At 64.6% G+C, this 95,667-nt stretch carries 84 protein-coding genes, 2 tRNA genes and 1 pseudogene; 45 read left to right on the top strand and 42 right to left on the bottom strand.

Annotated features, from left to right (window positions below; genetic code table 11):
• On the top strand, positions 1-684 hold a 684-nt coding region (locus EV663_RS11405; protein ID WP_165910184.1), incomplete at its 5' end, for a tyrosine-type recombinase/integrase.
• Between the two features lie 90 nt (positions 685-774).
• Here the strand turns inward: EV663_RS11405 and EV663_RS11400 are convergent.
• From EV663_RS11400 to infA, 5 genes are all read right to left on the bottom strand, one after another.
• Positions 775-849: transfer RNA gene (locus tag EV663_RS11400), tRNA-Phe, on the bottom strand.
• 80 nt (positions 850-929) lie between these two features.
• Positions 930-1,112: a DNA gyrase inhibitor YacG gene (locus EV663_RS11395; protein ID WP_132951945.1), complete on the bottom strand. Its 183-nt coding sequence runs from the start codon at positions 1,110-1,112 to the stop codon at positions 930-932.
• Complete coding sequence (locus EV663_RS11390) at positions 1,109-2,152, bottom strand: ribonuclease E/G (RefSeq protein WP_132951943.1); 1,044 nt, start codon at positions 2,150-2,152, stop codon at positions 1,109-1,111. Before EV663_RS11390 ends, EV663_RS11395 begins: the two co-directional genes overlap by 4 nt.
• 2 nt (positions 2,153-2,154) lie before the next feature.
• Complete coding sequence (locus EV663_RS11385) at positions 2,155-2,727, bottom strand: Maf family protein (RefSeq protein WP_132951941.1); 573 nt, start codon at positions 2,725-2,727, stop codon at positions 2,155-2,157.
• 4 nt (positions 2,728-2,731) lie between these two features.
• Positions 2,732-2,950, bottom strand: coding sequence for a translation initiation factor IF-1 (gene infA / locus EV663_RS11380; protein WP_037209844.1), 219 nt, complete (start codon positions 2,948-2,950; stop codon positions 2,732-2,734).
• A 102-nt stretch (positions 2,951-3,052) separates the two neighbouring features.
• Between infA and EV663_RS11375 the strand changes: the two genes are divergently transcribed.
• Positions 3,053-4,045, top strand: coding sequence for a cobalamin B12-binding domain-containing protein (locus EV663_RS11375; RefSeq protein ID WP_165910183.1), 993 nt, complete (start codon positions 3,053-3,055; stop codon positions 4,043-4,045).
• A gap of 344 nt (positions 4,046-4,389) precedes the next feature.
• Complete coding sequence (locus EV663_RS15855; RefSeq protein ID WP_243697948.1) at positions 4,390-5,757, top strand: c-type cytochrome; 1,368 nt, start codon at positions 4,390-4,392, stop codon at positions 5,755-5,757.
• A gap of 85 nt (positions 5,758-5,842) precedes the next feature.
• Here the strand turns inward: EV663_RS15855 and EV663_RS11360 are convergent, their stop codons facing one another.
• The 4 genes from EV663_RS11360 to EV663_RS11345 all read right to left on the bottom strand — a co-directional run bounded on the left by EV663_RS11360 (position 5,843) and on the right by EV663_RS11345 (position 10,815).
• Complete coding sequence (locus EV663_RS11360) at positions 5,843-8,137, bottom strand: nitric oxide reductase activation protein NorD (protein WP_132951937.1); 2,295 nt, start codon at positions 8,135-8,137, stop codon at positions 5,843-5,845.
• Between the two features lie 16 nt (positions 8,138-8,153).
• Positions 8,154-8,957 carry a CbbQ/NirQ/NorQ/GpvN family protein gene (locus tag EV663_RS11355; protein WP_132604938.1) on the bottom strand — a complete coding sequence of 268 codons (804 nt, stop codon included), beginning with the start codon at positions 8,955-8,957 and terminating at the stop codon, positions 8,154-8,156.
• 62 nt (positions 8,958-9,019) lie between these two features.
• Positions 9,020-9,373: a ribulose bisphosphate carboxylase small subunit gene (locus tag EV663_RS11350; RefSeq protein ID WP_132951934.1), complete on the bottom strand. Its 354-nt coding sequence runs from the start codon at positions 9,371-9,373 to the stop codon at positions 9,020-9,022.
• 20 nt (positions 9,374-9,393) lie between these two features.
• Positions 9,394-10,815: a form I ribulose bisphosphate carboxylase large subunit gene (locus EV663_RS11345; RefSeq protein ID WP_132951932.1), complete on the bottom strand. Its 1,422-nt coding sequence runs from the start codon at positions 10,813-10,815 to the stop codon at positions 9,394-9,396.
• Positions 10,816-10,940: 125 nt separating this feature from the next.
• Between EV663_RS11345 and EV663_RS11340 the strand changes: the two genes are divergently transcribed.
• Positions 10,941-11,891, top strand: a complete 951-nt coding sequence (locus EV663_RS11340) for a LysR family transcriptional regulator (protein ID WP_132951930.1) — start codon at positions 10,941-10,943, stop codon at positions 11,889-11,891.
• Here the strand turns inward: EV663_RS11340 and EV663_RS11335 are convergent.
• The 13 genes from EV663_RS11335 to deoC all read right to left on the bottom strand — a co-directional run bounded on the left by EV663_RS11335 (position 11,888) and on the right by deoC (position 22,325).
• Positions 11,888-12,697, bottom strand: coding sequence for a division plane positioning ATPase MipZ (locus EV663_RS11335; RefSeq protein WP_132951928.1), 810 nt, complete (start codon positions 12,695-12,697; stop codon positions 11,888-11,890). The two genes, EV663_RS11340 and EV663_RS11335, sit on opposite strands and share 4 nt — an antisense overlap.
• 192 nt (positions 12,698-12,889) lie before the next feature.
• Positions 12,890-13,111 (bottom strand): 50S ribosomal protein L31, encoded by a 222-nt coding sequence (gene rpmE / locus EV663_RS11330; protein WP_132951926.1) that lies wholly within the window; start codon positions 13,109-13,111, stop codon positions 12,890-12,892.
• A gap of 11 nt (positions 13,112-13,122) precedes the next feature.
• The gene (rplS, locus tag EV663_RS11325; protein ID WP_132951924.1) at positions 13,123-13,500 is read right to left on the bottom strand and encodes a 50S ribosomal protein L19; all 378 of its coding nucleotides are present in this window, start codon (positions 13,498-13,500) and stop codon (positions 13,123-13,125) included.
• 52 nt (positions 13,501-13,552) lie between these two features.
• Positions 13,553-14,383, bottom strand: a complete 831-nt coding sequence (trmD, locus tag EV663_RS11320; RefSeq protein WP_132951923.1) for a tRNA (guanosine(37)-N1)-methyltransferase TrmD — start codon at positions 14,381-14,383, stop codon at positions 13,553-13,555.
• A gap of 11 nt (positions 14,384-14,394) precedes the next feature.
• Positions 14,395-14,748 carry a hypothetical protein gene (locus EV663_RS11315; RefSeq protein WP_132951914.1) on the bottom strand — a complete coding sequence of 118 codons (354 nt, stop codon included), beginning with the start codon at positions 14,746-14,748 and terminating at the stop codon, positions 14,395-14,397.
• A gap of 25 nt (positions 14,749-14,773) precedes the next feature.
• Positions 14,774-15,280, bottom strand: a complete 507-nt coding sequence (gene rimM / locus EV663_RS11310; protein WP_132951913.1) for a ribosome maturation factor RimM — start codon at positions 15,278-15,280, stop codon at positions 14,774-14,776.
• Entirely contained in the window at positions 15,281-15,937 is a 657-nt protein-coding gene (bluB, locus tag EV663_RS11305) for a 5,6-dimethylbenzimidazole synthase (RefSeq protein ID WP_279432542.1), read from the bottom strand.
• Positions 15,938-15,940: 3 nt separating this feature from the next.
• A complete protein-coding gene (gene rpsP / locus EV663_RS11300; protein ID WP_132951912.1) occupies positions 15,941-16,306 on the bottom strand; it encodes a 30S ribosomal protein S16 in 366 nt (121 codons plus the stop codon).
• A gap of 43 nt (positions 16,307-16,349) precedes the next feature.
• Complete coding sequence (locus EV663_RS11295) at positions 16,350-16,646, bottom strand: chorismate mutase (RefSeq protein WP_132951911.1); 297 nt, start codon at positions 16,644-16,646, stop codon at positions 16,350-16,352.
• Positions 16,639-17,244 carry a GNAT family N-acetyltransferase gene (locus EV663_RS11290; RefSeq protein ID WP_132951910.1) on the bottom strand — a complete coding sequence of 202 codons (606 nt, stop codon included), beginning with the start codon at positions 17,242-17,244 and terminating at the stop codon, positions 16,639-16,641. Before EV663_RS11290 ends, EV663_RS11295 begins: the two co-directional genes overlap by 8 nt.
• A 13-nt stretch (positions 17,245-17,257) precedes the next feature.
• A complete protein-coding gene (ffh, locus tag EV663_RS11285) occupies positions 17,258-18,748 on the bottom strand; it encodes a signal recognition particle protein (protein WP_132951909.1) in 1,491 nt (496 codons plus the stop codon).
• 219 nt (positions 18,749-18,967) lie between these two features.
• Positions 18,968-21,331 (bottom strand): aldehyde dehydrogenase family protein, encoded by a 2,364-nt coding sequence (locus tag EV663_RS11280; protein WP_132951908.1) that lies wholly within the window; start codon positions 21,329-21,331, stop codon positions 18,968-18,970.
• A 4-nt stretch (positions 21,332-21,335) separates the two neighbouring features.
• Positions 21,336-22,325, bottom strand: a complete 990-nt coding sequence (gene deoC / locus EV663_RS11275; protein ID WP_132951949.1) for a deoxyribose-phosphate aldolase — start codon at positions 22,323-22,325, stop codon at positions 21,336-21,338.
• 208 nt (positions 22,326-22,533) lie between these two features.
• On the opposite strand from deoC, the gene EV663_RS11270 reads away from it, so the two are divergent.
• Both EV663_RS11270 and EV663_RS11265 read left to right on the top strand, forming a co-directional pair.
• The gene (locus EV663_RS11270; RefSeq protein WP_132951907.1) at positions 22,534-23,511 is read left to right on the top strand and encodes an efflux RND transporter periplasmic adaptor subunit; all 978 of its coding nucleotides are present in this window, start codon (positions 22,534-22,536) and stop codon (positions 23,509-23,511) included.
• Complete coding sequence (locus EV663_RS11265; protein ID WP_132951906.1) at positions 23,504-26,737, top strand: efflux RND transporter permease subunit; 3,234 nt, start codon at positions 23,504-23,506, stop codon at positions 26,735-26,737. Before EV663_RS11270 ends, EV663_RS11265 begins: the two co-directional genes overlap by 8 nt.
• A gap of 79 nt (positions 26,738-26,816) precedes the next feature.
• Here the strand turns inward: EV663_RS11265 and EV663_RS11260 are convergent, their stop codons facing one another.
• Positions 26,817-28,157 (bottom strand): aspartate aminotransferase family protein, encoded by a 1,341-nt coding sequence (locus EV663_RS11260; RefSeq protein WP_132951905.1) that lies wholly within the window; start codon positions 28,155-28,157, stop codon positions 26,817-26,819.
• A 311-nt stretch (positions 28,158-28,468) separates the two neighbouring features.
• Between EV663_RS11260 and EV663_RS11255 the strand changes: the two genes are divergently transcribed.
• The 6 genes from EV663_RS11255 (at position 28,469) to EV663_RS11230 (ending at position 35,871) form a co-directional block, all read left to right on the top strand.
• The gene (locus EV663_RS11255; RefSeq protein WP_132951904.1) at positions 28,469-29,434 is read left to right on the top strand and encodes a TAXI family TRAP transporter solute-binding subunit; all 966 of its coding nucleotides are present in this window, start codon (positions 28,469-28,471) and stop codon (positions 29,432-29,434) included.
• Positions 29,435-29,530: 96 nt separating this feature from the next.
• Entirely contained in the window at positions 29,531-32,131 is a 2,601-nt protein-coding gene (locus tag EV663_RS11250; RefSeq protein ID WP_132951903.1) for a TRAP transporter permease, read from the top strand.
• Entirely contained in the window at positions 32,128-32,556 is a 429-nt protein-coding gene (locus tag EV663_RS11245) for a universal stress protein (RefSeq protein WP_132951902.1), read from the top strand. The genes EV663_RS11250 and EV663_RS11245 overlap by 4 nt, the downstream gene beginning before the upstream one ends.
• A 67-nt stretch (positions 32,557-32,623) precedes the next feature.
• The gene (gene lepA / locus EV663_RS11240; protein ID WP_132951901.1) at positions 32,624-34,426 is read left to right on the top strand and encodes a translation elongation factor 4; all 1,803 of its coding nucleotides are present in this window, start codon (positions 32,624-32,626) and stop codon (positions 34,424-34,426) included.
• Between the two features lie 254 nt (positions 34,427-34,680).
• On the top strand, positions 34,681-35,115 hold the full coding sequence (locus EV663_RS11235) for a DsrE family protein (protein WP_132951900.1): 435 nt from the start codon (positions 34,681-34,683) through the stop codon (positions 35,113-35,115).
• A 267-nt stretch (positions 35,116-35,382) separates the two neighbouring features.
• The gene (locus EV663_RS11230) at positions 35,383-35,871 is read left to right on the top strand and encodes a cytochrome b (protein ID WP_132951899.1); all 489 of its coding nucleotides are present in this window, start codon (positions 35,383-35,385) and stop codon (positions 35,869-35,871) included.
• On the opposite strand, the gene EV663_RS11225 is transcribed toward EV663_RS11230, so the two are convergent.
• Entirely contained in the window at positions 35,868-36,635 is a 768-nt protein-coding gene (locus EV663_RS11225; RefSeq protein WP_132951898.1) for an alpha/beta fold hydrolase, read from the bottom strand. The genes EV663_RS11230 and EV663_RS11225 overlap by 4 nt on opposite strands.
• 101 nt (positions 36,636-36,736) lie before the next feature.
• On the opposite strand from EV663_RS11225, the gene EV663_RS11220 reads away from it, so the two are divergent.
• On the top strand, positions 36,737-37,105 hold the full coding sequence (locus EV663_RS11220; protein WP_132951897.1) for a hypothetical protein: 369 nt from the start codon (positions 36,737-36,739) through the stop codon (positions 37,103-37,105).
• A gap of 83 nt (positions 37,106-37,188) precedes the next feature.
• On the opposite strand, the gene glyA is transcribed toward EV663_RS11220, so the two are convergent.
• Positions 37,189-38,481, bottom strand: coding sequence for a serine hydroxymethyltransferase (gene glyA / locus EV663_RS11215; protein ID WP_132951896.1), 1,293 nt, complete (start codon positions 38,479-38,481; stop codon positions 37,189-37,191).
• Between the two features lie 160 nt (positions 38,482-38,641).
• Here glyA and EV663_RS11210 point away from each other — a divergent pair, with 160 nt between their 5' ends.
• Complete coding sequence (locus EV663_RS11210) at positions 38,642-39,409, top strand: NAD kinase (RefSeq protein WP_132951895.1); 768 nt, start codon at positions 38,642-38,644, stop codon at positions 39,407-39,409.
• 171 nt (positions 39,410-39,580) lie between these two features.
• Here the strand turns inward: EV663_RS11210 and EV663_RS11205 are convergent.
• Both EV663_RS11205 and prpE read right to left on the bottom strand, forming a co-directional pair.
• Positions 39,581-40,585: pseudogene (locus EV663_RS11205) on the bottom strand (sigma-54 interaction domain-containing protein); the annotation flags it as partial.
• Between the two features lie 202 nt (positions 40,586-40,787).
• A complete protein-coding gene (gene prpE, locus EV663_RS11200; RefSeq protein WP_132951893.1) occupies positions 40,788-42,683 on the bottom strand; it encodes a propionate-CoA ligase PrpE in 1,896 nt (631 codons plus the stop codon).
• A gap of 177 nt (positions 42,684-42,860) precedes the next feature.
• Here prpE and EV663_RS11195 point away from each other — a divergent pair, with 177 nt between their 5' ends.
• The 6 genes from EV663_RS11195 (at position 42,861) to EV663_RS11170 (ending at position 48,293) form a co-directional block, all read left to right on the top strand.
• Positions 42,861-43,253, top strand: coding sequence for a cytidine deaminase (locus EV663_RS11195; protein WP_132951892.1), 393 nt, complete (start codon positions 42,861-42,863; stop codon positions 43,251-43,253).
• Position 43,254: 1 nt separating this feature from the next.
• Positions 43,255-44,565, top strand: coding sequence for a thymidine phosphorylase (locus EV663_RS11190; RefSeq protein ID WP_132951891.1), 1,311 nt, complete (start codon positions 43,255-43,257; stop codon positions 44,563-44,565).
• Positions 44,562-45,773 (top strand): phosphopentomutase, encoded by a 1,212-nt coding sequence (locus tag EV663_RS11185; RefSeq protein ID WP_132951890.1) that lies wholly within the window; start codon positions 44,562-44,564, stop codon positions 45,771-45,773. Before EV663_RS11190 ends, EV663_RS11185 begins: the two co-directional genes overlap by 4 nt.
• Complete coding sequence (locus tag EV663_RS11180; RefSeq protein WP_132951889.1) at positions 45,770-46,753, top strand: adenosine deaminase; 984 nt, start codon at positions 45,770-45,772, stop codon at positions 46,751-46,753. The genes EV663_RS11185 and EV663_RS11180 overlap by 4 nt, the downstream gene beginning before the upstream one ends.
• Entirely contained in the window at positions 46,746-47,378 is a 633-nt protein-coding gene (upp, locus tag EV663_RS11175; protein WP_132951888.1) for a uracil phosphoribosyltransferase, read from the top strand. The genes EV663_RS11180 and upp overlap by 8 nt, the downstream gene beginning before the upstream one ends.
• 66 nt (positions 47,379-47,444) lie before the next feature.
• Positions 47,445-48,293, top strand: a complete 849-nt coding sequence (locus tag EV663_RS11170; protein ID WP_132951887.1) for a hypothetical protein — start codon at positions 47,445-47,447, stop codon at positions 48,291-48,293.
• A 73-nt stretch (positions 48,294-48,366) separates the two neighbouring features.
• On the opposite strand, the gene EV663_RS11165 is transcribed toward EV663_RS11170, so the two are convergent.
• Together EV663_RS11165 and EV663_RS11160 are read right to left on the bottom strand one after the other, a co-directional pair.
• Positions 48,367-49,383, bottom strand: coding sequence for a hypothetical protein (locus EV663_RS11165; RefSeq protein ID WP_132951886.1), 1,017 nt, complete (start codon positions 49,381-49,383; stop codon positions 48,367-48,369).
• Between the two features lie 73 nt (positions 49,384-49,456).
• A complete protein-coding gene (locus EV663_RS11160; protein ID WP_132951885.1) occupies positions 49,457-51,082 on the bottom strand; it encodes a long-chain-fatty-acid--CoA ligase in 1,626 nt (541 codons plus the stop codon).
• Positions 51,083-51,324: 242 nt separating this feature from the next.
• Between EV663_RS11160 and EV663_RS11155 the strand changes: the two genes are divergently transcribed.
• Positions 51,325-51,978, top strand: coding sequence for a sulfotransferase family 2 domain-containing protein (locus EV663_RS11155; RefSeq protein ID WP_132951884.1), 654 nt, complete (start codon positions 51,325-51,327; stop codon positions 51,976-51,978).
• Positions 51,979-52,005: 27 nt separating this feature from the next.
• Here the strand turns inward: EV663_RS11155 and EV663_RS11150 are convergent, their stop codons facing one another.
• The 7 genes from EV663_RS11150 to EV663_RS11120 all read right to left on the bottom strand — a co-directional run bounded on the left by EV663_RS11150 (position 52,006) and on the right by EV663_RS11120 (position 59,877).
• Positions 52,006-54,195: a 3-hydroxyacyl-CoA dehydrogenase NAD-binding domain-containing protein gene (locus EV663_RS11150; protein ID WP_132951883.1), complete on the bottom strand. Its 2,190-nt coding sequence runs from the start codon at positions 54,193-54,195 to the stop codon at positions 52,006-52,008.
• A gap of 11 nt (positions 54,196-54,206) precedes the next feature.
• Complete coding sequence (locus tag EV663_RS11145) at positions 54,207-55,418, bottom strand: acetyl-CoA C-acetyltransferase (protein ID WP_132951882.1); 1,212 nt, start codon at positions 55,416-55,418, stop codon at positions 54,207-54,209.
• 310 nt (positions 55,419-55,728) lie between these two features.
• On the bottom strand, positions 55,729-55,941 hold the full coding sequence (locus EV663_RS11140; RefSeq protein WP_132951881.1) for a hypothetical protein: 213 nt from the start codon (positions 55,939-55,941) through the stop codon (positions 55,729-55,731).
• A 22-nt stretch (positions 55,942-55,963) separates the two neighbouring features.
• Positions 55,964-57,742, bottom strand: a complete 1,779-nt coding sequence (locus tag EV663_RS11135) for an acyl-CoA dehydrogenase C-terminal domain-containing protein (protein ID WP_132951880.1) — start codon at positions 57,740-57,742, stop codon at positions 55,964-55,966.
• Between the two features lie 47 nt (positions 57,743-57,789).
• Positions 57,790-58,188, bottom strand: a complete 399-nt coding sequence (locus EV663_RS11130) for a MerR family transcriptional regulator (RefSeq protein ID WP_132951879.1) — start codon at positions 58,186-58,188, stop codon at positions 57,790-57,792.
• 112 nt (positions 58,189-58,300) lie between these two features.
• Entirely contained in the window at positions 58,301-58,669 is a 369-nt protein-coding gene (locus EV663_RS11125) for a MerR family transcriptional regulator (protein ID WP_132951878.1), read from the bottom strand.
• 56 nt (positions 58,670-58,725) lie between these two features.
• Positions 58,726-59,877: a putative manganese transporter gene (locus tag EV663_RS11120; protein ID WP_132951877.1), complete on the bottom strand. Its 1,152-nt coding sequence runs from the start codon at positions 59,875-59,877 to the stop codon at positions 58,726-58,728.
• 95 nt (positions 59,878-59,972) lie between these two features.
• Between EV663_RS11120 and EV663_RS11115 the strand changes: the two genes are divergently transcribed.
• From EV663_RS11115 to EV663_RS11105, 3 genes are read left to right on the top strand one after another with little or no spacing between them, the layout of a single operon-like run.
• A complete protein-coding gene (locus tag EV663_RS11115; protein WP_132951876.1) occupies positions 59,973-60,410 on the top strand; it encodes a PaaI family thioesterase in 438 nt (145 codons plus the stop codon).
• Entirely contained in the window at positions 60,407-60,916 is a 510-nt protein-coding gene (locus tag EV663_RS11110) for a PaaI family thioesterase (RefSeq protein WP_132951875.1), read from the top strand. The genes EV663_RS11115 and EV663_RS11110 overlap by 4 nt, the downstream gene beginning before the upstream one ends.
• On the top strand, positions 60,909-62,240 hold the full coding sequence (locus tag EV663_RS11105) for an MATE family efflux transporter (RefSeq protein ID WP_132951874.1): 1,332 nt from the start codon (positions 60,909-60,911) through the stop codon (positions 62,238-62,240). The genes EV663_RS11110 and EV663_RS11105 overlap by 8 nt, the downstream gene beginning before the upstream one ends.
• A gap of 45 nt (positions 62,241-62,285) precedes the next feature.
• Here the strand turns inward: EV663_RS11105 and EV663_RS11100 are convergent, their stop codons facing one another.
• Both EV663_RS11100 and EV663_RS11095 read right to left on the bottom strand, forming a co-directional pair.
• Positions 62,286-63,344 (bottom strand): quinone-dependent dihydroorotate dehydrogenase, encoded by a 1,059-nt coding sequence (locus EV663_RS11100; protein ID WP_132951873.1) that lies wholly within the window; start codon positions 63,342-63,344, stop codon positions 62,286-62,288.
• Positions 63,341-63,679, bottom strand: coding sequence for a DUF952 domain-containing protein (locus tag EV663_RS11095; RefSeq protein ID WP_132951872.1), 339 nt, complete (start codon positions 63,677-63,679; stop codon positions 63,341-63,343). The genes EV663_RS11100 and EV663_RS11095 overlap by 4 nt, the downstream gene beginning before the upstream one ends.
• A gap of 245 nt (positions 63,680-63,924) precedes the next feature.
• On the opposite strand from EV663_RS11095, the gene EV663_RS11090 reads away from it, so the two are divergent.
• The 8 genes from EV663_RS11090 to EV663_RS11055 all read left to right on the top strand — a co-directional run bounded on the left by EV663_RS11090 (position 63,925) and on the right by EV663_RS11055 (position 73,015).
• Positions 63,925-64,968 carry a succinylglutamate desuccinylase/aspartoacylase family protein gene (locus tag EV663_RS11090; RefSeq protein ID WP_243697947.1) on the top strand — a complete coding sequence of 348 codons (1,044 nt, stop codon included), beginning with the start codon at positions 63,925-63,927 and terminating at the stop codon, positions 64,966-64,968.
• A 128-nt stretch (positions 64,969-65,096) separates the two neighbouring features.
• Entirely contained in the window at positions 65,097-67,211 is a 2,115-nt protein-coding gene (locus EV663_RS11085) for a YjbH domain-containing protein (RefSeq protein ID WP_165910182.1), read from the top strand.
• A complete protein-coding gene (locus EV663_RS11080; RefSeq protein ID WP_132951869.1) occupies positions 67,208-67,870 on the top strand; it encodes a YjbF family lipoprotein in 663 nt (220 codons plus the stop codon). Before EV663_RS11085 ends, EV663_RS11080 begins: the two co-directional genes overlap by 4 nt.
• A gap of 111 nt (positions 67,871-67,981) precedes the next feature.
• Positions 67,982-68,260: a hypothetical protein gene (locus EV663_RS11075; RefSeq protein ID WP_132951868.1), complete on the top strand. Its 279-nt coding sequence runs from the start codon at positions 67,982-67,984 to the stop codon at positions 68,258-68,260.
• 205 nt (positions 68,261-68,465) lie between these two features.
• Positions 68,466-68,774: an H-NS histone family protein gene (locus EV663_RS11070; protein WP_132951867.1), complete on the top strand. Its 309-nt coding sequence runs from the start codon at positions 68,466-68,468 to the stop codon at positions 68,772-68,774.
• Between the two features lie 199 nt (positions 68,775-68,973).
• Positions 68,974-69,047 (top strand) — tRNA-Gly (locus EV663_RS11065).
• A 101-nt stretch (positions 69,048-69,148) separates the two neighbouring features.
• The gene (locus tag EV663_RS11060; protein WP_132951866.1) at positions 69,149-70,942 is read left to right on the top strand and encodes an ABC transporter transmembrane domain-containing protein; all 1,794 of its coding nucleotides are present in this window, start codon (positions 69,149-69,151) and stop codon (positions 70,940-70,942) included.
• Between the two features lie 171 nt (positions 70,943-71,113).
• Positions 71,114-73,015 (top strand): acyl-CoA synthetase, encoded by a 1,902-nt coding sequence (locus tag EV663_RS11055; RefSeq protein WP_132951865.1) that lies wholly within the window; start codon positions 71,114-71,116, stop codon positions 73,013-73,015.
• 6 nt (positions 73,016-73,021) lie between these two features.
• Here the strand turns inward: EV663_RS11055 and EV663_RS11050 are convergent, their stop codons facing one another.
• The 3 genes from EV663_RS11050 to EV663_RS11040 all read right to left on the bottom strand — a co-directional run bounded on the left by EV663_RS11050 (position 73,022) and on the right by EV663_RS11040 (position 77,296).
• Positions 73,022-73,996: a glycosyltransferase gene (locus tag EV663_RS11050; RefSeq protein WP_132951864.1), complete on the bottom strand. Its 975-nt coding sequence runs from the start codon at positions 73,994-73,996 to the stop codon at positions 73,022-73,024.
• Positions 73,997-74,087: 91 nt separating this feature from the next.
• Positions 74,088-74,930, bottom strand: a complete 843-nt coding sequence (locus tag EV663_RS11045) for a hypothetical protein (RefSeq protein ID WP_132951863.1) — start codon at positions 74,928-74,930, stop codon at positions 74,088-74,090.
• Positions 74,927-77,296: a rhamnosyltransferase WsaF family glycosyltransferase gene (locus tag EV663_RS11040; RefSeq protein WP_243697946.1), complete on the bottom strand. Its 2,370-nt coding sequence runs from the start codon at positions 77,294-77,296 to the stop codon at positions 74,927-74,929. The genes EV663_RS11045 and EV663_RS11040 overlap by 4 nt, the downstream gene beginning before the upstream one ends.
• A gap of 327 nt (positions 77,297-77,623) precedes the next feature.
• Here EV663_RS11040 and secE point away from each other — a divergent pair, with 327 nt between their 5' ends.
• The 8 genes from secE to rpoC all read left to right on the top strand — a co-directional run bounded on the left by secE (position 77,624) and on the right by rpoC (position 89,738).
• Positions 77,624-77,815, top strand: coding sequence for a preprotein translocase subunit SecE (gene secE, locus EV663_RS11035; RefSeq protein WP_132951862.1), 192 nt, complete (start codon positions 77,624-77,626; stop codon positions 77,813-77,815).
• A gap of 175 nt (positions 77,816-77,990) precedes the next feature.
• Entirely contained in the window at positions 77,991-78,524 is a 534-nt protein-coding gene (gene nusG / locus EV663_RS11030) for a transcription termination/antitermination protein NusG (RefSeq protein WP_132951861.1), read from the top strand.
• A gap of 105 nt (positions 78,525-78,629) precedes the next feature.
• On the top strand, positions 78,630-79,058 hold the full coding sequence (gene rplK, locus EV663_RS11025; protein WP_132951860.1) for a 50S ribosomal protein L11: 429 nt from the start codon (positions 78,630-78,632) through the stop codon (positions 79,056-79,058).
• 5 nt (positions 79,059-79,063) lie between these two features.
• Positions 79,064-79,762 carry a 50S ribosomal protein L1 gene (gene rplA, locus EV663_RS11020; RefSeq protein WP_132951859.1) on the top strand — a complete coding sequence of 233 codons (699 nt, stop codon included), beginning with the start codon at positions 79,064-79,066 and terminating at the stop codon, positions 79,760-79,762.
• A gap of 265 nt (positions 79,763-80,027) precedes the next feature.
• Positions 80,028-80,546 carry a 50S ribosomal protein L10 gene (gene rplJ, locus EV663_RS11015; protein WP_132951858.1) on the top strand — a complete coding sequence of 173 codons (519 nt, stop codon included), beginning with the start codon at positions 80,028-80,030 and terminating at the stop codon, positions 80,544-80,546.
• A gap of 75 nt (positions 80,547-80,621) precedes the next feature.
• Complete coding sequence (rplL, locus tag EV663_RS11010) at positions 80,622-81,002, top strand: 50S ribosomal protein L7/L12 (protein WP_132951857.1); 381 nt, start codon at positions 80,622-80,624, stop codon at positions 81,000-81,002.
• A gap of 246 nt (positions 81,003-81,248) precedes the next feature.
• Positions 81,249-85,385 (top strand): DNA-directed RNA polymerase subunit beta, encoded by a 4,137-nt coding sequence (gene rpoB / locus EV663_RS11005; protein ID WP_132951856.1) that lies wholly within the window; start codon positions 81,249-81,251, stop codon positions 85,383-85,385.
• A 105-nt stretch (positions 85,386-85,490) separates the two neighbouring features.
• Entirely contained in the window at positions 85,491-89,738 is a 4,248-nt protein-coding gene (rpoC, locus tag EV663_RS11000; protein ID WP_132951855.1) for a DNA-directed RNA polymerase subunit beta', read from the top strand.
• Positions 89,739-89,816: 78 nt separating this feature from the next.
• On the opposite strand, the gene EV663_RS10995 is transcribed toward rpoC, so the two are convergent.
• On the bottom strand, positions 89,817-90,512 hold the full coding sequence (locus EV663_RS10995) for a class I SAM-dependent methyltransferase (RefSeq protein ID WP_165910181.1): 696 nt from the start codon (positions 90,510-90,512) through the stop codon (positions 89,817-89,819).
• Positions 90,513-90,718: 206 nt separating this feature from the next.
• On the opposite strand from EV663_RS10995, the gene EV663_RS10990 reads away from it, so the two are divergent.
• The 5 genes from EV663_RS10990 to EV663_RS10970 form a co-directional block, all read left to right on the top strand.
• A complete protein-coding gene (locus EV663_RS10990) occupies positions 90,719-91,621 on the top strand; it encodes a DMT family transporter (RefSeq protein WP_132951853.1) in 903 nt (300 codons plus the stop codon).
• Between the two features lie 242 nt (positions 91,622-91,863).
• Complete coding sequence (gene rpsL / locus EV663_RS10985; RefSeq protein ID WP_132951852.1) at positions 91,864-92,235, top strand: 30S ribosomal protein S12; 372 nt, start codon at positions 91,864-91,866, stop codon at positions 92,233-92,235.
• A gap of 12 nt (positions 92,236-92,247) precedes the next feature.
• Positions 92,248-92,718, top strand: coding sequence for a 30S ribosomal protein S7 (rpsG, locus tag EV663_RS10980; protein ID WP_132951851.1), 471 nt, complete (start codon positions 92,248-92,250; stop codon positions 92,716-92,718).
• A gap of 33 nt (positions 92,719-92,751) precedes the next feature.
• Positions 92,752-94,869: an elongation factor G gene (gene fusA, locus EV663_RS10975; RefSeq protein ID WP_132951850.1), complete on the top strand. Its 2,118-nt coding sequence runs from the start codon at positions 92,752-92,754 to the stop codon at positions 94,867-94,869.
• A 64-nt stretch (positions 94,870-94,933) separates the two neighbouring features.
• On the top strand, positions 94,934-95,667 hold a 734-nt coding region (locus EV663_RS10970), incomplete at its 3' end, for an elongation factor Tu (RefSeq protein ID WP_132951849.1).

The raw sequence follows: 95,667 nt of genomic DNA, 5'->3' as shown, positions 1-95,667 counted from the left end.
TCGAAGGCGTCACATTCACCGACGGTGTCGCCGAGAACGCCACCGAAAACCGCGCCGCCTGATCAGGCCGCGTCACCCATAATCCCGCATAGCTCCGACAACCCGGCGGAAAAGGTCGAATACCTCAAAGGCAACCCGGACGGATTCCATTCCTGGACGCTGGACGAAATCGCCCGGTTCGAGGAAGTCCATCCGGTGGGGACCCAGGCGCGGCTTGCCTTGGCCCTGGCGATCTACACCGGCCAGCGCCGTTCGGACCTGGTTCTGTTCGGCCGCCAGCATGTCAGGGACGGATGGCTTGTGTTCACCCAGCACAAGGGGCGCAACCGCAATCCGGTTCGGATGGAAATTCCGATCATTCCCGAATTGCAGCGGATCATTGACCAGACGCCGACCGGCGATCTTGCGTTCCTAGTCACGGCCTTCAACCGCCCCTTCACCTCAAACGGCTTTGGCAATCGTTTCCGCAAATGGTGCGATGAGGCGGGCTTGAAAGAGTGTTCGGTTCACGGGCTACGCAAGGCCGCCGCCGCGCGCCTGGCAGAGTTGGGATGCACCGAACAGGAGATCATGGCGATCACCGGCCACCGGACCAGCAAGGAAGTGACGCGCTACACCAGAGCGGCGAGTCAAAAGACCCGCGCCGAAAGCGCCCTTCGCCGCCTGTCAGGAGAACAAAGCTAAGACAAAAGTGTCCCACCTTTTCCCGACATGTCCGCCAGTGGGACAAAATAGGGGTCTAAGTATCTGATTTTACATTGAGATTTTTTATAGTGGTGCCCGGGGGCGGAATCGAACCACCGACACGAGGATTTTCAATCCACTGCTCTACCCCTGAGCTACCCGGGCACGGGTGAAGCGCTTGCGCTTCGGGTGGCGTGTTCTTAGACGCGGGGCGCAGGGCTGTCCAGAGGGTTGGGCAATAAAATTCAGTGTGGTTTCGATGGCGTGTGTGCCGGGGACGCCGCGGCGTGTTCTGCGTCTTTTGGTGTGTCGGCCGGCACCGCGTAGCTGCCCGTCAGCCATCGTCCAAGGTCGATATCGGCGCAGCGGCGCGAGCAGAAGGGGCGGTAGGCCGCATCGGTGGGTTTCTTGCAGATAGGGCAGGTCATCGGGTCAGGGCCTCGGCCAAGGGCAGGCGTTCGCGCTTGCGGGTCAGTTCGGCGTGCCCGAGCGGGGTCCAGCCGACGAGGGTCGTTTCGACCGGGTCGGCGCGCAGCGCGGCCCTGAGCACCTGTTCCAGGACGCGGCGGTCCTTTTTCGGCATCGGGGCGAAATCGACAACGATTTGCCCGGCAAGACCGCGCAGGCGCAACTGGCGCGGCAGGTCGCGGGCGGCGGCGATATTGGCCTTCAGCCCCGCGGCCGGCGATGTATCCGGTCCGGTATTGACGTCAACGGCCACAAGGGCGCGGGTGGGTTCGACGAAGACCGTTCCACCGCCGGGCAGGGGGGCGGGGGCGGAAAGCGCCTGGATCGCGTCCCATATGCCCATTTCGACGAAACTGCCCTCGTTTTCGATCACCATGTCGGGGGCGGGCTCTGCCCAGTCGCGCCAGGCCACAAGATGGGCGTCGGGTGCATCGAGAAGTGCCTGTGGCGTGCCGTCTGCCGATTCGGTGCACAGCTCTTCTGCGAGGGCGCGCATGGCGGCGATATCGACCGCGATCGCGTCGTCCTGGGCTTCGGCCGCGGCCGAGCGCAGGATCAGCCCAAGCCCCTCGGCAGCGCCGGCCATACCCTCATGCGCCAGCTCCAGAAGCCGGTCGCGATTATCCTCGTCGCGGATGGCACGCGAGATGTTCAGCCCCGGTGCATCGGGGGTCACGATGGCGAATCGGCTCTTGAACAAGAGTCGAGGCGTGACCGGTGCGGCTTTTCCCGGCTCGGCATAGCCAGTGACCTGCACGAGAACACCCTGGCCGGGGCGCAATCCCTTGGCCTGTTTCAGGAATGCACGCCCTTCGGGCAGGCGCAGAAAGACGCCACCCTGACCCTTGACCTGCCGATCCACCACGGCACGAAAGATCGCACCGGGGGCAGGGCGATCGTCGGGGGGATCGATCAAGAGATCCTCAAGGCGCCCGTCCACCATCAACGCGGCGGCGGCCCGCGTGCCGATCCGGTCCAGGATGACCACGCGTCCCTTCATGCCTACGCCCTCCATAGAGGATAACCCGCCCCTGCCAGCAAGGCGGCGGTTTCTGCCAGCGGCAGCCCAACCACCGCCGAGAAAGAGCCGTTGATCGACGGCACGAAGGCCCCGGCCAGCCCCTGGATGCCGTACCCGCCCGCCTTGCCCTGCCAGTCGTTAGAGGCGAGGTAGGCGTTCAGTTCCTCGTCCGAGAGGCGCTTGAACTGAACGGTGGTCATCACGTCCCGTTCCCATACCCGTTCGCCCCATCGCAGCGCGACGGCGGTGATGACACGGTGCCGCCGGCCCGATAGCGCCAGCAGGAATTCCGCCGCCTCGCCCGCATGGGCCGGTTTGCCCAGGATACGGCGTCCCAATGCGACGGTTGTATCGGCGCAGAGCACCAGGTCGTCAGGTGCGGCCTGTACGGCGCGCGCCTTTTCGACCGCCATCCGGGTGCAATAGGGGCGGGGTAACTCGGCCTTGCGCGGTGTTTCGTCGATATCGGCGGGGCGCACCTCGTCTGGCACGACGCCAATCTGCGCCAGCAGATCCCGCCGACGCGGGCTGGCAGAGCCGAGGATCAGGCGCAAGCGCTTACTTGAAACGGTAATTGATCCGACCCTTGGTCAGATCATAGGGGGTCATCTCGACCTGAACCCGGTCGCCGGCCAGAACACGGATGCGGTTCTTGCGCATCTTGCCTGCCGTGTGCGCGATGATCTCATGGCCATTTTCAAGCTCGACCCGGAACGTCGCGTTCGGCAGGAGTTCCTTCACGACACCGGGAAATTCGAGCATTTCTTCCTTGGCCATGGTCACTCCGTTGTTGCATGTCCCGCCAACTTTGCGGGCGACGTAGTACATGCGCCCAAACGGCCTGATTTTCAAGGGGCAAGTGGTCAGAGGAGCCCGGCGATGGCCAGCGCGCGCCTTGCCGTCGCAATAGGTGGGGGCACCAAGGGGAATGTTGCCCCCGGCGCGGCCGCTTTGCGTGGGGGTGGGCGAGGGCATGCCTTGATGCAGGTCAATGCCGAGATAGGGCGCACCCGTCACTGTGGCCTGAAATGGTCGCCGGATCACGAAGCGGCCAGACGGGAATCGTTGGAGTGGATGATGCCGACCGACCAGTTTCGGATGATGGGTGCATTTTCGGAGCGTGTTCCGGCGCAATGTCGCGCCTTGCCCGACGCCACGCTGCGCGAGGTTGCCAAGGCGGCGCTCTCACGGGTGGCGCTCAGCTTGCCGGCGCGCCCCACGCCGGCGCCGGACGCCGCCGAGACAGGGGCACTTTGTGTGGCGCTTTGCTGCGGCGGGATTGATGCTGCGCGCGGCGTCATCAAGGAGCTTGCGGAAAAGGGGTATGGCAGTGGGGAAATCCTGCGCGGTCATCTTCCTGCCGTGGCGCGGTTGATGGGCGAAAAATGGGAACGTGACGAGGTTTCCTTTGTCGAAGTCGGCCAGGTCGTGGGACGCCTGCAACGCTTGGTTCATCTTTTGCAGGATGATATCGGCCTGCCCCGGACCGATCCGGCGCGGCGCGCGGTCTTTGCGACGCTGCCCGGTGAAACGCATTCTTTGGGCGTGGTGATTGCGGCGGATGCCTTTCGCCGCTGTGGTTGGGAAATCGATCTGTCGCTGGCAGAGCCAGAGGCCGTTCTGGTCGATCAACTGGCCGAACAGACCCATAGTGTTCTGGGGCTATCGGTCGGTTCGGTGCGTACTGCGCGCCTGCTTGCCGCCCTGGTGCCCCGGATTCGTATGGCCGCGCCGCACACTCGCATCTTGCTGAGCGGGGCCTATGTCGCGGCAGAACCCGAGGCCGCGGCGCGGATCGCGGCGGATGGCTGGGCGCATGACATCCCGTCGGCCCTTCGGGAAATGGCGCGGCTGGCCCGAAGCGCCGCCTGAGACAACCCGATTCGCCTGGCCGTCGGGTGCGGCAGGGTGCGGGCGGGGCGGCCACCGGCGGGAACCAGCCAAAAACAGCGCGCCGGGCGTATTTCCGGCCCTTTCAACAGATATTGGGCGCGTATCAGCGTCGCAGGCACGCTATCAAGGGATGTTCTCTGTTCACGGTGACGTTATTCTGCGCCTCGGCGGTCCGGTGCCGCGGTCGCGGGGGTATCCCTCGCTCTTCCGCTTTCCGGCCCGGCGTGCGAGGTGCCCTGGCGCTTGCGACGCAACAGCAGGAGGACTTCCTGCCACGGACGGGGTGGTCCCATCCGAAGGCAGCGGAACGTAAAGGATGAAACATGGCAAATAATTCGCAAAACCTGATCCGACTCGTCGTTGCCGCTCCGGCAATCGGTATCGCTCTTTATGCGGTGGGTTACAGCGGCGACAAGGATACGACCCCGCCGCCCGCCGTCGAGGTTGCCACACAAGAGGCTGTCGTGGCCGAGGTGACGGCCGAGGAAGCCCCCGCTGAAGAAGCCGCCACCGAGGAGGTCGCCACCGAGGAGGCCGTTGCGGAAGAGGCGCCGGCAGAGGAAGCCGCCACCGAGGAGGCCGTTGCGGAGGAAGCCCCGGCAGAGGAAGCCGCCGCCGACGAGGTCGCCACCGAGGAGCCCGTTGCGGAAGAAGCGCCCACTGAGGAAGCTGCCGCCGAGGAAGCCCCGATTGAGGAAGCTGCCGCTGAAGAGGCCGTTGCGGAAGACGCGCCGGTTGAAGAGGCCGCTTCCGAAGAAGCCCCGGCCGAAGAGGCCCCGGTCGCAGAAGCCGTCGAGGCGCCTGCCGTCGCAACCCCCGAAGAAGTGGCCTCTGCCCTGACCTTGGCAGAACAGGCTTCGGCTTTGGCTGCCGAGTATGCCGAGCTTGCCGAACGCGCGGCAGCGCTGGCTGGTAAGTCCGCTGCGATGATCGAGGGTGCGCCCGCCGCTGAAGAAGCCCCGGCCGCGTCGGTATTCGACGATATGGCCGCTGCGGCACAAGCCGCTGCCGAGGAAGCCCCGGTTGAGGAAGTCGCCGCCGAGGAAGCCCCGGCCGAGGAAGCCCCGGTTGAGGAAGCCGCTGCCGAGGAAGCCCCGGTTGAGGAAGCCGCTGCCGAGGAAGCCCCGGTTGAGGAAGCCGCTGCCGAGGAAGCCCCGGTTGAGGAAGCCGCCGCCGAGGAAGCCCCGGTTGAGGAAGCCGCCGCCGAGGAAGCCCCGGCCGAGGAAGCCGCCGCCGAGGAAGCCCCGGTTGAGGAGGCCGCTGCCGAGGAAGCCCCGGCCGAGGAAGCCGCCGCCGAGGAGGCGGTCGTCATGGCCGCGGCGTTCACCGGTGATCCGGTGGCGGGTGAAAAGGCGTTCCGCCAGTGTGCGACTTGCCACGTCGTCACCACCCCCGCGGGCGAAATGGTGGCCGGTAACGGTTCCCGCGTTGGCCCCAACCAGTACGCGATGCCTGGTCGGACGGCCGGCACGGTCGAAGGATTCCGCTATTCCAACTCGATGTTGGCAGCGGGTGAGGCCGGGCTGGTCTGGACCGAGGATCTGGTTGTGGAATACGCCAAGAACCCGACCGAGTTCTTGCGTGAATACCTGGGTGATCCCAAGGCGCGCGGCAGCATGACGTTCAATGCGCGTAACGAACAGGAAGTGCGCGACATCTACGCCTACATCGCGACCCTGTCGCAAGAGTGATCGGCAGCGGGCCCCGCGCCCGCAGCCCCGCACGACGAAACCGCCCCGGCAAAGCGCCGGGGCGGTTTTTCTTTCAGGTCAGGGGTCAGCGGGTCAGCCCCGCGTAAAGCTGTGGCAGCCGCTCGGGCAGGCGTTCCACGTTGTCGAGGATGAAGAAGTTACGCTGCCCGAAGATCTGCGCGACATACTGATCCGCGCGCGGGTCCAGCGTCAGGCAGAACGGGATCACCCCGTGCTTTTCCACCTCCAGCACCGCGGCGCGGGCATCCTGGCGCAGGTATTGCGGATCGCGCTCGTCGATATCGGCCGGCGCGCCGTCGGTGATCACCAGCATCAGCTTTTTCGCTGCCGGAACCTGCGCCAGGTGATGCCCCGCATGGCGGATCGCCGCGCCCATCCGGGTGGACAACTGCCCCTGCATCCCCGCAAGGCGCGCCTTGGGCATCTCGTCCCACCGCTGGTCGAAATCCTTGTAGCGCTGGTAGAACACGTTGTGCCGCCCGTCCGAGCAGAACCCGTGCAGCGCGAAGGCATCGCCGACCTTGGCAATCGCTTCGGCCAGCAGGACGGTGGCCGCCTTGGTCAGGTCCAGCACCGTCTGGTCCTGACCCGCCACCTGGTCATTGGTCGACTCGGACAGGTCCAGCAGCGTCATCACCGCGATGTCGCGCACCTTGCGGACCGAGCGCATCATGATCCGCGGGTCGGGCTGCTGGCCCATGCGGATGTCGACCATGGCCTGCAGCGCGGCGTTGATGTCGATCTCGTCCCCATCCTCCAGCTTGCGGATGCGCTGCACGCCCTGGGGCTGCATCGCGTCCAGCAGGTGCCGCATGCGCTGGGTCAGCTTGCGGTTCTCCGTCAGGATTGCGTCCACCTCAGCCGGGTCCCCCAGTTTCGGGCGTTTCTCCAGCACCGTGGCCCAAGAGGGGCGATGCATCTGGATCTTGTAGTCGAACTCGTCATAGGGGACCGGGGGTGAGGTGGGTTCCTTGCCCTCCTTTTCGTTGAAGGACAGGCCATCGTCGTCGAAGAACTCGGTCTCCGAGACCCAGATTTCCTGCGCGTCGTCGCCGGCGGTCTCGACCTCCACCTCGTTCACCATCTCGGACACGGTGACGTATTTGCGCACCTGTTCCGGGGCAGGGGCGAATCCCTTTTCCCAGTCGATCTGTTCGAATTCCCAGATATAGCGGTTGTCGTCGCGATAGGGCGCGCCCTGCACGTCGCGATAGGCGGAAAACGGGCGGTTGCGCAGCTGATGTGCCAGATGCAGGCCCAACTCGCGCGACATGGCGGCATCCGACAGGTCCGCCTTGGCGAACGCGTCCCGCACCCAATCCACCACCGGATCGTCGATCTGCGCCTCGGGGTCCAACAGCCCCAGCGCGATCCGGTCGAATTGCGCGCCCATCGTGCCATCGGTCGAGGGCGCGTGGAACTTGCGCCACAGGTCGCGCAGGCGGGGGAATTGGGCGATGGCCAGCGCCTCGATCCGGGCATCCTCGATCAGGCCGACGCATTGCTGTTGCAGCGCGTTCAACTCGTCGCCCGGGATCGCCGCTGTCGTCAGGGCCACATGGGCGGCGGCGTGGGCGGCAGCCGCGCGGTACAGGTCCAGCCCGGGTTCCCCGTTCCAATCGTCATAGGCATCGGGCAGGTGCAGGAAGAACTCGGCAATATAAGGTTTCGCGCCCTCGCGGGTTTCGAAATCGCCCGCGGTGGGGCGCATCAGGAAATCGCGGCCCCAGAGCGCGCGCAGGTACATCCCGATCCGGCGGTGGATGTCGACGAACAGGGTGCCCTTGCGTTCGTTTTGCAGGATCGCCTGGGATTCGGCGCTTTCGAGGCTGAAATAGCGCGTCATCTCCTCGAAATTCGTCCGGTGCGCCTGCGCGCCCCAGTTGGCCCAGCGGCGCAGGCCGCCCAGCGTCAGCACGTCCAGCAATTCCTCCAGATGCTCCAGCATCGGGCGCAGCCCGCGCGGGGCCTGGGCCAGAAGCTGGTTGAGGAATTGCAGGTAGGTGCGAAAGAGATCCGGGTCGGACAGCCGGCGCGAGGCCACGGGCGCCGTGGCAATCACCCGCTCGATCACGGCACCCGACGTGCGCGAGGCAAACCCAAGGCAGGCCTGCGCCAGGTCGGGGATCACGTCCTCGCCCAGGTCGCGGGCCAGGATCGGTACCACCTCGATCCAGGTGCGCACGATGTGATCGCCGCGCCCCATATGGGCCAGCGCCACCGCGCCCTTCAGCCAGTTGTCCAGGCCGCGGGGGGACAGCACCCGGATCGCGTCGAGCCAGCATTGTTCGAGGATCTCGCGCTGGGCGGCGTCCAGCTCGTCGGTCAGTTCGGCATGGTCCTCAAGCGCGAAGGACATGACATGGCCCCCGCTCTCAGAAATAGGTGCCGACGGCGGCGTCCAGCGCGTCGCGCATGTCCGGATCGTCGGTGATCGGACGGACCAGCGCCATGTGGCAGGCGGCGACCGGCGCGATCCCGCCCGCGATCAGGCTACCCGCATGGATCAGCATCCGGGTGGAAATCCCTTCATCCAGGCCGTGGCCCTTCAGGTTGCGGGCGCGTTCGGCGATCGACACCAGCTTGTCCGCGTCCTCGGGCGTCACGCCGGATTCGTGGGCGACGATTTCGACCTCGGTGGCATGTTCGGGATAGTTGAAGTCCAGCGCGCCGAAACGCTGCTTGGTGGACTGTTTGAGGTCCTTCATCAGGCTCTGATAGCCCGGGTTGTACGAGATAACGAGGTGGAAATCGGGGTGCGCGTTCAGCAGTTCCCCCTTTTTTTCAAGGGGAAGGACGCGCCGGTTATCTGTCAGCGGGTGGATCACGACGGTTGTGTCCTGCCGGGCCTCGACCACCTCGTCCAGGTAACAGATCGCGCCGTGCCGCGCGGCGAAGGTCAGGGGGCCATCCTGCCAGCGGGTGCCATCGGCATCCAGCAGGAACCGGCCCACGATGTCACTGGCGGTCATGTCCTCGTTGCAGGCGACGGTGACCAGCGGTTTGCCCAGCTTCCAGGCCATGTGTTCCACGAAGCGGGTCTTGCCGCAGCCCGTTGGGCCCTTCAGCATCACCGGCATCTTGGCGGCATAGGCGGCCTCGAACAGGTCCACCTCGTCGGCGACGGCGCGGTAATACGGCTCGTCCGTCACGCGATATTGCTCGATCATGTCCTTCATGGGGCTCCCCTCCCTATACGGTGCGCCCGCCGCACGCCGTGGGCGCGGCGGGCAAGGTCAGATCAGACGGGCGTGCCGCGATAAACCACCATGTTGGCGCCCTGGCTCTGGCTGAAGTTGTTGTAGCCGATCAGGCGGACATGGTTGTCCGGGTTTGCTTCGTGGCAGGCCTTCAGCTCGGCCAGGATGGCGTCGACATCGGTTTCACCGAACATCGGCAGTTTCCACATGTACCAGAAATTCGACATCGCGTATTCCGGCTCGGTGTGCTCTATGGCGGGGTTCCAGCCATGTTTCACGATCCATTCCACCTGCTTGCGGATTTGCGCATCATCCATCTCGGGCAGGTAGGAAAAGGTGCCCATCTTGCGGCTGGCCGGGTCGGACAGGCGCGATGTGTAGTCCTGAACGCTCATGTTACTCTCTCCCTAAGCGATTAGCGGTGCTGGGTGTCCAGCTTGTCGACGGTGTCGAACTCGAACTTGATCTCCTTCCACGTTTCCATGGCGATCTTGAGTTCGGGGCTGTGCTTGGCCGCGTTGAGCAGGATGTCCTTGCCTTCCTTCTCGATCTCGCGGCCCTCGTTGCGGGCCTGCACGCAAGCCTCCAGCGCCACGCGGTTGGCGGCCGCACCGGCCGCGTTGCCCCAGGGGTGGCCCAGCGTGCCGCCACCGAATTGCAGCACCGAGTCGTTGCCAAAGATCGAGACCAGCGCCGGCATGTGCCAGACATGGATGCCGCCCGAGGCCACCGGGAACACGCCCGGCATGCCGCCCCAGTCCTGGTCGAAGAAGATGCCGCGCGAGCGGTCTTCCTTGATGTAGCGGTCGCGCATGATGTCGATCCAGCCCAGCGTCGCCTCGCGGTCGCCTTCCAGCTTGCCCACGACTGTGCCCGAATGCAGGTGGTCGCCGCCCAGCAGACGCAGCAGTTTCGTCAGGACGCGGAAGTTGATGCCGTGGTTTGGGTTTCGGTCCATCACGGCGTGCATGGCGCGGTGAACGTGCAGCAGCATCCCGTTGTCGCGGCACCACTTTGACAGCGAGTTGTGCGCGGCCCAGCCCAGCGTCAGGTAGTCCGACATGATGATCGGTGTGCCGATTTCCTTGGCATATTCGGCGCGCTTGTAGACCTCTTCCATGGTCGGCGCGGTCACGTTCATATAGTGACCCTTGCGCTCGCCGGTCTCTGCCTCGGCCTTGTCGATGGCCTCCTGGCAGAAATCGAAACGGTCGCGCCAGCGCATGAAGGGTTGCGAGTTGACGTTCTCGTCGTCCTTCGAGAAGTCGAGACCGCCGCGCAGAACCTCGTAGACGGCCCGGCCGTAATTCTTGGCCGAGAGGCCCAGCTTCGGCTTGATCGTGCAGCCCAGCAGCGGGCGGCCATACTTGTCCAGCTTGTCGCGCTCGACTTGGATGCCGTGGGGCGGACCAAAGCAGGTCATCACGAACCACAGCGGGAAGCGCACATCCTCAAGACGCAGCGAGCGCACCGCCTTGAAGCCGAACACGTTGCCGACGATCGAGGTGAAGACGTTGACGACCGAGCCTTCCTCGAACAGGTCCATAGGATAGGCGATGAAGGCGTAGAACGCATCGTCAGACCCCGGCACATCCTCGATCGCGTAGGCACGGCCCTTGTAGTAGTCCAGATCGGTCAGAAGGTCGGTCCAGACGGTCGTCCAGGTGCCGGTAGAGCTTTCGGCGGCCACGGCGGCCGCGGCCTCTTCGCGGGACACGCCCGGTTGCGGGATGACCTTGAACACCGCGAGGACATCGCTTTCCTTGATCGAGTATTCGGGTTCCCAATAGGTGGACCGGTATTCCTTTACACCGGCATCATACTTCTTGGCAGCCATGTCGCCTCCTCCGCGTTGATGCTGTCCCTTGCCCGCTCCGGGCGGGTCGAGCGAAACATGGCAGCTTGAAAGAGAATGCCAAAATGAATAGTTTTTAGGGATAGAATAAGTAATAGGTTATTATCATGCCGGCCAGCCTGCGCCAGTTACGCGTCTTCCTCGCCGTGGCCCGCCACGAAAGCTACACCCGTGCTGCGGAAGAGCTGCACCTGACCCAGCCCGCGGTCTTTGCCCAGGTCAAGCAGCTTGAGGATCGGCTGGGCCATCCCCTGTTCGAACGAGTCGGAAAGAAGATGTTCCTCACCGAGGCCGGAAAGGTCACCGCCGAGGGCGCGCGCGAATCGCTGGACGCGGTGGAGCGGATGCATATGCGGCTGGCCGACATGAAGGGGCTGAGGCAGGGCAAGCTGAAACTCGCGATCGTGTCCACGGCGCAGTACTTTCTGCCCCGCCTCCTGGGCAGTTTCTGTGACGCCAATCCGGGGATCGAAGTGGCGCTCATGGTCACCAACCGGCAGACTGTGCTGGCCCGGCTGGCCGGAAACGAGGATGACCTGTGCATCCTTGGCACCCCGCCCGAAGGTTTGGACGTGATCGCAACCGCGGTTGCAGACAATCCGCTGGTCATCTTGGCCCGCCACGATCACCCGCTAGTGGGCGAACGCAACATCGCCCCGGAGCGGGTGGCCCGCGAACCCTTTATCCTGCGCGAACCGGGATCGGGTACGCGGCTGGCAGCGGAAAGATTCTTTCGGGCGCGGGGGGTGAGCCTGTCGATGCGGATGGAACTGGGCAGCAACGAGGCGATCAAGCAGGCCGTGATCGGTGGCCTGGGCCTGGCCGCGCTGTCCCGCGACACCCTTGCGATGGAGGGCCGGACCGGCATTCTCAAGGTGCTGGATGTGCAGGGCTTTCCGCTATTGCGTCAGTGGCAGGTGGCCTATCCGCGCGGCAAGCATCTGTCAGTGGTGGCCGAGTCGTTCCTTGATCATCTCGTCGCCAATGCCCAAGCAGCGGTCGAGGCCGGATCGACCCCGCTTGATCTGCCCGGCGCGGTTCAGGTGGCTGAGGTCTAGAACGCCACCTCGACCCCCGGCAATTTCAGCGCCGCCATCAGGTCGCGCAACTCTTGCCGGGCCGCGATATTGGACAGGTTCAGGCTGGTGACCCCTGTATCCTTGAGATCCAGAAGGGTCAGACCGTTGGGAAACAGTTCGCGAAAGATCACCCTTTCGGAAAAACCGGGGATCACCCGGAACCCGATCCGGCGTGACAGGTTTTCCAATGCCGCGCCCATCTTTCGCTTGTTATGCATCTGTTGGGCCCCCAGGCGGTTACGCAGAACCACCCAGTCGATCGGTTTCAAACCCGCCTGCGCGCGCAACTGGCGTGCATTCCATACCATCTCGGCATAGATCGAGGGGCCGATGATCTTGCCGGTTTCGCCGTCATGCAGGGCCAGAAGGTCAAAGTCGATGAAACTGTCATTCAACGGCGTGATCAGCGTGTCGGCCAGCGTATGCGCCACCTGGCTGAGCCGGGTATGCGAACCGGGGCAATCGATCAGGATGAAATCCTTGTCCTGGTCCATTTCCGCCACCGCCATGGACAGGCGCCGATCATAGATGTTCTCGCCGGGTTCCAGGTCATCCTGTGCCACCTCCGGCAGGTCGCGGTAATCGGGGCTGGGCAAGTCCAGTCCGCTGCGGGCGAGGTAGGCGCGCCGGTTGTCGACATAACGGCCGAAACTGCGTTGGCGCAGGTCCAGGTCCAGCGCGCCGACCCGGTGCCCCATCCGCGCCAGCGCGGTGGCGACATGCATAGAGACGGTCGATTTTCCGGCCCCGCCCTTTTCATTGCCGACAACGATGATATGCGCCACTGACCGATCCCCGTCTCATGTCCGGCCCTGTCATCCCACGGGCTGGAACCACCATATGTTGTGTGCCGGATTATGGAAAGTGTCGGATGAGGGCAAGTCCGGGCATGGCCCTCTCGCAGTGCAATCTTGCATGTAACGAAAAACGCCGCCCCCGCGGGGACGGCGTTGCGATACGTGTAAAGGTCTGTGGACTCAGAAGCCAAGACCCTCGTATTTCTTCTTGAACTTGGACACGCGCCCGCCGGTGTCCATCAGACGCGAGCTGCCGCCGGTCCAGGCGGGATGCACCGAGGGATCGATATCCAGTGCCAGCGCATCACCTTCCTTGCCGTAGGTCGATTTCATCTGGACCACGGTGCCATCGGTCATCTTCACGTCGATGATGTGGTAATCGGGGTGGATGTCTTTTTTCATGGCTCCGCTCCTTACGCCCCGGTCTTGGGCTTGTAGTTGCTATCCTCGGCGATCCGGGCCGATTTGCCCCGGCGCGCGCGCAGGTAGTAGAGCTTGGCGCGACGCACGCGGCCGCGGCGCACCACCTCGATCGAATCGATATTGGTCGAATAGAGCGGGAACACGCGTTCCACGCCTTCGCCAAAGGAAATCTTGCGAACGGTGAACGATCCGGCAATGCCCTTGCCGTTCTTGCGGCTGATGCAGACGCCTTCGTAGTTCTGCACGCGCGAGCGGGTGCCCTCGGTCACCTTGTAGCCGACGCGGATCGTGTCGCCCGGCTTGAAATCGGGAATCGTCTTGTCGAGGGCGGCGATCTGTTCCGCCTCGAGTTGCGCGATCAGGTTCATCGCGGTTTCTCCATATTTGCTCGCGGTTCTTTCCGCGAAGGTGATGCAGCCCTCAGAGCTCTCGGTCTCCGTCCGGGTCCCCATCGTGACATCCACGATAAGCCCGCCAGAGGTCAGGGCGGCGTTCCTTTGTCAGCCTTTCGGCCATGGCCCGGCGCCAGGTGGCGATCTTCGCGTGATGGCCCGACAGGAGAATGTCGGGGATCTCGCGGCCTTTCCAGACGGCGGGCCGTGTGTATTGGGGGTGCTCAAGCAGCCCTTCGGAAAAACTCTCTTCTTCGGTGGAAGCCTGATTCCCAAGCACGCGCGGTATAAGCCGCACAGTCGCGTCAATCAAGGCCTGTGCCGCGATCTCGCCCCCCGAAAGAACGAAATCACCCAAGCTGACCTCTTCGACCTCGTATTCTTCCAACACCCTTTCGTCCAGACCCTCGAACCGGCCGCAGATCAGTGTCAGGCCATCGGCCCGTGAAAACCGTTCGGCCATGGCCTGGGTAAAGGGTCGGCCACGCGGCGAGAGATAGACCACCGGCCAGCGGTCGCGGTCGGACGGCGTGCCGATGGCAGCTTGCTCCAGCGCCCGGCCCACCACGTCCGCGCGCAGTACCATGCCAGCGCCGCCGCCCGCTGGCGTGTCGTCGACATTCTTGTGCTTGCCTTCGCCGAACGGACGCAGGTCGATGGCATCCAGCGCCCAAAGCCCCTGGTCCAGCGCCTTTCCCGTCAGTGACAGACCCAGGATGCCGGGAAACGCCTCGGGAAACAGGGTGATCACCCGTGCGGTCCAGGCGCCTTTCAGGCGTGGCCGCTCGGCCATCAGGTCGCGTGGCGCGAGGCTCGCCGAGATGGAAAGCCGCCCGTGAGATCGGGGTGCGTCGGACATGCGACTGGCGATCAGCCGCGCAGCGATGCGGCCAGGGTGCCGGCCAGACCCGCCGCGGACAGCCCTACCGACAGCCAGACAGGTGCGGCGATCAGCGGACCGCCCATCGCCCAGGCCGCGCCATAGCCGATCAGGAAAACGAGGTTCACCCAGATCAACTGGTTGATCACCATGCCCGGCAGAGCCTTGAGCAGGGTCTTGCCCTGCTTCGCCCGGCCTGCGCCGGCCGCGGGACTGACCGCGTTGGCGCAGGTCGCAATGATCGCGATCACCACGACCACCCAAAAGGGCTGTTCGGCGGCGCCGGCGACCAGCGCCCCGGCCAGAAGGATGACGGTAAAGACGGTGGAGATCGTGTTCGACATGGGCGGCCTCTCAGAATCGTCGGGGTCAGGCAAACAAGCCTTCGGGAGGATCGGCAATGATACGGCCCGCCGCAAGGTCGACGGTGGGCACGAATGCATTCGTAAAGGGCAGAAGAACGGTCGAGGAAAGCCCCGGCCCGTGGATTTCCAGCAGATCGCCCGCCCCGTGGTCATGCACGGCCCGCACCCGGCCAAGCACCTGCCCGCCGGTATCGACGACCTCCAGCCCGATCAGGTCTGCGTGGTAGAACTCGTCCTCGGGCAGGCTGGGCAGAACCGCGCGGTCGGCCAACAGCCGTATCCCCCTCAGCGCGTCGGCCTGTTCCTTGGTGGCGATGCCTGACAGGCGCGCGGAAAAGCCGCCCTTGACCTGGCGCGTCAGCGTCACGTCAAAGCTGCGCTTGCCATCTTCGGTGAAAAGCGGTGCGTAATCGGCAATGGACTCGGGCTGGGCACAAAAACTTTTCAGTCGCACCTCGCCCCGCACCCCGAAAGCCCCCGATACCACGCCGACGCAGACCCGATCGCTCATCTAGCGCTCCTCGATATGCAGTTGCGGCGCACGGCGTTCCCATCCTGCCTCTTCCAGCTCGGGGTGGTCACGTTCCACCTCGGGCCAGCCGATGCAGAGATAGGCCACCAGCGCCCAGTTGCCCGGAACCGAAAGATCGCGGGCCAGCCGGTCGGGGTCAAGCACCGACACCCAGCCCAGCCCCAGCCCCTCGGCCCGGACCGCAAGCCAGAACATCGCGATCGCCGACACCACGGAATAGCGCCGCATTTCCGGCATCGTGGCCGCGCCCAGGCCCGCGCCCTGCGAGGTGCCCTCGTCGGAAAAGATCGCCAGTTGCACGGGCGCGCTGTCCATCCCCGAGAGTTTGAGCCGTGGGTAAAGCGCGGCTTTTTCACCTTCGTACCCTTCCAGGGCCGCGGCATTGGCCTGTTCGAAATTGCTCCGCGCCGCAAGCCGCGCCGCGGGGCTGGAGAGCCGTACGATGCGCCAGGGTTCGGACAGGCCCACCGAGGGCGCCAGGCGAAAGGCATCGAGGCACCGCGCAAGCAGTGCCTCGTCCACCGGGTCGGGGCGGAAATGCCGGACGTCGCGCCGCCATCGCATCAACTGGTTGAGTTGATCGCGGAATGCCGGCGCGAATCGGTCCGGCCGGGGGGCGTGAACGCCCTGGTCCACGGCTTACTCCGCGGTTTCTTCTGCGGAGGCCTCGGCGACTTTCGCGGCTTTTTCTTCGGCGCGTTCCTTGGCCTTGGCGCCCGGTTCACCCTTCTTGGGGTTGTTGCGCTCTTTCTTGGTCAGGACACCGGCGGCCTCAAGCATGCGGCTCACGCGGTCGGTGGGCTGGGCGCCCTGGCCCAGCCAGTGCTGAACGCGCTCCATGTCCATCTTGATGCGCTCCTCGCTGTCTTTGGGCAGCAGCGGGTTGTAGGTGCCCACCTTCTCGATGAAGCGGCCGTCGCGCGGCATGCGGCTATCGGCAACCACCACGCGGTAGAAGGGACGCTTTTTCGAGCCGCCGCGGGCCAGACGCAGTTTAAGTGCCATGTCAGTTTCTCCTGTTCGTTGGCATGTTCGGCAGGGTCGCTGCCTATTTCTGGTGTTCGATGTGGTGACGGATAACTTCCTGGATGACGAAGCCCAGGAATTTCTTTGCAAACTCGGGGTCCAGATCGGCGCGCCTTGCCAGGTCCTCCAGCCGGGCGATCTGGGCTTCTTCGCGGGCAGGGTCCGAGGGCGGCAGCCCGTGTTCGGCCTTGAGCCTGCCCACGGCCTGCGTGTGCTTGAACCGCTCGCCCAAGGTGTAGATCAGGATCGCGTCCAGCCGGTCGATGCTCTCGCGGTGTTCCCGCAACAGCCCGGCGGCGCGGGTGGCGTCGTCAGTCAAGGGGAATTCCTTTCGTCTTGAAAAGCGGGTCGATGTAATTGCGGATCTCCAGCGCGATACCGTCGGCCAGTTGCGTACCCCGCAATTGCGAGGGCGCAGGATGGCGATAGACAATGTCATGGCTGTCGATGCTTTGTGCATGGGGGTCCAGTTTCGCCCCCAGGCGTTCGCACAGCCGGACCGAACTTACATTCTTGGGATCGACATAAGATACCGCCGTGTCCCAGCCCAGGTTGTCATAGCACCATTGCCGTACCGCGTTCACCGCCTCAAGCGCGATGCCGCGCCCCTCGACCGCGGGCCAGATCATCCAGGCGATTTCGCGCTCGGGCCAGCCCTTGGGAAACCATCCGCCGGCCATGCCGCAGGTGGCGTTGGTTTCGCGGTCGTGGATCATCCACATGCCAAAGCCGTGTATCTGCCAATGCCCGATCTCGGCTGCATAGAGCATCCAGCTTTCGTATTCCGACAGCGGCCCGCCCATGAACCTTGCGCGATAGCTGGTAAAGGTCGCTTCGAACTTTGGATAATCCTCGGGCGCCGGGCCGCACAGGCGCAACCGCTCGGTCTCGATCACGGGGATGCTGGTATGGGCCATCAGCGCAGAGCCGTCACTTTTTCTTGCCAAGGCCGGACAGGCCCGCAGGCAGGCCCATGCCGCCACCCATGCCGGGTATCCCGCCGCCCATCTTGCGCGCGGCCTCTTCAAGCGCCTTTGGGTCCATGCCGGCCATGTCGGCGGGCATGCCACCCTTGCCCATCAGCCCGCCCATCGCTTTTTTCAGCATGGCGCGGCCGCCCTTCTGGCCCAGCTTCTTCATCATGTCGGCCATCTGGCGGTGCATCTTGAGCAGCTTGTTCAACTCGCTCACTTCCAGCCCCGCACCCATGGCGATCCGCTTTTTACGGCTCGCCTGAAGAATCTGCGGGTTGGCGCGTTCCTTTTTCGTCATGGACTGGATCAGCGCGATCTGGCGGCGCAGGATGGAATCGTCAAAGCCTGCCCCCTCCATCTGCTTGGCCATCTTGCCCATGCCGGGCATCATGCCCATGATGCCCTCCATGCCGCCCATTTTCAGCATCTGTTCCAGCTGCATCTTCAGGTCGTTCATGTTGAACTGACCCTTCTGGAACCGCTTCATCATCCGCTCGGCCTGTTCGGCCTCCAGCGTGGCCTGGGCCTTTTCGACCAGGCTGACGATGTCGCCCATGCCCAGGATGCGGCCGGCGATGCGCTCGGGGTGGAATTCCTCGATCGCGTCCAGTTTCTCGCCGAGGCCGACATACTTGATCGGCTTGCCGGTGACCGCGCGCATCGACAGCGCCGCGCCGCCGCGGCCGTCGCCATCCATCCGGGTCAGGATGACGCCGGAAATCCCGATACGGCTGTCGAAATTCTCGGCGGTGTTGACGGCGTCCTGGCCGGTCAGGCCGTCCACGACCAGCAGCGTCTCGCGCGGGGTGGCGACGTCGCGCACCGCCTCGACCTCGGCCATCAGCTCTTCGTCGATGGACAGGCGCCCAGCGGTGTCCAGCATGTAGACGTCATAGCCGCCCATCGCGGCCTGCTGTTTGGCGCGCTTGGCGATGTCCACCGGGCGCTGGCCCGGCACGATTGGCAGGGTATCGACGCCGATCTGACGACCAAGAATGGCAAGCTGTTCCATGGCCGCTGGACGATTCACGTCGAGCGAGGCCATCAGCACCCGCTTGCCGTTCACCTCTTTCAGCCGCTTGGCGAGCTTGGCGGTGGTGGTGGTCTTGCCGCCGCCCTGAAGGCCGACCATCAGGATCGGCGCGGGCGGGTTGTCGATTTTCAGGTATCCCGGCTCGCCCTCGCCGGTCAGCACGTTCACCAGCTCGTCATGAACGATCTTGACGACCTGCTGGCCGGGCGTGACCGATTTCGTCACCGCCTGGCCGGTCGCCTTGTCCTGCACCGACTTGACAAAGCTGCGCGCCACGGGCAGCGACACGTCGGCCTCCAGCAAGGCGACGCGCACTTCGCGCAGCGCGGTCTTGACGTCATCCTCGGACAGCGCGCCCTGCTTGGTCAGCCGGTCGAACACGCCGGACAGGCGGTCGGAAAGACTTTCGAACATCGGCGGTCACCTCCGTCGACCGTTGCACCTGCCCCCTCATGTGGGAAGGGACGCCCTGGATTTCAGCCGGGCCAACGGCCCAAGGCTTAGCGCCCCCGTGGGCGAAACCTCGCTGACGGGGGGCGATCCCGGTTCATGCCCGGGACCGGAAGGCATGACGCTTTCCGGATATTGCGCCGTGTAAAGACACGGATGGTCGGCAGAGTCAAGCGCGGCGCGTCAGGCGCCCCACGGAATCCACACCGTTTTCACCTCGGTCGCGGCGCGCAGGAAGGCGCGGCCTTCGCCTGCCGCGCCCGACCAGTCGCGCGCGCGGCCGCGGTTCACCCAGGTCCGTTTCAGGTTGCCCGCGGCGGCGACCTCGATCCCGCCCGAGAGGTCCGAGGAGGAGAAGGACCAGACCGCATCCACATCCATATGCGCGGCCATGGGCTCGGCTAGCGCCGCGTGCGGGCCGGTCACGATATTGACCACGCCGCCGGGCACGTCGGAGGTGTCCAGCACCTGGTAGAAATCCGTGGCCGCCAGCGGGTGCGGCTCCGAAGGGACCAGCACGCAGGCATTGCCCATCGCAATCGCCGGGGCCATGACCGAGATCAGGCCCAAAAGCGGTGCCTCGTCCGGGCAGAACGCGCCGATCACGCCCACGGGCGCCTGCAACGCCAGCGCCGCGCCACGGATCGGTACGCCCTTGATCTGGCCGTCATGCTTGTCGGCCCAGGCGGCGTAGGTGAACAGGCGGTCGATGCTGGCCGCGACCTCGACCTCGGGCGCGGCGCGGGCCGTCTGACCGCCCGTCATCGCGTGCAGGCGCGCCGTGAACTCGTCCGTCCGGGCCGAGAGGTTTTCGGCGATGTAAAAGAGGATTTGTGCCCGGTTATGGCCGCTGGCCGCGGCCCAGGGGCCCTGGGCCTTGCGCGCGGCCTCGACCGCGTTGCGGATGTCCTTGCGGCTGCCCAGCCCCACATGGCCCAGGATGCGGCCGCGCAGCCCATGCACCGGGCGGGAATAGCCGCCATCGGGCCGGGCCTGCTTGCCCCCGATATAGAGCTTGGCGGTCCGGTCCATCGGATCGGCCGGTTCCGGTTCGTCGCCCGGCGCGGGTGGGGGCAGCGGTTTCAGCGCCTTGGCGGGCAGGTCGGGGCGCAGGTAGCCGTGCAGGCCCTCCCAGCCGCCCTCGCGCCCGAAGCCGCTTTCGCGCAGCCCGCCGAAACCCGCGGCGGCGTCGAACATGTTGGACCCGTTCACCCAGACCACCCCGGCGGAAAGCTTGGGCGCCACGTCGAGGGCGACGTTGATATTCTCGCTCCAGACGCTGGCGGCCAGGCCATAGCGGGTGTCGTTGGCCAGTTGCACCGCCTCGGCCGGCGTGCGGAACGTGGTGGAGACCAGCACCGGGCCGAAGATTTCTTCTTGCATCAGCGGGTCGGCCGGGGACAGGCCGGTGATGAGCGTTGGCGGGTAAAAACAACCGTGGTCGGGCAGGGGACAGTCGGCTTGGAACAGGTTGCCCCCGCCGCTTTCGACCAGCGCGGCGATCCGGTCGCGCTGCACGGGGCCGACGATGGCGCCGATGTCGATGCACTTGTCCAGCGGGTCGCCGATGCGCAGCCCTTCCATTCGGGCCTTCAGCCTGTCATGGAACGCCTCGGCGATGCCTTCCTGCACCAGCAGGCGCGAGCCCGCGCAGCAGACCTGCCCCTGGTTGAACCAGATCGCGTCGACCAGCCCCTCGACCGCCGAGTCCAGATCGGCATCCTCGAACACGATGTAGGGGGATTTTCCGCCCAGCTCCAGGCTCAGCGCCTTGCCGCTGCCCGCCGTCGCGGTGCGGATCTTGCGCCCCACTTCGGTCGAGCCGGTGAAGGCAATCTTGTCGATCCCTTCATGCGCGACGATCATTTCGCCCACCGCACCATCGCCGGTCACGATGTTCACCACCCCCTTGGGCAGCCCCGCCGCGCGTGCCAGATCGGCGAACATCAGCGCGGTGAGAGAGGTCCATTCCGCCGGTTTCAGAACCACCGTGTTCCCGGCGGCCAGTGCGGGCGCCACCTTCCAGGCCAGCATCAGCAGCGGGAAGTTCCACGGGATGATCTGCCCGCAGACGCCCAAGGGCGCATGGCCCGGCAGTTCCTTGTCCAGAAGCTGCGCCAGCCCCGCGTGGTAATAGAAATGCCGCGCGGCCAGCGGCACGTCGATATCGCGGCTTTCGCGGATCGGCTTGCCGTTATCCAGCGTCTCCATCACCGCGAAAAGGCGGGCATTTTTCTGGATCATGCGCGCCAGCGCGTACAGGTGCCTGGCGCGGGCGTGGCCGGTCAGTTTCGCCCATTTCGGCTGTGCCTTGCGGGCGGCGGCGATGGCGGTGTCCACGTCATCGGCGGTGGCCTGCGTGATCAGCGCCAGAACCTCGCCCGTGGCGGGGTTGCGGGAGTCAAAGGTCGCGCCCGGCGCGGTGAAGGCCCCGTCGATGTGGCAGCCGAACCGGTCGCCCCGGTCCACCAGCCAGGCCAGCGCCTCGGCCGCGCTTTCGGGGGCGGGGCCGTAGTCCATGCCGGTCATCAGGTCGGAAACGTCCATGCCCTTACCCCACAGGATGCCGCCACGCCGCCGAATAGGCGCCGGTGACGTGATGTTCGATCTGCCGCTCGATATCGCCCAGCAGCGACGAGGCGCCGAAGCGGAACAGCTCCGGCGTCAGCCAGGCATCGCCCAGTTCTTCCTTGATCAGCGCCAGCCAGACCAGCGCGTCCCTGGCCCTGGAAATCCCGCCCGCGGGCTTGAAGCCGACCCGGTGCCCGGTCACCCCGTGATAGGCGCGGATCGCGCGGACCATGGTCAGGCCCACGGGCAGGGTGGCGTTGACCGGTTCCTTGCCGGTGGAGGTCTTGATGAAATCGGCACCCGCCATCATGCAGACCAGGCTGGCGCGGGCGACGTTCTGCAACGTGCCCAGCTCGCCCGTGGCGAGGATCGTTTTCAGATGCGCAGGCCCGCACGCGGCGCGGAAGGCCGCGACCTCGTCATACAGCGCCTGCCAGTCGCCCAGCAGCACATGGCGGCGGGAAATCACGATGTCGATCTCGCGCGCGCCCGCGGCAACACTGGCCTCGATCTCGGCCAGCCGCGTGGCGAAGGGCGACAGGCCCGCCGGAAACCCGGTGGAGACGGCCGCGACCGGAATGCCCGATCCATCCAGCGCGGCAAGCGCGGGGGCGATCATCTCGTGATAGACGCAAACCGCGCCGGTGGTCAGACCCTCCACCCCCAACGCCCCCAGCAGGTCGGCGCGCACCGGCTGGCGCGCCTTGGCGCACAGCCGCGCGACGCGGCCGGGCGTGTCGTCGCCTGACAGCGTGGTCAGGTCGATCATCGACACCGCCCGCAACAGCCAGGCCGCCTGGTGCGCGCCCTTGACGGAGCGGCGGCCGGGCAGGGTGGCGCAGCGCCGCTCGATCGCCGATCGGTTGGCCCGCGCGGCGCGGATCCAGGCCATATCGAGTGCCATGCCGGGATTGCGTGGATGCATGGTTTGGGGCAGTGCGGCAAGCGCGGGCTGGATTGTCTGTGGCATTGTCCGGGGCATGGCGACGGCTCTCGATCTGTCAGCCTTGGTTGCATGGGCGCGCGTAGTTGGCAAGCAGTGCGCCACTGCCCTTGTCAAACGCTCCATTCGTCGCCATACATTCAATAAATTGCATTTATGGCGACCCGCATGCGGATCCGCGCGGTCGACTGGCGAATGTGCTGGACCGGGGGCAACCCGACAGAAGGAGCGAGAGATGTTGCGAGCGATCCTCATCGTGCTGGCATTGGTTGCGGCCTTGCCCGCGCGGGCCCAGACGATGGTTCTGGAACCCACCGAGATCACCGAGTGGAAAGCGGTCTATGGCGAGGTCGAAACCCGCGACCGCGTGCCCGCCCGCGCCCGCATCGGCGGCACGGTCGTGACGCTGACCGTGACCGAGGGCGACCGCGTCGAGGCCGGGCAGGAAATCGCGCGGGTCGAGGACGACAAGCTGACCTTTCAGCTGCGGGCCATCGACGCGCAGCTCAACTCTCTGGAAACCCAGCTGGAGACCGCGACCACCGATCTGAACCGGGGCGAGGCCCTGCGCGAGCGGGGCGTCATCACCCAGCAGCGGCTGGACCAGTTGCGCACCCAGGTGGACGTGCTGGAAGGCCAGATCGAAAGCACGCGGGCCGAGCGCCGGGTGATCGAACAGCAGGTGGCCGAGGGCGCGGTGCTGTCGCCCGATGCCGGCGTGGTTCTGTCGGTGCCGATCTCGCTGGGCTCGGTCATCAACCCCGGCGAAACCGTGGCCGAGATCGGCGGGGGCGGCGTGTTCCTGCGCCTCTCGATCCCCGAGCGGCACGCGACGGCGCTGCAGGAAGGGGGCGAGATCGCGCTTGGCGCCGGGTCGGGAATGGAGGGCACGACCGGCCGGCTGGCCAAGGTCTATCCGCAGATCGAGGGCGGCCGGGTTCTGGCCGATGTCGAGGTCGAGGGGCTGGATGGCCGCTTCGTCGGGCGGCGGGTGCCGGTGCGCCTGCCGGTGGGCGCGCGCGCGGCGCTGCTGGTGCCGGCCGGGGCGGTCACGCGGCAGGCGGGCCTTGATTTCGTGACCGTGCGCAGCCCCGCGGGGCTGGTCGCGCGGACCGTGGTGCCCGGACAGCTTGTGCGCCATGACGGGGCGCAGTGGGTTGAAATCCTGTCCGGCCTGCAAGTCGGCGATCAGGTGGTGACCGAAAATGACTGACCTGCAGGACACCGACCCAGCCCCGCGCAAGACGCCGCTTGGCATCGCGGGCAACCTGACCCGGGGCTTCATCCGCTCGCCGCTGACGCCGCTTCTGCTGCTGGCGGCGCTGGCCGTGGGCCTGATCGCGCTGATGGCCCTGCCGCGCGAGGAAGAGCCGCAGATTTCCGTGCCGCTGGTGGACATCCATGTGCAAGCGGACGGGTTGCGCGCCATGGATGCGGTCAAGCTGGTGACAGAACCGCTGGAAACCATCGTCAAGGGCATCGACGAGGTCGAGCATGTCTATTCCCAGACCGCCGACGACCAGGTGATGGTGACCGCCCGTTTCAAGGTCGGTCTCAGCCAGGATACCGCGATCCTGCGGGTGCGCGACAAGCTGCTGGCCAATCTCGACCGCATTCCCAAGGGCATTCCCGAACCGCTGGTGGTGGGCCGGGGCATCAACGATGTGGCCATCGTGGCGCTGACCTTCACGCCGGCCGAGGGGCAGGGCGGGATCACCGCCGCCGACCTGACCCGCGTGGCCCGCGAGGTCGAGGTCGAACTGACCAAGATCGAGGATGTCGGCCTGACCTATATCGTCGGCGAAACCGACGAGGCGATCCGCGTTGCCCCCGACCCCGAAAAGCTGGCGCTTTATGGCATCACGCTGCAACAGCTTGCGGGCAAGATCGAAGGCGCGAATGCCTCGGCCCCGGCAGGGCGGGTGCGCGACGGTGGCCAGCAGATCATGCTGGAGGTCGGCAAGACCCTGTCCACCCCTGCCGAGATCGGCAACCTGGAACTGACCGCGCGCGACGGGCGCACCGTCTATGTCCGCGACGTGGCCGATGTGGACTTCGTCGATGACCTGGACGAGCATCACGTCGCGAGCCTGATCAAGGGCGAGGGGGGCGAGGTGCTCCGCCGCCCCGCGGTGACGCTGGCGCTGGCCAAGCGGGCGGGTGCCAATGCCGTTGTCGTGGCCGAACACGTCCTGCACCGCCTGCACGAGATGGAGGGGCGGATCATCCCCGACTCCATCGAGGTGGAGATCACCCGCGATTACGGCGAGACCGCCAGCGAGAAGGCCAACGAGTTGCTGTTCCACCTTGGCCTTGCCACGATCTCCATCGTGGCGCTGGTGCTGTTCGCCATCGGCTGGCGCGAGGCCATCGTGGTGGCCATCGTGATCCCGGTGACGATCCTGCTGACGCTGTTTGCGGCCCACATCATGGGCTACACGCTGAACCGGGTGTCGCTGTTTGCGCTGATTTTTTCCATCGGGATCCTGGTGGACGACGCCATCGTGGTGATCGAGAATATCGCGCGCCACTGGGCCATGCAGGAAAAGGGCAAGAGCCGCGTGCAGGCCGCGATCGAGGCCGTGGCCGAGGTCGGCAACCCGACGATCGTGGCCACGCTGACGGTGGTCGTGGCGCTGTTGCCGATGCTGTTCGTGTCCGGCCTGATGGGGCCCTACATGAGCCCGATCCCGGCCAATGCGTCGGCGGCGATGATCTTTTCCTTCTTCGTGGCGGTGATGATCACGCCCTGGCTGATGGTCAAGATTGCGGGCCGCGCGCCCACCCATGACCATGACGGCGACAAGGCGCATCCGGGCGGGACGCTGGGCCGGATCTATGCCGCCGTGGTCCGCCCGATCCTGGCGCGGAAATGGATCAGCCTCGTCTTCCTGCTGAGCGTCGTGGTGATCTCTTTCGGGTCGATGGGCGCGCTTTATACCAAGGACGTGACCGTCAAGCTGCTTCCCTTCGACAACAAGTCGGAACTGTCGGTGGTGATCGACCTGCCCGAGGGCGCATCGGTCGAGGCCACCGACGCGGTGGCACAGGACGTCGCGCGCATCGCGCTGGACATGCCCGAGGTGATCTCGGCCCAGACCCATGCGGGCACCGCCGCGCCGTTCAATTTCAACGGGCTGGTGCGCCATTACTTCCTGCGGTCGAACCCGCATGAGGGCGATGTTCAGGTCAACCTCGCGCCGAAACATGACCGCGACCGGCCCAGCCATGACATCGCGCTGGAGCTGCGCGAGCGTCTGCGCGATCTGGACCTGCCGCCGGGCAGTTCGCTGAAGGTGGTCGAACCGCCCCCCGGCCCGCCGGTGATCGCCACATTGCTGGCGGAAATCTACGGCCCCGACGCCGAAACCCGCCGCGCGGTGGCCGCCAAGGTGCGCCAGGCGTTCGAGGACACGCCCTTCATCGTCGATGTCGACGACAGCTACGGCGTGCAACCCCGGCGCCTGCGGGCGGAACTCAAGCCGTCTGACCTGGCCTTCTTCAACGTGCAGGAAGCGGATGCGCTGGAAACCCTGCGCCTGCTGAACGGCGAGACCACGGTGGGCTATTCCCACCGCGGCGAGGGGCGTGTGCCGATCCCGATCGTTGTGGGTCGCGACCAGTCCGACCGGGTGATCGACGAACGCGTGCTGTCCACGCCGGTGCCGGCCAATGCCCTGCCCGGCGGGCGCGGCGTGGTGGAACTGGGCGATGTCGTGCAGATCACCGAAGAGCGCGCCTCCTTCCCGATCTTCCGGCACAACAGCCGCTATACCGAGATGGTGACCGCGGAACTGGCCGGCGAATTCGAGGCCCCGCTTTACGGCATGCTCGCCGTGCAGGACCGGATCGACGCGATGGACTGGGGCGAGTTGCCGAAGCCCGAGATCAAGCTGCACGGCCAGCCGCTGTCGTCCGAGGACAGCGTGCTGCTGTGGGATGGCGAATGGGAGGTGACCTATATCACCTTCCGCGACATGGGCGCGGCCTTCGGCGTGGCGCTGGTGGGGATCTACATCCTCGTGGTGGCGCAGTTCGGCTCGTTCCGGCTGCCGCTGGTGGTGCTGACACCGGTACCGCTGACCTTTCTGGGGATCATGCTGGGCCACTGGCTGTTCTCGGCGCCGTTCTCGGCCACGTCGATGATCGGGTTCATCGCGCTGGCGGGGATCATCGTGCGCAACTCGATCCTGCTGGTCGATTTCATCCGACATGCCGATCCAGAGGGCAAGGTAACGGTCGAAACCCTGGTCGAGGCCGGTGCAACCCGGTTCAAGCCGATCCTGCTGACCGCGCTGGCCGCCATGATCGGGGCGGCGGTGATCCTGCCCGACCCGATCTTCCAGGGGCTGGCGATCTCGCTGTTGTTCGGGCTGGCATCCTCGACCGCGCTCACGGTGCTGGTGATCCCGGCGATCTACCGGATCTTCAAGACCTGAGGGCTTGGCCCGGGCGTTGAATGCGCCCGGGCGACCTGGATTGACCTGAAAGCGGCCGGTGCACTGTCACGCAGTGCCCCTACCCCACGTCCGCCAGAACCCGCTCCAGCGCGCGCGACAGGGCGCCGAACGCGGCCTCCAGCTCATCTTCGGTGGCGATGAAGGGCGGGGCCAACAGCACGTGGTCGCCGTGTTTTCCGTCGCGCGTGCCCGCCATCGGATAGCAGATCAGCCCCTCGTCCATCGCCGCGCGCTTCAGCTTGCCCGCGACGCCAAGCGCGGGGTCGAAGGGCGTCTTGGTTTCGCGGTCGGCGACCAGTTCGATCCCCCAGAAAAAGCCGCGCCCGCGGATATCGCCCACATGGGCGTGCTGGCCGAAATGGCGGTTCAGCCCCTCGGCCATGGTGGTCTGGCCCATCCGCTGCACGCGGTCGACCAGATCGTTTTCCAGCAACTCCCGCACCACCGCCAGCCCGGCCGCCGCCGCCACCGGGTGGCCGACATAGGTATGCCCATGCTGGAAAAAGCCCGAGCCGCGCGCGATCGTGTCATAGATCGCGCGCGAGGCCAGCATCGCTCCGATCGGCTGATATCCCGCGCCCAAGCCCTTGGCGATGCACAGGATATCGGGGGCCACCCCGTCGGCATCGCAGGCGAACAGGTGCCCGGTCCGGCCCATGCCGCACATCACTTCGTCGAGGATCAGCAAGATGCCGTGGCGGTCGCAGATCTCGCGTATACGCTTGAAATAGCCCGGCGCGGCGGGCACCGCGCCCAGCGTCGCGCCGACCACCGGTTCGGCGATGAAGGCCATGACGCTGTCTGGGCCAAGGCGCTGAATCGTCTCTTCCAGCTCATTGGCGGTGCGCTGGCCGTAGGCCTCCAGCGTTTCGTCCTCGGCGCGTTCGGCATATTCGTAACAGGGCGCGATATGGTGCATGTCGACCAGGAGCGGGGCGAATTGTTCGCGCCGCCAGGCGTTGCCGCCCGCCGCCAGCGCCCCCAGCGTGTTGCCGTGATAGCTTTGCCGCCGGGCGATCAGGTGGCGCCGGCCCGGTTCGCCGCGTTCCACATGGTACTGGCGGGCCAGCTTGATCGCGGCCTCCGTCGCCTCGGACCCGCCCGAGACAAGATAGACCCGGTCCAGGTCGCCGGGCGCGTGCGCGATCAGCAGATCGGCCAGCGCCTCGGCCGGATCGGAGGTGAAAAAGCCGGTATGGGCAAAGGCCAACTGGTCCAGCTGGGCCTTGATCGCGTCGGTTACGCGCGCATTCGAATGGCCAAGGCAGGATACTGCCGCCCCGCCCGAGCCATCGAAATAGCGTTTGCCGTTCCGGTCGATCAGGAAACAGCCGTCACCGGCGGTGGCAACCGGCACCTGGGCGTGGCAGTGGCGCGGAAAGATATGAGAGGCCGCCATGGCGTGGACCTTTTTCAGGGAAAACGGGAAAAACAGAGCGAAATGCCGGCCCGTGCGCAGGCATGTGCGGGCAGGTCGTGCGGTTCGATATCGGCATCTGGGCACCCTCGGCATGTCGGACAACGACATAACCACCACCCTCTTGCGTTGACAATGGTCATCGCAGGCGAAAGAGTCTGCCCATTCGGACGGGTGGCCTTGCCTTTCCGGCGGGGGCCTTGAAAGGGCGATCCGCCCATCCGAGGCGGTGGCGGGGTGTGTTGCACTCCATTCGCGACCGTCACAGCCCAAAGAGTTACAGGGAGCAAGAAATGCTTAATAAAATCAAGTTGACCGGCGCCGCCCTGGCGCTGGGCATGACGACTGCTGGCGCGGCCTGGGCCGATCAGTTCATCACCATCGGCACTGGTGGTGTGACCGGGGTTTATTACCCCACTGGCGGCGCGATCTGCCGGCTGGTCAACAAGGATCGCAAGGAACACGGCATCCGCTGTTCAGTGGAATCGACCGGCGGTTCGGTCTACAACGCGCGCACGATCCGCGCGGGCGAACTGGATTTCGGCGTGGTGCAGTCCGACGTTCAGGCGGCCTCGGTTGCGGGCACTGGTGCCTTTGCCGAGGACGGGGCCTATCCGGGGCTGCGCGCGGTGTTCTCGATCCATCCCGAGCCGCTGCACCTGATGGCGCGTGCCGATGCCGGTATCGCCAGCCCTGAAGATCTGAAAGGCAAGAAGGTCAATATCGGCAATCCGGGGTCCGGCACCCGTGGCCTGGCCGACCTGTTGCTGTCCTACACCGGGCTGACCGTCGACGACCTGGCGCTGGCGGCCGAGCTGAAATCCTCGGAACAGGCGGCGGCGCTGTGTGACGGCAAGATCCAGGCTGCGGTCTGGGCGGCTGGCCTGCCCAACGGGTCCAGCCAGGAGGCAACCTCGTCCTGCGACATTCGCATGGTCCCGATGGAAGGCGAGGCGATCGACAGGCTGCTGGCCGATTACCCGCCCTATGCCAAGGCCACCATTCCCGGCGGCATGTATCCCGGCAACCCCGATGACGTTGCGACCTGGGGGCCCAAGGCGACCTTCGTGACCTCGGCCGACACTTCTGACGAGGTGGTCTATGCCCTGGTCAAGGCGATCTTCGAGAATTTCGAGGATTTCAAGCAGTTGCATCCGGCCTTCAACCGCCTGACCGAAGCCGAGATGATTTCCGACGCGCTGAGCGCGGAACTGCATCCCGGTGCGGTGAAATACTACAAGGAACGCGGCTGGATGTAATCCGGCCCACGATGCGATATCGATCCTCCGGCGCCTTTCGGGCGCCGGGGTCTTTAGTTTTTGAACCTGATCCAGTTCATCACCGGGGAGGGCAGCATGTCCGAAAAGAGCCCAGAGGCGGCCACCGATTCCGCGCTTGAGGATTTCGTCGCCGATGCCGATACCGGCGGGCGGGTGCCGCGCGATGCCTTTGGGCGCACTGTCCTGTGGTTTCTCCCGATGGCGTGGTCGATCTACCAGTTGTGGATCGCCTCGCCTCTGCCCTTCGCGCTGGGTATCGGGGTCTGGAACGACACCCAGACCCGCGCGATCCACCTCGGTTTCGCCGTTCTCCTGGCTTTCCTTGCCTTTCCTGCCTTTCGGTCCAGCCCGCGCACGCGCATCCCCATGCTGACATGGGCCATTGCGCTGGTGGGTGCGGCGGCGGCCTCTTACCAGTGGTACAACTATGCCGGCGTGGCGGCCCGGTCGGGCATTCCCAGCACGCTGGATATCACTGTCTCGGTTGCCGGCCTTGTCCTGCTGATGGAGGCTGCGCGCCGATCGCTGGGCTTTCCGCTGATGGGCGTGGCGCTGTTCTTCCTGGCCTATGTCTTTTTCGGAAGCTGGTCGGGCCTGCCCGAGGTGATCCAGTGGAAGGGCGCGTCGCTGTCCAAGGCGATGAGCCATATGTGGTTGACCACCGAGGGCGTGTTCGGCGTGGCGCTGGGCGTGTCCTCTGGCTTTGTGTTCCTGTTCGTGCTGTTCGGCGCACTGCTGAACCAGGCAGGCGCGGGCAACTATTTCCTGAAACTGGCCTTCGCGGCCCTCGGCCATCTGCGGGGTGGCCCGGCCAAGGCTGCGGTCATCGCCTCGGCGGCCACAGGCCTGATCTCGGGATCGTCCATCGCCAACGTGGTGACCACCGGCACCTTTACCATACCGCTTATGAAAAAGGTGGGCTTTCCCTCGCACAAGGCCGGCGCGGTCGAGGTCTCGTCCTCGATCAACGGGGTTCTAACCCCGCCGGTGATGGGGGCCGTGGCCTTCCTCATGACGGAGTATGTAGGCATTTCCTACGTCGAGGTGGTCAAGAGCGCGATCGTTCCGGCGGCGATTTCGTATATCGCGCTGGTTTATATCGTGCATCTTGAGGCGCTCAAGATGGGCATGACCGGCAGCTCGCGGATGAATCCGGTCAAGTTCATGCTGGGCGCGATTTTCCTGATCGCGATTTCGATCGTGATCGGCGGCGGTACGCTGTGGCTGTGCGGCCTCTCTGTAGAGGGCGCACGCGCGGTCTTTGGCGCAGCCTCGATCTGGGTCATCCTCGGGGCGGTTGCGCTGGCCTATGTGGCCGCCGTGCGCTTTGCCGCCAAGGGGCCGGATCTGCCCATGGACGTAGAGTCGATGACCCACCTTCCGCCGGCGCGCGAGATCTTCAAGACCGGCATCCACTACCTGATGCCGATCCTGCTGCTGATGTACCTGCTGATGATCGAACGGAAATCGCCGGGCCTGTCGGCCTTCTGGTCGACGATGTTCATGCTGATGATCCTGCTGACGCAGAACCCCCTCAAGGCGTTCTTTCGGCGCGAGGGCGACATGCTGCGTCATCTGCGCGAGGGCCTGTCTGACATTGCCCACGGCCTCGTGATCGGGGCGCGCAACATGATCGGGCTGGCCGCCGCCATGGGCGTGGCGGGCATCATCGTGGGTGCGGTTACCCTGACCGGGATCGGGCAGGTGATGGCCGAGTTCGTCGAGTTCCTGTCGGGCGGCAACCTGCTGGCGATGCTGTTCTTCGTGGCGCTGATCTCGATCATCCTGGGGATGGGGCTGCCGACCACGGCGAACTACATCGTGGTCTCCTCGCTGATGGCCGGGGTCGTGGTGGAGTTGGGCGCGCAATCGGGGCTGATCGTACCGTTGATCGCGGTGCACATGTTCGTCTTCTACTTCGGCATCATGGCGGATGTGACGCCGCCTGTCGGTCTGGCCTCGTTCGCGGCGGCGGCGATTTCCAAGGGCGATCCGCTGCGCACCGGGTTTCAGGCCTTCTTCTACTCGATCCGCACGGCGCTGTTGCCCTTCCTGTTCATCTTCAACACAGACCTTCTGTTGATCGACGTGGGTCCGGTGCAGGCGGTTTTCGTCTTCATCGTGGCGCTGATCGCGATGCTGTTGTTCGCGGCGGGCACGATGAACTATTTCATGGTGAAATCGCGCCTGTGGGAAAGTGCGATCCTGCTGCTGGCGGCCTTCATCCTGTTCCGGCCGGGCTATTTCCTGAACCAGATCGCGCCCGAGTTCGAGGTTCGTGCCGCAGCAGAGATTTACACCCTGGCAGAACAGGGGGGCGAGGGCGCGACGCTGCGCGTGCGCTTCGTGGGCGAGAGCCTGATGGGCGATCCGGTCGATGCGCGATACCTGTTGCCGTTGGGGCCAAGCGGCCCTGACGGGGCGGATCGGCTGGCCCGGGCGGCGGGTATCGAGTTTCGCGACGAAGATGGCACCATCTATGTCGACAACCTGAATTTCGGTGGCCCGGCCGAACAGTTGGGGATAGATTTCGATTGGGAGCTGGTGGAAATCGACCTCGCCGCCGAGCGCATGCCCAAAGAGCTGTTCTACCTGCCAGCGCTGATTCTGGTGGGCGGGGTATTCATGGTGCAGATGCGGCGCAAGCGCCGCGATGAAAAGGAGGCCCTCGCATGACCCGGCATATCCTGTGCGCCGTCGACCTTCAGCACGCCGAGGCCGATGCCAAGGTTCTGAAACGCGCGGCTGAACTGGCGAAATGCTTTGGTGCCTCGCTGTCGGTGGTGACCGTGATCCCCGATTATGGCATGTCGATCGTCGGCTCTTATTTCCACGAGGGCACCATGAAAAAGGCGGTGCGCGCGGCCAACGACCAGTTGCACGCCTTCGTGGCGGACACATTGCCCGATTTCGGCAAGGTCCAGCATATCGTCGAGGTGGGCAATATCTACGAGATGGTGTTGGACGCGGTGAAACGGTCTCGTGCCGACCTGGTGGTGATGGGCGCCCATAAACCTGACATCATCGACCGGTTCCAGGGGCCTAACTCGGCCCGGGTGGCGCGCTATGCGAAAATATCGGTGCTGATCGTGCGCGAGTAGAGGCGCGGCACAGGCGTGTCTCACAGACCCCATTGACCGGCCCGAGAAAGCGCCGCATATCCCGCCCATGACCGAGCTCAGATACATCCGCAACTTTTCGATCGTGGCGCATATCGACCACGGAAAATCCACGCTTGCCGACCGGCTGATCCAGTTGACCGGAACGGTGGCCGAGCGGGACATGAAGGAACAGTTGCTGGATGCGATGGATATCGAGCGCGAGAGGGGGATCACCATCAAGGCCAATACCGTGCGGATCGAGTATCCTGCGAAAGACGGCCATACCTACGTGCTGAACCTGATCGACACGCCCGGCCATGTCGATTTTGCCTACGAGGTCAGCCGGTCGATGCGCGCGGTCGAGGGATCGTTGCTGGTGGTCGACGCCACCCAAGGGGTCGAGGCGCAGACGCTGGCCAATGTCTATACCGCGATCGAGGCCGATCACGAAATCGTCCCGGTGCTGAACAAGATCGACCTGCCAGCCGCCGATTGCGACCGCGTGGCCGAACAGATCGAGGACGTGATCGGGATCGATGCCAGCGACGCGGTGCAGATCAGCGCCAAGACCGGCATCGGCATCCCCGACGTGCTTGAGGCCATCGTTACCCGCCTGCCCTCCCCGCATGAGGGCGACCGTGCAAAGCCGCTCAAGGCATTGCTGGTCGACAGCTATTACGACCCCTACCTCGGCGTCGTCGTTCTCGTGCGGATCATCGACGGCGTGCTGAAAAAGGGTGACCGCATCCGCATGATGAAAACCGGCGGCACCTATGGCGTTGACCGGATTGGCGTGTTCCGCCCCGCGATGCAGGATATCGCGGAACTGGGGCCGGGCGAAATCGGGTTTTTGACAGCCTCGATCAAGCAGGTGCGCGATACCCGCGTGGGCGATACCATCACGACGGAAAAGAAGGGGATCGAGACCCCCTTGCCCGGTTTCAAGCCCGCACAGCCGGTTGTGTTCTGCGGTCTTTTCCCGGTCGATTCGAACGAGTTCGAAGATCTGCGCGACGCGATCGAGAAACTGGCCCTGAACGATGCGAGTTTCAGTTATGAAATGGAAACCTCCGCCGCGTTGGGCTTCGGGTTTCGCTGCGGATTCCTGGGGCTGTTGCACCTGGAAGTGATCCGCGACCGGCTGGAACGCGAATACGATATCGACCTGATCACCACCGCGCCCAGCGTGATCTACCACATCTACATGAAAGACGGGGAGATGCGAGAGCTGCACAACCCCGCCGACATGCCCGACCTGACCTATGTCGATCATATCGAGGAACCCCGGATCAAGGCCACGATCCTGGTGCCCGACGAATACCTGGGCGACGTGCTGAAACTTTGCCAGGACCGCCGCGGCGAACAACTGGACCTGACCTATGCCGGGTCACGCGCGATGGTGGTCTATGACCTGCCGCTGAACGAGGTGGTGTTTGACTTTTATGACCGGCTGAAATCGGTGACCAAGGGCTATGCCAGCTTCGATTACCAGATGATCGGCTATCGGCAGGATTACCTGGTCAAGATGCAGGTCCTTGTGAATGACGAACCGGTGGATGCGCTTTCAACCATGGTCCACCGCGACCGGGCGGAAATGCGGGGTCGCGCCATGTGCGAAAAGCTGAAGGAACTGATTCCCCGCCACATGTTCAAGATCCCCATCCAGGCCGCCATCGGCGGCCGCGTGATCGCCCGCGAAACGCTGGCCGCCTTGCGCAAGGACGTCACCGCCAAGTGCTATGGCGGGGACGTGACGCGGAAGAAAAAGCTCTTGGAAAAGCAGAAGGCCGGCAAGAAGAAGATGCGCCAGTTTGGCAAGGTCGAGATCCCGCAGGCGGCATTTATCAACGCGTTGAAGATGGATGATTGACGAGGGGATTTCCCGGCGTTCTGCAATCAGCAGGGGTAGGGGGTAATCCACCGCCTAGCCCTCGCGGTTTGGTCATGGTCGCTTACCGCCCCTTGCTCTATCCCGGGCGTGGTTTGTACCCGTTCAGGTTGATTCCGATCATGTTGGTCACAATCGCGTCAGGTGAGGGCGGTGTGCGCATTCGACATATTATGAAATCCATATGTATGTTTACCCTGCACGCCGAGTGAAACCGTCACCGAAAGGGGAACATCATGTTCAAGACGCTCAAGATTGCCACCCTCGCCATTGCGCTGACCGCAGCGCCGGCAATGGCGCGCGATGTCACCAGGCTGGCCGCCGTTGTCACCGACGCCAATCCGCAGACCCAGTTGATGAGCATGGTGTTGACCAACCAGGCGCTGGATCGTGGCGTCAAGACCAAGATCCTGCTGTGCGGTCCGGCCGCCGATATCGCGCTCAAGGATGCTCCCGAATCCGCCACCGCGGGCCAGCCGCCGCAGGGCGCAAGCCCCCAGGGCCTGTTGCAGGCGGCGATCAAGAAGGGCGCCAAGGCCGAGGTTTGCGCGCTCTACCTACCCGGCAAGGGGCTTGAGGCCGACGCCCTGATCGATGGTGTCACCGTCGCCCAGCCGCCAGCCATGGCCCGCGATCTGGTCGAAAGCGGCACCCGCGTCTGGTCGTTCTGACCGGCCTGCGCCTGTTCGGGCGGGCCGCGTACGGCGCACAGATGTCATGCACGTGCGGCCGCGGCACGGTGGCTGGCGTCGGATGCTTCGCCAGGCCGCAGTCCCGCATAGTCCCGATTCGCGCTACCTTCGGGGCGGTCGGCCCCGGTGCCGTTCCATGTGCCGGGTTCGACCGCCCCTGCCGGTGGCGCGGGCCGGGGCGCGTTTTACCTGCCGACTGCCGGGCCGCCGGTGGCCGGTTTTCGTTACTGACCATCGGAGGGTCTCATGTCGGTCACGGGTTATTCGCGGATGCAGATCCGCCTGCATTGGGCGGTATTCGCCCTTGTCGCGCTGCAATTCCTGCTCGCCGGGGGGATGTCCTCGGCATTCGATAAGTTCATGGAAACGGGCGAGAAATCTTTTTCGATCCTCGTCGCGCTTCACATTCTGCCAGGTGTCCTGGTGTTGATCCTCGCCGTCTGGCGGATCGTTCTGAGGATGCTGCGCGGTGTTCCCGCGCCCGATCCGTCGCATTCGCCCGCACAGGTGATGGTGGCGCGGGTCATGTACGGGCTGTTCTACGTTCTGTTGGTGCTTTTGCCGGTCTCGGGCATGGTCGCCTGGTCGCAGGGATCCGGCATGGCCGGCAATGTCCACTCGGCGCTGCGGGTGGTGCTGATGATCTTGATCGTCCTGCATGTCGCGGCCGCGCTTGCGGGGCAGTACATCAAGAAAGACGGCACCCTGGCCCGGATGATGAAATCCGCCGACTAGGCAAGGAACGCGCGCACCGCCGCTTCGAATTCGCGGGGTTTCTCGGCGTGAAGCCAGTGGCCCGCGCCGGGTATCCGCGCAAATCGTGCGGCAGGGAAGAGCGCCTTTATCCTGGCGCGGTGTTCGGCGCGGACATAATCCGACGCGGCGCCGGAAAGGAACAGGACGGGGCCGTTGAACGTCCCCGTTTCCATTTCGGGCCAGCCCAGGATATGCGGCATCTCGGCGGCCAGCGCATCGAGATTGAGCCGCCATCGCGGCGGGCTGGCCTTGAGATCGAGCGATTGAAGCAGGAAGGCGCGCACGGCACGATCCTCGACATGGGCTGACAAGGCCCGGTCGGCCTGGCCGCGGCGGGTTACCCCGGAAAGGTCAAGCGCCTGCATCGCGGCGACGAGGTGGGCCTGGGTATGTCCATAGGGAACCGGCGCGATATCGGCCACGATCAGCCGGTGGACCAGGTCGGGCCGGGTCAGCGCCAGCATCATCGCAGCCTTGCCGCCCATCGAGTGGCCCAGAACATCCGCCCGCCCGCCATGGGTCGCGATGACCTCGGCCAGGTCCGCAGCCATCTCGGGATAGCGGTGGCGGTCCGACCAGGCGCTTGCGCCGTGGTTACGCATGTCCACGCTCAGCACCGGGCGATCCGCGGCCAGCCGGGTGGCGATCACGCCCCAGTTCCGGGCAGAGCCGAAAAGCCCGTGCACGATCAAAAGCGGCAGTCGCCCGGATGACCCGGCCCCATGAGAATAGGTCTTCAGCATGGCCCCTTGTTAACAGCCCGTTCTCGCCTGGGCCATGGCCATTGCGAGTCGGTTCGGGATCGAGCTATCGTAAGGGTTGTGTGTAGCGATTGGGGGGCGCAGTGACCTGTCCCGTTGTGACCGAACTGGCAAGGAATGTCTCTGCGGGGTTCGAAAGGGTCTATGGCCTGCGCGGCCCTCTGGACCGACAGGTGCGCCGTGCGGGTCGGGCCTTGCCGGCGGCTTTGCGCCGCGAGGCGCACTTGCTGGCAGAGGCCTGGGAACAGGCACATCACCCCAGGCTGTCGCGCCGTCTTGACCGCGCGCGGCTGCGGCTGGCCCATGACAGGTTGATGGCCTATCTCTGCCGCGCCGATGCCGCCCGGAACCGGCGCGTGAAACTTGCCAGCCTGATCCAGACGGTGTCCGTGAACCTTCTGGCGGCGATGGCGGTGCTGGCGGGGATTGCCGTCTGGCGCGGCCTGGTCTGAAACCATAGCCTTGTACCAGGTGATGCCCCCGGCGGAGTGCGGTCGGGGAAGGGGGAGGGGCCAATGGCCCCTCCGGTAATGGCTCAGAGGTCGGGATAGATCGGAAAACGGGCGCAAAGTGCCTGCACCTCGGCCTTGACCTTGGTCTCGACCGCGGCGTTGCCCTCTTCGCCATTGGCGGCAAGACCGTCTACGACCTCGGTGATCCAGCGACCGATCTGGGCGAATTCATCCCCGCCAAAGCCGCGTGTCGTGCCCGCCGGGCTGCCCAGGCGGATGCCGCTGGTGATCGTGGGCTTTTCCGTGTCGAAGGGGATGCCGTTCTTGTTGCAGGTGATATGGGCGCGGCCCAGGGCTTTTTCGGTGGCGTTGCCCTTGACCCCCTTGGGCCGCAGGTCGACCAGCAGGACGTGGCTGTCGGTGCCGCCGGTGACCAGGCTGAGCCCGCCCTCGACCAGTGCCGCGCCCATCGCCTGGGCGTTTTCGATCACCTGTTTCTGGTAGGTCTTGAATTCCGGGCGCAGGGCCTCGCCAAAGGCCGCGGCCTTGCCCGCGATCACGTGCATCAGCGGCCCGCCCTGGATGCCGGGGAAGATGGCCGAGTTGAACTTCTTGGCCAGTGCCTCGTCATTGGTCAGGATCATGCCGCCGCGCGGCCCACGCAGGGTCTTGTGGGTGGTGGTGGTGGCGACATGGGCATGGGGGAAGGGCGAGGGGTAGAGGCCCGCCGCTACCAGCCCGGCGAAATGGGCCATGTCCACCATCAGGTAGGCGCCGACCATATCGGCGATCTCGCGGAAGCGTTTGAAATCCAGGATGCGCGGGATCGCCGAGCCGCCCGCGATGATGAGTTTCGGCTGGTGTTCCTTTGCCAGGGCCTCGATCTGGTCGTAGTCGGGCAGAAGGTCGGCCTCACGCACGCCGTATTGCACGGCGTTGAACCACTTGCCCGACTGGTTGGGCCGGGCGCCGTGGGTCAGGTGGCCGCCGGCATCCAGCGACATGCCCAGGATCGTGTCGCCGGGTTGCAGCAGCGCGGTGAACACGCCTTGGTTGGCCTGGCTGCCCGAGTTCGGCTGCACATTGGCAAAGCCGCAGTCGAACAGCTGGCAGGCGCGCTCGATCGCGAGGTTTTCGGCGATGTCCACAAATTGGCAGCCGCCGTAATAGCGTTTTCCCGGGTACCCTTCGGCATATTTGTTGGTCATCACCGAGCCCTGCGCCTCCATCACGGCGCGGCTGACGATGTTTTCCGACGCGATCAGTTCGATCTCGTCACGCTGGCGGCCAAGCTCCAGCCCGATGGCGCGGGCGATCTCGGGGTCGCGTGTGGCGAGCGCCTCGGTGAAGAAGCCGGTATCGGTAGGTGAGGTCATCCTGCAATCTCCTGCTGGGCCTGTGCGGCGATAGTGGGCGTTCTAGCGAAACTGTCGGGGCGGCAAAAGCCCCATTGAACCGGGCGTTGCATAGCGTCGCGCCCTTGTGTTTCCGATCCGCGCGGGCGATGAGAGAGGAAGAAGCGCGAGGGAATGGCGGATGACCGCAGCAGGCAAGATCGCCTTTCTGGCCAGCGGCTCGGACGAGGCGCAAAATGCGCTGGGCTCGTTGACCGAACGCTATGGGCAGGTCGTCCCCGAACAGGCGGACGTGATCGTCGCACTGGGGGGCGACGGATTCATGCTGCAGACCCTTCACGCAACCCAGGAGTTGCGCGCGCCCGTTTACGGGATGAATTGTGGCACCGTCGGTTTCCTGATGAACGAGTACCGGCCCAAGGGTCTGACAGCGCGGCTGGAAGCCGCCGAAGAGGCGATCCTGAACCCGCTGCGCATGCGCGCCACGCGTCCCGACGGATCGGTCGCCGAGGCTCTGGCAATCAACGAGGTCAGCCTTTTGCGGGCCGGCCCGCAAGCGGCGAAGCTCAGGATCAGCGTGGATGGGCGCCTCCGGCTGGAGGAACTGGTCTGCGATGGCGCGCTGGTGGCCACGCCCGCGGGATCTACCGCCTATAACTACTCTGCCCACGGACCGATCCTGCCGATCGGGGCGGATGTGCTGGCCCTGACGGCGGTGGCCCCGTTTCGGCCCCGGCGCTGGAGAGGCGCGCTCTTGCCGAAATCGGCGCGGGTGCGAATCGACGTGCTGCAACCCGAGAAACGCCCGGTGATGGCCGAGGGCGACAGCCGGGGGGCAGGGGTCGTGGTAGCAGTCGAGATCGCCTCCGAGCCCGCGATCAGGCATCGCATCCTGTTCGATCCGGGGCACGGGCTCGAGGAACGCCTGATCCGCGAACAATTCCTGTGACGCGCTGTCGCCTCGCCCGGCGACCCCCTTCTTCTTGGCCGAAATACCCCGGGGGGAGTCCGCAGGACGGGGGGCGGCGCCCCCCTTTATCCTCGCCGTCCGGCACGGCGTCGGGTTCGGCGTGCCTGGTCTGGCCCGGCTTTTCGCGCCGTCCCCAGGCTGTTTCAGCCCTCAGACCGCTTCGGCCTGCCGCGCCCAGGCTTCGCGCTTGCGGTACAGCGTCGAGGGTGAGACATCGAGAACCCGCGCCGCACGCGGCACCGAACCGCCCTCGCGCGCGATGGTTTCCTCGATCACCATCTGTTCGATCTCGGCCAGCGATTTGCCGACCAGGTCATCAATCCCAAGCCGAGACGCCTCCTCCGCCGTGCCGTGCCGGGGCGGAACCCGGTCGCCATCACGATGCAGGCCAAGCGGAAGCATGTCGCGGGTAACCACCCGTCCGTCATTCAGAACTACCGCATGGCGCACCACGTTCAAAAGCTGGCGCACGTTTCCCGGCCAGGGCAGGGCACGGAACATCGCCTCGACATCGGGGGCAAAGGCGGCAAAGCTGCGGCCCTCCTCTGCCGAGAAACGGACAAGCGCGCGCCGGGCGATCTCGATCACGTCCTCGCCCCTTTCGCGCAGCGGGGGCAGGTGAATCGGAACGACATGCAGGCGGTAAAACAGGTCTTCGCGGAACCGGCCGCGACGAACCTCTTCCATCGGGTCGCGATTGGTGGCGCAGACAATTCGCACATCGACCTTTCGGGCCTGCGATGCGCCGACCGGCTGGATCGTCGAGGTTTGCAGGAACCGCAAGAGCTTGGTCTGAAGGTCGAGATCCATTTCGCAGATCTCGTCGAGAAACAGTGTCCCGCCATTGGCCACCGTGGCCGCCCCCGGCTTGTTGGCCACCGCGCCGGTAAAGGCGCCCTTGAGATGTCCGAAAACCTCTGATTCCAGAAGGTCATGCGGGATCGCGGCACAGTTGAGCGGCACGAAAGGCCCCGTCGCGCGGGTCGACGCGGCATGGACCGCCTGCGCGCAAATCTCCTTGCCGGTGCCGCTTTCCCCGGTAATGAACACTGTCGCCATCGAACGCGCCGCCGCCGTGATCCGGTCAAAGACCTGCTGCATCTGCCAGGATGACCCGATGCATTCGGGATCGGACCCGGTCGGCGCGGTACAAGGGGACAGCTTGCGCTTGTCGTCTTTCGGGGACGGGAACATGGGAACACTCGCACTGATTGCAACACATCTGTAACGTGTCGATCAGCTTCTACCAACCTGTCTAAAAGTTCAGGTCAGGGTTGCATTCGTGTTCCCGTGCTACCCTTTCGGGTGGGTGGCGCGGATAGATCCCCGCGCCGCGCCCTTTGTTTTGACAGCCGGCTCAGCCCGCCTTGGGGTAACCCAGTTCCTTCAGCGCCACGGCGATCTCGTCCAGGATCGCGGGGTCGTCGATGGTCGCGGGCATCTTGAAATCCTGCCCGTCGGCGATCTTGACCATCGTGCCGCGCAGGATCTTGCCCGAGCGCGTCTTGGGCAGGCGGTCGACCACGCAGGCCAGCTTGAACGCGGCGACCGGGCCGATCTGGTCGCGCACCAGTTTCACGCATTCCTTGACCACCTCGGCATGGTCGCGGTTCACCCCCGTCGTCAGGCACATGAAGCCCATCGGCAATTGTCCCTTCAGATCGTCGGCGACCCCGATCACCGCGCATTCGGCCACGTCGGGATGGCTGGCCAGGACCTCTTCCATCGCGCCTGTCGACAGGCGATGGCCTGCGACGTTGATCACGTCATCGGTGCGCGACATGATGTAGAGATACCCGTCCTCGTCCTTGTAGCCTGCATCGCCCGTTTCATAGTAGCCTGGGAAATGGTTCAGGTAGGATTTGTGAAACCGGTCCTCGGCGTTCCACAGGGTGGGCAGCGTGCCCGGCGGCAGCGGCAGCTTGATCGCGATCGCGCCCAGGGTGTTGGGGCCGACCTCGTGCCCGCCCTCGTCCAGGATATGCACGTCATAGCCTGGCATCGGGACTGACGGGCTGCCGACCTTGACCGGCAATTCCTCGATCCCAAGCGGGTTGCCCGCGATGGCCCAGCCGGTTTCGGTCTGCCACCAATGGTCGATCACCGGCACGCCCAACTGGTTCTGCGCCCAGTGGATGGTGTCGGGGTCGGCCCGTTCACCGGCCAGGAACAGCGCCTTGAGGCAGGACAGATCGTATTTCTTGAGAAACGCGCCATTTGGGTCCTCGCGCTTGATCGCGCGAAAGGCGGTCGGCGCGGTGAAGAAGCTTTTCACCTTGTGTTCGGAAATCACGCGCCAGAACGTGCCCGCGTCGGGCGTGCCGACCGGCTTGCCCTCGAAGACGACAGTGGTGTTGCCGTGGATCAGCGGCGCGTAGCAGATATAGCTGTGGCCCACGACCCAGCCAACATCCGAGGCCGCCCAGAACACGTCGCCCGGATCGACGTTGTAGAGGTTCTTCATCGTCCAGTTCAGCGCCACCAGGTGGCCGCCGGTGGGCCGCACCACGCCCTTGGGCTGGCCCGTGGTGCCCGAGGTGTACAGGACGTAGGCCGGGTGGTTACCCTCGACCGGTACGCATTCGGCCGGTTCCACGCCGTATTGAAAGCCGTGCCAGTTGTAGTCGCGCCCTTCCTCCAGATGCGCGACCTCTTGTTCGCGCTGGAAGATCACGCAGAAATCGGGCTGGTGGGCGGATTGTTCAAGCGCCCCGTCCAGAAGCGGCTTGTAATGCACGATCCGGCCCGGCTCGATCCCGCAGCTTGCCGCGATGATGCATTTCGGTTTCGCGTCGTCGATGCGCACCGCCAATTCGTGCGCGGCAAAGCCGCCGAACACCACCGAATGGATCGCACCAAGGCGGGCACAGGCCAGCATTGCCTCCAGTGCCTCGGGGATCATCGGCATGTAGATGATGACCCGGTCACCCTTTTCCACACCCTTGGCACGCAGCGCGCCGGCCAGCTGGGCCACGCGGTTGCGCAGCATGACATAAGAGATCGACTTGCGCGTGCCGGTGACGGGGCTGTCATAGATGATCGCGGTCTGGTCGCCGCGGCCGTTTTCGACATGCCGATCCACGGCATTCCAGCAGGTATTGACCATCCCATCGGCGAACCATTGATAGATCGGTGCCTTGTCGTCATGCAGCGCCCTGGAGGGTTTTTGAACCCAGTCGATCGCCTCGGCGGCCTTCATCCAGAACCCTTCCGGGTCGTTTTGCCAGGCCTGATAGACCTCGGAATATGTCATGCGGTCTGTCCCTCCTTACTATGTTGGTAATTCTGTTACGCAGCGGGGGGCTGAGGCGCAAGATAGAAACCCGGACGTTCGGTCGCGGGTGGTGCTGATTTGTGCCCTCGCGCATCTTCCGGCGCCCTTGCATCCCGTGGCGCCGCGCCGCAGATTGGCAGCTAAAGGAGTAATTCCATGCCAGTCTTGTCCGCTGCGCGCGCGGTTCGCGAGAATGCCCATGCCCCCTATTCGCGTTTCAAGGTCGGCGCGGCGGTTCGGGGGGCGGACGGCGCTATCCATGTCGGGTGCAATGTCGAGAATGTCGCCTCGCCCGAGGGCACCTGCGCCGAGGCGGGGGCCATCGCCGCGATGGTCGCGGCGGGCTGCCGCGAGATTGTCGAGGTGGCGGTGATCGCCGACGGGCCAGAGCCGGTCACCCCCTGCGGCGGATGTCGTCAGAAACTGGCCGAATTCGCAGCGCCCGATGTCAAGGTCACGATGGCGACCCTTTCGGGCAGGATGCGCGAGATGACGGTGGGCGAATTGTTGCCCGGCGCATTCTCGTCCGCCCACATGACCGGGCGCTGATATGGATGCTCGCGGGATCATCACCCGCCTTCGCGATGGCGAACGTCTCGACGATGCGGCGCTGACATGGTTCGCCGAGGGGCTGGCCAGCGGCGCGGTCACGGATGCCCAGGCCGGGGCCTTTGCGATGGCGGTTCTGCTGAACGGATTTTCCACGCCTGAGCGCGTGGGGCTGACGCGGGCGATGCGCGATAGCGGTCTTGTTCTCGACTGGCATCTGCCCGGCCCGGTCCTGGACAAGCATTCCACCGGGGGTGTGGGCGATTGTGTTAGCCTGGTGTTGGCACCGGCGCTGGCGGCCTGCGGGGCCTATGTGCCGATGATTTCGGGGCGCGGGCTGGGTCATACTGGCGGCACGCTGGATAAACTGGCTGCGATACCGGGCTACCGCACCGAGATCTCGGTTTGTGAACTGAAATCCCTTACCGCGGAGGTCGGTTGCGCCATCGTCGGGGCCTCGGCCGATATCGCGCCCGCCGACAAGCGGCTTTACGCCGTGCGCGACGTGTCCGGCACGGTCGAAAGCATCGACCTGATCACCGCGTCGATCCTGTCAAAGAAACTCGCCGCGGGGCTTGAGGGGCTGGTGCTTGATGTCAAGGTCGGCTCTGGCGCCTTCATGAAAGAGATGGGCGATGCCGAGGCGTTGGCCCGCGCGCTGGTCGAGACCGCGCAGGGGGCCGGTTGCATGACCACGGCGCTGATCACCGATATGAGCCAGCCGCTGGTGGCCGCGGCTGGAAATGCGCTGGAGGTGATCGAGGTCATGGAAACCCTGACTGGCACCGGTGTCACCCCTGCGCTGTGGGACATTACCTGCGCCCTGGGCGGCGAGGCGTTGGCGTTGGGCGGTCTGGCCGAGGATGCGGCCGACGGCGCGCGGCGCATCGCCAGGGCGCTGGACAGTGGCGAGGCGGCGCTGAAATTCGGCGAGATGGTCGCCGAACTTGGCGGTCCGGCCGATTTCATCGAACGTTGGCCCGACCGCCTGCCCGCCGCCCCCGTGGTGCAAGAGGTGCGCGCACCGCGCGCGGGCGTGGTGCAGGCCATCGATACGCATGCGTTGGGCCTGGCGGTAGTCGGTCTTGGGGGGGGGCGGCGGCGCGAACGTGATCGCATCAACCCCTCGGTCGGACTGTCTGAGATCGCAGCCCTTGGCGACGAGGTCGGGGCGGGCGAGATGCTGGCGCTGGTTCATGCGGCCAGCGAGACCGACGCAGAGGCCGCCGCGGCCGGGGTGGTTGCCGCCTTTGCCATTGGCGAGGGGCCGGCCACGCTTCCGCCCCTGGTTCACCAGAGAATTCTGTCATGACCCGTGCCTTCCTCGTGGTGATGGATTCGCTCGGGATCGGCGGGGCGCCGGATGCGGACCGCTTTTTCAATGATGGAGCACCGGATACTGGCGCCAACACCTTGGCCCATATCGCGGCCGAATGCGCCGCCGGCCGGGCGGACGACGGGCGATCAGGCCCGCTGCATGTGCCGAATCTCGATGCCCTGGGCCTTGGCGCGGCGCTCCGGCTGGCCAGCGGGGCCGAGGTGCCGGGGCTGGGGGTGGTGCCGCAGGGGCTATGGGGGGCGGCAACCGAGTTGTCGCCGGGCAAGGATACGCCATCGGGCCATTGGGAACTGGCCGGTGTGCCTGTCCCGTGGGACTGGCACTATTTCCCCCGCGAGGTGCCCGCCTTTCCAGAGGAGGTGCTGGTACAGGTGCGCCGGCTCGCCGGGGTCGATGGGACGCTGTGCAATTGTCACGCTTCGGGCACGGAAATCGTGGCCGAACTGGGGTCCGAGCATCTGCGCACCGGCTGGCCGATCCTCTACACCTCTGCCGACAGCGTGTTCCAGATCGCCGCCCATGAAGAGGTTTTCGGCCTCGACCGGCTGCTTTCGCTGTGTCGGGGTATCGCGCCGATGCTGCATGCGATGCGCGTCGGCCGGGTGATCGCGCGGCCTTTCCGAGGGGATGCGCAAACCGGGTTCGTGCGCACCGCGAACCGTCATGACTACGCCATCGCGCCCCCCGCACCGACGCTGTGCGACTGGGCGCGGGGTGCGGGCCGCCGGGTGCAGGCCATCGGCAAGATCGGCGACATATTCTCGATGCATGGCATCGACGAGGTGCGCACCGGCCCAGACGCTGCCTTGATGGTCCATTGGGCGGACCTGATGCGCGAGGCCCCCGAGGGCAGCCTGACATTCGCCAATTTCGTAGAGTTCGACAGTCTCTGGGGGCATCGGCGCGACGTCGCCGGATATGCCCGCGCGCTGGAGTGGTTCGATGCGCAACTGCCCGGCATTTTCGATCGGATGCGGCCGGGCGACCTGGTGCTGTTGACCGCCGACCATGGCAACGATCCTACATGGGTGGGCACCGATCATACCCGCGAACGGGTGCCGGTTCTGGGGGCGGGGCTCGATGCACGCAAAATCGGGCTGTGCGGTTATGTCGATGTGGCCGCCAGCGTGGCCGCGCATCTGGGCATCGACGCCCAGGGACCGGGGAGGAGCTTTCTGTGACACTACCCAAGGTCGAGTTGCACCACCACCTTGAGGGGGCCGCGCCGCCAGCCTTGATTCGCGACATGGCCCGCATGCGCGGCGCCGATATCGGTGGTATCTTCGGCCCGGACGGCGGCTATGCCTATCGTGATTTCACCGGGTTCCTCGCGGTCTACGAGGTTGCGACATCGGTGCTTAAGGGCCCCGAGGATTACGCCCGCCTGACCGGTGCGGTGCTGGAAAATACCGCGGCGCAGGGCGTGGTCTATCTTGAAACCTTCATATCGCCCGATTTCTGTGGCGGGCGCGACCTGGGGGCCTGGCGTGAATACCTGCACGCCATCGCCGAGGCCGCCCGCGTCGCTGAACGTGCCCATGGTATCGTGACCCGCGGCATCGTCACCTGCATCCGCCATTTCGGCCCGGCCATGGCCCGCGACGCCGCCCTTTGCGCGGCTGAAACGGCCGGCGATTTCATCGTCGGCTTTGGCATGGCCGGGGATGAGAGGCGCGGTGTGGTCGCTGATTTCGCCTATGCCTTCGACATGGCGCGCGAGGCCGGGCTGGGTCTGACCGCCCATGCGGGCGAATGGGAGGGGCCGACCTCGGTGCGTGCCGTTCTGGACGATCTTCGCGTGGACCGGATCGGCCACGGCGTGCGCGCCGCCGAGGACCCCGCGCTGGTCGAGCGGCTTGCCCAAACCGGCGTTGTTCTGGAGATATGCCCAGGCTCGAACATCGCGCTTGGGGTTTATCCGCGCTGGTCCGACCACCCGATTGCCCGGCTGCGTGCGGCGGGGGTCAAGGTGACCGTTTCGACCGACGATCCACCCTTTTTCCATACCACGATGACGCAGGAATACGACCGGCTTGCCCAGACCTTTGGCTGGGGCGAGGATGACTTTGCCGCGCTGAACCGGGTCGCGGCAGAGGCCGCCTTTTGCGACACAGCGACCCGCGCGGCCCTGTTGAAACGACTGGAGTTTGCCGATGACTAGCCACCTGACCATCGTCACGCATCCGTTGGTTCAGCACAAGCTGAGCCTGATGCGCGACAAGTCCACGCCCACCGGCGAGTTCCGCCGCTTGCTGCACGAGATCAGCCAGCTTCTTGCCTATGAGGTGACGCGCGACTTGCCCATGACCACGCGCCGGATCGAAACGCCGCTTTGCGAGATCGACGCGCCGGTCCTTGCGGGGCGCAAGCCGGTGCTGGTGTCGATCCTGCGAGCGGGTAACGGCCTGCTGGACGGGGTGCTGGAATTGATACCCTCGGCGCGGGTCGGTTTCGTCGGGTTGTACCGCGACGAGGCGACGCTCGAACCCGTGCAATACTATTTCAAGGTTCCGCCCGGCCTGTCAGAGCGCACCGTTATCGTCCTGGACCCGATGCTGGCAACCGGCAATTCCTCGGTTGCGGCCATTGATCTGTTGAAGCGGGCAGGCGCGAAAGAGATTCGCATGATGTGCCTCCTGGCCGCGCCCGAGGGTGTCGAGCGCATGGCAAAGGCGCATCCCGACGTGCCGATCGTAACGGCGGCTGTGGATGAATGCCTGAACGACCATGGATATATTGTTCCAGGACTAGGGGATGCGGGGGACCGCATGTTCGGCACAAAATAGACGAATTGATTCTTTACTCATTTGGCGTCATCAGGCATGATTCCTCCAGATCTTGTGGGGGAAGTCATGTCTTTTTGGCACTCGGTCGCCTGTGCTGCGGTCGTGGCGGGGTTTATTGTGTCCGCCGCCGAGGCGCAATCGCTTAGAAAGGACGATGGCCCGGCAGAACTGCCGCCGGCAAGTTACCAGGATCGGCAATATGTCGATAGCCAGGGCTGCGTCTATATCCGTGCGGGCTATGCGGGACAGGTGACATGGGTGCCGCGCGTGGGCCGTGATCGCAAGGTGCTGTGCGGGTACAAGCCGTCCCTCGCAAGCGCTGTGCCCCAGCCAAAGATCGCAACCCGGCCCGCACCGGTCAGGACCGCGCAAACCTCGCAACGCACCGTTCCAAAGGTCGGCGCCGCCGCCAAGTCAGCACAGCCTGTTCAGCCCGTGCGGGTCTTGCGCAAGCCTGCCCCGCAGCCCGGACCCGCCGCCGCCCCGGCGCCCAAACGCGTGGTCCGTGCTGCCCCGCCCGTGCAGGCCGCCCCGCAAAAGCAGGTCAGGCGCGGCAAGCCGGCCTGTGCCGGCGCCTCGCCGCTTAGTTCGCAATATATCAACGACGGTTCGCGGTATCCGGTTCGCTGCGGTCCGCAGGTCGATGACCCACGCGGTCTGCCGGTGCCGCAAGGCGGTGCCAGGGTCGAGCGGGCCGCGACCCGGGATGTCCTGCGCCCGGTGCCATTCCAGATGCCCAAGGGCTACGAGAACGTTTGGGAAGACGACCGCCTGAACCCGATGCGCGGCAAGCGCAGCGAGCGGGGGGATGCGCAGATGGCGCTGATCTGGACCGATGACGTGCCGGCGCGGCTCGTCGAGATCCCGGTTGAACAGATGCGCGCTGTGCGCCTGTCGACCAGCGGGAAAAAGTAATACGGCAGCAAGCAACCAAAATCGAGCAACACCGAGGAAAGCGCCCTGTTCACCGACGGGGCGCTTTCACCTTTCAGCCGCCGCAAATGGACTGGAGCCGGACCCAGTCGCCATCCGATATCAGCGGCACGGGGATTTGGCCGCGCATCGGGTCAGCCTCGATCAGGCCCAGCACGGTTTCGCCCGACACGTCAAGCGCATAGGCGTAGCGCGCAGAGGAAAGCCCGGCCTTGGCAAAGCGTGCCAACAGCGCCTCGTCGGGCAGCGGGGCGGGCGGGTGCGTCATCACCGCCTCTGCATGAGCGTCCAGCGCGCCCTTGGGCAGGGTGCCGCTGGTCAGAAGGCGCAAGGTCGCCAGCGGACCCGCCGCGCGCAGCAGCGCGGCCAGCGGATCGGTTTGGGTGGCGCGCGCATCTTCGGCGAGGATAAAGCCCGCAACCGCGCCGGGATCCTCGAAATCCTCGACCAGGGCACGGTTCAGCAGGATCAGCCCGCCGGGCAGATGGGCCGCCCGCGCCATCCCCCCCGGCAGAACGATCACCTTGGTGCTTGTGCCGGGCAACAGGCGCATGGTCAGGCGGTCGAGTGCCGCCGCCCCGCCCGGCCGCGCGCAGGCAGGGCCCGCCACCCGCGTCAGGCGGGCCAGCACGTCGCGCCCTATCTCGGCGCGCACTGTGGCGGGCAGGACCGTCACCGCGTGGCGGACCAGCGCGCCGGGCAGCCAGAACAGCGCAAGCGCGGTCATTCCAGCCAAGAGTACGCCAAGGATCGCCAGTCGCAGCCGCCCTGGACGTGGGCGGCCCCGGGCGATGGCCGCGCGCACCGCCTCGATCGCCTCGATCATCACCGGTTCGTCCACCTCCAGCGTTTCGCCGCTATCGGCATCGGGGGTGAAGATGGCCGGTCGCATCCCCGGATTCGTCCTGGCGATGGCGGCCAGAGACCAATGGGTCAGAACCCTTTCGGCGCTGTCCGAGATCACCAGCGAGGCATCGCCGAAAGACAGGATCACGTCACGCCGTTGTGCCTCGGGCGCCTCGCGCCAGAGGGCGGGGCTTTCCAGCCGTTCATATCGGATGAGCGCCGTCATCGCGGCCCTTTGTCCTGCGTTGTCTCGTGGTGCCGGGGGCACAGCATAGCCTGTGCCCCCGGTCCTGCCAATGTCACAGCGACCGGGCAATCTCGCGCAGCTGGAACTTCTGGATCTTTCCGGTCGAGGTCTTGGGAAGTTCCTGGAAGATCACCTTTTTCGGGGTCTTGAACCCGGCCAGCCGCTCGCGGGCAAAGGCGATCAGCGTGGCCTCGTCCACCGAATGGCCATCCTTCAGCTCGACAAAGGCGCAGGGCACCTCGCCCCATTTCTCGTCTGGCTTGGCGACCACGGCACAGAGCAGCACGTCGGGGTGGTGCATCAGCACGCCCTCCACCTCGACCGAGCTGACATTCTCGCCGCCCGAAATGATGATGTCCTTGGCCCGGTCGGCGATCTGGATATAGGTATCGGGGTGCTGTACGGCCAGGTCGCCCGAGTGGAAATAGCCGTCCTTGAACGCCTCGCGCGTGGCGCGTGGATTTTTCAGATAGCCCTTCATCACGCCGTTGCCGCGGAACACGATCTCGCCCTGGGTCGTCCCGTCCATCGGCACCGGGGCGTGGGCGTCATCCCAGACCTGTACAGGTTCCATGAAGGGCATGGCGACGCCCTGGCGGGCCTTTTGCGCCGCGCGCTCATCGCCTTTCAGCGGCTCCCATTTCTCGTGCCAGGTGCATTCCGTGGCCGGCCCGTAGGTTTCGGTCAGACCATAGACATGGGTGATGTTGAAGCCCATCGGCTCGATCTTGGCCAGCGTTGCGGGGGCAGGGGGGGCGCCCGCGGTAAAGACCTCGACCAGGTGGTCGAAGGAACGTTTTTCATCCTCCTTGGCGTTGACCAGCATGTTCAGCACGATCGGAGCACCGCCGAAATGGGTCACGCCCTCATCCGCGATGGCATCGAAGATCGCCTTTGCGCTGATGTCGCGGCAGCAGACCACCGTGCCGCCCACCGCCGGCATCATCCAGGTGTGGCACCAGCCGTTGCAGTGGAACAGGGGCACGATGGTCAGGTATTTCGGGTGCAGCACGATGCGCCAGCTGATCACCTGGCCCATCGCGTTCAGATAGGCGCCACGGTGGTGGTAGACCACGCCCTTGGGCCGGCCGGTGGTGCCCGAGGTGTAGTTCAGCGCGATGCTTTCCCATTCGTCCTCGGGCATGATCCAGTCGAAATCCGGATCGGCGCCGGCGAGGATGTCCTCGTATTCCGGGTAATCGCCGAAATCATGCACGCCCGCGGCATCGTCGCCGACCTCGATCACGATGGGCGGTTCGCCCTCCATGTCCTCGATCGCGCTGGCCAGAAGCGGGATGAATTGCGGATCGCACAGCACGACGCGGGCGCCGCCATGGTCCAGGATGTAGCTGACCGTGTTGGCGTCCAGCCGGATATTGATCGTGTTCAGCACCGCCCCGCAGGCGGGCACGCCAAAATGGGCCTCGGCATGGGCGGGCACGTTGGGCAGCAACGTGGCCACCACGTCGCCGGGTTTCACCCCCATCGCGGCCAGAGCCGAGGCCAGCCGGGTGACGCGGTCGTGGTACTGGGCATAGGTATAGCGGCGGTCGCCATAGACCACGGCCTCGCGGTCTGGGAAGACCTGGACCGCGCGCTTCAGGTAGGACAGCGGCGTCAGCGGCACGTAATTCGCCGCGCATTTTTCCAGACCTGTTTCATCTGCCAACCAGCCCATTTGGTTCTTCTCCTGTGGGAATGTTGTTGTCGGGGCGGAGTTTGGCCCCGACGCGACGGATTGAAAAGGGGGCTAAAGGGGTGCGGGCTTCGGCCCGGCCCTGGCCGGGCCGACCGATGCGGGGGGCCCGCCCCCCGCACCCCCCGGGATATTTCGCCCAAAGCAGAACGGGGACTGCGGCGGGCGGGGGCGTCGCTTCGCCGGGGCTTGCCATTGCCGAGCGGCCCGTTAGCCTGTCGTTCATGATCATCTCGCGCGGGCGAAACTATATTTTCGTGCATATTCCCAAGACTGGCGGCACCGCTCTGACGCATGTGCTGGAGACGCGTGCGATGGCCGATGACATCCTGATCGGGGATACTCCGAAGGCGCGCCGGCGGCGGCGCAGGCTACGGGGGGTGCAGAGCGCGGGGCGATTGTGGAAACATTCCACCCTTGCCGATATCGAGGGATTGGTCAGCCCCGACGAGATCGCGGATTTTTTTGTCTTTGCCCTCGTGCGCAATCCCTGGGACCGGGCGGTCAGTTACTATCACTGGCTGCGGGGGCAGCGGTTCGACCACCCGGCGGTGGGGCTGGCGCAGCGGCTGGAGTTCGCGGAGTTCCTGGCCCATCCGCAGATCGCCGGCGGGTTCCGGGCCAATCCCTATGGCGTCTATATGCGCGACGGGGCCGGGGTGGAGCGGTGCAGCGCCTGGGTCCGGCTGGAGCATTTCGCCGAGGATATCGCCCCGGTCGAGGCGCATCTGGGCTTTCGTATCGGGCCGCTTGAACGGGTGAACGCGTCCGGGCGCAACGCGGATTATCGCGCGTATTACTCGGGAGCGACCGCAGCACTGGTGGCCGAATATTGCGCCGAGGATATCGCGCGGTTCGGCTATGCATTCGGGGGGTAGGGCGCCCGGGGGCGGGCGCCCCTTGCGTCAGGCCGCCTGGGCGTCGGGGGCGAAGCGGGTGTAGAAGGTCTGGCCCTTTTCCGCCATCTCGCGCAGCAGGGCGGGCGCGGCAAAGCGGGGGCCATGGCGGGCCGCCAGATCGTCGCAGATCCCGACCGCCCGTGCCGCGCCGATCATGTCCAGCCAGCTGAGCGGCCCGCCCGACCAGGGTGCGAAGCCCCAGCCGAGGATCGCGCCAACATCGCCCTCGCGGATATCCATCAGCACGCCGTCTTCCAGGGCGCGCACGGCCTCCAGCACCTGGGCAAAGAGCAGGCGATGCTGCACCTCTGACAGGTCGGGCTGGTCACTGGCCTGCGGGTATTGCGCCGCCAGACCGTCCCACAGCCCGGTGCGCTTGCCCGCCTCGTCATAGGCATAGAACCCGGCCCTGGCCTTGCGGCCCATCCGGCCCTGGTCGGCCAGCCAGAACAACACCTCGTCCACGGCGCCGTCCGGGTAGGCGTCGCCCATCGCAGCGCGCGTGGCCCGGGCGATCTTGACGCCGAGGTCGATCGAGGTTTCGTCCACCAGTTGCAGCGGCCCCAGCGGCATGCCGACCAGTTTTGCCGCATTCTCGATCAGGGCGGGGGGCACGCCCTCGCCGACCATGCGGATGCCCTCGTTCAGGTAGGGGATGATGCAGCGGTTGGCGTAGAAGAAGCGCGCGTCGTTCACGACGATGGGCGTCTTGCGGATTTGCCGGACGAAATCCAGGGCCTTGGCGACGGCGCGGTCGCCGGTCGCCTTGCCCTTGATGATTTCCACCAGCAGCATCTTTTCGACCGGGCTGAAGAAATGGATGCCGATGAAATCCTCCGCCCGGTCGGCGGCGCGGGCAAGGTCGGTGATCGGCAGGGTGGAGGTGTTGGTCGCGATGATGCAGTCGGGGCCGACGGCCGCCTGCACCTGTTGCGTCACCTCGGCCTTGATGGCGGGGTCCTCGAACACCGCCTCGATCACCAGGTCGCAGCCCTTGAGCGCGGCGTAATCGGTGGTGGCGGTGATGCGCGACAGCACCTCGACCTTCTTGTCTTCGGTCGTCTTGCCGCGCTTGATCCCCTTGTCCATGTAGGTCTGGGTATAGGCGCGGCCCTTGTCGGCGGCCTCCTGGCTCTGGTCGATCAGCACCACCTCGATCCCCGCCTGGGCCGAGACCAGCGCGATGCCCGCCCCCATCATGCCCGCGCCGATGATGCCCAGTTTCCGCACCTTCTGGTCGGGTACGTCCGCGGGCCGCACGGCGCCCTTTTCCAACGCCTCCTTGTTGATGAAGAGCGCGCGGATCATCGCCGACGAGGACGGGTTCAGCAGGACATGGGTGAACCAGCGCGCCTCGATCCGGATCGCGGCGTCGAAGGGCACCAGCGCGCCCTCGTAAACCGCGCTCAGCAGCGCCCTGGCGGCCGGATACACGCCCTTGGTCTTGCCGTTCACCATGGCCGATGCGCCGAGGAAGGTCATGAAGCCCGCCGGGTGATAGGGCGCGCCACCGGGCATCTTGTAGCCCTTTTCGTCCCAGGGCTTGACGATCTTCGGGCCCGACAGAACCCAGTCTTTCGCCGCGGCCACCGGGTCCTCGGCAACCTCGTCGATGAGCCCGGCCGATTTCGCGCGCCTGGGGTCGACCAGCTTGCCCTCCAGCAGGAATTGCGAGGCCCCCATCGCGCCCAGCTTGCGCACCAGCCGCGTGGTGCCGCCGCCGCCGGGAAAGATGCCGACCATGATTTCCGGCAGGCCGATCTTGGCCTTCGGGTTGTCCGCGGCAAAGATCCGGTGGCAGGCCAGCGGCAGTTCCAGCCCGATGCCCAGCGCCGTGCCGGGCAGGGCGGCGGCAATCGGCTTGCCGCCCTTGTTGCGCTCGTCCATGCCCGCGCGCTCGATCTTGCGCAGGATGGCGTGCATGGACATCACGCCGTCGAACAGGCCGCGGGCGGGGTCGTCCCCGGCTTCGTCGCGCATCCGGGCAATCACGTTCAGGTCCATGCCCCCGGCGAAATCCTTCTTCGCAGAGGTGATGACGACGCCCTTCACGGAATCGTCGGCCAGCGCGATGTCGATATGGGCGTCCAGTTCTTGGAAGCCGGCCAGCGACATGACGTTCATGCTGCGCCTGGGCACGTCCCAGGTGATGGTGGCGACGCCGTCCGCGTCGACGGAGTAGGTGAAATCAGTCATCGGTCTCTCCCTCACACGCGTTCGATGATGGTGGCGGCGCCCATGCCGGAGGCAACGCAAAGCGTGGCCAGCCCGGTTTCCTTGTCCGAACGCTCCAGCTCGTCCAGCAGGGTTCCCAGGATGATTGCGCCGGTGGCGCCCAGCGGGTGGCCCAAGGCGATGGCGCCGCCATTCTTGTTCACCATGGCCGGGTCCACGTCAAAGGCCTGCATGAAGCGCAGCACGACGGCGGCAAAGGCCTCGTTCACCTCGAACAGGTCGATGTCGGAAATCTGCATCCCCGCATCGCGCAGAACCTTTTCCGTCGCGGGCACGGGGCCGGTCAGCATGATGGTCGGATCTGTGCCAATCTTGCAGGTCTGACGGATACGTGCGCGGGGTTTCAGACCCAGTGCATCGCCAAACGCCTTGTTCCCCACCAGAACGCCCGCCGCCCCGTCGACGATCCCGGACGAGTTGCCCGCATGGTGCACATGTTCGATCCGTTCAAGATGCGGGTATTTCAGTATCGCCACCTGGTCAAAGCCGGGCATGACCTCGCCCATCTCCTTGAAAGACGGCTTCAGCGCGCCGAGGCTGTCCATATCGGTGCCGGGCCGCATGTATTCGTCGCGCTCCAGGATGGTCAGCCCGTTCACATCGCGTACCGGCAGGATGGACTTGTCGAATCGTCCCTCCGCCCAGGATTGCGCGGCGCGGCGCTGGCTTTCGACCGCCAGCGCGTCCACATCCTTGCGGGTGAACCCGTATTCGGTGGCGATGATGTCGGCGGAAATGCCCTGCGGCACGAAATGGGATTTCATCGCCAGGCTGGGATCGACCGCGATGGCCGCGCCGTCGCTGCCCATGGCAACGCGGCCCATCATTTCCACCCCGCCGGCGATATAGGCTTGGCCCGCGCCCGCGCGCACCTGGTTGGCGGCCAGGTTCACGGCCTCCATCCCACTCGCGCAGAACCGGTTGATCGACAGCCCCGGCACGGATTCGGCCAGCCCCGAGGCCAGCACCGCGCTGCGCGCCAGGCATCCGCCCTGCTCGCCAACCTGGGTGGCGTTACCCCAGATCACGTCCTCCAGCTCGTTGCCGGTCAGGCCGTTGCGCGCGATCAGCCCATCCAGCACCAGTGCCGACAGGCGCAGGGCGGTAACCTCGTGCAGGCTGCCATCCTTGCGGCCCTTGCCGCGCGGTGTTCGGATCGCGTCGTAGATATAGGCGTCGGTCATGTATGCCTCTCTTTCGGGGTCTGTCTTCCGGTCGACGGTGGTCTCGGTGGTTGCGTGCCGACATGGGTATCTAAACCAAGAAGAAGCCGAGGCGGTGCGTGGTAACCCCATGTTAAGCTCACCTGCCCCATGATCGAGTCGCGGTACAGGCTGGGGAGCCGATGACCGCCCAAGGAGAAGGCCCCCCGCCCCGCGCCTCTTCCCCGGTGACGATCCGGGATGCCGCGAGGACGGGGGGCTGCCTTTCCCTGTTCTTCTTGGTTTAAATACCCATGGCGCCACGACCGGGGGTGGGCGCATCGCACTGTGGTCATCGCTTGCGCGCTTCAAGCTCGGAATTGAACAGCCGCAGCCGGTGGGTCAGGTTATCCTGGTCCGTTACGCTGTCGAAATTCTCGAAGATGAAAGACAACGCCTCCCCTTCTTCCAGCCCGGCCTCTTGCGCGAAGCGGCGCAGCCGGCGGTAGCCGTCCTCGGTCATGGCGGCGTTGAAGCGGCGGGTCAGGCGAAAGCGTTTCGGCATCTTTTCCTCCGGTCGGGCGAGTTCAGAACGCGGCGGCGTCCAGTGCCATGACGGTGTCGGCTCCGCTCTTGATCCTGGCCAGGTGCAAGGTTGTGGCAGGCAGGTGGCGGGCCATGTAGTAGCGCCCGGTCGCCAGCTTGGTTTCATGAAAGGCGGGGTTGTCCGTGTCCGCCGCAAGGGCGGCGCGCGAGGCGCGGGCCATCTTTGCCCACATCAGTCCCAGGCAGCCATGGCCGAACAGGTGCAGGAAGTCGTAGCTGCCGGCCAGTGCGTTGGCGGGGTTCTTCATGCCCTCGGCCATGAAATACATCGTGGCCTCTTGCAGGTCCTTGGACGCCGCTTTCAGCGGGTCCAGGAAATCGGCCTTCAGTTCTTCGTCCGCCTCGTTTTCCTTGATGAAGCCTTTCACCAGGTCGAAGAACGCCATGACCGCCTGTCCACCGTTCTGGCCCAGCTTGCGGCCGACCAGGTCCAGCGACTGGATGCCGTTGGTGCCCTCGTAGATCATGGTGATGCGCGCATCGCGCACGAATTGCTCGGCGCCCGCATCGCGGGTAAAGCCGGTGCCGCCATAGGTCTGTTGCGCCAGCACCGTGGTCTCGAACCCCTTGTCGGTGAGGAAGCCCTTGATGACCGGGGTCAACAGGGAAATCAGCGCCTCGGCCTGCGCGTCACCCGCGCGGTGGGCGCGGTCGATCATTTCCGCCCCCCAGAAGGCAAAGGCGCGCGCCCCCTCGACAAAGCTTTTCTGGTGCATGAGGTTCCGCCGCACGTCGGGGTGGACCATGATCGAATCCGCCGGGCCGTCGGGATTGGCAAGCCCGTTGACGGCGCGGCCCTGCAAGCGTTCGCGCGCCCAGTCCAGCGCGTTCTGGTAGGCCACCACACCCTGGGCATAGCCCTGCAGGCCCACGCCGATCCGCGCCTCGTTCATCATGGTGAACATCGCGCGCATGCCCTTGTGCTCCTCGCCCACCAGAAAACCGGTGGCGCCCTCATAGCTCATCACGCAGGTGGCATTGCCGTGGATGCCCATCTTGTGTTCCAGGCCGACGCATTCCAGCGCGTTGCGCTGCCCCGGATTGCCGTCCGCATCGGGCAGGAATTTCGGCACGATGAACAGAGAGATGCCCTTTACACCATCGGGGCCGTCCGGGATTTTCGCCAGCACGAGGTGAACGATGTTTTCGGTCAGGTCATGTTCACCCGCCGAGATCCATATCTTGGTGCCGGTGATCGCGTAGCTGCCGTCACCCTGCGGTTCGGCGCGCGTCTTGATCAGGCCCAGGTCGGTGCCGCATTGCGGCTCGGTCAGGTTCATCGTGCCCGACCATGTTCCCGCAATCATCCTGGGCAGGTAGGTCGCCTTTTGCTCGTCCGAGCCATGGGCATGGATAGCCGAGATCGCACCATGGGTCAGGCCCTGGTACATGTTGAAGGCCATGTTGGCGGATACGAACATTTCGCCCACCGCGATGTTCAACAGGTAGGGCATGCCCTGTCCGCCGTATTCTGGATCGGCGTCCAGCCCGATCCAGCCGCCCTCGCACATCTGGTCATAGGCGGCTTTGAATCCCTCGGGCGTGCGCACGGCGCCGTTTGCCAGGGTGCAGCCCTGCCGGTCGCCGACGGTGTTCAGCGGCGCCAGCACCTCGGCCGAGATCTTCCCGGCCTCCTCAAGCACGGCCGCGGTGAAAGCGCGGTCAAGATCGTCATAGCCGGGGATGCCGGATTGGCTGATCCGCATAACCTCGTGCAGGAGGTATTGCATGTCCTCGGTGGGCGGCGTGTAGATCGGCATGAAAGTCCTCCCTTGACTGCTGGTCGGCCCTGGATGTCGAGCCTGGATTATTCGGCGGCGCGCATGCGGGCGAATTCCGCCAGTTTCCCGGCGCCCCAGGCCAGTTCCCGTTTCAATTCGGCGATTGCCTCGTCCAGTTCGGCGCGCTGGCGTTCCATGTCGGCCAGCCGCTCCAGGGCCAGCTCGTAGGTCTGGCGCAACTGGGCCTCCTTGCCGTGGCCGCGGTCATAGAGGTCAAGCAGCTGGCGCACCTGTTCGAGGCTGAAACCAAACCGCTTGCCGCGCAGGATCAGTGACAGCCGCGCCCGGTCGCGGCGCGAATACAGCCGTTTCTGTCCCTCGCGGCGCGGCGCCAGCAATTCCTTGTCCTCGTAGAATCGTAGCGTGCGCGGCGTCACCCCGAAGGTGTCGCACATGTCGCGAATGGTCATGTCACGATCGCTCATGCTGTGTCCTGGCGGTTTCTGCGCGACGTCGCCGCGCCTTTTTCACAGGATACAGTCAGAGGTGACGTTGACGTAAACGTAACGCTGCGTCACGAGGTGCGAGGACGTCGGGTCATACCCGTCCGGCGGCCACATCGTCGCGAAGGGTCTGCAAGTCGTCGATGGACTGGTCCAGTTGCGCGCGCTGTTCTTTGAGTGCCGCAAGCTGGCGGTCGGCCATGCCGATCAGCGCGGTCATCTGTGCCTCGGTGCCCTTGACGTCATAAAGCAGAAGCCACTGGCGGATTTCTTCAAGGCTGAACCCAAAGCGCCGGCCGCGCAGGATCAGTGTCATGCGTGCCACTTCGCGCGGGGTGTACCAGCGTGTGCGCCCATCCTTTTCGGGACTTAAAAGCTCGATATACTCGTAGTAGCGCAGGGTGCGCGGGGTCACGTCGAACTTCGCACACATCTCCTTGAAGCTGAGGTGCTCGTCTCGCATCGGCTTGTTCCATGGTGATCTGCGTCTAGCTAGGCCGTTTTGACGCGCGGGGCAAATCAGTTCATGAAACCCGGTGCGAGGAAGTGGAACCCATATCCCACGGCTATCGCGGGAACCGCCGAGCACAGCGTTGCCAGGATCGCCGCGCGAGGGTTGACTGCGATGGCCGGGAACAGCGCGTCGCCGTCGTTCGAAATCGCGTTGCCGATCAGCGCGGCAAAGGGGATTGCCCCGTTGAGGTAGAGCGTTGCAACCAGAACCTGAGGGCCGCAGCCGGGAACGAAGCCTATGGCAATGGCGATCAGCGGCAAGAGCGGCGTCACGCCGTCAAACAGGGCGCCGATATCAATCCCTGCAAAGGTTGCCACGTAATCGTAGGCGAGGTAGGCGCCGATCACCCAGACCGAGATAAAGCTGGTTTCCTCGGCCATGCGGGTGAGGGGGGCGTCGTGGGAGTTGGTCATCGCGGTAACCGGCGAGGTGGCCCAGATGAAAAGACCCAGCGCCGTGCCGATCAGGGCAAGGGCGTTGACCGGCAGCCCCAGGATCGTGTCGATTTCCGCCTGTGCAACCTGTGCAACACCCGCCACGAGCCCCGGCACGACCGGCAGCAGGTAGGCGATATCGCGCGGACGCAGCCGCCCGATGCGCGGGGCGATGTTACAAGAGGCGCCTTTCAGTACCGGCAGTGCGTTCGGGATGACCCGGTCCACCACCCAGCCGGAAATCACGCCCACCGCCAGCGACAGCGGCAGAACCACCGCCGCCGCGTCTGGCCGCGTCGCAATCAGCAGGAAAGCCGCATCGCCCATGGTGGCTGTCAGTGCGGCCACCACGGCCCCAAAGCCCGCATTGCCCGAACTGTACGCGGCGACCACGATCACCGCGCCGCCGCATCCCGGCGTCGCGCCAAGAAGTGCGGCAATCGGGACCTGCCAGTGCCGGGCGCGGCGCAACGCGTTGCCCAGGTCGTATTTGAATACCCGTTCCGAGCCGTAAAACAGCAATAGCGTCGCCGCCACGAAGACACTGACCTGCACATAGGCATCGGTCATCAGGCTTCGGGTCAGTGCCCCCAGTTCCCCCGGCGCAAGGGCCAGCGCAACAAGGACCAGCACCACGACCAGACGGCCGTACCGAACCGGTCCCGGCAGGGACAGTCCGGCACGAAGCAAGGTATTGCCCGGGGTCCAGATATTGGTGGCCATGGTGCCTCATATATGAGAATGGTTCGCAATAGCAGAAATTAGCGCTTGCAGCACGAAAAGCAAGGGTCATTATCCGGGGCTGAAAGGACAGGTCCATGAGTGACGACAAGGCCCGCATCGCGCGGCAGTTCATCCAGGCGATACCGCATTCGCGCGCGCTTTCGATGCAGGTGGAGGAGATCGGTAACGGGGTGGCCGAGATATCGATGCCCTATGACGAGCGCCTGGTCGGCGATCCCCGCAGCCGTGTCATCTCGGGCGGTGCGGTTTCGGCGTTGCTGGATACGTGTGGTGGTGCCTCGGTGATGTGCCATCCCACGGGACCGCAGGGCACCGCGACCATCGACCTGCGCATCGATTACATGCGCGCGGCGACGCCGGGTCAGCGCATCACCGCGCGGGCAGAATGCTATCACGTCACCCGCTCGGTGGCTTTCGTGCGGGCCACCGCGATGGACGAGGATCGCGACAACCCCGTGGCCACCGCCTCGGGGGCCTTTACCGTCGAACGGCCGAAAGCACAGCGGACATGACCCGCCGTGCCCCCGAACCCGTCCAAGTGATCAAGCAACGCCGGGATGCGGCGCTGTCGGCGCTGGTGCGTGGCGTGCCCTACATGCAATTCCTCGGGATCGAGTTCGAAAGGCGCGGGGACGAGCTGACCGCGATCCTGCCCTATGATGACAAGCTGATCGGAAACCCGCTATTGCCCGCGCTGCATGGCGGTGTGACGGCTGCCTTCCTTGAGGCTACCGCGATCATCGGGCTGTCATGGGCGCTGATATGGGACGACATGGAATCGGGCGTGATCGACCCGCGGGGGTTGACGCCCGAAACGCTTCCGCGCCTGCCCAAGACGATCGATTTCACCGTCGATTACTTGCGGCCGGGGCTACCGCGCGACGCCTATGCGCGGGCCCGCGTCAACCGGTCGGGGCGGCGCTATGCCAGCGTCCATGTCGAGGGCTGGCAGGATAACCGCGCCCGGCTGTTCGCGCAGGCCACCGGCCATTTCCTGATGCCATCGCGCGATGACTGAGACGGTTTTTCGGGCCGGGCCCGCGCTGACCCACCGTCGGGTTCTGGCGATCGCGCTTCCGATCGTTTTGGCGAATGCCACCGTGCCGATCCTGGGTGCGGTCGATACCGGCGTCGTGGGCCAGTTGGGCGAAGCAGCACCGATCGGCGCTGTTGGGATCGGCGCGATCATCCTTTCGGCGCTTTACTGGATTTTCGGTTTTTTGCGGATGGGCACCACGGGCCTGACCGCGCAAGCCTGGGGCGCGCGCGACCATGCCGAGGTCGACGCGATGCTGTCGCGTGCGCTGATGATCGGCGGCGTCGCCGGTCTGGGGATGATCCTGTTGCAGGCGCCGCTTTTCGCAGGCGCCTTCATCGTGTCGCCGGCCAGCCCCGAGGTCGAGACGCTGGCCCGTCAGTACATGGCGATCCGCATCTGGTCGGCCCCGGCCGCGATCGCGATCTACGGCATCACCGGCTGGCTGATCGCGCAGGAACGCACCCGTGCGGTTCTGGTCATCCAGCTATGGATGAACGGGCTGAACATCGCGCTGGACCTGCTGTTCGTGCTGGGATTCGACTGGGGTGTGCCGGGGGTTGCGGCCGCGACCTTCCTGGCCGAGTGGTCGGGGGCCGCGCTGGGCCTTTGGATGTGCAGGGGCGCTTTCAGTGGCGGGGCTTGGTGCGACCGGGCGCGGGTATTCGATCCCGCGCGGCTGCGCCATATGGCCGGCGTCAATACCGATATCCTGATCCGGTCGCTGCTGTTGCAGGGGATTTTCGTCTCTTTCCTGTTCCTCGGCGCCGATTTCGGCGATGTGCCGCTGGCGGCCAACCAGATCCTTTTGCAATTCCTGCAAATTACGGCCTACGCGTTGGACGGGTTCGCCTTTGCCGCCGAGGCGCTGGTGGGGCAGGCACTGGGCGCGCGGATGCGCGCGGCACTGAGACAAGCCGCGTTGATGACATCGTTTTGGGGTCTTCTCAGTTGCGTGGGGCTGGCCTTGGTCTTTGCGCTATTCGGGGGCGCGATCATCGATACCATGACCACGGCCGAGCCCGTGCGCGAGGCCGCGCGCGATTTCCTGCCCTACATGGTCGCCGCACCGTTGCTTGGGCTTGCGTCCTGGATGCTGGACGGGATTTTCATCGGGGCCACCCGCACGCGCGACATGCGCAACATGATGCTGTTGTCGGTGCTGATCTATGCCGCGACGGTGGCCGCGCTGGTGCCGGCCCTTGGCAATCACGGGCTTTGGGTCGCCTTCCTGGTATCGTTTGTCGCGCGCGCCGTGACGTTGGGCCTGCGCTATCCTGCGCTGGAAGCGCAGGCAGAGCGCTAGGGCTATTTTTCCCCCGCCCGCAAGGCTAGCCCGGAAAGGCGCCGGTCATGTCCATTCGTGCCGGCACGTGCCAACGGCCTGGGCCACGTTTGCGAACCCGTCGCGGGCAAGCAGGGTATCCAGCCCCTCGACGATCTCGCGCACGAGGCTGAGGCCGCCATAGACCAGCGCGGTATAGAGTTGCACGGCGCTGGCACCTGCGCGGATCTTTGCATAGGCGTCCTCGGCCGAACCGATGCCGCCGACACCGATGATCGGCAGCCGCCCGCCGGTCAGCCCGGAGAGCTGTGCCAGCACGCGGGTCGAGCGTTCAAAGAGCGGTGCGCCGGAGAGCCCGCCGGTTTCCACCTGGTGAGGGCTGTGCAACCCGGTGCGCGCCAGCGTTGTATTCGTGGCGATCAGCCCGGAAATCCCGCTTTGCAGCGCTACCTCGGCCACGTCGGCCAGTTCCGCCTCGTCGAGGTCGGGGGCGATCTTGAGGAAAACGGGAAACGGTCTCTCCAGCCGGGCGCGGGCCTCCATCACTCCGGCCAGCAGTGCCGACAGGGCGGCGCGGCCCTGAAGGTCGCGCAGTTTCTCGGTATTGGGCGAGGAGACATTGACGGTGGCGAAATCCACATATGCGCCGCAATGGGCCAACACCGCGGCATAATCGGCGGCGCGATCCGCACTGGTCTTGTTGGCGCCCAGGTTCAGGCCGATCACGGCGCCCTCGGGCCGGGTGGCCAGCCGCGCGCCGATGGCCACCATGCCATCATTGTTGAAGCCGAAGCGGTTGATCGCGGCGCGGTCCTCGGCCAATCGAAACAGGCGCGGGCGCGGGTTGCCCGGCTGTGACAGGGGCGTTGCGGCCCCCACCTCGATAAAACCGAAACCCGCGCGCGCCAGCGGCGCCAGCGCCTCGGCGTTCTTGTCATAGCCCGCGGCCAAACCAACCGGGTTGGCCAGCGCCAGTCCCGCCAGGTCGGTGGCCAGCCGTGGCGAACTCAGCCGCCCCGGCAGCGGCACCAGCCCGGTTTTCAGCGCCGCCAGCGACAGGTTATGCGCGCGTTCCGGGTCCATCCGGTGAAAGGCCGCCAGGCCCAGCCGTTCCAGCATCGTCATACCACGCCCTCGGGAAAGATATGTCCGGTAGCCCCCAGCGGCAGGGACTTGTCCCACACCACGTCGGCCACCCGCATTTCGCGGTAAAGATGGGGAAACAGCGCGCCGCCGCGCGAGGTCTCCCATTTCAGCGCGTCGCCCAACGCATCGGCCGTCACCGCAACCAGCACCAGGTCGCTTTCGCCCGCGAAATGTTTCTCGGCGGTACCGGTCACCTGCTCTGCGGTCGAGAGGTGAATGAAACCGTCGGCTAGGTCCACCGGCGCGCCGGCGGTGCGCCCGGCGGCGCGAAAGGCATCCCATTCGGAACGGCGGAATATCTTGTAGATCAGCATGAAAAGGACATGCCTGCTGTATGATCCCGGGTCAAGCATCAGAGACCTTGGCGCGGCGCATCGGGCAATCGCGCGGGGCGATGCGGGGACGGTGAAGCGGCCCGCGAGGGGCGCGATGGCCGGCCCGAGCCGCAGCCCGCCATCTTTCCTCGGTAAAACACTGTCGTCATACGATGCATCCCCTTGTCAGCCGCCCCCCTGCGGCGCTATCGCGGAATCATGCGACGTACATTTCCCTTTGTCCCGTGACGCCGCGCGGTGGGTTCATCCTGGGCGGCGTGAACATCGCCCCCGGCACCCGGCGCACCGTTGACCTGCCGGTCTCGGTGCTGTCGGATCACACGCCGGTCACCATGTCCGCCCATGTGATTCACGGCCGCCGCGCGGGGCCTGTCGTCTTTGTCAGCGCGGGCGTGCATGGCGACGAGGTGATCGGGGTCGAGATCGTGCGCCGGCTTCTCAGCCTGCCGGCGCTGGACGGGTTGCGCGGAACGCTGATCGCGATTCCGATCGTCAATGCCTTCGGCTTCCTGAACCTGTCGCGTTACCTGCCGGACCGCCGCGACCTCAATCGCAGTTTTCCCGGCTCTGCCGAGGGGTCGATGGCCGCGCGGCTGGCGCATCTTCTGATGCAAGAGGTGATCTTGCGCGCCGACCTGGGTATCGACCTGCATTCCGCCGCGGTCCATCGCACCAACCTGCCGCAGGTGCGCGTGGCGCCGGGCAAGCCCGAACTGATGCGCCTGGCCGAGGTTTTTGCCGCCCCGGTGATCCTGCCCTCGGCGCTGCGCGAGGGGTCGCTGAGGCAAGTGGCGGACGGGCAGGGGGTCGGCATGCTTCTCTACGAGGCGGGTGAGGGGCTGCGCTTTGACGAGACCGCTGTGCGGGCGGGTGTTTCGGGTATCCTGCGGGTCTTGCATGACCGTGCCATGATCCCGGCGCGCGGCGTGCCGCGGGCGCGGCGCGCGCCGTTGGTCTGCCGCAATTCGCGTTGGCTGCGCGCGCCACAGGGGGGGCTGTTGCGCACCTTTCGCTCGGAAGGGGACGTGGTCGATGCCGGTGATCTGCTGGCGATCGTTTCTGACCCGTTCGGCGAGGTCGATGCCCCAATCATCGCCCCGGAGGCGGGTATCATCGTGGGCCGCGCGGTCTTGCCCGTTGTCAACGAGGGCAACGCGGTCTTTCACCTGGCCGCCATTGCCTCGACCGCCCATGCCGAAGATCGTATCGATACATGGACCGCCGAGGTCGAGGCCGAGCGACTGTTCGACGAGGACGAGATCCTCTAGCCAGCGGCCCGCCTCGATTGCCGCACCGTGGCATCGCCGCTGCGCTTGCCATCCAGCGTGGCTTTGGCCGCTTGGATTTGGTCTGTCTCTCGCGTAGGGAGAAACCGGAGCGTGGGGAGTGCGCAGCGTTGAAACCGATCCTTCCGCAGTGGCAAGACCGTTTGCGGTGCCTGCTTTTGGCCTCGGCGTCGGTTCTTTGCGGCGCAGGGGCGGCGGCGGCCCAGCCGCAGGGAACGCTCAACACCTATGGCCTGCCCGGTTTGATCGACATGCCCAGTGCGCGCGCCATGGACGATGCCGATCTGTCGTTGACGTTTTTCGGCAACGAGGATCTTCGCCGCAACACGCTGAGCTTCCAGTTGACGCCCCGCCTGACTGGCAGCTTTCGCTATAGTTATATCGCGGCCTACGATCCTGCACAGACCGAGTATTTCGACCGCAGTTTCGACCTGCACTTCCTGCTGATGGAAGAGACCGAGTTCTGGCCCGGTCTCGCGGTCGGGGTGCGTGATTTCATCGGCACCGGCGTCTATTCGGGCGAGTATGTCGTTCTCAGCCGCATGTTGGGGTCGCGGCTGAGTGCGACGGCAGGTCTGGGTTGGGGACGGCTGGGCAGTCATGGCGACATCGGCAGCCCGTTCGGTGCGCGCCCGCCGCGCGATGTCGGACGTGGCGGAACGCTGGAAATCGACCAATGGTTCAAGGGACCCGTGGCGCCTTTCGGCGGGCTGGAATGGCGCCCCTCCGAAAAATGGAGCCTGATCGCGGAATATTCCTCGGATGGCTATACCGGCGAGGTGCAGGGCGGCATCTATGACCATCGCACACCTCTGAATTTCGGGGTGACCTACCGGCCGCGGCCGGGCTGGCAGGTATTTGCCCATGTGCTGAACGGCGACATGGTCGGGGTCGGTGGCGCGATCGTGCTGAACCCCCGTCGCCCGGTGATCGAAGGCAGTCTCGATCCCGCGCCGATGGCGGTGATGCCCCGACCGCCCGGACCACGTGATACCGGCTGGATCGTGGATGCGGGCCGCGTTGCGTCAGAACGTCAAAAGCTGGTCAGCATCCTTGAATCACAGGGCTATGACGTGCAGTCTGTCGCGCTGGATGGTGGCCGTGCGCGGGTGCGGCTGACCAATCGGAAATACGATTACGAACCTCAGGCCATTGGTCGTGTCGCCCGTTTGATGGCGCTCAGCCTGCCGCCCTCGGTCGAGCGGTTCGAGATCGTGCCCACGGTACAGGGTTTGCCTCTCTCGATGGTCACGATCCGGCGCAGCGACCTGGAAGAGTTGGAGCACGCCCCCGCAGGCTACAGGTTCGCATATCAGCGTGCCGGGTTCGACGCCGCGCCGATGCGTGGCGATGGCGAGGTATTCGTGCCCGGGCGCTATCCGAGATTCAGCTGGGGGCTGGGCAGTTATTCGGCCTTGTCGCTGTTTGACCCGGAAAATCCGATCCGGGCAGATATCGGCCTGCAACTGCAAGCCGATTACGACCTGGCCCCCGGTGCGGTCTTGTCCGGCGCGTTGCGGGCCAAGTTGGTGGGAAATCTCGACCAGGCCACGCGGCTTTCGAATTCCGTATTGCCTCATGTGCGTTCGGATTTCATCGAATACGATCGGCAGGGTGGCGATCTGGGTGTCCAGTACCTGACTTTCGAAAAATTCGGAAAAATCGGCCCCGATTTCTATACCCGGATGACGCTGGGCTATCTTGAGACGATGTATGGCGGCATCTCTGGCGAGGTGTTGTGGAAACCGGTCGATCAGCGGCTGGGGCTTGGGCTTGAACTGAACTACGCCCGCCAGCGCGATTTCGACAAGGGACTCGGATTTCGCGATTACGACGTGTTGACCGGCCATGCCTCTGCCTATGTCGATCTGTGGGACGATTTCACCGGGCAGATCGACGTGGGCCGTTATCTTGCGGGGGATTGGGGGGCGACCCTTTCGATCAATCGCAGCTTTGACAATGGCTGGCAGGTCGGTGCCTATGCCACGCTTACCGACGTGCCTTTCGACACCTTCGGCGAAGGCTCTTTCGACAAGGGTATCCGGCTGACGATCCCGTTCTCCTGGGTCGCGGGGACATCGTCGCGCAAGACCTTTGGCACCACGATCACCCCGGTCACCCGTGACGGTGGCGCGCGGCTGTCCGTCCGCAACCGGCTATACGGTCTGGTGAGCGAGTATCACCAGAACGAACTGTCCGACGAGTGGGGGCGGTTCTGGCGATGAAACGGTTCACGGTACTGGCCCTTGCCGCACTGATCGGTGTTTTGGCGGGATGCGAGAGTTACAAGCGGGACAACAACGTGACCCTTGCCTATATGCAGGGCATTTTTCAGCAACTCCGCAATCCAGCGACGCCGGTGCCGGAGCCGCTAAGCCGGGCACAGCTTGATGCCCTGCCCGGGCCGATCTTGCAGGCCGAGATCGAATCGCGCGGCACCTTTGCGCGGCTTGCCTTCCTGGCGGCCAATGGCCCCTATCAGACATGGTCCTCTGCCGATAGCGCCACGATCACCCTGCGCGAGGGCGTTCTTGTGGCGACCCGCGCATTGGGCAATGATTTGATGAGTGCGGATGTCGTGGATATCTTGCGGATGCTGCGCGATCCCTCGGTTTCCGAGGCCGCGCGGGTTCATCGTTATATTGATGGGCTTGGTCATCTTTATACCCGCACTTATCGTTGCGAGGTGACCGGGCGCGAACCTGACCGGCTGGAAATTGCCGGTACAATCCTGCCCGTGACGCGCATCACCGAACACTGCATTGGTGCAGGTGCCGAGTTCGAGAACCTCTACTGGCTTGAACGCGACGGAAGAATCCGCGCCGGGCGGCATTGGGTCAGCCCCGATATCGGCCATATCGGCCTGGTGTTGCTGAAAGGCTAGGCGGACAGGCGCAGGTTTGGCGACCTGTTGCTGAAAGATTTGCGTGCGGGCGAATTCGTGCTATCTCTCACGCCGAGGGATAACCCTTCTCTTTGCGCAAGGAGATATATGATGAACCTGACCAAGACCATTGCGGCCTCCGTTCTCGGGCTGACTGTCGCTTCCACCGGCTTTGCTGGTGAGGCCACCAAGATGACCGTGTCCACCCAGGCGCAGGACGCCGCTACGACCACGACGACCACCACCACGACCACCACGACGACCGCGACCGGCGCCCTTGTCGGTGCCCCGGTTGCGGCTGCGGCGGCTGCCGGTCTGCTGACCCTGGCGGTCATTGCCAATAACGACGGTGGCACCACCACGACCACGACCACGACCAGCGCTGACTGATCGGCGGGAATCGGCGGCGCGACACGCTGCGCGGCCGTTCATATCGGTTTGAAAAGGGCGGCCAGAGGGGCCGCCCTTTTCCGTTCGAGGTGGCGTTTTTCCGTCTGTTGATTTTCATTGCTTTTTCGTGATTCAGTGATGAATAATCTTTTCACTTTCCGTTCCGATCTATAAACGGACCGCGAAAAAAGGAGTAATTTGAGAAATGAAGAACTTGGAAAAGCTTTCGCTGGATGAACTCAAGGCCCTGCGCAAAGACGTCGATGCGGCAATCGAATCCTTCCAGCAACGCAAGAAAGCCGAGGCGCGTGCCGAGCTTGAAGCGAAAGCGCGAGAACTTGGTTTTACGCTGGATGAGATCGTTCGCATGAAAGCGCGGCGCGTGAAAGCGGCCGCGAAATATCGCAATCCTGAAAACGCCTCTGAAACCTGGAGCGGGCGCGGACGCCGACCCAAATGGCTGGAGGAGGCATTGAACGCCGGCGCTGATCTTGCAGATTTCCTGATCAAGTAAAGCGCGAAAATATTTTATATCGTTATCGCGAAAATTGAAAATGACGCTGCCATAAGTTGTTTTTGGGTGGGTTTTTTCATCTTCGGGAAGATGCGGAGCCCCTTATGGGGCGCCGCTCCGGGGCGAGGCGGTCTTGGGCGTCTGTTAGGAATATCCCGCTTGACCACCGCGTGCCGCTGGCATACCCAATGCGAGCGTCGCGGGTATAGCTTAATGGTAAAGCCCCTGCCTTCCAAGCAGGCTATGTCGGTTCGATTCCGTCTACCCGCTCCAGCATCTCCAACCGCGTTGCACACGACCCCGTGAACTGTGCTTGCAGGGCGCTTGTTGCATCGGCATCCGGGTCCTAAAACTTCCCTCGAAAGGATATGCCAATGCCGCCCGGAGCGACCCAAGACGAACAACGTGCAACGTCCCGGCGCATTGGCGCATTGCGGGCGCTCTGGCCTTTCGTGGCCCCTTATCGAATTCTCGTGGCAGCGGCCCTGACCGCGCTGGTCCTGACAGCGGGGGTGTCACTGGTTCTGCCGATGGCGGTGCGCCGCGTCGTCGACGGTTTCGAAAGTGAACAGGCGGCGTTGCTGGATGGCTATTTCGCGGCGGCGCTGGGCGTTGCCGCGCTGTTCGCACTGGGCACGGCGTTGCGCTATTACCTGGTCACCCGGCTGGGCGAGCGGGTCGTTGCCGATATCCGCGGCACAGTTTTTGACCGCATGATCGGCATGAGTCCCGCATTCTATGAACGGATCATGACCGGCGAGGTCCTGTCGCGAATTACCACCGATACCACCCTCATCCTCTCGGTAATCGGGTCGTCCGCCTCGGTGGCGCTACGTAACGTTCTGATCCTGTTCGGGGGGCTGGCGCTGATGATGCTGACATCGCCCAAGCTGACCGGCGCGGTTTTGCTGCTGGTACCCGCGGTGATCGTGCCGATCGTGGTGCTGGGTCGCCGGTTGCGCGCGCTCAGCCGCGAGAACCAGGACTGGATCGCGGCCTCGTCGGGAAATGCATCCGAGGCGTTGTTGTCAGTGCAGACGGTTCAGGCCTTTACCAATGAGGGGGCCAGCCGGGCGCATTTCCGTGACGTGACCGAGAAAAGCTTCGTCGCCGCGCGCCGCCGCATCGCCACGCGGTCGGTGATGACGGTGATCGTGATCTTCCTGATCTTCGCCGGGATCGTGGGCGTCTTGTGGATCGGGGCGCGCGACGTGCGCGCCGACGCCATGAGCACGGGGGAACTGGTTCAGTTCCTGATCTATTCGGTCATGGTTGCGGGGGCCGTTGGTGCGATGACCGAGGTCTGGGGCGAATTGCAACGGGCCGCCGGCGCGACAGAGCGGTTGGTTGAACTCTTGCATGCACGGGATACGGTGCGCGATCCCGACAGCCCCCGTCCACTGCCCGCGCCGGTCAAGGGCGATATTCGTTTCGAGGACGTGACCTTCCACTACCCTTCGCGGCCCAATAGCCCCGCGCTGGACGGTGTCAGCCTGCATGTGCGTCCGGGCGAAACCGTCGCGCTGGTCGGCCCCTCGGGCGCGGGCAAGTCGACCATCGTTCAGCTTTTGCTGCGCTTTTACGACCCACAGCACGGGGTGATCCGCATCGACGGGGTGGATTTGCGCGATACCACGCGGGCGACCTTTCGCCACCAGATCGCGCTGGTGCCGCAAGACCCGGTGATCTTTGCCGATACCGCGCGCGAGAATATCCGCTTTGGCCGCCCCGAGGCCACGGATGCCGAGGTCGAGGCCGCCGCCCGCGCCGCGGCCGCGCATGATTTCCTGTGTGCGCTGCCCGATGGTTACGACACCTATGTCGGCGAACGGGGGATCATGCTGTCGGGGGGGCAGAAACAACGCATCGCGATTGCCCGTGCGATCTTGCGCGATGCGCCTGTTCTGCTGCTGGACGAGGCGACCTCGGCGCTTGATGCCGAATCCGAACGCGCGGTGCAGCATGCGGTTGACGAACTGGCCGTGGGCCGCACAACCCTGATAGTGGCACACCGTCTTGCCACGGTGAAAAAGGCAGACCGCATCCTTGTTTTCGACCAGGGGCGGATCGTGGCCGAGGGCAGCCATGAGGCCCTTGTCGCCCAGGACGGGCTTTATGCACGGCTTGCGCGTTTGCAATTCACCGATGGCATATCCGACGCGGCCTGAGCCTTTCGTGGTCCGGGCATGAACCGTTCGCGCCGTTCGTCTTGCGCCTCTGCCCGGTTTTGACGCTGCGTAGGGCGCGGGCGGCGGGCTTGCGGTGCGCGCCGTTTGCTTTCATCCTTTGGACCTACGGGATGCAACGTCCGAACCAACGGGCGGCAGGGAGGACAATGAATGGCTGGTTATGCCACGCGTGCCGATCGTGATGCGATCGAGGCTGAATCGGACTGGTCGCTGCGCGATGTCCCGCGCAGTATGTATGCGCTGCTGAGTGCGACCGCTCAGGCCCATCCCGGCCGCCCGGCGATCTCGTTCCAGTTGACATCCGACCCCCGCGCCCCGGCCGAGACATTGACCTGGGCCGACCTGCATGGTCGCGTCACGCAGGCGGCCAACCTGTTCCGACGGCTCGGCGTGGGGGAAGGGGACGTGATTGCCTATGTCCTGCCCAATGCCACAGAAACCGTTCTGACGCTTTTGGGGGGGGCAGTTGCGGGAATCGTCAATCCTATCAACCCGCTGCTCGAACCAGAGCAAATCGCCGCGATCCTGCGCGAGACCGGCGCCAAGGTCGTGGTCACGCTGAAAGCCTTTCCCAAGACCGATATCGCCGCGAAGGTGGCCGAGGCGGTCCGCCATGCCCCAAAGGTCGATACCGTGCTCGAGGTAGATCTGCTGCGCTATCTGGGCGGTGCCAAGAAACTGATCGTGCCGCTGATCCGTCCGGCCAATCCGGGCCGGAAAGCGGCCCATGCCGATTACCTGGATTTCAACAAGGCGCTGGCCGCGGAACGGGCCGATGCGCTGGATTTCGACGATCATACGCATGACAGGATTGCCGCCTATTTCCATACCGGCGGCACCACCGGAATGCCAAAGGTCGCGCAGCACAAGATTTCGGGGATGATCTATAATGGCTGGCTGGGCAACCGGCTGTTGTTCAAGCCAGAGGATACGGTGATTTGCCCGCTGCCGTTGTTCCACGTTTTTGCGGCCTATCCGATCATGATGTCGATCGTGTCTTCGGGCGCGCATGTGGTCTTTCCCACGCCTGCGGGCTATCGCGGCGAGGGAGTGTTCGACAATTTCTGGAAGCTGGTCGAACGCTGGCGCGTTACCTTTGTCATCACCGTGCCCACCGCGATTGCCGCGCTGATGCAGCGCAAGGTGGATGCCGATGTCTCATCCCTGCAATACGCCTTTTCGGGGTCGGCGCCGCTGCCGGTTGAACTATACAACCGTTTCGAAAAGGCCACAGGCATCACAATCTGCGAGGGGTATGGTCTCACAGAGGCGACTTGCCTTGTCTCGATCAACCCGCCAGACGGGCTCAAAAAGATCGGCTCGGTCGGGTTGCCCTTCCCGCATACTCATGTACGTATTCTCCAGTTCGATCCCGAGGGCGCGCTGGTGCGGGAATGCGATACCGATGAGGTGGGCGAGATCTGCGTATCTAACCCCGGCGTGTTCGAGGGCTCGACCTATACCGAGCAGGACAAGAACCATAACCTGTTCGCCGAGGGTCGCTATCTGCGGACCGGCGACCTGGGTCGGATGGATGACGACGGGTATCTCTACATCACCGGCCGGGCCAAGGATCTGATCATCCGGGGCGGTCACAATATCGATCCGGCCGAGATCGAAGAGGCGCTTGCCGGGCATCATGACGTTGCCTTTGTCGGGGCCATCGGCCAGCCTGACAGTTTCGCCGGTGAACTGCCCTGCGCCTATGTCGAACTGGTGGCCGGCGCCACCGCAACGCCCGATGACCTGATGGAACACGCCCGGATTCACATCCACGAGCGCGCGGCGATCCCCAAGCATGTCGAGATCCTGGACGAATTGCCCAAGACCGCCGTGGGCAAGGTGTTCAAGCCCGACCTGCGCAAGCGGGCCATCGCGCGGGTCTATGACGCGGCGCTGGCCGAGGCGGGACATGCCGCGCGAGTGGCCGAGGTGGTTGAGGATCGCAAACGCGGCCTGGTCGCGCGCCTGGTGCGCCAGGCCGAGGTGGATGACGAGGCGGTGACGCACCTTTTGGGCAATTTCACCCGGCCATGGGAATGGGGCGATTAGATCGGGTCACAGCCGTCCCAGCAGCGCGGCCAGCCATAGCGCAAGTTGCGCCGCGCGGCTCTGCCGATACAGTCCCATGCCCGACAGCAGTCGCAGGCGGCTGACAAGGGGTGCATCATGCGCAGCGGCAAACCTGTCCAGCAGCGCGCGGTTCGCCGGTGTCAGCCGATGGGCAGAGGCGCGAAGCGCGGCAATGTTGACCCGGTTCCATTCCCGGAAATCGCCGCGCAGCAATTGGCCAATCCGTTTAAGCCGTGCGCGCAGGTGGTCATTGGCGCCGATCTGATTGCCAGGGTGCTGACGATACAACAGTGTCGGTTCGTCGTCATGCACCACCGTACCGCCCGCCCCGGTGACCAGTTGATAGACCCACCAGTCATGCACGACCAGCTCTGTCACCTCCTGGGCGGCCGCGCAGACCAGTTGCGCCGCCGCCGGATTCAGCAACGTTGTGTTGCCCGAGGCGATATTCTGCACCAGTGCGTTGCGAAACCCCGGCGGCCGCGGCCGTGCGGCCGAAAGGCGCCGCGCCTTGAGATCGAAATCGGTGACCCAGGTCCGGCTGCAATAAAGGGCGGGTTGTCCCTCGGGCAGGGATGACAGGGCGGCGATGCCGCGCGCCAGCTTTCCAGGTAGCCACACGTCATCCTGGTCGCAAAACGCGATCCATCCCGTGGCGCCCTCGCGCCGTCCCGCCTCGCGCAGCAGGAAGACGAAATTGCGCGCAGCCCCGTTGCGCGGCCCGCATAGCGGCGTCAGGCGACCCGGATGCGCCGCGGCAAACCGGGCGAGGGTTTGCGGGCTGTCATCGGACGAGCCGTCATCGGCGGCAAGAATGTGCCAGTTCGCATGGGTCTGGTCGAGAATACTGTGCAGTTGAGGATCAAGGGTTTTGCCCGCGTTCCAGACGGCCATCAGAATCGTGACCCGGTCCGTTTCGTCGGCCCGTGCGGTCGTGTCTGGGATGGTGTGGTCGCGCATTCTCAAAACGCCGTATCGGCCTTGGGCCCTCTGGGGCGCGCCTGTCACCCTAGGCGAGAACCGGCCAGAGCGCCAGCCGCCCGCAGCCGCGTCAGCCGCATTTTTCTCGGGCCTGGCGGGCAAGGCGGTTATCATAGCCGAATTCGTCCAGGATTGCGGCGTTCTGCCGGGCAAAGGCGGCCTCGATCCAGGCGGTGCGTGCCTCGGTCTTGCCCGCATCGGGTTCGGCGGTCATGTGAAAGGCTGTGCGGAACATGTCGCGGATATCCTTGGCATTCCGGTCGAGGTCACGCATCGCCGCGACGATGCGGTCGCAATCCTCCATCCGCAGGGAGGGGTTCGTTTCGTGCCGGCGCACGGTCCAGTCCATCGCCGGAATCTCGCCCAAAAGCCGTTCCAGGACCGGGCGTATTGCGCGATGACTGTCCAGCGCCAGCGGCACCGAGGGAAAGCGTTTCTGCCAGTTCCGCAGGAATTGCGCCGGGTTGAGTGTCTTGACCCGGCGTTCGCAAAACTCGCGGAAGGAGCGTCCGTCGTAGGGATTGCGCGTGGCCAGGAACTGTTCGAAATGCTGTTTCATGAATTGCGAATAATCCCCGTAGAGGAATTCGCTGAACGGGCGCAGAAAGGCAACGATCTGAACCTCGGCCCCGTCCTCCGCTGCAAGCGCGGCCAGCGCATCGCCGCGACCGGGCAGGGAATAGAGGTCTTCGTGGCTGAGGACCACGGTCTCGATCCCGCCTGCGAAATAGGATTCGAGCCGTTCGCGGGTGATCGTCTGCAAGTCCCCGGCATTGCCGGGATGGGTCGCGGCCGGGGCGGGATAGCGAATGCCGACGCTTCCCAGTGCCTCGGCATTTTGCGACAGCACCTTCTGGAGGTATGTCGACCCGCATTTGGGCGACCCGATATGCAGTATGATACGGCGCGTCATGGGGTAGGGGCCTTTCCGTTGGCAAGCGCCGGGCGCAGCCGTTCGGCCAGCCGGTCGATGGTGTCGTCCTTCGTCGCCCCAAGGCGCGAGAGGTCGATCTGCCGGTCCTGTGCGCTCACGGGGCCGGCCCGCCACGCCCGTGACAAGGCTTCGCCAAGGGCGGTCGCGGTGGGTTCGGTGCTTTCGATGGCGGGGGTCAAAAGGCCCAGGTCCTTGGACGGGAAGGCGTTGGTCACCACGCGGCAGCCCGAGGCTGCCATCTCGATCGGAGGGTGGCTGGGATGGGGCGAATACATCAGCGACAGCCCGATATCTGTTTCCAGCAAGAAGCCGGGGTAGTCCTCCAGCGCAAGCTTGCCAAGGCTTTCCATCACCACCCCGTTGGGCAGCTTGACCGGATCGTGCGGCATGCCGACCGAGACGATCTCGATATCGCCTGGCGCCAGGTTCTCGGCGACGACAAAGCGGCCAAGTGCCTCGACCGCGGTGGCAAACATGTTGCGCGCGACCGCTGGCCGGCCATAAAGGGCCAGCCGCCGTGGCTGGCTAGCGGGGCGCGGCGGGCGGGTGCCCGCGGCATAGCGGGCAATGTCGATGGCTGGGCGAAAGGCCGGGGCATCCGGCCCGGCAAAGCCAAAGCCCTGCGCAGCGAAATAGGCGCGCAACAGTGACGTGTTGAAAATCGCCTCTAAATCGAACGCGTAGCTTGCCATGGCATCGGCGAATTCTGGACCCCAGGCGTAGAAATTCGGCTCGTAATCCTGGATCAGGTAATGGAACCGGGGGTGGAAAAAGCCGTGCCGCCTTATCAGTTTCTCGGCGACATGCGCGGTCCACCAGGCAGTGGCCATGAAGATGTCGCCGCGATGCATCGGCAGGGTTTGGCTGCTGACGCCGCAATGCACCCGCACCCGCCCGGCCGTGCCCGCCATGGCAGCGTTGCGGTCCATCCGGCGCAAGATGAACTGGCGCGAGGCCCCGGGCGAGGAAACCGGCAGGTCGGTTGCCACAAGGCGCACGACGATGCCCCGCGCCGCCAGCCCCACCGCGAAATCGAGCGCAGTGTCGATCCCTGCAAATATCTCGGTCGGATTGAGCGTGGGCACCAGGATTACGAGGCCCGGGTCCGGGGCGGAAAACTCGGGTGACCAGCGTGGCGTCTTGCGTTCGTCGGAAATCTCCGTCCAATCCCTCGGGCGGTGGCGTTTGTGCCGTTCGCGCAGCGTGTCGGGCACCTGTGCCGCCCTGGGGGGCATTCCGGGCGACAGGCTGTAAAGCCGGGTATCAAAGGCCTCTAGCGCCTCGCCCAGATGGGGACCAAGCGCCTCGCGCAGGGCCCAGGCCACCCGGCCCGTGCCGACCACCGCAAAGCCCGTGGCGATTCGCGCCAGTCCTGCGTGACCCGTCATCAGGTAACGCCCCGCATCCCAAAAATGTGCCCCGCTGCCGCGCAGCCGCCGCAGAAAGGGGCGCAGCGGCGTGGTGTTCAGCCCGCCATCGGGCAGGCGGTTGTCGTGGACCGCCTCGATAAGACGGTTGTGCGCGGAATGCGCAAGATAGCGCGCCAGTGCGTAAGAGGCCGCCTCGCGCCGCAGCCACATCTTTCCGGGCAGCCGGCGGCGCAGACGAAATACGCCCTTGAGCCAACCCGCCTGCCGGTCGACGGCGCCGATGGCGTTGCGATCATGTTGGCGGTAATCGACCAGCGCCGCGTCGATGCGCCCGACGCCGCCGGTGGCCTCGGCCAGCAGGCCCAGCCAGAGGTCATGATAGAAATGCACCCCGGCCTGCGCCGGAAACGGCAGGGCCAGCCGCGCCAGCCCGGCCCGCATCAGCACGGTCATGCCCGTGATCGTATTGCGGTAAAGCAAACCGCGCGCACCCGGCGCCGGCAGGCGGCGCTCATAGGCGAACATCGAGGGGTGAATCTCGGTAATGCCGTCGCCGGCCACCAGCCGGGCATCGCTATGGACCAGTTGCAGATCGGTTCCCGCCAGCGCCTCTACCCCGTGTGCCAGCCGGTCGGGATGCCAGATGTCGTCCTGGTCCGACAGCGCGATCAGCGCCGTGTCGCGCACAGCGGGCGACAGCATGTCGATCTGGGTCAGCGCCTCTGCGATCCCCAGTTCGAAGGCCCGCACCGCGTCAAGCGCCACATCCGGCGTCACGATTACCGGATCTGCCAGCCCGGCCTCGCCCGCCGTGTCACGCAACAGCGCGCCGGATTCGGTATCGGCGATGACCGCCACCAGCCGGTGGTTGCGGTGGGTTTGCCCGGCCAGCGACCCGATCTGTGCGCGCAGTTGCGCGGGATCGGGGCGAAAGACGGCCATGACAACGAAAATCAGTGGCGCGGGGGAAGACACGCGGTCACTCTCCGGACTTGTTACACGATAGGGCCCATGTCGATCGGCACGCGGTCCGGCATCAGATCCGGTTCGGTACGCTGACATGAAATTGGGTTTTGGTACATCAGTGCCGATCCTGCCCGGAATTGTTGTCATTCCACCCTCAGGTCTGAAACGGGCTTAGAGAGTTCCGGCCGGGGTTTCAAGCGTCCGTCCCCGCCGCGACCGCATTCGCGCCGTTCTTGATCACGGAGCGCGGACGCGCCCGACCCCGGCCCCTTGCAAAGCGAGGCACAAGCGCGTATCCCGGCCCCGTTCAGCCCAAGGAACGGAACCGTCACGGCCATGGCAAACCCTTTTCAGTTCATCCAGCAGACCCGCTCTGAAGTCGGCAAGGTGTCATGGCCGACGCGGCGCGAGGTCGTGCTGACCACGGTCATGGTCTTTGTCATGGCCAGCCTTGCCGCGGTCTTTTTCTTTGTCGTGGACTTGCTGATCCGCACCGGGTTGCAGTTCGTGCTGGGCTTTTTCGGATAACGGGACGATTTCCGTCGGCCGAGGCTTGAAACCGCGCGTCCGGGCCTGTATGGCGGACGCTACTCTGGGCGCCGGCGTGCAACGATTCGGATTGCGCGCTGTTTTTTGTTCAGCACGAGATGCAACAGTCTAATGAAATCGGTCTCTGGCCGGTGGACACGAGGTAACGGGCAAGATGGCGAAGCGGTGGTATTCGGTGAGCGTGCTCTCGAACTTCGAGAAGAAAGTCGCCGAACAGATCAAGCAAGCCGTTATCGATGCCGGTCTCGAAGACGAGATCGAAGAGGTTCTGGTGCCCACCGAAGAGGTGATCGAGATCCGGCGCGGCAAGAAGGTTACGGCAGAGCGGCGTTTCATGCCCGGCTATGTGCTGGTGCGGATGGATATGACCGATCGCGGCTATCACCTGATCAACCAGATCAACCGCGTCACCGGGTTCCTCGGGCCGCAGGGAAAGCCGATGCCGATGCGCGACGAGGAGGTGAACCAGATCCTCAACCGCGCCGAAGAAGGCGAGGTCGCTCCGCGTTCGCTGATCACCTTCGAGGTGGGCGAGCAGGTGAGCGTGACCGATGGTCCGTTCGAGGGCTTTGCCGGTATGGTCGAGGATGTGGATGACGACAACCAGCGCCTCAAGGTGACGGTGTCGATCTTTGGCCGGGCGACCCCGGTCGAGCTTGAATTCACGCAGGTTTCGAAAGGCGCCTGACGTGTGATCCGTGGGAGGCAGTCGGGCGCGCCCGCGAGCCGGACCACTAAACCGATGCGCCGCCCTCGCGTGGGTCCGGTGCGGTGAAAAGAAGGAGACGGCCAGATGGCCAAGAAACTGATCGGCCAGCTCAAGCTGCAGGTCAAGGCGGGGCAGGCGAACCCGAGCCCGCCCGTTGGTCCGGCGCTGGGTCAGCGCGGCATCAACATCATGGAATTCTGCAAGGCGTTCAACGCCAAGACCCAGGACATGGAGCCCGGCGCCCCTTGCCCGACGGTCATTTCCTATTACCAGGACAAGTCCTTCACGATGGAAATCAAGACGCCGCCGGCGTCTCATTACCTCAAGAAGGCGGCCAAGCTGAAATCGGGCTCCAACAAGCCCGGCCGCGAAACCGCGGGCAGCGTGACCGCGGCCCAGGTGAAGGAAATCGCCGAAGCCAAGATGAAGGATCTGAACGCCAACGATATCGAAGCGGCGATGCAGATCATCCTGGGGTCTGCCCGCTCGATGGGCATCGAGGTGAAAGGGTAAGCGTCATGGCGAAACATGGAAAACGCATCCGTGCCGCGCGCGAAGCCTTTGCCGGCAAAGACGAGATGACAGTCGAGGAGGCAATCGCCCTGGTCAAGGGTAACGCCACCGCAAAGTTCGATGAGACCGTCGAGATTGCGATGTGCCTGGGTGTTGACCCGCGCCATGCCGACCAGATGGTGCGCGGCGTGGTCACCTTGCCGAACGGCACCGGCAAGACGGTGCGCGTGGCGGTTTTTGCCCGCGGCCCCAAGGCCGATGAAGCAAAAGCGGCTGGCGCCGATATCGTGGGTGCCGAGGACCTGATGGAAACCATCCAGGGCGGCAAGATCGAGTTCGACCGTTGCATCGCCACGCCGGACATGATGCCGATCGTCGGCCGGCTGGGGAAAATCCTTGGCCCACGTAACTTGATGCCGAACCCCAAGGTCGGCACGGTGACGATGGACGTCAAGGCCGCCGTCGAGGCCGCCAAGGGTGGTGAGGTCCAGTTCAAGGCCGAGAAAGCCGGCGTCGTGCATGCCGGTGTGGGCAAGGTGTCGTTCGACGCTGCCGCCCTGGTGGAAAACGTCCGCGCATTTGTGGATGCGGTGAACAAGGCCAAGCCTTCGGGGGCCAAGGGCACCTACATGAAAAAGGTCTCGGTCAGCTCGACCATGGGGCCGGGCGTGACGGTGGACGTGGCCTCGGCCACGGGCAACTGAGTTTTCGGTGGGCGCGCGGCGCCCGCCTTCATGAATTCCCGCGCTTTCAGGCACGGGAATGGCGGGGCGGCAACGCCCCGTCCTGTCCGAGACGGAGGGTGCGCCGAAAGGGGCTTAATTTCCTTCCCGAGATGGGGAAACGAGACAGATTTCGCGAGGGTCTTTCCCTCGGGTGATCTTGGCCTCGGGACCCTTCCGGACCCGAACGCCGGACAATCTCCGGCAGAACTGAGCCGGGGGGAAACCCCCAAACTGGAGTGAAACTGTGGATAGAGCCCAGAAAGAGAAAGTGGTCGAGGAACTCGGCCAGATCTTCGAAAGCTCTGGCGTCGTGGTGGTTGCACACTACGCGGGCCTCACGGTTGCCGAGATGCAGGACCTGCGCGCGCGTATGCGTGAAGCGGGCGGGTCCGTTCGCGTCGCCAAGAACAGGCTCGCCAAGATCGCCCTTGAGGGAAAGCCTTGCGCCAGCATCGCCGACCTTCTGACGGGCATGACCGTACTCACCTATTCCGAGGACCCCGTGGCAGCAGCCAAGGTCGCGGAAGGGTTCGCCAAGGACAACTCGAAATTCGAGATCCTCGGCGGTGCCATGGGTGAGACGGCCCTGGACCGGGCCGGTGTCAAGGCAGTGTCCGACATGCCGTCGCGCGAGGAGCTTATCGCCTCGATCGTCGGTTGTATCGGCGCACCTGCCAGCAACATCGCCGGTGCCATTGGCGCGCCCGCTTCCAATATCGCGAGCATCCTCTCGACCATCGAGGAGCGTGCGGAAGCCGCTTGAGCAACTTCGTGATCCCCGCGTGGGGCAAGACCGCCCCCGCGTTGGAACAGACAAAGTGAAAGAACGGAACAGAAAATGGCTGATCTGAAGAAACTTGCCGAAGAGATCGTGGGTCTGACCCTCCTCGAGGCCCAGGAACTGAAAACCATCCTCAAGGATGAATACGGCATCGAGCCCGCCGCCGGCGGCGCCGTGATGATGGCCGGCCCGGCTGCCGGTGGCGATGCCGCCGCTGCCGAAGAGCAGACCGAGTTCGACGTGATCCTCAAGTCCGCTGGCGACAAGAAGATCAACGTGATCAAAGAGGTTCGCGCCATCACCGGCCTGGGCCTGAAAGAGGCCAAGGAACTGGTCGAGGCCGGCGGCAAGGCCGTCAAGGAAGGCGTCGACAAGGCCGAAGCCGAAGAGATCAAGAAAAAGCTCGAAGAAGCAGGCGCCGAGATCGAGCTCAAGTAATCGGGTGGCGGGCGCTGTTCCCGCAACCTGTATCGAAATGGCTGGGCCCGGAACTTGTCCGGGCCCGGCTGAACCTGTCTTGAAAAGGGCTGCGGAGAGAAGCCCTTTTCAAGGTGAGGTTCGCGGTTCGGGAGCGGCCGGTGGGACGGCCGCAGGAATGGAACCGCCCCCCTTCATTCGTGAGCAATGCGGCGCCGGGGCCCGACGGCGCAGGCCATTGCGACAGACGAAAGGTGAGACCACGACATGGCGCAGAGCTACGTTGGCCAGAAACGACTCCGCAAGTATTTCGGCAAGATCCGCGAAGTGCTGGAGATGCCGAACCTCATCGAGGTTCAGAAATCCTCGTATGATCTTTTCCTGAATTCGGGCGATGGCCCGGCCCCGCTGGATGGCGAGGGCATCCAGGGCGTGTTCCAGTCGGTCTTTCCGATCAAGGATTTCAACGAAACGGCGGTTCTGGAATTCGTGCGCTACGAGCTGGAAAAGCCGAAATACGACGTCGAAGAGTGCCAACAGCGCGACATGACCTATTCCGCGCCGCTCAAGGTCACGCTGCGCCTGATCGTGTTCGATGTCGACGAGGATACCGGCGCAAAGTCGGTAAAGGACATCAAGGAACAAGATGTGTTCATGGGCGACATGCCGCTCATGACCCAGAACGGCACGTTCGTCGTGAACGGCACCGAACGCGTGATCGTGTCGCAGATGCACCGCTCTCCGGGTGTCTTTTTTGACCATGACAAGGGCAAGACGCACAGCTCGGGCAAGCTGCTGTTCGCCTGCCGGATCATTCCCTATCGCGGCTCGTGGCTGGATTTCGAGTTTGACGCCAAGGACATCGTCTTTGCGCGTATCGACCGCCGCCGCAAGCTGCCTGTGACCACGTTGCTTTACGCGCTGGGGCTCGACCAGGAAGGCATCATGGATGCCTATTACGACACGGTCGATTTCAAGCTGGAAAAGAACCGCGGCTGGATCACGCGGTTTTTCCCCGAGCGGGTGCGCGGCACCCGGCCGACCTATGACCTTGTCGATGCCGCCACCGGCGAAGTGATCTGCAAGGCTGGCGACAAGATCACGCCGCGCCAGGTCAAGAAACTGATCGAGGAAGGCACGGTCACCGAGTTGCTGGTGCCCTTTGATCATATCGTCGGTCGCTATGTCGCCAAGGACATCATCAACGAGGAAACCGGCGCGATCTATGTCGAGGCCGGGGACGAACTGACCTGGGATGTCGACAAGGATGGCGAGGTCACCGGCGGCACGCTGAAATCGCTGCTGGATGCCGGGATCACCGATATCCCGGTGCTCGACATCGACAACATCAATGTCGGCCCCTACATCCGCAACACGATGGCGCAAGACAAGAACATGGGCCGCGACACCGCGCTCATGGATATCTACCGTGTCATGCGTCCGGGTGAGCCGCCCACCGTCGAGGCCGCGACGACGCTGTTCAACACGCTGTTCTTCGATTCCGAACGCTATGATTTGTCCGCTGTTGGCCGGGTCAAGATGAACATGCGCCTGGCGCTGGACGCGCCCGACACCCAGCGGACCTTGCGCAAGGAAGATATTATCGCCTGTATCAAGGCGCTGGTCGAACTGCGCGACGGCAAGGGCGATATCGACGACATCGACCACCTGGGCAACCGCCGGGTGCGGTCGGTCGGCGAGTTGATGGAAAACCAGTATCGCGTCGGCCTTCTGCGGATGGAACGTGCGATCAAGGAACGCATGTCCTCGGTCGAGATCGACACGGTCATGCCGCAGGACCTGATCAACGCCAAACCGGCCGCGGCCGCGGTGCGCGAATTCTTCGGTTCCTCGCAGCTGTCGCAGTTCATGGATCAGACCAACCCGCTGTCGGAAGTGACCCACAAGCGGCGCCTGTCGGCGCTCGGACCGGGCGGTCTGACGCGTGAACGCGCGGGCTTCGAGGTGCGCGACGTTCACCCGACCCATTACGGCCGTATGTGCCCGATCGAAACGCCCGAGGGTCCGAATATCGGCCTGATCAACTCGCTGGCCACCTTTGCCCGTGTGAACAAGTACGGCTTTATCGAAACCCCCTATCGCGTGGTGAAGGAAGGGCAGGTGACCGACGAGGTTCACTACATGTCCGCCACCGAAGAGATGCGTCACACGGTCGCCCAGGCCAACGCCCATCTCGATGACCAGGGCCGGTTCGAGAACGACCTGGTCAACACCCGCCAGTCTGGCGAATACACCATGGCCCCGCGCGAAAGCGTGGACCTGATCGACGTTTCGCCGAAACAGCTGGTCTCGGTTGCCGCGGCGCTGATCCCGTTCCTTGAGAACGACGATGCCAACCGTGCGCTGATGGGCTCGAACATGCAGCGCCAGGCGGTGCCGCTGTTGCAGGCCGACGCGCCCTTCGTGGGCACGGGCATGGAGGCCAAGGTCGCCATCGATTCCGGCGCCGCGATCCAGGCCCGTCGGGCCGGTGTGATCGACCAGGTGGATGCGCAGCGTATCGTGGTGCGTGCGACCGAGGACCTGGAACTGGGCGATGCCGGCGTTGACATCTATCGCCTGCGCAAGTTCCAGCGGTCGAACCAGAACACCTGCATCAACCAGAAACCCCTGGTCAAGGTGGGCGACCCCGTGGTCAAGGGCGAGGTGATCGCCGATGGCCCCTCGACCGACATGGGGGAACTGGCGCTTGGCAAGAACGTGATCGTCGCGTTCATGCCGTGGAACGGCTACAACTACGAGGACTCGATCCTGATCTCGGAGCGCATCGCACGCGATGACGTGTTTACCTCGATCCATATCGAGGAATTCGAGGTCGCCGCCCGCGACACCAAGCTGGGGCCGGAAGAAATCACCCGCGACATCCCGAACGTGGGGGAAGAGGCGCTGCGCAACCTCGACGAGGCGGGCATCGTCTATATCGGCGCGGAAGTTGGGCCGGGCGATATCCTGGTGGGTAAGATCACCCCCAAGGGCGAAAGCCCGATGACGCCCGAGGAGAAACTGCTCCGCGCGATCTTTGGCGAAAAGGCGTCGGACGTGCGCGACACTTCGCTTCGCCTGCCGCCGGGCGATTACGGCACCGTTGTCGAGGTGCGCGTGTTCAACCGTCACGGCGTGGAAAAGGACGAGCGTGCACTCCAGATCGAGCGCGAAGAGGTCGAGCGCCTGGCGCGCGACCGCGATGACGAGCTGACGATCCTCGAACGCAACATCTATGCCCGTCTCAAGTCCATGATCCTGGGCAAGGTTGCGGTGAAGGGCCCCAAGGGCATCAAGCCGAACTCGGAAATCACCGAGGATCTGTTGGCCGGCCTCAGCCGCGGCCAGTGGTGGCAACTCGCCCTTGAGGGCGAAGAGGATGCCGCCCAGGTCGAGGCGCTCAACGCCCAGTTCGAGTCGCAGAAACGCGCGCTGGAACACCGTTTCGAGGACAAGGTCGAAAAGGTGCGCCGCGGCGACGACCTGCCGCCAGGCGTGATGAAGATGGTCAAGGTCTTCATCGCGGTCAAACGCAAGCTTCAGCCGGGCGACAAGATGGCCGGACGCCACGGCAACAAGGGTGTCGTTTCCAAGATGGTTCCCATGGAGGACATGCCATTCCTTGCCGATGGTACGCCGGTCGACCTGGTGCTGAACCCGCTGGGCGTGCCCTCGCGGATGAATGTCGGCCAGATCCTCGAAACCCACATGGGCTGGGCCGCGCGTGGCCTGGGGATCAAGATCGACGAGGCGCTGGATGAATACCGCCGCTCGGGCGACCTGACCCCGGTGCGCGAGGCCATGCGCCTTGCCTACGGCGAGGACGTCTATGACGAAGCGATCCGCGACATGGACGAGGGTCGGCTTGTCGAAACAGCGGGAACCGTCACCCGCGGCGTACCGATCGCGACCCCGGTCTTTGACGGCGCGAAAGAACCTGACGTGAACGACGCGCTGTTGCGTGCAGGCTTTGACCGGTCGGGTCAGTCGATCGTCTTTGACGGCCGTACCGGTGAACAGTTTGCGCGGCCGGTGACAGTAGGGGTGAAATACCTGCTGAAACTGCACCACCTGGTCGACGACAAGATCCACGCCCGCTCGACCGGCCCCTACAGCCTGGTCACCCAGCAGCCGCTGGGCGGCAAGGCCCAGTTCGGTGGTCAGCGTTTCGGCGAGATGGAGGTCTGGGCGCTGGAAGCCTATGGCGCGGCCTACACCTTGCAGGAAATGCTGACGGTGAAGTCCGATGACGTGGCAGGCCGGACCAAGGTCTATGAGAGCATCGTCAAGGGCGAGGACAATTTCGAGGCCGGCGTGCCGGAATCCTTCAACGTGCTGGTGAAGGAAGTCCGCGGCCTCGGGCTGAACATGGAACTCCTGGACGCGGAGGAGGACGAGTAGGGCGCCCCCCGAATGGTGGGTTTAACCCACCCTGCGACGGTTTCGTAGGGTGGGTGCCAACCCGCCGCCCTTCCTTCTTTCCGCCAGCCTTTCAAGGATCGAGACATGAACCAGGAACTGACCACCAACCCGCTGAACCCGCTGGCCTCGCCCAAGCAGTTCGATGAAATCAAGGTTTCGCTGGCTTCGCCCGAACGGATTCTTTCGTGGTCCTACGGCGAGATCAAGAAACCTGAGACGATCAACTACCGCACGTTCAAGCCTGAACGTGACGGGCTGTTCTGTGCGCGCATCTTCGGGCCGATCAAGGACTACGAATGCCTGTGCGGCAAGTACAAGCGCATGAAATATCGTGGCGTCGTCTGCGAAAAATGCGGCGTCGAGGTGACCCTGCAAAAGGTGCGCCGCGAACGCATGGGCCATATCGAACTGGCCGCGCCCGTTGCCCATATCTGGTTCCTCAAATCGCTGCCTTCCCGCATCGGCCTGATGCTGGACATGACCCTGCGCGACCTGGAACGGGTCCTGTATTTCGAGAATTACGTGGTGATCGAGCCGGGTCTGACCGACCTGAACTACGGTCAGATGATGACCGAGGAAGAATATCTCGACGCCCAGGACCAGTATGGCGCCGACGCCTTTACCGCCGGGATCGGCGCCGAGGCCATTCGCGAGATGCTGGCCCAGATCGACCTCGAGGCCGAGGCCGAGCGCCTGCGCGAGGAACTGAAGGAAGCCACCGGCGAGTTGAAGCCCAAGAAGATCATCAAGCGGCTGAAAATCGTCGAGAACTTCCTCGAATCCGGCAATCGTCCGGAATGGATGGTTTTGACCGTGATCCCGGTCATTCCGCCCGAGTTGCGCCCGCTGGTGCCGCTGGACGGCGGCCGGTTCGCCACCTCGGACCTGAATGATCTCTATCGCCGGGTCATCAACCGCAACAACCGCCTCAAGCGGCTGATCGAACTGCGCGCGCCCGACATCATCGTGCGCAACGAAAAGCGGATGCTGCAAGAGGCGGTCGATGCGCTGTTCGACAACGGCCGCCGCGGCCGGGTCATCACAGGCGCCAACAAGCGCCCGCTGAAATCTCTGTCGGACATGCTCAAGGGCAAGCAGGGCCGCTTCCGCCAGAACCTTCTGGGCAAGCGCGTCGACTTCTCGGGGCGCTCGGTGATCGTGACCGGGCCCGAGTTGAAGCTGCATCAGTGCGGTCTGCCCAAGAAGATGGCGCTCGAACTGTTCAAGCCGTTCATCTATTCGCGGCTGGAGGCCAAGGGCCTGTCATCGACGGTGAAACAGGCGAAAAAGCTGGTCGAGAAAGAACGCCCCGAGGTCTGGGATATCCTTGACGAGGTGATCCGCGAACACCCGGTGCTGCTGAACCGGGCGCCGACGCTGCACCGGCTCGGCATCCAGGCGTTCGAGCCGATGCTGATCGAGGGCAAGGCGATCCAGCTTCATCCGCTGGTCTGTTCGGCGTTCAATGCCGACTTTGACGGCGACCAGATGGCCGTGCACGTGCCCCTTTCGCTGGAAGCCCAGCTTGAGGCGCGCGTTCTGATGATGTCGACGAACAACGTGCTGTCGCCGGCAAACGGCGCGCCGATCATCGTGCCGTCGCAGGACATGATCCTGGGGCTTTACTACATCACGATGGAACGCCAGGGCATGACGGGCGAGGGCATGGCCTTTGCCTCGGTCGAAGAGATCGAGCATGCGCTGACCGCCGGCGAGGTGCATCTGCATGCCCGGATCACCGCCCGGATCAAGCAGATCGACGACGAGGGCAACGAGGTTCTCAAGCGCTACGAGACCACGCCGGGGCGGGTCCGGCTCGGCGCGCTCTTGCCGCTGAATGCAAAGGCGCCGTTCGAACTGGTCAACCGACTGCTGCGCAAGAAAGAGGTGCAGCAGGTCATCGACACCGTCTACCGCTATTGCGGCCAGAAGGAATCGGTCATCTTCTGCGACCAGATCATGTCGATGGGATTCAAAGAGGCGTTCAAGGCGGGGATTTCCTTCGGCAAGGACGACATGGTCATTCCCGATTCCAAGTGGACCATCGTCGAGGGCGTCCGTGACCAGGTCAAGGAATTCGAACAGCAATACATGGACGGCCTGATCACCCAAGGTGAAAAATACAACAAGGTGGTCGATGCCTGGTCGAAATGTTCCGACGCGGTGGCCGCGGCGATGATGGACGAGATTTCGGCCGTTCGGGTGGATGATGCGGGCGCCGAGATGGAACCCAACTCGGTCTACATGATGTCGCATTCGGGTGCGCGGGGGTCCCCGGCGCAGATGAAGCAGTTGGGCGGCATGCGTGGCCTGATGGCCAAGCCGAGCGGTGAAATCATCGAGACGCCGATCATCTCGAACTTCAAGGAAGGTCTGACCGTTCTTGAATACTTCAACTCGACCCACGGCGCGCGGAAGGGCCTTGCCGACACCGCGCTCAAGACCGCGAACTCGGGCTACCTGACCCGGCGCCTTGTGGACGTGGCGCAGGACTGCATCGTGCGCCAGCATGATTGCGGCACCGATAACGCGATCACCTGCGAGGCGGCCGTCAATGACGGCGAGGTCGTTGCGACGCTGGCCGAACGCCTGCTGGGCCGCGTTTCGGCCGAGGACGTTCTGAAACCCGGCACCGACGAGGTCATCGTCAGCCGCAACGAACTGATCGACGAGCGCAAGGCGCAGGCGATCGAGGCGGCGGGCGTGGCTACCGTGCGCATCCGGTCGCCCCTGACCTGCGAGGCCGAAGAGGGCGTTTGCGCAGCCTGCTACGGGCGTGACCTTGCCCGCGGCACGATGGTCAATGTCGGCGAGGCGGTGGGCATCATCGCGGCCCAATCGATCGGCGAGCCCGGCACCCAGTTGACGATGCGGACCTTCCACATCGGCGGGATCGCCCAGGGCGGCCAGCAGTCGTTCCAGGAAGCCGGCCAGGAAGGCAAGATCGAGTTCCGCAATCCCAACCTTCTGGAAAACGCCGCCGGCGAACAGATCGTGATGGGCCGCAACATGCAGCTTGTGATCGTCGACGAGAACGGCGTGGAACGCGCCAGCCACAAGCTGGGCTATGGCACCAAGGTCTTCGTGGCCGAGGGCGTCAGCGTCAAGCGCGGCGACAAGCTGTTCGAATGGGACCCGTACACCCTGCCGATCATCGCCGAGAAGGCCGGCAAGGCCAAGTTCGTCGACCTGACCACCGGCATCTCGGTGCGCGAGGATACAGATGACGCCACCGGCATGACCCAAAAGATCGTGTCGGACTGGCGCGCCGCGCCGCGCGGCAACGACCTCAAGCCCGAGATCCTGATCGTCGATCCCGCCACCGGCGACCCGGTGCGCAACGACGCCGGAAACCCGGTGACCTACCCGATGTCGGTCGACGCGATCCTGTCGATCGAGGACGGCCAAGAGATCAAGGCCGGCGACGTGGTCGCGCGTATTCCGCGCGAGGGCGCCAAGACCAAGGACATCACCGGCGGTCTGCCGCGGGTGGCGGAACTGTTCGAGGCACGCCGTCCCAAGGACCACGCGATCATCGCCGAGATCGACGGCTATGTGCGGTTCGGCCGCGACTACAAGAACAAGCGCCGGATCACGATCGAGCCAGCGGATGATACGCTTGAGCCTGTCGAATACATGGTGCCCAAGGGAAAACACATTCCCGTCCAGGAGGGCGATTTCGTCCAGAAGGGCGATTACATCATGGATGGCAATCCCGCGCCGCACGACATCCTGTCGATCATGGGGGTCGAGGCGCTGGCCGATTACATGATCGACGAGGTGCAGGACGTCTACCGCTTGCAGGGCGTGAAGATCAACGACAAGCATATCGAGGTGATCGTCCGCCAGATGCTGCAAAAATGGGAAATCCTGGACAGCGGGGAAACCACGCTGCTCAAGGGTGAGACGGTGGACAAGGCCGAGTTCGACGAAGCCAACGAAAAGGCAATTGCCAAGGGTGGGCGCCCGGCTACGGGCGAGCCGATCCTGCTGGGGATCACCAAGGCCTCGTTGCAAACCCGGTCCTTCATCTCGGCGGCCTCGTTCCAGGAAACCACCCGCGTGCTGACCGAGGCGTCTGTCCAGGGCAAGCGCGACAAGCTGGTGGGCCTGAAAGAGAACGTGATCGTTGGGCGCCTGATCCCGGCGGGTACGGGCGGCGCCAGTCAGCGCGTTCGCCAGATCGCGGCCGAACGCGACCAGAAGGTCATCGCCGCGCGCCGCGCCGAGGCCGAGGCAGCCGCCGCGCTTGCCGCGCCCACACCCGACCTGATGGGTGGTGACGAGGCCGACATGGGTCTGGTCGAGACGCCCGAAAGCCGCGAGGAATAACAGGCGAAGTACCAGGCACAAAGGCCCCCGCGAATGCGGGGGCCTTTTTCGTTATGGCGCAGGGGCCCGATGCGCTGTCTAGCCGGTTTCGACAAGCAACAGCTTGCAGCGCTTTCCGGGTTCGGGGAACATGCTGCGGGTCATGAAGTGGCGGCTGGCGTTCAGATAGCTACAAACCAGATCCGCATGTTCCTGGGTGACGATATCGTCGAATACGAAGACACAGCCCTCGCCCCCGAGTTCTGACAGGCGCGGGAGGTTCTTGCGGATTTCTTCTTCGTCATGAGTCGCATCGCAAAATATCATGCTGTAGCTGCGCGCGATCGGGCTATTGTTAAAATCACCCCGGATCACATTGGTGACGTGTTCCAGAAGGGCGTTGGCCTTGAGGTTGCGGATAAGTACCGCAATCGTCCCGCCGGGATGGTAAACGGCTTCTACGGTGCGTCCCTTGTCCTTGGCAAATTTAAGTGGTTGGCCAAAGCGCCGTTGCCATTCCTCGGCGCTGGTGATGCCGTAGTCGACGGTATCGAACATCACAGGCATCGTGCCCGCAGCGGCGCGATCACGAAGACCAGATGCAATAGCTGTTGTCGATCGCCCCAGCCATGGTCCGACTTCCAGAACGTCGCCTGTGCTACGTCGAGCGACATTGTAAAGAAGTCTCAAGTCGCTGGCAGACATCCATCCATTGGGATAGCCGTTGGGCTGGGTTGGCAAGGGATGTTCATAATAGCCGAGTTGCCATTGATCCGTATTTTCTGATGAAACCATTGCGAAGCTCGTTCCACGGGGTGGCCGTTGCGGCGGCGCGTATCGTCTATTTTGTACTGACGCTATTTCCATCCGGGGTACCGCGCAAGCGCTTTAGGGTTATTTGTGTCACCGCTTGACGACTGGCGGGAAATTATCTCTGACAGCGGCCTTGCCATGTCGCGAAAGGACATTCCGGCGCCCCGGCAAGCTGTTATGGGCAGAGCATGGTTCCATTGTCCGACAATCTGCGCGGTGCGGCCCTGATGACGGGGGCGATGGCCGCTTTTACCTTCAACGATGCCTGCATGAAGGCGCTGTCGGACGAGGTGCCGTTTTTCCAGGCGCTGTTCCTGCGCGGGTTGGGCACGGTCGCCCTGCTGGCCCTGGCGGCGACCATGCTGGGCGGGGTGCGCCTGCGCATTCCGCGCCGGGACATGGGATTCATGCTGTTGCGCACCGGGGCCGAGATCGGGGCGGCCTATTTCTTCATCACGGCGCTGTTTCATGCGCCGCTGGCAAATGTGACGGCGATCATCCAGGCCATCCCGCTGAGCGTGACGCTGGCGGGCGCGCTTTTCCTGGGCGAGGCGGTCGGATGGCGGCGCTGGCTGGCGATCGGGATCGGCTTTGCCGGGGTTTTGCTGATCGTCCGGCCCGGCAGCGAAGGGGTCAATATTCACTCGGTCTACGCGCTGGTGGCGGTTGCCTTTGTAACACTGCGCGATCTGGCGACACGTCGATTGTCGGGCGCCGTGCCCTCGATCACGGTCGCGTTTGCCGCGGCGGCGGGGGTGACCCTGTTCGCGGCGACCGGGGCGGCCGCCAGCGATTGGGCCCCCATGAGCGGCCTGTCCATCATCCAGCTTTGCGCCGCATCGATCCTGGTGATCGCCGGCTATCTCTGTTCGGTCATGGCGATGCGGGTTGGCGAGGTCGCCATCGTGGCGCCGTTCCGCTATACCTCGTTGATCTGGGCGTTGGCGTTGGGTGTCGTCATCTTTGGCGAGCGGCCTTCGGGGCTGACGCTGGCAGGTGCGGCGATCGTGGTGGCCACGGGCATCTACACGTTCCATCGCGAGCGGCGCCTCGCCCGAAAACCGGGTCCGGCGCCCTTGCGTCCGCGATGAGCGGGTGGAGTGTTGACACCCCGTCCGACTCGACCTATAGACAGCGCACTCGGGTCGGCGGCCCTGTCTGCCATGCCTGAAATCAGAACTGAAGTGGTCACGATCCGGGCCCTGCGCCCCGATCCTCTGGAATTCCACCGCGTCGTTCCCGCGAACGAGGGGACGCATGCGGTTTTCGCGTTTCGTGGACGCACGAGGCGCCTGAGACGAGATTTGAACGGGTTGCAACACGGGGAACCGGAATGCCGACAATCCAGCAGCTGATCCGCAAGCCGCGGCAGCCGAAAGTAAGACGCCAGAAGTCGATGCACCTGCAAGGCTGCCCGCAAAAGCGGGGCGTCTGCACGCGCGTCTATACCACCACGCCGAAAAAGCCGAACTCGGCCATGCGGAAAGTCGCCAAGGTGCGCCTGACCAACGGGTTCGAGGTGATCAGCTACATCCCCGGTGAAAGCCACAATCTTCAGGAACACTCGGTTGTGCTGATCCGCGGTGGCCGGGTCAAGGACCTTCCGGGTGTGCGTTACCACATCCTGCGCGGTGTTCTTGATACCCAGGGCGTCAAAGACCGTAAGCAGCGCCGCTCGAAATACGGCGCCAAGCGTCCGAAGTAAGGAGAGACGTAGATGTCCCGTCGTCACGCTGCCGAAAAGCGCGAAGTTCTGCCCGACGCCAAATTCGGCGACCGGGTGGTCACGAAATTCATGAACAACCTGATGGTCGACGGCAAGAAATCGGTCGCCGAGCGCATCGTCTACTCTGCCTTTGACCGGGTCGAGGCCAAGCTCAAGCGGTCCCCCGTCGAGGTGTTCACCGAGGCGCTGGACAACGTCAAGCCGTCGGTCGAGGTTCGCTCGCGTCGGGTCGGCGGTGCCACCTACCAGGTGCCGGTCGAGGTTCGCCCCGAGCGCCGCGAGGCCCTCGCGATCCGCTGGCTGATCGACGCCTCGCGCAAGCGCAACGAAAACACCATGGAAGAACGCCTCGCCGGCGAGCTGATCGACGCGGTTCAATCGCGTGGCACGGCCGTGAAGAAGCGCGAAGACACCCACAAGATGGCCGAAGCCAACAAGGCCTTCAGCCACTATCGCTGGTAACCCCTTCCAAAGGCCCCCTAAGGACCCCATCCCATGGCACGCGATTACCCCCTCGAGCGCTACCGCAATTTCGGTATCATGGCGCATATCGACGCCGGCAAGACCACCACGACGGAACGTATCCTGTTCTACACCGGCAAATCCCACAAGATTGGCGAGGTGCATGACGGCGCCGCGACCATGGACTGGATGGAGCAGGAGCAGGAGCGCGGGATTACCATCACCTCGGCTGCGACCACCACCTTCTGGGAACGCACCGAAACCGGCGCCGAGGCACAGACGCCCAAGCATCGCTTCAACATCATCGACACTCCCGGCCACGTGGACTTTACCATCGAGGTCGAGCGTTCGCTTGCCGTTCTCGACGGCGCGGTTGCGGTGCTGGACGCCAATGCCGGTGTCGAGCCGCAGACCGAGACCGTCTGGCGCCAGGCCGACCGCTACAAGGTTCCGCGCGTCGTGTTCGTCAACAAGATGGACAAGATCGGTGCCGACTTCTTTAATTGCGTGCGCATGATCAAGGATCGCACGGGCGCCATTCCCGCGCCGATCCAGATGCCCATCGGGGCCGAGGACCAGCTTGAGGGTATCGTCGACCTGATCACCATGGAAGAATGGACCTGGACGAGCGAGGATCTCGGTGCGTCCTGGACCCGTCAGCCGATCCGCGCCGAGTTGAAAGACAAGGCCGAGGAGATGCGCGCCGAGCTCATCGAGATTGCCGTCGAACAGGATGACGCGGCAATGGAGGCCTACCTGGAAGGCACCGAGCCCGACATGGACACCCTGCGCAAGCTGATCCGCAAGGGGACGCTGTCGATGTCCTTCGTGCCGGTCCTGTGCGGCTCAGCGTTCAAGAACAAGGGTGTTCAGCCGCTGTTGAACGCGGTGATCGACTATCTGCCCAGCCCGCTTGACGTGCCGCCTTACATGGGTTTTGCGCCTGATGACGAGACCGAGACCCGCAATATCGAGCGCCGTGCCGATGATGCGCAGCCCTTTGCCGGGCTGGCGTTCAAGATCATGAACGACCCCTTTGTCGGCTCGCTGACCTTTACCCGTATCTATTCCGGGGTGATGAAAAAGGGTGACGCGGTCGTCAACACCACCAAGGGCAAGCGCGAGCGTATCGGCCGCATGATGATGATGCACTCGAACAATCGCGAGGAAATCGACGAGGCGTTCGCGGGCGACATCATCGCGCTGGCGGGTCTCAAGGATACCACCACCGGCGATACCCTGTCCGACCCGCAAAAGCAGGTCGTTCTGGAAACGATGACCTTCCCCGATCCGGTGATCGAGATCGCAGTCGAGCCCAAGACCAAGGCCGACCAGGAAAAGATGTCTCAAGGTCTTGCGCGGCTTGCCGCCGAGGACCCGTCCTTCCGCGTCGAAACCGACATCGAGTCGGGCCAGACCATCATGAAGGGCATGGGCGAGCTTCATCTCGATATTCTCGTCGACCGCCTCAAGCGCGAGTTCAAGGTCGAGGCCAATATCGGGGCGCCGCAGGTGGCCTATCGCGAGACCATCAGCCACGAGGCCGAGGTCGATTACACCCACAAGAAACAGTCGGGTGGCTCGGGTCAGTTCGCGCGCGTCAAGCTGGTCGTTACGCCGACCGAGCCGGGCGAGGGTTACAGCTTCGAAAGCCGCATCGTCGGTGGGTCGGTTCCCAAGGAATACGTTCCCGGCGTCGAAAAGGGCATCCAGTCGGTGATGGACAGCGGTCCGCTGGCGGGCTTCCCGGTGATCGACTTCAAGGTCGCCCTGGTGGACGGTGCCTATCACGACGTTGACTCCTCCGTTCTGGCCTTTGAAATCGCGGCGCGTGCCGCGATGCGCGAAGGTCTCAAGAAGGGCGGCGCCAAACTTCTGGAGCCGATCATGAAGGTCGAGGTCGTGACCCCCGAGGAATATACCGGTGGCATCATCGGCGACCTGACCTCGCGTCGCGGGCAGGTGCAGGGGCAGGACACCCGCGGCAACGCGATCGTCATCAATGCCTTCGTGCCGCTGGCCAACATGTTCGGCTACATCAACACCCTGCGTTCGATGTCGTCGGGGCGGGCACAGTTCACGATGCAGTTCGACCATTACGAGGCCGTGCCGCACAACATCAGCGAAGAGATCCAGGCGAAATACGCCTGATCGCGGACATCTGCCGGGCGCACCACCGGGTCGCGCCCGGCCAACAGACACGAAGGAGGCCATCATGGCGAAGGCAAAGTTTGAACGCAACAAACCGCATGTTAACATCGGCACGATTGGTCACGTTGACCACGGCAAGACGACGCTGACTGCGGCGATCACGAAGTATTTCGGCGAATTCCGGGCCTATGACCAGATTGACGGTGCGCCCGAGGAAAAGGCGCGCGGGATCACGATTTCGACGGCGCATGTGGAATACGAGACCGATGCGCGGCACTACGCGCATGTCGACTGCCCCGGCCACGCCGACTACGTGAAGAACATGATCACGGGTGCTGCGCAGATGGACGGCGCGATTTTGGTTGTGAACGCGGCGGACGGCCCGATGCCGCAGACGCGCGAGCACATCCTTCTTGCGCGCCAGGTTGGCGTTCCTGCGCTGGTCGTCTTCATGAACAAGGTTGACCAGGTCGATGACGAGGAACTTCTCGAGCTGGTCGAGATGGAGATCCGCGAGCTTCTGAGCTCTTACGATTTCCCTGGCGACGACATTCCGATCGTTGCGGGCTCTGCGCTGGCGGCGATGGAAGGGCGTGACAACGCGATCGGCGAGGACAAGATCCGCGAACTGATGGCGGCGGTTGACGATTACATCCCGACGCCCGAGCGGCCGATCGACCAGCCGTTCCTGATGCCGATCGAAGACGTTTTCTCGATTTCGGGCCGCGGCACGGTTGTGACGGGCCGTGTTGAGCGTGGCGTGATCAATGTTGGCGACGAGATCGAGATCGTCGGGAT

The organism is Rhodovulum bhavnagarense (assembly GCF_004343505.1).
Lineage (GTDB): Bacteria > Pseudomonadota > Alphaproteobacteria > Rhodobacterales > Rhodobacteraceae > Rhodovulum > Rhodovulum bhavnagarense.
This window is presented reverse-complemented; position numbering and strand designations above follow the sequence as displayed.

Coding starts and splice junctions, on each gene's coding strand:
- EV663_RS11395 (WP_132951945.1), bottom strand. CDS start 1,112: ATGACCTGCCCTATCTGCAAGAAACCCACCGATGCGGCCTACCGCCCC.
- EV663_RS11390 (WP_132951943.1), bottom strand. CDS start 2,152: ATGAAGGGACGCGTGGTCATCCTGGACCGGATCGGCACGCGGGCCGCC.
- infA (WP_037209844.1), bottom strand. CDS start 2,950: ATGGCCAAGGAAGAAATGCTCGAATTTCCCGGTGTCGTGAAGGAACTC.
- EV663_RS11375 (WP_165910183.1), top strand. CDS start 3,053: ATGGCCAGCGCGCGCCTTGCCGTCGCAATAGGTGGGGGCACCAAGGGG.
- EV663_RS15855 (WP_243697948.1), top strand. CDS start 4,390: ATGGCAAATAATTCGCAAAACCTGATCCGACTCGTCGTTGCCGCTCCG.
- EV663_RS11360 (WP_132951937.1), bottom strand. CDS start 8,137: ATGTCCTTCGCGCTTGAGGACCATGCCGAACTGACCGACGAGCTGGAC.
- EV663_RS11355 (WP_132604938.1), bottom strand. CDS start 8,957: ATGAAGGACATGATCGAGCAATATCGCGTGACGGACGAGCCGTATTAC.
- EV663_RS11350 (WP_132951934.1), bottom strand. CDS start 9,373: ATGAGCGTTCAGGACTACACATCGCGCCTGTCCGACCCGGCCAGCCGC.
- EV663_RS11345 (WP_132951932.1), bottom strand. CDS start 10,815: ATGGCTGCCAAGAAGTATGATGCCGGTGTAAAGGAATACCGGTCCACC.
- EV663_RS11340 (WP_132951930.1), top strand. CDS start 10,941: ATGCCGGCCAGCCTGCGCCAGTTACGCGTCTTCCTCGCCGTGGCCCGC.
- rpmE (WP_132951926.1), bottom strand. CDS start 13,111: ATGAAAAAAGACATCCACCCCGATTACCACATCATCGACGTGAAGATG.
- rplS (WP_132951924.1), bottom strand. CDS start 13,500: ATGAACCTGATCGCGCAACTCGAGGCGGAACAGATCGCCGCCCTCGAC.
- trmD (WP_132951923.1), bottom strand. CDS start 14,383: ATGTCCGACGCACCCCGATCTCACGGGCGGCTTTCCATCTCGGCGAGC.
- EV663_RS11315 (WP_132951914.1), bottom strand. CDS start 14,748: ATGTCGAACACGATCTCCACCGTCTTTACCGTCATCCTTCTGGCCGGG.
- rimM (WP_132951913.1), bottom strand. CDS start 15,280: ATGAGCGATCGGGTCTGCGTCGGCGTGGTATCGGGGGCTTTCGGGGTG.
- rpsP (WP_132951912.1), bottom strand. CDS start 16,306: ATGGCACTTAAACTGCGTCTGGCCCGCGGCGGCTCGAAAAAGCGTCCC.
- EV663_RS11290 (WP_132951910.1), bottom strand. CDS start 17,244: ATGGCCCATACCAGCATCCCCGTGATCGAGACCGAGCGGTTGCGCCTG.
- ffh (WP_132951909.1), bottom strand. CDS start 18,748: ATGTTCGAAAGTCTTTCCGACCGCCTGTCCGGCGTGTTCGACCGGCTG.
- EV663_RS11280 (WP_132951908.1), bottom strand. CDS start 21,331: ATGGACGTTTCCGACCTGATGACCGGCATGGACTACGGCCCCGCCCCC.
- deoC (WP_132951949.1), bottom strand. CDS start 22,325: ATGCCACAGACAATCCAGCCCGCGCTTGCCGCACTGCCCCAAACCATG.
- EV663_RS11270 (WP_132951907.1), top strand. CDS start 22,534: ATGTTGCGAGCGATCCTCATCGTGCTGGCATTGGTTGCGGCCTTGCCC.
- EV663_RS11265 (WP_132951906.1), top strand. CDS start 23,504: ATGACTGACCTGCAGGACACCGACCCAGCCCCGCGCAAGACGCCGCTT.
- EV663_RS11260 (WP_132951905.1), bottom strand. CDS start 28,157: ATGGCGGCCTCTCATATCTTTCCGCGCCACTGCCACGCCCAGGTGCCG.
- EV663_RS11255 (WP_132951904.1), top strand. CDS start 28,469: ATGCTTAATAAAATCAAGTTGACCGGCGCCGCCCTGGCGCTGGGCATG.
- EV663_RS11250 (WP_132951903.1), top strand. CDS start 29,531: ATGTCCGAAAAGAGCCCAGAGGCGGCCACCGATTCCGCGCTTGAGGAT.
- EV663_RS11245 (WP_132951902.1), top strand. CDS start 32,128: ATGACCCGGCATATCCTGTGCGCCGTCGACCTTCAGCACGCCGAGGCC.
- lepA (WP_132951901.1), top strand. CDS start 32,624: ATGACCGAGCTCAGATACATCCGCAACTTTTCGATCGTGGCGCATATC.
- EV663_RS11235 (WP_132951900.1), top strand. CDS start 34,681: ATGTTCAAGACGCTCAAGATTGCCACCCTCGCCATTGCGCTGACCGCA.
- EV663_RS11230 (WP_132951899.1), top strand. CDS start 35,383: ATGTCGGTCACGGGTTATTCGCGGATGCAGATCCGCCTGCATTGGGCG.
- EV663_RS11225 (WP_132951898.1), bottom strand. CDS start 36,635: ATGCTGAAGACCTATTCTCATGGGGCCGGGTCATCCGGGCGACTGCCG.
- glyA (WP_132951896.1), bottom strand. CDS start 38,481: ATGACCTCACCTACCGATACCGGCTTCTTCACCGAGGCGCTCGCCACA.
- EV663_RS11210 (WP_132951895.1), top strand. CDS start 38,642: ATGACCGCAGCAGGCAAGATCGCCTTTCTGGCCAGCGGCTCGGACGAG.
- prpE (WP_132951893.1), bottom strand. CDS start 42,683: ATGACATATTCCGAGGTCTATCAGGCCTGGCAAAACGACCCGGAAGGG.
- EV663_RS11195 (WP_132951892.1), top strand. CDS start 42,861: ATGCCAGTCTTGTCCGCTGCGCGCGCGGTTCGCGAGAATGCCCATGCC.
- EV663_RS11190 (WP_132951891.1), top strand. CDS start 43,255: ATGGATGCTCGCGGGATCATCACCCGCCTTCGCGATGGCGAACGTCTC.
- EV663_RS11185 (WP_132951890.1), top strand. CDS start 44,562: ATGACCCGTGCCTTCCTCGTGGTGATGGATTCGCTCGGGATCGGCGGG.
- upp (WP_132951888.1), top strand. CDS start 46,746: ATGACTAGCCACCTGACCATCGTCACGCATCCGTTGGTTCAGCACAAG.
- EV663_RS11170 (WP_132951887.1), top strand. CDS start 47,445: ATGTCTTTTTGGCACTCGGTCGCCTGTGCTGCGGTCGTGGCGGGGTTT.
- EV663_RS11165 (WP_132951886.1), bottom strand. CDS start 49,383: ATGACGGCGCTCATCCGATATGAACGGCTGGAAAGCCCCGCCCTCTGG.
- EV663_RS11160 (WP_132951885.1), bottom strand. CDS start 51,082: ATGGGCTGGTTGGCAGATGAAACAGGTCTGGAAAAATGCGCGGCGAAT.
- EV663_RS11155 (WP_132951884.1), top strand. CDS start 51,325: ATGATCATCTCGCGCGGGCGAAACTATATTTTCGTGCATATTCCCAAG.
- EV663_RS11150 (WP_132951883.1), bottom strand. CDS start 54,195: ATGACTGATTTCACCTACTCCGTCGACGCGGACGGCGTCGCCACCATC.
- EV663_RS11145 (WP_132951882.1), bottom strand. CDS start 55,418: ATGACCGACGCCTATATCTACGACGCGATCCGAACACCGCGCGGCAAG.
- EV663_RS11140 (WP_132951881.1), bottom strand. CDS start 55,941: ATGCCGAAACGCTTTCGCCTGACCCGCCGCTTCAACGCCGCCATGACC.
- EV663_RS11135 (WP_132951880.1), bottom strand. CDS start 57,742: ATGCCGATCTACACGCCGCCCACCGAGGACATGCAATACCTCCTGCAC.
- EV663_RS11130 (WP_132951879.1), bottom strand. CDS start 58,188: ATGAGCGATCGTGACATGACCATTCGCGACATGTGCGACACCTTCGGG.
- EV663_RS11125 (WP_132951878.1), bottom strand. CDS start 58,669: ATGCGAGACGAGCACCTCAGCTTCAAGGAGATGTGTGCGAAGTTCGAC.
- EV663_RS11120 (WP_132951877.1), bottom strand. CDS start 59,877: ATGGCCACCAATATCTGGACCCCGGGCAATACCTTGCTTCGTGCCGGA.
- EV663_RS11115 (WP_132951876.1), top strand. CDS start 59,973: ATGAGTGACGACAAGGCCCGCATCGCGCGGCAGTTCATCCAGGCGATA.
- EV663_RS11110 (WP_132951875.1), top strand. CDS start 60,407: ATGACCCGCCGTGCCCCCGAACCCGTCCAAGTGATCAAGCAACGCCGG.
- EV663_RS11105 (WP_132951874.1), top strand. CDS start 60,909: ATGACTGAGACGGTTTTTCGGGCCGGGCCCGCGCTGACCCACCGTCGG.
- EV663_RS11100 (WP_132951873.1), bottom strand. CDS start 63,344: ATGACGATGCTGGAACGGCTGGGCCTGGCGGCCTTTCACCGGATGGAC.
- EV663_RS11095 (WP_132951872.1), bottom strand. CDS start 63,679: ATGCTGATCTACAAGATATTCCGCCGTTCCGAATGGGATGCCTTTCGC.
- EV663_RS11080 (WP_132951869.1), top strand. CDS start 67,208: ATGAAACGGTTCACGGTACTGGCCCTTGCCGCACTGATCGGTGTTTTG.
- EV663_RS11075 (WP_132951868.1), top strand. CDS start 67,982: ATGAACCTGACCAAGACCATTGCGGCCTCCGTTCTCGGGCTGACTGTC.
- EV663_RS11070 (WP_132951867.1), top strand. CDS start 68,466: ATGAAGAACTTGGAAAAGCTTTCGCTGGATGAACTCAAGGCCCTGCGC.
- EV663_RS11060 (WP_132951866.1), top strand. CDS start 69,149: ATGCCGCCCGGAGCGACCCAAGACGAACAACGTGCAACGTCCCGGCGC.
- EV663_RS11055 (WP_132951865.1), top strand. CDS start 71,114: ATGGCTGGTTATGCCACGCGTGCCGATCGTGATGCGATCGAGGCTGAA.
- EV663_RS11050 (WP_132951864.1), bottom strand. CDS start 73,996: ATGCGCGACCACACCATCCCAGACACGACCGCACGGGCCGACGAAACG.
- EV663_RS11045 (WP_132951863.1), bottom strand. CDS start 74,930: ATGACGCGCCGTATCATACTGCATATCGGGTCGCCCAAATGCGGGTCG.
- secE (WP_132951862.1), top strand. CDS start 77,624: ATGGCAAACCCTTTTCAGTTCATCCAGCAGACCCGCTCTGAAGTCGGC.
- nusG (WP_132951861.1), top strand. CDS start 77,991: ATGGCGAAGCGGTGGTATTCGGTGAGCGTGCTCTCGAACTTCGAGAAG.
- rplK (WP_132951860.1), top strand. CDS start 78,630: ATGGCCAAGAAACTGATCGGCCAGCTCAAGCTGCAGGTCAAGGCGGGG.
- rplA (WP_132951859.1), top strand. CDS start 79,064: ATGGCGAAACATGGAAAACGCATCCGTGCCGCGCGCGAAGCCTTTGCC.
- rplL (WP_132951857.1), top strand. CDS start 80,622: ATGGCTGATCTGAAGAAACTTGCCGAAGAGATCGTGGGTCTGACCCTC.
- rpoB (WP_132951856.1), top strand. CDS start 81,249: ATGGCGCAGAGCTACGTTGGCCAGAAACGACTCCGCAAGTATTTCGGC.
- rpoC (WP_132951855.1), top strand. CDS start 85,491: ATGAACCAGGAACTGACCACCAACCCGCTGAACCCGCTGGCCTCGCCC.
- EV663_RS10995 (WP_165910181.1), bottom strand. CDS start 90,512: ATGGTTTCATCAGAAAATACGGATCAATGGCAACTCGGCTATTATGAA.
- EV663_RS10990 (WP_132951853.1), top strand. CDS start 90,719: ATGGTTCCATTGTCCGACAATCTGCGCGGTGCGGCCCTGATGACGGGG.
- rpsL (WP_132951852.1), top strand. CDS start 91,864: ATGCCGACAATCCAGCAGCTGATCCGCAAGCCGCGGCAGCCGAAAGTA.
- rpsG (WP_132951851.1), top strand. CDS start 92,248: ATGTCCCGTCGTCACGCTGCCGAAAAGCGCGAAGTTCTGCCCGACGCC.
- fusA (WP_132951850.1), top strand. CDS start 92,752: ATGGCACGCGATTACCCCCTCGAGCGCTACCGCAATTTCGGTATCATG.